General features: G+C 57.3%; 101 protein-coding genes and 1 tRNA gene (1 of these 102 running past the window's edge). 65 read left to right on the plus strand and 37 right to left on the minus strand.

Going from position 1 to position 115343, the window contains the following annotated elements; translation table 11 throughout:
- Positions 1–94: 94 nt before the first annotated feature.
- Positions 95–170: transfer RNA gene (locus tag DOU50_RS21045), tRNA-Gly, on the plus strand.
- A gap of 270 nt (positions 171–440) precedes the next feature.
- On the opposite strand, the gene queG is transcribed toward DOU50_RS21045, so the two are convergent.
- On the minus strand, positions 441–1580 hold the full coding sequence (gene queG, locus DOU50_RS21050; RefSeq protein ID WP_090419399.1) for a tRNA epoxyqueuosine(34) reductase QueG: 1140 nt from the start codon (positions 1578–1580) through the stop codon (positions 441–443).
- Here queG and nnr point away from each other — a divergent pair.
- The 14 genes from nnr to rlmB all read left to right on the plus strand — a co-directional run bounded on the left by nnr (position 1579) and on the right by rlmB (position 17360).
- Positions 1579–3102, plus strand: coding sequence for a bifunctional ADP-dependent NAD(P)H-hydrate dehydratase/NAD(P)H-hydrate epimerase (nnr, locus tag DOU50_RS21055; protein ID WP_148770155.1), 1524 nt, complete (start codon positions 1579–1581; stop codon positions 3100–3102). The genes queG and nnr overlap by 2 nt on opposite strands.
- The gene (tsaE, locus tag DOU50_RS21060; RefSeq protein WP_013095283.1) at positions 3095–3556 is read left to right on the plus strand and encodes a tRNA (adenosine(37)-N6)-threonylcarbamoyltransferase complex ATPase subunit type 1 TsaE; all 462 of its coding nucleotides are present in this window, start codon (positions 3095–3097) and stop codon (positions 3554–3556) included. The genes nnr and tsaE overlap by 8 nt, the downstream gene beginning before the upstream one ends.
- 16 nt (positions 3557–3572) lie before the next feature.
- Complete coding sequence (gene amiB / locus DOU50_RS21065; RefSeq protein ID WP_024907338.1) at positions 3573–4913, plus strand: N-acetylmuramoyl-L-alanine amidase AmiB; 1341 nt, start codon at positions 3573–3575, stop codon at positions 4911–4913.
- Positions 4914–4922: 9 nt separating this feature from the next.
- Positions 4923–6767 (plus strand): DNA mismatch repair endonuclease MutL, encoded by a 1845-nt coding sequence (mutL, locus tag DOU50_RS21070; RefSeq protein ID WP_148770157.1) that lies wholly within the window; start codon positions 4923–4925, stop codon positions 6765–6767.
- Positions 6760–7710 carry a tRNA (adenosine(37)-N6)-dimethylallyltransferase MiaA gene (miaA, locus tag DOU50_RS21075; protein ID WP_032651346.1) on the plus strand — a complete coding sequence of 317 codons (951 nt, stop codon included), beginning with the start codon at positions 6760–6762 and terminating at the stop codon, positions 7708–7710. Before mutL ends, miaA begins: the two co-directional genes overlap by 8 nt.
- A gap of 85 nt (positions 7711–7795) precedes the next feature.
- Positions 7796–8107 carry an RNA chaperone Hfq gene (gene hfq, locus DOU50_RS21080; protein ID WP_023334248.1) on the plus strand — a complete coding sequence of 104 codons (312 nt, stop codon included), beginning with the start codon at positions 7796–7798 and terminating at the stop codon, positions 8105–8107.
- A 74-nt stretch (positions 8108–8181) separates the two neighbouring features.
- The gene (gene hflX, locus DOU50_RS21085; RefSeq protein ID WP_023310136.1) at positions 8182–9462 is read left to right on the plus strand and encodes a ribosome rescue GTPase HflX; all 1281 of its coding nucleotides are present in this window, start codon (positions 8182–8184) and stop codon (positions 9460–9462) included.
- Between the two features lie 56 nt (positions 9463–9518).
- Positions 9519–10778 carry an FtsH protease activity modulator HflK gene (gene hflK / locus DOU50_RS21090; protein WP_024907334.1) on the plus strand — a complete coding sequence of 420 codons (1260 nt, stop codon included), beginning with the start codon at positions 9519–9521 and terminating at the stop codon, positions 10776–10778.
- Positions 10779–10780: 2 nt separating this feature from the next.
- Positions 10781–11785: a protease modulator HflC gene (hflC, locus tag DOU50_RS21095; RefSeq protein ID WP_024907333.1), complete on the plus strand. Its 1005-nt coding sequence runs from the start codon at positions 10781–10783 to the stop codon at positions 11783–11785.
- Positions 11786–11856: 71 nt separating this feature from the next.
- Entirely contained in the window at positions 11857–12054 is a 198-nt protein-coding gene (locus tag DOU50_RS21100) for a DUF2065 domain-containing protein (RefSeq protein WP_003855996.1), read from the plus strand.
- A 104-nt stretch (positions 12055–12158) separates the two neighbouring features.
- Positions 12159–13457: an adenylosuccinate synthase gene (locus DOU50_RS21105; RefSeq protein WP_024907332.1), complete on the plus strand. Its 1299-nt coding sequence runs from the start codon at positions 12159–12161 to the stop codon at positions 13455–13457.
- A gap of 193 nt (positions 13458–13650) precedes the next feature.
- Positions 13651–14076 carry a nitric oxide-sensing transcriptional repressor NsrR gene (gene nsrR, locus DOU50_RS21110; protein ID WP_023334253.1) on the plus strand — a complete coding sequence of 142 codons (426 nt, stop codon included), beginning with the start codon at positions 13651–13653 and terminating at the stop codon, positions 14074–14076.
- 38 nt (positions 14077–14114) lie between these two features.
- Positions 14115–16559 carry a ribonuclease R gene (gene rnr / locus DOU50_RS21115; protein ID WP_148770159.1) on the plus strand — a complete coding sequence of 815 codons (2445 nt, stop codon included), beginning with the start codon at positions 14115–14117 and terminating at the stop codon, positions 16557–16559.
- A gap of 66 nt (positions 16560–16625) precedes the next feature.
- On the plus strand, positions 16626–17360 hold the full coding sequence (gene rlmB / locus DOU50_RS21120) for a 23S rRNA (guanosine(2251)-2'-O)-methyltransferase RlmB (RefSeq protein ID WP_010427468.1): 735 nt from the start codon (positions 16626–16628) through the stop codon (positions 17358–17360).
- A 90-nt stretch (positions 17361–17450) separates the two neighbouring features.
- On the opposite strand, the gene DOU50_RS21125 is transcribed toward rlmB, so the two are convergent.
- On the minus strand, positions 17451–18725 hold the full coding sequence (locus DOU50_RS21125) for an MFS transporter (protein WP_148770161.1): 1275 nt from the start codon (positions 18723–18725) through the stop codon (positions 17451–17453).
- Between the two features lie 193 nt (positions 18726–18918).
- Between DOU50_RS21125 and DOU50_RS21130 the strand changes: the two genes are divergently transcribed.
- Positions 18919–20541, plus strand: a complete 1623-nt coding sequence (locus DOU50_RS21130; RefSeq protein WP_148770163.1) for an isovaleryl-CoA dehydrogenase — start codon at positions 18919–18921, stop codon at positions 20539–20541.
- On the opposite strand, the gene DOU50_RS21135 is transcribed toward DOU50_RS21130, so the two are convergent.
- The 3 genes from DOU50_RS21135 to bsmA all read right to left on the minus strand — a co-directional run bounded on the left by DOU50_RS21135 (position 20538) and on the right by bsmA (position 23395).
- Positions 20538–22469: a methyl-accepting chemotaxis protein gene (locus tag DOU50_RS21135; RefSeq protein ID WP_148770165.1), complete on the minus strand. Its 1932-nt coding sequence runs from the start codon at positions 22467–22469 to the stop codon at positions 20538–20540. The genes DOU50_RS21130 and DOU50_RS21135 overlap by 4 nt on opposite strands.
- Before the next feature lie 172 nt (positions 22470–22641).
- Positions 22642–22929, minus strand: coding sequence for a DUF1471 family protease activator YjfN (yjfN, locus tag DOU50_RS21140; protein ID WP_032645202.1), 288 nt, complete (start codon positions 22927–22929; stop codon positions 22642–22644).
- Between the two features lie 136 nt (positions 22930–23065).
- Complete coding sequence (bsmA, locus tag DOU50_RS21145) at positions 23066–23395, minus strand: biofilm peroxide resistance protein BsmA (RefSeq protein ID WP_024907326.1); 330 nt, start codon at positions 23393–23395, stop codon at positions 23066–23068.
- Positions 23396–23532: 137 nt separating this feature from the next.
- Between bsmA and yjfP the strand changes: the two genes are divergently transcribed.
- A complete protein-coding gene (gene yjfP / locus DOU50_RS21150; RefSeq protein WP_148770167.1) occupies positions 23533–24255 on the plus strand; it encodes an esterase in 723 nt (240 codons plus the stop codon).
- Here yjfP and ulaR read toward each other — a convergent pair.
- Both ulaR and ulaG read right to left on the minus strand, forming a co-directional pair.
- Positions 24252–25007 carry an HTH-type transcriptional regulator UlaR gene (gene ulaR, locus DOU50_RS21155; RefSeq protein WP_148770169.1) on the minus strand — a complete coding sequence of 252 codons (756 nt, stop codon included), beginning with the start codon at positions 25005–25007 and terminating at the stop codon, positions 24252–24254. The genes yjfP and ulaR overlap by 4 nt on opposite strands.
- 110 nt (positions 25008–25117) lie before the next feature.
- Positions 25118–26182, minus strand: a complete 1065-nt coding sequence (ulaG, locus tag DOU50_RS21160) for an L-ascorbate 6-phosphate lactonase (RefSeq protein WP_148770171.1) — start codon at positions 26180–26182, stop codon at positions 25118–25120.
- 358 nt (positions 26183–26540) lie between these two features.
- Here ulaG and ulaA point away from each other — a divergent pair, with 358 nt between their 5' ends.
- From ulaA to DOU50_RS21190, 6 genes are read left to right on the plus strand one after another with little or no spacing between them, the layout of a single operon-like run.
- Positions 26541–27941, plus strand: a complete 1401-nt coding sequence (gene ulaA, locus DOU50_RS21165) for a PTS ascorbate transporter subunit IIC (protein WP_024907322.1) — start codon at positions 26541–26543, stop codon at positions 27939–27941.
- A gap of 12 nt (positions 27942–27953) precedes the next feature.
- Positions 27954–28259, plus strand: a complete 306-nt coding sequence (gene ulaB, locus DOU50_RS21170) for a PTS ascorbate transporter subunit IIB (protein WP_148770173.1) — start codon at positions 27954–27956, stop codon at positions 28257–28259.
- A 9-nt stretch (positions 28260–28268) separates the two neighbouring features.
- Entirely contained in the window at positions 28269–28736 is a 468-nt protein-coding gene (ulaC, locus tag DOU50_RS21175) for a PTS ascorbate transporter subunit IIA (RefSeq protein ID WP_024907321.1), read from the plus strand.
- A gap of 12 nt (positions 28737–28748) precedes the next feature.
- A complete protein-coding gene (ulaD, locus tag DOU50_RS21180; protein ID WP_008502901.1) occupies positions 28749–29399 on the plus strand; it encodes a 3-keto-L-gulonate-6-phosphate decarboxylase UlaD in 651 nt (216 codons plus the stop codon).
- 9 nt (positions 29400–29408) lie between these two features.
- Positions 29409–30269: an L-ribulose-5-phosphate 3-epimerase gene (locus tag DOU50_RS21185; protein WP_148770175.1), complete on the plus strand. Its 861-nt coding sequence runs from the start codon at positions 29409–29411 to the stop codon at positions 30267–30269.
- Positions 30262–30948, plus strand: a complete 687-nt coding sequence (locus DOU50_RS21190) for an L-ribulose-5-phosphate 4-epimerase (RefSeq protein WP_023334267.1) — start codon at positions 30262–30264, stop codon at positions 30946–30948. Before DOU50_RS21185 ends, DOU50_RS21190 begins: the two co-directional genes overlap by 8 nt.
- 141 nt (positions 30949–31089) lie before the next feature.
- Here DOU50_RS21190 and yjfY read toward each other — a convergent pair whose 3' ends face one another.
- The gene (yjfY, locus tag DOU50_RS21195) at positions 31090–31365 is read right to left on the minus strand and encodes a DUF1471 family protein YjfY (protein ID WP_048989487.1); all 276 of its coding nucleotides are present in this window, start codon (positions 31363–31365) and stop codon (positions 31090–31092) included.
- A gap of 341 nt (positions 31366–31706) precedes the next feature.
- On the opposite strand from yjfY, the gene rpsF reads away from it, so the two are divergent.
- The 4 genes from rpsF to rplI are packed head-to-tail and all read left to right on the plus strand — an operon-like array spanning position 31707 to position 33146.
- Positions 31707–32102, plus strand: coding sequence for a 30S ribosomal protein S6 (rpsF, locus tag DOU50_RS21200; protein WP_014068637.1), 396 nt, complete (start codon positions 31707–31709; stop codon positions 32100–32102).
- Positions 32103–32108: 6 nt separating this feature from the next.
- On the plus strand, positions 32109–32423 hold the full coding sequence (gene priB, locus DOU50_RS21205; RefSeq protein WP_008502895.1) for a primosomal replication protein N: 315 nt from the start codon (positions 32109–32111) through the stop codon (positions 32421–32423).
- Positions 32424–32427: 4 nt separating this feature from the next.
- Positions 32428–32655: a 30S ribosomal protein S18 gene (gene rpsR, locus DOU50_RS21210; protein ID WP_000135199.1), complete on the plus strand. Its 228-nt coding sequence runs from the start codon at positions 32428–32430 to the stop codon at positions 32653–32655.
- A gap of 41 nt (positions 32656–32696) precedes the next feature.
- On the plus strand, positions 32697–33146 hold the full coding sequence (rplI, locus tag DOU50_RS21215) for a 50S ribosomal protein L9 (protein ID WP_024907318.1): 450 nt from the start codon (positions 32697–32699) through the stop codon (positions 33144–33146).
- A 68-nt stretch (positions 33147–33214) separates the two neighbouring features.
- On the opposite strand, the gene DOU50_RS21220 is transcribed toward rplI, so the two are convergent.
- Positions 33215–33859 carry an OapA family protein gene (locus DOU50_RS21220; RefSeq protein WP_024907317.1) on the minus strand — a complete coding sequence of 215 codons (645 nt, stop codon included), beginning with the start codon at positions 33857–33859 and terminating at the stop codon, positions 33215–33217.
- Between the two features lie 233 nt (positions 33860–34092).
- On the opposite strand from DOU50_RS21220, the gene fklB reads away from it, so the two are divergent.
- Together fklB and cycA are read left to right on the plus strand one after the other, a co-directional pair.
- Complete coding sequence (fklB, locus tag DOU50_RS21225) at positions 34093–34713, plus strand: FKBP-type peptidyl-prolyl cis-trans isomerase (RefSeq protein ID WP_008502892.1); 621 nt, start codon at positions 34093–34095, stop codon at positions 34711–34713.
- A gap of 311 nt (positions 34714–35024) precedes the next feature.
- Positions 35025–36434, plus strand: a complete 1410-nt coding sequence (gene cycA, locus DOU50_RS21230) for a D-serine/D-alanine/glycine transporter (protein WP_148770177.1) — start codon at positions 35025–35027, stop codon at positions 36432–36434.
- 96 nt (positions 36435–36530) lie between these two features.
- Here cycA and ytfE read toward each other — a convergent pair whose 3' ends face one another.
- Positions 36531–37193 (minus strand): iron-sulfur cluster repair protein YtfE, encoded by a 663-nt coding sequence (ytfE, locus tag DOU50_RS21235; RefSeq protein ID WP_148770179.1) that lies wholly within the window; start codon positions 37191–37193, stop codon positions 36531–36533.
- 244 nt (positions 37194–37437) lie between these two features.
- Between ytfE and DOU50_RS21240 the strand changes: the two genes are divergently transcribed.
- A complete protein-coding gene (locus DOU50_RS21240) occupies positions 37438–39087 on the plus strand; it encodes a methyl-accepting chemotaxis protein (protein WP_024907313.1) in 1650 nt (549 codons plus the stop codon).
- Positions 39088–39124: 37 nt separating this feature from the next.
- On the opposite strand, the gene DOU50_RS21245 is transcribed toward DOU50_RS21240, so the two are convergent.
- The 3 genes from DOU50_RS21245 to DOU50_RS21255 form a co-directional block, all read right to left on the minus strand.
- A complete protein-coding gene (locus DOU50_RS21245) occupies positions 39125–40090 on the minus strand; it encodes a DMT family transporter (protein ID WP_024907312.1) in 966 nt (321 codons plus the stop codon).
- Between the two features lie 75 nt (positions 40091–40165).
- Entirely contained in the window at positions 40166–40990 is an 825-nt protein-coding gene (locus DOU50_RS21250) for an AraC family transcriptional regulator (protein WP_024907311.1), read from the minus strand.
- A gap of 49 nt (positions 40991–41039) precedes the next feature.
- Positions 41040–42083, minus strand: a complete 1044-nt coding sequence (locus tag DOU50_RS21255) for a GlxA family transcriptional regulator (RefSeq protein WP_228117543.1) — start codon at positions 42081–42083, stop codon at positions 41040–41042.
- Between the two features lie 596 nt (positions 42084–42679).
- On the opposite strand from DOU50_RS21255, the gene DOU50_RS21260 reads away from it, so the two are divergent.
- The 8 genes from DOU50_RS21260 to DOU50_RS21295 all read left to right on the plus strand — a co-directional run bounded on the left by DOU50_RS21260 (position 42680) and on the right by DOU50_RS21295 (position 57466).
- Complete coding sequence (locus DOU50_RS21260) at positions 42680–44158, plus strand: beta-ketoacyl synthase (RefSeq protein WP_290095282.1); 1479 nt, start codon at positions 42680–42682, stop codon at positions 44156–44158.
- A 91-nt stretch (positions 44159–44249) separates the two neighbouring features.
- The gene (locus DOU50_RS21265) at positions 44250–44660 is read left to right on the plus strand and encodes a membrane protein (protein ID WP_024907308.1); all 411 of its coding nucleotides are present in this window, start codon (positions 44250–44252) and stop codon (positions 44658–44660) included.
- 25 nt (positions 44661–44685) lie between these two features.
- On the plus strand, positions 44686–45513 hold the full coding sequence (locus DOU50_RS21270; RefSeq protein WP_148770181.1) for an iron-containing redox enzyme family protein: 828 nt from the start codon (positions 44686–44688) through the stop codon (positions 45511–45513).
- 43 nt (positions 45514–45556) lie between these two features.
- A complete protein-coding gene (locus DOU50_RS21275; RefSeq protein WP_148770227.1) occupies positions 45557–53293 on the plus strand; it encodes a type I polyketide synthase in 7737 nt (2578 codons plus the stop codon).
- Positions 53290–54306, plus strand: a complete 1017-nt coding sequence (locus tag DOU50_RS21280) for an arylesterase (protein ID WP_148770183.1) — start codon at positions 53290–53292, stop codon at positions 54304–54306. The genes DOU50_RS21275 and DOU50_RS21280 overlap by 4 nt, the downstream gene beginning before the upstream one ends.
- 1 nt (position 54307) lies before the next feature.
- Positions 54308–55363, plus strand: coding sequence for a 2Fe-2S iron-sulfur cluster binding domain-containing protein (locus DOU50_RS21285; RefSeq protein ID WP_148770185.1), 1056 nt, complete (start codon positions 54308–54310; stop codon positions 55361–55363).
- Positions 55357–56526: an alkane 1-monooxygenase gene (locus DOU50_RS21290; RefSeq protein WP_148770187.1), complete on the plus strand. Its 1170-nt coding sequence runs from the start codon at positions 55357–55359 to the stop codon at positions 56524–56526. Before DOU50_RS21285 ends, DOU50_RS21290 begins: the two co-directional genes overlap by 7 nt.
- Positions 56519–57466: an alpha/beta fold hydrolase gene (locus DOU50_RS21295; RefSeq protein WP_090419361.1), complete on the plus strand. Its 948-nt coding sequence runs from the start codon at positions 56519–56521 to the stop codon at positions 57464–57466. The genes DOU50_RS21290 and DOU50_RS21295 overlap by 8 nt, the downstream gene beginning before the upstream one ends.
- On the opposite strand, the gene DOU50_RS21300 is transcribed toward DOU50_RS21295, so the two are convergent.
- Positions 57434–58147 (minus strand): 4'-phosphopantetheinyl transferase family protein, encoded by a 714-nt coding sequence (locus DOU50_RS21300; protein WP_148770188.1) that lies wholly within the window; start codon positions 58145–58147, stop codon positions 57434–57436. The genes DOU50_RS21295 and DOU50_RS21300 overlap by 33 nt on opposite strands.
- A 96-nt stretch (positions 58148–58243) precedes the next feature.
- On the minus strand, positions 58244–59092 hold the full coding sequence (locus tag DOU50_RS21305; RefSeq protein WP_148770190.1) for an SDR family oxidoreductase: 849 nt from the start codon (positions 59090–59092) through the stop codon (positions 58244–58246).
- An 84-nt stretch (positions 59093–59176) separates the two neighbouring features.
- On the opposite strand from DOU50_RS21305, the gene DOU50_RS21310 reads away from it, so the two are divergent.
- Positions 59177–59563: a winged helix-turn-helix transcriptional regulator gene (locus DOU50_RS21310; protein WP_023334278.1), complete on the plus strand. Its 387-nt coding sequence runs from the start codon at positions 59177–59179 to the stop codon at positions 59561–59563.
- 98 nt (positions 59564–59661) lie between these two features.
- Here the strand turns inward: DOU50_RS21310 and DOU50_RS21315 are convergent, their stop codons facing one another.
- Positions 59662–61605: a bifunctional 2',3'-cyclic-nucleotide 2'-phosphodiesterase/3'-nucleotidase gene (locus tag DOU50_RS21315; RefSeq protein WP_148770192.1), complete on the minus strand. Its 1944-nt coding sequence runs from the start codon at positions 61603–61605 to the stop codon at positions 59662–59664.
- A 190-nt stretch (positions 61606–61795) separates the two neighbouring features.
- On the opposite strand from DOU50_RS21315, the gene cysQ reads away from it, so the two are divergent.
- On the plus strand, positions 61796–62536 hold the full coding sequence (cysQ, locus tag DOU50_RS21320; RefSeq protein ID WP_024907298.1) for a 3'(2'),5'-bisphosphate nucleotidase CysQ: 741 nt from the start codon (positions 61796–61798) through the stop codon (positions 62534–62536).
- Here cysQ and DOU50_RS21325 read toward each other — a convergent pair.
- The gene (locus DOU50_RS21325) at positions 62530–63087 is read right to left on the minus strand and encodes a YtfJ family protein (RefSeq protein ID WP_148770194.1); all 558 of its coding nucleotides are present in this window, start codon (positions 63085–63087) and stop codon (positions 62530–62532) included. The genes cysQ and DOU50_RS21325 overlap by 7 nt on opposite strands.
- Positions 63088–63411: 324 nt before the next feature.
- Between DOU50_RS21325 and DOU50_RS21330 the strand changes: the two genes are divergently transcribed.
- Complete coding sequence (locus tag DOU50_RS21330) at positions 63412–63618, plus strand: DUF1107 domain-containing protein (protein ID WP_008501430.1); 207 nt, start codon at positions 63412–63414, stop codon at positions 63616–63618.
- A 71-nt stretch (positions 63619–63689) separates the two neighbouring features.
- Here DOU50_RS21330 and DOU50_RS21335 read toward each other — a convergent pair whose 3' ends face one another.
- From DOU50_RS21335 to DOU50_RS21360, 6 genes are all read right to left on the minus strand, one after another.
- Positions 63690–65027, minus strand: coding sequence for a hemolysin family protein (locus DOU50_RS21335; RefSeq protein ID WP_148770196.1), 1338 nt, complete (start codon positions 65025–65027; stop codon positions 63690–63692).
- 194 nt (positions 65028–65221) lie between these two features.
- Positions 65222–66769: an MFS transporter gene (locus tag DOU50_RS21340; RefSeq protein WP_148770198.1), complete on the minus strand. Its 1548-nt coding sequence runs from the start codon at positions 66767–66769 to the stop codon at positions 65222–65224.
- A gap of 79 nt (positions 66770–66848) precedes the next feature.
- A complete protein-coding gene (locus DOU50_RS21345; RefSeq protein ID WP_061716075.1) occupies positions 66849–67871 on the minus strand; it encodes a Gfo/Idh/MocA family protein in 1023 nt (340 codons plus the stop codon).
- A gap of 12 nt (positions 67872–67883) precedes the next feature.
- Positions 67884–68951 carry a Gfo/Idh/MocA family protein gene (locus tag DOU50_RS21350; RefSeq protein WP_148770200.1) on the minus strand — a complete coding sequence of 356 codons (1068 nt, stop codon included), beginning with the start codon at positions 68949–68951 and terminating at the stop codon, positions 67884–67886.
- 11 nt (positions 68952–68962) lie between these two features.
- On the minus strand, positions 68963–70132 hold the full coding sequence (locus DOU50_RS21355) for a Gfo/Idh/MocA family protein (RefSeq protein ID WP_148770202.1): 1170 nt from the start codon (positions 70130–70132) through the stop codon (positions 68963–68965).
- Between the two features lie 16 nt (positions 70133–70148).
- Complete coding sequence (locus DOU50_RS21360; protein ID WP_148770205.1) at positions 70149–71300, minus strand: Gfo/Idh/MocA family protein; 1152 nt, start codon at positions 71298–71300, stop codon at positions 70149–70151.
- Between the two features lie 192 nt (positions 71301–71492).
- On the opposite strand from DOU50_RS21360, the gene DOU50_RS21365 reads away from it, so the two are divergent.
- Positions 71493–72551, plus strand: a complete 1059-nt coding sequence (locus DOU50_RS21365) for a LacI family DNA-binding transcriptional regulator (RefSeq protein ID WP_148770207.1) — start codon at positions 71493–71495, stop codon at positions 72549–72551.
- On the opposite strand, the gene msrA is transcribed toward DOU50_RS21365, so the two are convergent.
- Positions 72552–73193 carry a peptide-methionine (S)-S-oxide reductase MsrA gene (gene msrA / locus DOU50_RS21370; protein ID WP_048989437.1) on the minus strand — a complete coding sequence of 214 codons (642 nt, stop codon included), beginning with the start codon at positions 73191–73193 and terminating at the stop codon, positions 72552–72554.
- Positions 73194–73417: 224 nt separating this feature from the next.
- On the opposite strand from msrA, the gene tamA reads away from it, so the two are divergent.
- The 3 genes from tamA to DOU50_RS21385 are packed head-to-tail and all read left to right on the plus strand — an operon-like array spanning position 73418 to position 79271.
- Positions 73418–75151: an autotransporter assembly complex protein TamA gene (gene tamA / locus DOU50_RS21375; protein WP_024907290.1), complete on the plus strand. Its 1734-nt coding sequence runs from the start codon at positions 73418–73420 to the stop codon at positions 75149–75151.
- A complete protein-coding gene (gene tamB, locus DOU50_RS21380; protein WP_148770209.1) occupies positions 75148–78924 on the plus strand; it encodes an autotransporter assembly complex protein TamB in 3777 nt (1258 codons plus the stop codon). Before tamA ends, tamB begins: the two co-directional genes overlap by 4 nt.
- Positions 78925–78926: 2 nt before the next feature.
- Entirely contained in the window at positions 78927–79271 is a 345-nt protein-coding gene (locus tag DOU50_RS21385) for a gamma-glutamylcyclotransferase family protein (RefSeq protein WP_024907288.1), read from the plus strand.
- 44 nt (positions 79272–79315) lie between these two features.
- Here DOU50_RS21385 and DOU50_RS23730 read toward each other — a convergent pair whose 3' ends face one another.
- Both DOU50_RS23730 and ppa read right to left on the minus strand, forming a co-directional pair.
- Positions 79316–79639 (minus strand): hypothetical protein, encoded by a 324-nt coding sequence (locus DOU50_RS23730; RefSeq protein WP_023334291.1) that lies wholly within the window; start codon positions 79637–79639, stop codon positions 79316–79318.
- A gap of 98 nt (positions 79640–79737) precedes the next feature.
- Positions 79738–80268: an inorganic diphosphatase gene (gene ppa, locus DOU50_RS21395; RefSeq protein WP_010427397.1), complete on the minus strand. Its 531-nt coding sequence runs from the start codon at positions 80266–80268 to the stop codon at positions 79738–79740.
- 309 nt (positions 80269–80577) lie between these two features.
- Between ppa and ytfQ the strand changes: the two genes are divergently transcribed.
- The 5 genes from ytfQ to DOU50_RS21420 all read left to right on the plus strand — a co-directional run bounded on the left by ytfQ (position 80578) and on the right by DOU50_RS21420 (position 86858).
- Positions 80578–81534, plus strand: coding sequence for a galactofuranose ABC transporter substrate-binding protein YtfQ (gene ytfQ / locus DOU50_RS21400; protein ID WP_014882271.1), 957 nt, complete (start codon positions 80578–80580; stop codon positions 81532–81534).
- 132 nt (positions 81535–81666) lie between these two features.
- The gene (gene ytfR / locus DOU50_RS21405) at positions 81667–83169 is read left to right on the plus strand and encodes a galactofuranose ABC transporter, ATP-binding protein YtfR (protein WP_024907287.1); all 1503 of its coding nucleotides are present in this window, start codon (positions 81667–81669) and stop codon (positions 83167–83169) included.
- Positions 83170–83179: 10 nt separating this feature from the next.
- Positions 83180–84205, plus strand: coding sequence for a galactofuranose ABC transporter, ATP-binding protein YtfT (gene ytfT, locus DOU50_RS21410; RefSeq protein WP_024907286.1), 1026 nt, complete (start codon positions 83180–83182; stop codon positions 84203–84205).
- Positions 84192–85193: a galactofuranose ABC transporter, permease protein YjfF gene (yjfF, locus tag DOU50_RS21415; protein WP_148770211.1), complete on the plus strand. Its 1002-nt coding sequence runs from the start codon at positions 84192–84194 to the stop codon at positions 85191–85193. Before ytfT ends, yjfF begins: the two co-directional genes overlap by 14 nt.
- Positions 85194–85286: 93 nt before the next feature.
- Entirely contained in the window at positions 85287–86858 is a 1572-nt protein-coding gene (locus tag DOU50_RS21420; RefSeq protein ID WP_048989433.1) for a methyl-accepting chemotaxis protein, read from the plus strand.
- Here the strand turns inward: DOU50_RS21420 and DOU50_RS21425 are convergent.
- Complete coding sequence (locus DOU50_RS21425) at positions 86830–87186, minus strand: helix-turn-helix domain-containing protein (RefSeq protein WP_148770213.1); 357 nt, start codon at positions 87184–87186, stop codon at positions 86830–86832. The two genes, DOU50_RS21420 and DOU50_RS21425, sit on opposite strands and share 29 nt — an antisense overlap.
- Positions 87187–87336: 150 nt before the next feature.
- The gene (fbp, locus tag DOU50_RS21430; RefSeq protein WP_024907283.1) at positions 87337–88335 is read right to left on the minus strand and encodes a class 1 fructose-bisphosphatase; all 999 of its coding nucleotides are present in this window, start codon (positions 88333–88335) and stop codon (positions 87337–87339) included.
- A gap of 197 nt (positions 88336–88532) precedes the next feature.
- Between fbp and mpl the strand changes: the two genes are divergently transcribed.
- Positions 88533–89912: a UDP-N-acetylmuramate:L-alanyl-gamma-D-glutamyl-meso-diaminopimelate ligase gene (gene mpl, locus DOU50_RS21435; RefSeq protein ID WP_024907282.1), complete on the plus strand. Its 1380-nt coding sequence runs from the start codon at positions 88533–88535 to the stop codon at positions 89910–89912.
- 85 nt (positions 89913–89997) lie between these two features.
- On the opposite strand, the gene yjgA is transcribed toward mpl, so the two are convergent.
- A complete protein-coding gene (gene yjgA / locus DOU50_RS21440) occupies positions 89998–90549 on the minus strand; it encodes a ribosome biogenesis factor YjgA (RefSeq protein WP_024907281.1) in 552 nt (183 codons plus the stop codon).
- 95 nt (positions 90550–90644) lie between these two features.
- Between yjgA and pmbA the strand changes: the two genes are divergently transcribed.
- Positions 90645–91997: a metalloprotease PmbA gene (gene pmbA / locus DOU50_RS21445; RefSeq protein ID WP_148770214.1), complete on the plus strand. Its 1353-nt coding sequence runs from the start codon at positions 90645–90647 to the stop codon at positions 91995–91997.
- A 41-nt stretch (positions 91998–92038) separates the two neighbouring features.
- Positions 92039–92425, plus strand: a complete 387-nt coding sequence (cybC, locus tag DOU50_RS21450) for a cytochrome b562 (RefSeq protein ID WP_023334302.1) — start codon at positions 92039–92041, stop codon at positions 92423–92425.
- 70 nt (positions 92426–92495) lie between these two features.
- Here the strand turns inward: cybC and DOU50_RS21455 are convergent, their stop codons facing one another.
- Complete coding sequence (locus DOU50_RS21455) at positions 92496–92651, minus strand: Hok/Gef family protein (protein ID WP_032651446.1); 156 nt, start codon at positions 92649–92651, stop codon at positions 92496–92498.
- Between the two features lie 416 nt (positions 92652–93067).
- Between DOU50_RS21455 and DOU50_RS21460 the strand changes: the two genes are divergently transcribed.
- Genes DOU50_RS21460 through DOU50_RS21505 form a run of 10 tightly spaced genes read left to right on the plus strand, consistent with a single transcriptional unit; the run spans position 93068 to position 101642 of the window.
- Positions 93068–93406 (plus strand): glycine dehydrogenase, encoded by a 339-nt coding sequence (locus tag DOU50_RS21460; RefSeq protein ID WP_025911967.1) that lies wholly within the window; start codon positions 93068–93070, stop codon positions 93404–93406.
- A 10-nt stretch (positions 93407–93416) separates the two neighbouring features.
- Positions 93417–93779, plus strand: a complete 363-nt coding sequence (locus tag DOU50_RS21465) for an SFCGS family glycine-rich protein (protein WP_010427372.1) — start codon at positions 93417–93419, stop codon at positions 93777–93779.
- A gap of 2 nt (positions 93780–93781) precedes the next feature.
- Complete coding sequence (locus DOU50_RS21470; RefSeq protein WP_006810338.1) at positions 93782–94081, plus strand: DUF4312 family protein; 300 nt, start codon at positions 93782–93784, stop codon at positions 94079–94081.
- Between the two features lie 22 nt (positions 94082–94103).
- A complete protein-coding gene (locus DOU50_RS21475; RefSeq protein WP_008501408.1) occupies positions 94104–94880 on the plus strand; it encodes a DUF4311 domain-containing protein in 777 nt (258 codons plus the stop codon).
- A gap of 13 nt (positions 94881–94893) precedes the next feature.
- Positions 94894–95535 carry a DUF4310 family protein gene (locus DOU50_RS21480; protein ID WP_014068673.1) on the plus strand — a complete coding sequence of 214 codons (642 nt, stop codon included), beginning with the start codon at positions 94894–94896 and terminating at the stop codon, positions 95533–95535.
- A 42-nt stretch (positions 95536–95577) separates the two neighbouring features.
- The gene (locus tag DOU50_RS21485; protein WP_148770216.1) at positions 95578–96711 is read left to right on the plus strand and encodes an amidohydrolase/deacetylase family metallohydrolase; all 1134 of its coding nucleotides are present in this window, start codon (positions 95578–95580) and stop codon (positions 96709–96711) included.
- Positions 96695–97813: a DgaE family pyridoxal phosphate-dependent ammonia lyase gene (locus tag DOU50_RS21490; RefSeq protein ID WP_148770218.1), complete on the plus strand. Its 1119-nt coding sequence runs from the start codon at positions 96695–96697 to the stop codon at positions 97811–97813. The genes DOU50_RS21485 and DOU50_RS21490 overlap by 17 nt, the downstream gene beginning before the upstream one ends.
- Complete coding sequence (dagF, locus tag DOU50_RS21495) at positions 97810–98550, plus strand: 2-dehydro-3-deoxy-phosphogluconate aldolase (protein WP_024907273.1); 741 nt, start codon at positions 97810–97812, stop codon at positions 98548–98550. The genes DOU50_RS21490 and dagF overlap by 4 nt, the downstream gene beginning before the upstream one ends.
- Before the next feature lie 25 nt (positions 98551–98575).
- Entirely contained in the window at positions 98576–99712 is a 1137-nt protein-coding gene (locus DOU50_RS21500; RefSeq protein WP_148770220.1) for a lactonase family protein, read from the plus strand.
- Positions 99713–99731: 19 nt separating this feature from the next.
- Entirely contained in the window at positions 99732–101642 is a 1911-nt protein-coding gene (locus tag DOU50_RS21505; RefSeq protein ID WP_024907271.1) for a BglG family transcription antiterminator, read from the plus strand.
- A gap of 32 nt (positions 101643–101674) precedes the next feature.
- On the opposite strand, the gene nrdG is transcribed toward DOU50_RS21505, so the two are convergent.
- From nrdG to treR, 5 genes are all read right to left on the minus strand, one after another.
- Positions 101675–102139, minus strand: a complete 465-nt coding sequence (nrdG, locus tag DOU50_RS21510) for an anaerobic ribonucleoside-triphosphate reductase-activating protein (RefSeq protein ID WP_032651464.1) — start codon at positions 102137–102139, stop codon at positions 101675–101677.
- Between the two features lie 141 nt (positions 102140–102280).
- Positions 102281–104419, minus strand: a complete 2139-nt coding sequence (gene nrdD, locus DOU50_RS21515) for an anaerobic ribonucleoside-triphosphate reductase (protein ID WP_048992989.1) — start codon at positions 104417–104419, stop codon at positions 102281–102283.
- Between the two features lie 374 nt (positions 104420–104793).
- Positions 104794–106437, minus strand: coding sequence for an alpha,alpha-phosphotrehalase (treC, locus tag DOU50_RS21520; RefSeq protein WP_048992988.1), 1644 nt, complete (start codon positions 106435–106437; stop codon positions 104794–104796).
- Between the two features lie 52 nt (positions 106438–106489).
- Positions 106490–107908 (minus strand): PTS trehalose transporter subunit IIBC, encoded by a 1419-nt coding sequence (gene treB, locus DOU50_RS21525; protein ID WP_024907267.1) that lies wholly within the window; start codon positions 107906–107908, stop codon positions 106490–106492.
- Between the two features lie 129 nt (positions 107909–108037).
- The gene (treR, locus tag DOU50_RS21530; RefSeq protein ID WP_024907266.1) at positions 108038–108985 is read right to left on the minus strand and encodes a trehalose operon repressor TreR; all 948 of its coding nucleotides are present in this window, start codon (positions 108983–108985) and stop codon (positions 108038–108040) included.
- A gap of 391 nt (positions 108986–109376) precedes the next feature.
- Here treR and mgtA point away from each other — a divergent pair, with 391 nt between their 5' ends.
- A complete protein-coding gene (gene mgtA / locus DOU50_RS21535) occupies positions 109377–112085 on the plus strand; it encodes a magnesium-translocating P-type ATPase (protein WP_045335516.1) in 2709 nt (902 codons plus the stop codon).
- A gap of 199 nt (positions 112086–112284) precedes the next feature.
- Positions 112285–114669: a beta-N-acetylhexosaminidase gene (locus DOU50_RS21540; protein WP_148770222.1), complete on the plus strand. Its 2385-nt coding sequence runs from the start codon at positions 112285–112287 to the stop codon at positions 114667–114669.
- Positions 114670–114720: 51 nt separating this feature from the next.
- Here DOU50_RS21540 and ridA read toward each other — a convergent pair whose 3' ends face one another.
- Both ridA and pyrI read right to left on the minus strand, forming a co-directional pair.
- Positions 114721–115107: a 2-iminobutanoate/2-iminopropanoate deaminase gene (gene ridA / locus DOU50_RS21545; protein ID WP_024907263.1), complete on the minus strand. Its 387-nt coding sequence runs from the start codon at positions 115105–115107 to the stop codon at positions 114721–114723.
- 73 nt (positions 115108–115180) lie between these two features.
- Positions 115181–115343, minus strand: partial view of an aspartate carbamoyltransferase regulatory subunit gene (gene pyrI / locus DOU50_RS21550; RefSeq protein ID WP_023310197.1) — the 3' portion only. 299 nt of this gene lie beyond the right edge of the window; only the last 163 of its 462 coding nucleotides appear in the window; its start codon lies beyond the right edge, outside the window; its stop codon occupies positions 115181–115183.

The following is a 115343-nucleotide window of genomic DNA, read 5'->3' on the forward strand; positions in this document are numbered from 1 at the left end:
GTAGAGCACGACCTTGCCAAGGTCGGGGTCGCGAGTTCGAGTCTCGTTTCCCGCTCCAAAATTTGAAAGTGCTTCCACAGCACGGACCACCCAAGCGGGAATAGCTCAGTTGGTAGAGCACGACCTTGCCAAGGTCGGGGTCGCGAGTTCGAGTCTCGTTTCCCGCTCCAAATTCTTCTTCATCTCTAAAATATCCACAGCGAAAAGCATCGCTGGGGACGTTTTCTGTTGTCTCTGAAATACTCTTGTGAACAGAGTTATCCACAGAAACTGCGCTTAACCGAAACAGGGTTAAAACTTAGCATGGTGAATAATATCTTCGTAAAGCACTGTATTTACAGTATAAAATTTGATTTCAAAATGTTATTGAGATCACTTGACCTCTTCTCCAGCCCAGATGGCGCTTGAGTTTGTAATTTTATTCACAGGCTGTGAATAGTTCAGGCATCCCGCGGAAGCCCTTTTTCAATCACCCTCACCAGACGCTGTTTCTTCGGGAGCTGCACCTCGACCACGCAGGCATTACGTTTCTCAATTTGCTGCGCAATCGCCCATTCTATGTGCTCATCAAGAAGTGGGTGCTCACCTCTACGGCTTTCAAGCGCCCGCACGTTCGCTTCATCCCACGGGGCATTACCCAGCGCGACGGCCACATTTCGCAGCCAGCGCAGATGCCCGATACGGCGAATGGCCGAACCTTCCGTCACCTTCAGGAACCAGGCCTCGGTCCAGGCGAACAGCTCGATGAGCGGCGGCGCATGGAGCGCCTTACGCGGGCTGAAATCCTCTTCGTCCGTAAGCTGCGAATAGCGGTTCCACGGGCAGATGAGCTGGCAATCGTCGCAGCCGTAGATGCGGTTGCCGATAAGTGGTCGAAATTCTTCGGGAATGGCCCCTTCCAGTTCGATAGTGAGGTAGGAGATGCAGCGGCGCGCATCAACGGTGTAAGGCTCGACGATGGCACCCGTTGGGCAGATGGTCATACAGGCCACGCAGCGGCCACAGTCTTCCTCTACCGGGCCGTCTACCGGCAGCGGTAAATCAATCAGCAGTTCACCCAGAAAGAAGAACGATCCGGCGTCGCGGCTGAGGATTAGTGAGTGCTTACCTGTCCAGCCAAGCCCGGCTTTTTCGGCAATCGGGCGCTCAAGAATAGGCGCAGAATCGACAAAGGGTCTAAAATTCAGCGAAACACAGTGCTGCTGAATAGTTTCCCCGAGTTTTTTTAAACGGTTACGCAAAAGCTTATGGTAATCACGTCCCAGGGCGTACCGGCTGACGTAACCCAAAGAGGGATTTTTTAGCGTGCGCGCAAAGGCCGCGTTGGCGGGCAGATAGTTCATGCGCACGCTGATGACGCGTAATGTCCCCGGCAAAAGCTCGTGTGGACGGGCGCGCATCATGCCATGGCGCGCCATCCACTCCATTTCGCCGTGGTATTGTTTGTCCAGCCAGGCCTGCAGTTTCGGCTCGCTGGCGGAAAGGTCGGTATCGGTAATGCCCACCTTCTGGAAGCCAAGCTCAGCACCCCACTGTTTTATTTTTTGCGCTAATTCATTGAGATCGAGGGGCTGTGACATGACGGACCATACGGTGAAGAAAAACCCCGCAAGTATACCACATTCCATCTGGCATGCGGATGACCTCCGGCGCGCCGAAAAAGAGGCCGCAGACAGTCTCGGGATTACCCTGTATGAACTGATGCTGCGCGCGGGTGAGGCGGCGTTTAACGTTGCCCGCAGCGCGTACCCGCAGGCTGCCCACTGGTTGATTCTGTGCGGTCACGGCAATAACGGCGGCGATGGCTACGTCGTCGCCCGTTTGGCGGTTGCGGCAGGTATCCGCGTGACCTTGCTGGCTCTTGAAAGTGATAAACCGCTGCCGGAAGAGGCCAGCGCGGCGCGGGAGGCATGGCTGAACGCAGGCGGTGTGATTCATGCGCCTGATATCGTCTGGCCAGAGGATGTTGATCTGATTGTTGACGGGCTGCTGGGCACCGGGCTGCGCAGCGCGCCGCGCGAAAACGTTGCCGCACTCATTGAACACGCTAACAGACATTCCGCGCCGGTAGTCGCCCTGGATATTCCCTCTGGACTGATAGCACAAACCGGCGCGACGCCGGGGGCGGTGATTCAGGCGGCACATACGGTGACCTTCATTGCCCTGAAGCCGGGTTTACTGACCGGCAAAGCGCGGGATGTCGTCGGCGTGTTGCACCACAGTGCGCTGGGGCTGGAGAGCTGGCTCGCCGGGCAGGAAACGAAACTGTCACGCTTTGACGCCTCGCAGCTCCCAGCGTGGCTCCCGCCGCGCCGGTCGACGTCCCATAAGGGCGATCACGGCAGGCTGGTCATTGTGGGCGGCGACCACGGTACGGCAGGTGCGATTCGCATGACCGGCGAGGCGGCTTTGCGCAGCGGCGCCGGATTAGTGCGAGTACTCACTCGCATCGAGAATATTGCGCCGATCGTTACAGCCCGACCGGAGCTGATGGTGCACGAGCTTACGCCCCAGTCGCTTGAAGAGAGCCTTGAATGGGCGGATGTGGTGGTGATTGGTCCCGGGCTTGGGCAGCAGGCATGGGGTAAACAGGCCCTGCAAAAGGTCGAGAATTTTCGTAAACCGATGCTGTGGGATGCCGACGCGCTTAACCTTCTGGCAATAAACCCGGATAAGCGTCACAATCGCATTCTGACGCCACACCCCGGCGAAGCCGCGCGGCTGCTTAACTGCAGCGTGGCAGAAATTGAGAGCGATCGCTTACTTTCTGCTCAGCGTCTGGTAAAACGTTACGGAGGTGTTGCTGTTTTGAAAGGGGCAGGAACCGTTGTCGCCAGTGAGGAGACGCAGGGCATTATTGATGCCGGAAATGCGGGCATGGCGAGCGGCGGCATGGGCGATGTGCTTTCCGGCATCATCGGCGCATTGCTTGGACAGAAACTTCCCCTTTATGATGCAGCCTGCGCGGGCTGCGTGGCTCACGGCGTTGCGGCGGATAAACTGGCTGCGCGTTACGGTACACGCGGTATGCTGGCCACCGATCTTTTTTGCACGCTGCGGCGTGTTGTTAACCCGGATGTGATTGACGTAGAAAATGACTAATCGAGCGATTCCTTTACCTGATGAACAAGCCACTTTAGAACTCGGCAAGCGCGTGGCGCAGGCCTGTCAGGGGGCAACCGTCATTTATCTGTATGGTGATTTAGGTGCGGGTAAAACCACCTTTAGCCGGGGTTTTTTGCAGGCGTTAGGGCATAACGGGAATGTCAAAAGCCCAACCTATACTCTGGTAGAACCGTACACCCTTGAAAATCTCATGGTGTACCACTTCGATTTATACCGCCTTGCGGATCCTGAGGAGCTGGAATTTATGGGGATCCGTGATTATTTTGCCAACGACGCCATTTGCCTGGTGGAGTGGCCGCAACAAGGTGCGGGTGTGCTGCCTGACCCGGATGTCGAAATTCACTTAGATTACCAGGCACAAGGGCGTGAGGCACGCATCAGTGCTGTTTCCTCATCAGGCAGTTCCTTACTGGCGCGACTGGCCGGTTAAGCGTAGGGATGACGGGATGATAAATCGCGTTAAAGGTTGGTTGTTGGCTGCCACCGTGCTGCTGTGCGCGCAGGCCGGGGCGGCAAACCTCTCAGATATTCAGGTATCGAACGGCGAAAGCCAGGCCCGGATCACGTTCAGCTTTATGGGCGATCCTGAATATGCGTTTTCACAGCCAGACAGCCACAGCGTGGCGCTGGATATCAAACAGACAGGCGTGATCCAGGGGCTGCCGCTGCGGTTCAGCGGCAACAACCTGGTGAAAAGTATCCGTTCGGGAACACCGCAGGATAGCCAGTCGCTACGCCTGGTGGTCGATCTGACCGAAAAGGGCATAACGAAGGCGGTGAAGCAGCAAAACGGGGCGAACTATACGGTGGTCTTTACCATCAATGCCGACGCACCGCCACCGCCTCCACCGCCGCCGGTCGTAGCGAAGCGCGTGGAAGAACCGATATATACGCCGCGTCCTTCTGAACCTGCGCGTAATCCGTTTAAATCGCAGAACGATCGCATTACTGCTGCAACCAGTAGCGATACGGTGACGCGTCCGGCGGCCAGCGCGCGACGCGCGACGGCCAGCGGTGACAAAGTGATTATCGCCATTGATGCGGGTCACGGCGGGGAAGATCCGGGGGCGATTGGCCCTGGCGGCACGCGAGAAAAAAACGTGACGATCGCTATCGCGCGTAAACTGCGTTCGCTACTCAATGACGACCCTATGTTTAAAGGCGTGTTGACCCGCGACGGGGATTACTTTATCTCCGTAATGGGACGCTCGGATGTGGCGCGTAAGCAAAACGCGAATTTCCTGGTCTCCATTCATGCGGACGCCGCACCGAATCGTAGCGCCACCGGCGCCTCGGTTTGGGTGCTGTCAAACCGTCGCGCCAACAGCGAAATGGCCAACTGGCTGGAAGAGCATGAGAAGCAGTCTGAACTGTTAGGCGGCGCGGGCGACGTGCTGGCGAACAGCCAGTCCGATCCGTACCTCAGCCAGGCGGTGCTGGATTTACAGTTCGGTCATTCTCAGCGCGTCGGGTATGATGTCGCCACTAACGTATTGAACCAGCTGCAAAGCGTTGGCGTGCTGCATAAGCGTCGTCCGGAACATGCCAGCCTCGGCGTTCTGCGCTCGCCGGATATCCCGTCCATCCTCGTAGAGACGGGCTTTATCAGTAACAACGGTGAAGAGCGTCTGCTGGGAAGCGACAGCTACCAGCAGCAAATTGCCGAAGCGATTTATAACGGTCTGCGTAAATATTTTGATGCCCATCCGCTGCAGTCTGCGCCACAGAGTGGTGCTGGCCAGACGGCCAGCGCAGCGCTGCCGGGTGAGATGACCGCGACCAACTAAGGAGAATTCATGCCGATTCAGGTTCTACCGCCGCAGCTCGCGAACCAAATCGCCGCCGGTGAGGTGGTGGAACGCCCTGCGTCGGTGGTGAAGGAGCTGGTGGAAAACAGCCTCGATGCGGGCGCAACCCGCATCGATATTGATATCGAACGCGGTGGCGCGAAGCTTATTCGCATTCGCGACAACGGCTGTGGCATTAAAAAAGACGAGCTCGCGCTGGCGCTGGCCCGTCACGCCACCAGTAAAATTGCCTCTCTGGATGACCTGGAGGCGATTATTAGCCTCGGTTTTCGCGGTGAAGCGCTGGCCAGTATCAGCTCGGTTTCGCGCTTAACGCTGACCTCCCGTACCGCCGAACAGCAGGAAGCCTGGCAGGCTTACGCCGAAGGGCGCGATATGGATGTGACGGTGAAACCCGCAGCGCACCCTGTCGGCACGACGCTTGAAGTATTAGATCTCTTCTACAACACCCCCGCCCGACGCAAGTTTATGCGTACCGAGAAGACCGAGTTCGGCCATATCGACGAGATCATCCGGCGTATCGCACTGGCGCGATTCGATGTCACCATCAACCTCAGCCACAACGGCAAGGTGATGCGCCAGTATCGCGCGGTGGCAGAAGGTGGACAGAAAGAGCGCCGTTTGGGGGCGATCTGCGGTACGCCGTTCCTTGAACAGGCCCTGGCCATTGAGTGGCAGCACGGCGATCTGGCGCTGCGCGGCTGGGTTGCCGATCCAAACGCGAGCAGTGCTGCGTTTGCGGAGATCCAGTATTGCTACGTCAACGGCCGCATGATGCGCGACCGTCTCATCAATCACGCGATTCGCCAGGCCTGCGAAGACAAACTGGGTGCCGATCAGCAGCCTGCTTTCGTCCTTTATCTGGACATCGACCCCCACCAGGTGGATGTGAACGTCCATCCCGCCAAGCATGAGGTACGGTTCCACCAGTCGCGTCTGGTTCACGACTTCATTTATCAGGGCGTGGCCACCGTGTTGCAGCAGCAGGCAGAGCCAACGCTGCCGCTGGAGAACGACGCTACTGTACCGCGTCCGCTGCCCGAAAACCGTGTGGCGGCAGGGCGCAACCATTTTGCGGAGCCTGCCGTCGCGCGTGAACCGGAAGCCTCGCGTTACTCCCCGGCTGGTAGCGCGCCGCGTCCAACAGGCGCGAACTATCCGAATGCCCAGCCTGGCTATCAGAAGCAGCAGGGCGCGTTGTACCGCAAGCTGCTGGAAACGCCAGCCGTGGAGCGTAAAGAGCACATTCCGGCCGCTCAGCCTTCTCTGGGCGGCCATAGCCAGAGTTTTGGCCGGGTGTTGACGATTATCGCGCCGGATATGGCACTGCTTGAACGTGATGGCAAATTGAGGCTTCTGGCACTGCCGGTCGCCGAACGCTGGCTTAAGCAGGTGCAGCTCACGCCTGGCGAAAATGCCGCCTGCGCGCAGCCGTTGTTAATTCCGGTTCGCCTGAAAATATCCCCTGATGAAACAAGGGTATTGCAGCGCGCCGAGTCGCAGCTGGCGCAGATGGGTATTGAAACTGTGCTCGAACCACAACATGTGACAATTCGTGCAGTGCCTTTACCCTTACGCCAACAAAATTTACAAAACTTGATTCCTGAACTGATAGGCTACCTGGCGCAGCAAACAGCGTTTGATGCCGCCAATACCGCGCAGTGGATCGCCCGCCATCTGGCAAGCGAACACACGCCGTGGAGTATGGCGCAGGCCATTAGCGTGCTGGCGGAGGTGGAACGCCTCTGTCCGCATCTGGTGAAAACGCCGCCGGGTGGGTTATTACAACCTGTTGATTTACAAACGGCGATGAACGCCCTGAAACATGATTGACGCAAGTAAGGCGAGCCTGCCTAAGGCAATTTTTTTAATGGGCCCAACGGCCTCCGGCAAAACGGCGCTCGCCATTGAGTTGCGTAAAGTTTTGCCTGTAGAGTTGATTAGCGTCGACTCCGCCCTCATCTACCGGGGGATGGACATCGGCACGGCGAAGCCTGACGCAGAAGAGCTGCGTGCGGCACCGCACCGTTTGCTGGATATTCTTGACCCGGCTCAGGCGTACTCCGCAGCGGATTTCCGCCGGGATGCCTTAGCCGAGATGGCCGAGATAACGGCGGCGGGACGTATACCGCTGTTGGTTGGCGGAACCATGCTCTATTTCAAGGCGTTGCTGGAGGGGTTGTCACCCCTGCCATCCGCGGATCCGGAAATAAGAGCGAAAATTGAGCAGCAGGCGGCAGAGCAGGGTTGGGACGTTTTGCATCAGCAACTGGCGGAAATTGACCCGGTTGCCGCAGCACGGATCCATCCAAATGATCCGCAAAGGCTTTCCCGGGCACTGGAAGTTTTTTTCATTTCGGGTAAAACTTTAACGGAACTGACGCAAACGTCAGGAGACGCTCTGCCGTATCAGGTGCATCAGTTCGCCATCGCCCCGGCGAGCCGTGAACTGCTCCATCAGCGAATTGAGCAGCGTTTTCATCAGATGTTAGCTTCAGATTTTGAAGCAGAAGTGCGGGCGTTATTTGCCCGTGGAGATTTGCATACGGACATGCCTTCCATTCGTTGTGTGGGATACCGCCAGATGTGGTCGTATCTTGAAGGTGAGATTTCATACGATGAAATGGTTTATAGAGGTGTTTGCGCCACGAGACAGTTAGCGAAGCGCCAGATCACCTGGTTGCGCGGTTGGGACGGCGTTCACTGGCTAGACAGTGAAAAACCGCAACAGGCGTTAAACGAAGTGATTGAGGTTGTTGGTGATATCGCTCACTGAATGTGTACAATTGAGACGTATCGTGCGCAATTTTTCAGAATCGCAAGGTTCTAAGTACAAAACAAGCATATAAGGAAAAGATAGAATGGCTAAGGGGCAATCTTTACAAGATCCGTTCCTGAACGCATTGCGTCGGGAACGTGTTCCAGTTTCTATTTATTTGGTGAATGGTATTAAGCTGCAAGGTCAGATTGAGTCTTTCGATCAGTTTGTGATTCTGTTGAAAAACACGGTCAGTCAGATGGTCTACAAGCACGCTATTTCTACTGTTGTTCCGTCCCGTCCGGTATCTCATCACAGCAATAACGCTGGCGGCGGCACTGGTAGTAACTACCATCATGGCAGCAGCGCGCAGGGCTCTTCAACGCCGGCGCAGGACAGCGACGAAACCGAATAAGGTTTCGCACTGTTATCCACACGGGGAGCCAGGGATCCTGCGTTCCCCGCTGATCTTTTTAGAGAGGTTTACGCTTGTTTGACCGTTATGATGCCGGTGAGCAGGCGGTGCTGGTACACATCTATTTTTCGCAAGACAAAGATATGGAAGACCTCCAGGAGTTTGAATCTCTGGTCTCTTCCGCCGGTGTCGAAGCAATGCAGGTGATTACCGGTAGCCGTAAAGCGCCGCACCCAAAGTATTTTGTTGGTGAAGGTAAAGCAGTCGAAATTGCGGATGCCGTAAAAGCAACCGGCGCGTCAGTCGTGTTGTTTGATCATGCGCTGTCTCCAGCCCAGGAGCGCAACCTGGAAGCCCTTTGCGAATGCCGTGTTATCGATCGCACGGGTTTGATTTTAGATATTTTTGCTCAGCGTGCACGTACCCACGAAGGGAAACTGCAGGTTGAGCTGGCGCAGCTGCGCCATCTGGCAACGCGTCTGGTGCGTGGCTGGACACACCTTGAAAGACAAAAAGGCGGGATTGGTTTGCGCGGCCCGGGTGAAACCCAGCTCGAAACCGACCGTCGTTTGCTGCGTGGCCGAATTACCCAGATCCTCTCACGTCTGGAAAGGGTTGAGAAACAGCGTGAGCAGGGGCGTCGGGCACGAACGAAAGCCGACATCCCGACGGTGTCGCTGGTGGGGTATACCAACGCCGGTAAATCCACCCTGTTTAACCAGATAACCGAGGCCCAGGTTTATGCCGCAGACCAGCTGTTTGCGACCCTGGACCCTACGCTGCGCCGTATTGACGTCGCAGACGTCGGTGAAACGGTGCTGGCGGATACCGTAGGGTTTATCCGTCACCTGCCGCATGACCTGGTGGCGGCATTCAAGGCCACCCTGCAGGAGACGCGACAGGCGACGCTGCTGCTGCACGTGATTGATGCGGCAGACGTGCGCGTGCAGGAGAACATCGACGCGGTGAACGTGGTGCTCGAAGAGATCGACGCCCACGAAATTCCCACGCTGTTGGTCATGAACAAGATCGATATGCTGGACGATTTCGAACCGCGTATCGACAGAGATGAAGAGAACAAACCGATTCGGGTCTGGCTTTCTGCCCAGACCGGTATTGGTGTGCCACTGCTTTTCCAGGCTTTGACAGAACGTCTTTCCGGTGAGGTAGCTCAGCACACGCTGCGACTGCCGCCACAGGAAGGCAGGCTGCGCAGCCGGTTTTATCAGCTTCAGGCGATAGAAAAAGAGTGGATGGAGGATGACGGCAGCGTGGGGATGCAGGTGCGTATGCCGATCGTTGACTGGCGTCGCCTCTGTAAACAAGAACCTGCGCTGGTCGACTATATCGTCTGATCAGAAAGGGGATGCCTGAATAATTCGCCCTTGCATAACAAATATGGAGCATATACATGGCGTGGAATCAGCCCGGTAATAACGGACAAGACCGCGACCCGTGGGGAAGCAGCAAACCTGGCGGCAACTCTGAGGGAAATGGCAACAAAGGTGGTCGCGAGCAGGGGCCGCCGGATCTGGATGATATCTTCCGCAAGCTGAGCAAGAAGCTTGGTGGCCTTGGCGGAGGAAAAGGTTCTGGCTCGGGTGGCAATTCCACTCAGAGTTCGCGCCCGCCAATGGGTGGCCGCGTAGTGGGCATCGTGGCCGCTGCGGTGGTCATCATCTGGGCAGCCAGCGGATTCTACACCATTAAAGAAGCAGAGCGCGGCGTGGTCACCCGTTTCGGCAAGTTCAGCCATCTGGTTGAGCCGGGTCTGAACTGGAAGCCGACCTTCATTGACGACGTGACCGCGGTAAACGTGGAATCCGTCCGTGAACTGGCCGCCTCTGGCGTGATGCTGACCTCTGACGAAAACGTGGTGCGCGTTGAGATGAACGTGCAGTACCGCGTGACCGATCCTGAGCGTTATCTGTTTAGCGTGACCAGCGCCGATGACAGCCTGCGTCAGGCGACCGACAGCGCCCTGCGCGGCGTGATCGGTAAATACACCATGGACCGTATCCTGACCGAAGGTCGTACCGTTATTCGTAGCGATACCCAGCGCGAGCTGGAAGAGACCATTCGTCCGTACAACATGGGTATCACCCTGCTGGACGTCAACTTCCAGGCTGCGCGTCCGCCGGAAGAGGTGAAAGCCGCATTTGACGATGCGATTGCTGCCCGTGAAAACGAACAGCAGTACATCCGTGAAGCAGAAGCGTACACCAACGAAGTTCAGCCACGCGCTAACGGTCAGGCGCAGCGTATTCTGGAAGAAGCGCGCGCGTATAAGACCCAGACCATCCTGGAAGCTCAGGGTGAAGTGGCTCGCTTTGCGAAGATCCTGCCGGAATATAAAGCGGCACCGGAAATTACCCGTGAGCGTCTCTATATCGAGACCATGGAAAAAGTGCTGAGCCACACCCGCAAAGTGTTGGTTAACGACAATAAAGGCGGAAACCTGATGGTTCTGCCGCTGGATCAGATGCTGAAAGGCAGTTCTGCGCCAGCAGCGAAAGGCGACACCAGCGGCGCGAACAACCTGCTGCGTCTGCCGCCAGCCTCAACAGGCAGCGCCAGCACGAACACAACGCCTTCTTCGAACGATGGTGACATTATGGACCAACGCCGTGCTAACGCGCAGCGTAACGACTACCAGCGTCAGGGGGAATAAGGATGCGTAAGTCAGTTATTGCGATCATCGTCATCGTACTGGTCGTGCTTTATACCTCGATCTTTGTGGTGAAAGAAGGCGAGCGTGGGATCAAATTCCAGTTCAGCAGCGTCGTGCGTGATGGCGACAAACGCCCGGTAATTTACGAGCCGGGCCTGCACTTCAAGGTGCCGTTCATCCAGTCAGTGAAAACGCTTGATGCGCGTATCCAGACCATGGATAACCAGGCTGACCGTTTCGTGACCAAAGAGAAGAAAGACCTGATCGTTGATTCCTATATCAAATGGCGCATCAGCGATTTCAGCCGTTACTTCCTGGCAACGGGCGGTGGTGACGTTTCTCAGGCAGAAGTGCTGCTGAAGCGTAAGTTCTCTGACCGTCTGCGTTCCGAGATTGGTCGTCTGGATGTGAAAGACATCGTGACCGACTCCCGTGGTCGTCTGACCCTGGAAGTTCGCGATGCCCTGAACTCCGGTACCGCGGGCACGGAAGACGAAGTTTCAACCCCGGCAGCAGATGATGCGATTGCCAAAGCGGCTGAACGCGTTCAGGCGGAGACCAACGGTAAAGTGCCGGTGATCAACCCGAACAGTATGGCTGCGCTAGGTATCGAAGTGGTTGACGTGCGTATCAAGCAGATCAACTTGCCAGCAGAAGTGTCTGAGGCGATTTACAACCGTATGCGCGCCGAGCGTGAAGCGGTAGCCCGTCGTCACCGTTCACAGGGCCAGGAAGAGGCTGAGAAGCTGCGTGCAGCAGCGGATTACGAAGTCACCAAGACGCTGGCGGAATCTGAGCGCCAGGGCCGTATCCTGCGCGGTGAAGGTGATGCCGAAGCGGCGAAGCTGTTCGCTGATGCCTTCAGCCAGGATCCTGACTTCTACGCCTTTATCCGTAGCCTGCGTGCTTACGAGAATAGCTTCCAGAGCAACCAGGATGTGATGGTGCTCAGCCCGGACAGCGATTTCTTCCGTTATATGAAGACGCCGACTAACGCAACGCGATAAACTCAGGCTCGTTTGAGTATTCAAACCACCGCTCTCAACGGAGCGGTGGTTTTCTTTTATAAGGAATAAAAATGAATTCAACGATCTGGCTCGCACTGGCTTTGGTCCTGGTGCTGGAAGGTCTTGGACCGATGCTTTATCCGCGCGCCTGGCGTCGAATGATCGCCACGATGAGCCAACTGCCGGATAATATTTTGCGTCGTTTTGGCGGTGGTCTTGTGGTTGCGGGCATCGTGATCTACTACATGTTGAGGAAAACGATTGGCTGATCAAAAAGTAGGCGCAATCGGCGTATTTTGAGGTCAAAAAGTGCTGTATATCTGAAAAAGCGATGGTAGAATCCATTTTTAAGCAAACGGTGATTTTGAAAAAAATGGGTAACAACGTCGTCGTACTGGGCACCCAATGGGGTGACGAAGGTAAAGGGAAGATTGTTGATCTTCTGACTGAACGGGCTAAATATGTTGTACGCTACCAGGGCGGTCACAACGCAGGCCATACTCTCGTAATCAACGGTGAAAAAACCGTCCTCCATCTTATTCCATCAGGCATTCTTCGTGATAACGTCACCAGCATCATCGGTAACGGCGTTGTGCTGTCTCCAGCTGCGCTGATGAAAGAGATGAAAGGTCTGGAAGACCGTGGTATCCCTGTTCGTGAGCGTCTGCTGCTCTCCGAAGCCTGCCCGCTGATCCTGGATTATCACGTGGCGCTGGACGTCGCGCGTGAGAAAGCGCGCGGTGCAAAAGCGATCGGTACCACCGGTCGTGGCATCGGCCCGGCTTACGAAGATAAAGTTGCACGCCGCGGTCTGCGCGTAGGTGACCTCTTCGACAAAGCAACCTTCGCTGAAAAACTGAAAGAAGTGATGGAATATCACAACTTCCAGCTGGTGAACTTCTACAAAGCTGACGCTGTTGACTACCAGAAAGTGCTGGATGACGTCATGGCGATTGCTGACATTCTGACCGGTATGGTTGTTGATGTGTCCGATCTGCTGGACCAGGCGCGCAAGCGTGGCGATTTCGTCATGTTCGAAGGTGCGCAGGGTACGCTGCTGGACATCGACCACGGTACCTATCCGTACGTTACCTCCTCTAACACCACTGCTGGTGGCGTGGCGACCGGCTCTGGCCTGGGTCCACGTTATGTGGATTACGTTCTGGGCATCATCAAAGCATACTCCACTCGCGTGGGTGCGGGTCCATTCCCGACCGAGCTGTTTGATGAAACCGGCGAGTTCCTGTGCAAGCAGGGTAACGAGTTTGGCGCGACCACCGGTCGTCGTCGTCGTACCGGCTGGCTGGATGCGGTTGCAGTGCGTCGTGCTGTGCAGATCAACTCCCTCTCTGGCTTCTGCCTGACCAAGCTGGACGTACTGGACGGCCTGAAAGAAGTGAAAATCTGCGTAGGCTACCGTATGCCAGACGGCCGCGAAGTGACCACCACTCCGCTGGCTGCTGACGACTGGGAAGGCATTGAGCCAATCTACGAAACCATGCCGGGCTGGTCTGAGACCACTTTCGGTGTGAAAGAGCGTAGCGGCCTGCCGCAGGCGGCGCTGGATTACATCAAGCGTATTGAAGAACTGACCGAAGTGCCGATCGATATTATTTCTACCGGCCCGGATCGTACTGAAACGATGATCCTGCGCGACCCGTTCGACGCATAATCTTCGTGAATGCTGGCCTGCGGGGTGACCCGTAGGCCGGATAAGCGTAGCGCCATCCGGCGAACGCTCCTGGATCTCCGCTTTTTCGCCCCGTCTGTCAAATAAATTAGCCGCTAACTATCTGGCTGGTTTATCATCATTAATGAATATCTCTGCGGTTTGACCGCGTTTTCCCTTTTTTCCTGAGGTTGATGTGCAGTTAACAAGTTTCACCGATTACGGCTTACGTGCGCTGATTTACATGGCGTCGTTACCCGAGGGGAAGATGACCAGTATCTCTGAAGTTACAGAGGTCTACGGCGTATCCCGTAATCATATGGTCAAAATAATCAATCAACTTAGTCGTGCCGGGTACGTTGCTGCCGTCCGCGGGAAGAATGGTGGGATCCGTCTCGGTAAACCGGCACAGAGTATTCGTGTGGGCGATGTGGTACGTGAACTGGAGCCGCTGTCTCTGGTGAACTGCAGCAGCGAGTTCTGCCACATCACGCCCGCTTGCCGCCTGAAAAAGGCGCTTTCAAAGGCCGTGCAAAGTTTTCTCATGGAACTGGATAACTACACGCTGGCCGATTTGGTTGAAGAGAATCAACCGCTTTATAAATTATTGCTGGTGGAATGAAGAAAATTTCCACCGGAGCTGACAACGGAGGAACCGACATGTCACATGATCCTTTCCAGGAACGCGAAGCCGAAAAATACGCGAATCCTATTCCCAGCCGCGAGTTCATCATTGAACACTTAACAAAACGCGAAAAACCCGCCAATCGTGAAGAACTTGCCGTTGAACTAAACATTGAAGGTGAAGAGCAAATTGAAGCCCTTCGCCGCCGCCTGCGCGCAATGGAGCGTGACGGGCAGCTGGTCTTTACCCGCCGCCAGTGCTACGCGCTGCCAGAACGTCTCGATCTGCTGAAAGGCACCGTTATTGGTCATCGTGATGGCTTCGGCTTCCTGCGCGTGGAAGGCCGTAAAGACGATCTGTACCTCTCATCTGAACAGATGAAAATGTGCATTCACGGCGACCAGATCCTGGCGCAGCCGCTGGGCGCTGACCGTAAAGGTCGCCGCGAAGCGCGCGTGGTCCGCGTTCTGGTGCCAAAAACCAGCCAGATCGTTGGCCGCTACTTTACCGACGCGGGCGTGGGCTTCGTGGTGCCGGACGACAGCCGTCTGAGCTTCGACATTCTGATCCCACCTGAAGAGGTGATGGGTGCCCGCATGGGCTTTGTTGTGGTGGTGGAACTCACCCAGCGCCCAACCCGTCGCACTAAAGCGGTAGGTAAAATCGTCGAAGTGCTTGGCGACAACATGGGCACCACAATGGCCGTTGATATGGCGCTGCGTACCCATGAAATTCCGTACATCTGGCCGAAAGCGGTTGAAGAGCAGATCGAAAGCCTGCGCGAAGAAGTCCCGGAAGAGTCCAAAGCGGGCCGCGTGGATCTGCGCTCGCTGCCGCTGGTCACTATCGACGGTGAAGACGCCCGCGACTTCGATGACGCCGTCTACTGCGAGAAAAAACGCGGCGGCGGCTGGCGTCTGTGGGTCGCTATTGCAGACGTAAGCTACTATGTTCGTCCGCACACTCCGCTGGATAACGAAGCGCGCAGCCGCGGTACCTCGGTCTACTTCCCGTCGCAGGTCGTGCCGATGCTGCCGGAAGTGCTGTCTAACGGCCTGTGCTCCCTGAACCCGCAGGTTGACCGCCTCTGTATGGTTTGCGAGATGACCATCTCCACCAAAGGGCGCTTAACGGGCTACAAATTCTACGAAGCGGTGATGAGCTCGCACGCGCGTCTGACCTATACCAAGGTCTGGCATATGCTGCAGGGCGATCAGGATCTGCGCGAACAGTACGCGCCGCTGGTTAAACACATCGAAGAGCTGCATAACCTTTACAAAACGCTGGATCAGGCGCGCGAAGAGCGCGGCGGGATCTCCTTTGAGAGTGAAGAAGCGAAATTCATTTTCAACGCGGAACGCCGCATTGAGCGTATCGAGCAGACCCAGCGTAACGATGCGCACAAGCTGATCGAAGAGTGTATGATTCTGGCGAACATCTCGGCGGCACGATTCGTCGAGAAAGCCAAAGAGCCTGCGCTGTTCCGTATTCACGATAAACCGTCGACGGAAGCCATCACCGCGTTCCGCTCCGTGCTGGCCGAACTGGGTCTGGAGCTGCCTGGCGGTAACAAGCCAGAGCCGCGCGATTACGCCGAGCTGCTGGAGTCCATTGGCGATCGTCCTGACGCAGAAATGCTGCAGACGATGCTGCTGCGCTCAATGAAGCAGGCGATTTACGATCCGGAAAACCGCGGTCACTTCGGCCTGGCGCTGCAGTCTTACGCCCACTTTACCTCGCCGATCCGTCGCTATCCTGACCTCTCTCTGCACCGTGCGATCAAGTATCTGCTGGCGCAGGAGCAGGGCCATAAAGGGAACACCACCGAAACCGGTGGCTACCACTATTCGATGGAAGAGATGCTGCAGCTGGGTCAGCACTGCTCCATGACCGAACGTCGTGCTGATGAAGCAACACGTGACGTGGCGGACTGGCTGAAGTGTGACTTTATGCTCGATCAGGTGGGTAACGTCTTTAAAGGCGTGATTGCCAGCGTGACCGGCTTTGGTTTCTTCGTTCGTCTGGACGAGCTGTTCATCGACGGTCTGGTGCACGTCTCCAGCCTGGATAACGACTACTACCGCTTCGACCAGGTCGGTCAGCGCCTGATTGGCGAATCTGGCGGCCAGACCTATCGTCTGGGCGACCGTGTGGAAGTGAAGGTTGAAGCCGTGAATATGGATGACCGTAAGATCGACTTCAGCCTGATCTCCAGCGAGCGCGCGCCGCGTAACGTCGGGAAAACCGAGCGTGAAAGGGCGAAAAAAACCGGTAACGGTAAACCAGGTGGCGGTAAACGTCGCCAGGCGGGCAAGAAGGTAAACTTCGAGCCGGACAGCGCGTTCCGCGGCGAGAAGAAGCAGAAGCCGAAGGCGGCGAAGAAAGAAGCCCGTTCAGCGAAAAAACCGTCCGCGAAAACGCAGAAAATAGCGGCTGCCACCAAAGCGAAGCGCGCGGCCAAGAAAAAGCAGGCGGAGTAAAGTCTCCCCTCACCCTGACCCTCTCCCCGACGGGGGGAGGGGAAATACTTATTACGAGAACCATCAATGAGTGAAATGATTTACGGCATCCACGCGGTGCAGGCCCTTCTCGAGCGCGCACCGGAGCGTTTTCAGGAAGTGTTTATTCTGAAAGGGCGTGAAGATAAGCGTCTGATGCCGCTGATCCACGCCCTGGAAGCGCAGGGCGTGGTGATCCAACTGGCGAACCGCCAGTTCCTGGATGAGAAAAGTGAAGGTGCGGTTCACCAGGGGATCATTGCCCGCGTGAAGCCGGGCCGCCAGTATCAGGAAAACGATCTGCCGGATCTGATTGCCGAGCTGGATAACCCGTTCTTCCTGATCCTCGATGGCGTTACCGATCCGCACAACCTCGGCGCGTGCCTGCGCAGCGCCGATGCGGCGGGCGTGCACGCGGTGATCGTGCCGAAAGATCGCTCCGCGCAGCTGAACGCGACGGCGAAGAAAGTGGCCTGCGGCGCGGCGGAAAACGTTCCGCTGATCCGCGTGACCAACCTGGCGCGCACCATGCGTCTGCTGCAGGAAGAGAACATCTGGATCGTCGGTACCGCCGGTGAAGCGGATCATACTCTGTACCAGAGCAAAATGACCGGCCGTCTGGCGCTGGTGATGGGGGCAGAAGGCGAAGGCATGCGTCGTCTGACCCGCGAGCACTGTGACGAGCTGATCAGCATCCCAATGGCGGGCAGCGTGTCGTCCCTGAACGTTTCTGTTGCGACGGGTATCTGCCTGTTTGAAGCGGTGCGTCAGCGGGGAGAATAAACAGCAAGGCCGTCCACAGGACGGCCTTTTGTGTTTTCTCCCTCTCCCCGTGGGAGAGGGCCGGGGTGAGGGCACCAGACGGTGACAAACTCACTCCTCTAACGACCGCAAATGGTCATCCTTCCTTAGCGTCATCAGCGCGAAAATACTCACTACCGCCGTCGCCATTACGTAATACGCCGGAATATCCAGGTTGCCCGTCTGCTTAATCAGCCCGGTAATAATCAGCCCTGCGCATCCCGAGAAAATCGCATTCGACAACGAGTAGGCCAGCCCCAGTCCCGTATAGCGCACGCGCGTCGGGAACATCTCAGATAGCATCGCCGGGCCTGGCCCTGCCAGCATCCCGACCAGACCGCCCGCAATCAACACCACAACAGCCTTCACCGCCAGCGTACTCGACTCTGCCTGAAGAATTTTCAGCAGCGGCAGGGCGAGGATCAGCAGCAGCGCGGTGGCGATAATCATCACCGTGCGGCGCCCGATCCGGTCGCTCAGGATCCCCGACGGAATGATGGTGAGTGCAAAACCAATATTCGAAATCACCGCTATAAGCAGCGCCTGGTTAAACCCGGTGTGCAGCGCCGACTGCAGATAGGTCGGCATAATCACCAGGTAAGTGTACCCCGCCGCAGACCAGACCATTACGCGCCCAATCCCCATCGCGATGGCCCGGAGCGTGGCGGCAGTATCTGCCTGAGCGACAACCGGTTTATCCTGCTGCTGCACAAAGCTGGGTGTCTCTTCCATACTGACACGAAGCCACAGCGCAACGACGCCCATGGGCAGCGCCAGGAAGAAAGGAATGCGCCAGCCCCAGTCGTGCAGGGCTTCCGGCGTGAGGAGGGCAGAGAGCAGCGCCACGATGCCTGCACCCGCTAACAGCCCCAGCGCCACGGTAAAGGACTGCCACGCGCCATAGAGCCCACGCTTGCCGCGCGGGGCAAACTCCGTCATCAGCGAGACCGCACCGCCGTACTCGCCGCCCGCGAACAGTCCCTGCAGGATGCGCAGCAGCGTAATAATGAGCGGCGCGGCAATCCCGATGCTGGCATAGACCGGCACAATGCCGATGGCGGCGGTAGCGAGCGTCATCAGCACCAGCACAATAATGAGCGTCGGCTTACGGCCAATCCGGTCGCCGATGCGGCCAAACACCACCGCACCCAGCGGGCGGAAGAAGAAGGCGATGGCAAACGAGGCGTAGGTGAGGATCAGGCTGGTGAGCCCCGCTTCCCCTTCAAGCTGGAAGAAGTTTTTCGCAATGACGGTCGCCAGAAAACCGTAGACCGCAAACTCATACCACTCGATAAAGTTACCAATGGAGCCTGCAATTAATGCTCGCTTGTGCGCATCCGGTTGCATAACGATCCTCACTGAAAAGGGTAAGAATAAATTATTCAACAAAAGCGAAGTCATGAAATAGTTTATTCTTATGTTCTGTGAGCTATTTCACGAATGATATCAGCGGGATCGTGAACGTGTGACTCCCCTCCCATGCAGCGTGTGCGCGGTCTGTCCATACTTATCGTCATTGCCACTGAAGGAGGGAGACAGCATGCACTGGCAGACCCATACCGTTTTCAATCAACCTGCACCGCTTTCCAACAGTAACCTTTTCCTCTCCGACTGCGCCCTGCGCGATGCGGTCTCGCGTGAAGGGGCCGAGTGGGATATCGAACTCCTCGCCAGCATTGGTCAGCAGCTGGGTACGGCGGAATCGCTGGAGCTGGGCAGGCTGGCGAACGTGAATCCGCCGGAGTTGCTTCGCTATGACGCCACCGGGGAGCGGCTGGATGACGTCCGCTTTCACCCGGCATGGCACCTGCTGATGCAGGGACTGTGTGCCAACCGCGTGCATAACCTGGCGTGGGAAGAGGAGGCGCGTAAAGGGGCGTTTGTCGCGCGGGCCGCACGCTTTGTGCTTCATGCTCAGGTAGAGGCGGGCACGCTGTGCCCTGTCACCATGACGTTTGCCGCGACACCGCTCCTGCAGCAGGCGCTCCCCAAACCCTTTCACGACTGGCTGACGCCGCTGCTCAGCGATCGCTACGATCCTCATCTTGCGCCCGGCGCGCAAAAGCGCGGCCTGCTGATCGGTATGGGGATGACGGAAAAGCAGGGCGGCTCGGACGTGCTCAGCAACACCACCAAAGCGGAAAAATGCAGCGACGGCAGTTATAGGCTGGTGGGACATAAATGGTTTTTCTCCGTCCCGCAAAGCGATGCGCATCTGGTGCTGGCCCAGGCGAAGGGCGGACTATCCTGCTTTTTTGTGCCGCGCTTTTTACCTGACGGGCAGCGCAACGCCGTCCGGCTGGAGCGCCTTAAGGACAAGCTCGGGAACCGCTCCAACGCCAGCTGCGAGGTGGAATTCCTTGATGCCTCCGGCTGGCTGCTGGGGGAAGAAGGCGAAGGGGTACGGCAAATCCTCAAAATGGGCGGGCTGACGCGTTTCGACTGCGCGCTGGGCAGCCACGGACTGATGCGCCGTGCGCTCTCCGTGGCGCTGTACCATGCGCATCAGCGCCAGACCTTCGGCAAAAATCTTATCGATCAGCCGCTCATGCGCGAAGTGCTAAGCCGGATGGCGCTGGTGCTGGAGGGGCAAACGGCGCTGCTGTTCCGCCTGGCGCGGGCCTGGGATAAACGCGCGGATCCGCAGGAGGCGGCATGGGCACGGCTGTTTACCCCGGCCGCGAAATTTAGCGTGTGCAAAGCGGGCATCCCGTTTGTCGCTGAAGCGATGGAGGCGCTGGGCGGAGTCGGGTACTGCGAGGAGAGCGAACTTCCCCGCCTGTATCGCGAGATGCCGGTGAACAGCATCTGGGAAGGGTCCGGCAACATCATGTGCCTGGACGTGCTGCGCGTGCTGGCGAAGCAGCCGGGTATACACGATCGGCTTACCGATGAGTTTGCACAGGTCAAAGGGCAGGACAGACACTTCGACCGCAGCTGGCGGCAGCTTCAGCAAAAACTGCGTAAACCGCAGGAGGCGCAGGGGCGGGAGATCGCCCAGCAGCTTTTCCTGCTGAGTGCCGGGAGCGAAATGCTGCGGCACGCGTCGCCCCCGGTGGCGCAGGCGTGGTGCCGCATGATGCTGGATACCCGTGGCGGAACGGTGATGAGCGAGCAGGTGCAAAGTGACCTGCTGCTGCGTGCGACGGGCAGAGTCGGCTAGCCTTTTAGCTGGAACAGGCTCACCAGTTGAGCCAGGTGTGAACCCTTCTCGCGCAGCGTTTGAGCCGTTTGTTCGCTGCGTGAGATGCGATCGGCATTGATATGCGACGCTTCGCCAATGTGGGTCATGGCGAGGTTCACCTGACCGATCCCGGCGGACTGCTCGCGTGAGGCATGGTTAATCTCGGTGACCAGCTGGCTGATGTTATCGATATGAATGATGATGTCATCCATCGCCAGGCGCGTCTGTTCAGACAGCGCATGACCCTCACTGACTTTTCTGAGCGTATCGCCAATCAGCTGTTCAATCTCCTTCACCGCGTTAGCGCTGCGTCCCGCCAGGGCGCGAACTTCCTGCGCGACGACCGCAAACCCTTTACCGTGCTCGCCCGCGCGAGCCGCTTCCACGGCCGCATTCAGCGCCAGGATATTGGTCTGAAAAGCAATGGACTCGATCACGCGCGTGATGTCTGCGATGCGTTTTGACGCTTCGCGAATGTCGTCCATGGTCGACACCGCGTGGGTGACCGTCTCACCGCCCTGATGAACCGCGAGCGAGGTTTCACCCACCAGCTGCTGCGTTTGCTCCATGTTGGCGGCATTTTGCTGTACGGTGGCGGCCAGCTGCTCCATGCTGGCGGAGGTCTCTTCCACGCTGCTGGCCTGCTTGTTGATCTGCTCTGAAATTTCGCCCGTATCGGCGGCTAGCGCGTTGGTGCCTGAATGGATCTCACCTGCGGCCTCGCGGACCTGCAGGACAATTTTTTGCAGGCCGCCACCGATGCCGTTGATGGCGTCGATCAGCTGGCCGACTTCGTCCTGACGCGTCACGGGCAGGCTGGAACGGAGATCCCCTGCGGCATATTGCCGGGCAAGATGGATCACATTGCGCAGTGGTCGGGTCAGCACGCGGCGAATCAGGACTACAAACAGGCCAGCAAACAGGATGGATAAGGCCGTACCGGCGAGGAGGAAACCGTCGCGCATGGCGGTGACGCTTGAGAGCAGTACCGATTTATCCACTTCGCCGACAATAGTCCAGTTCCAGCCTGGCAGCGGGGTATAAGCCATTTTCAGCGTGCGGCCGTCGTCGCTTACGCGCTCCAGCGTGCCGGGTTTATCACTCAGAAGCTGTTGCTGCGTCGTGCCGTCCCACTTCGGCAGTTTTCCCTCTTCGCTGGCGTGGAAAAGGTATTGCCCGCGCGTTTTGCCGTTGCTGCGATCCAGCACGAAGAAGTGACCGCTCTCGCCCAGGCGGCGGTTGAGGATTTTCTCACGCATGACGTTCCAGGAGTGGGTGATGTCCACCCCGACAAAGACGATCGCAATGACCTGTCCTTCGGCGTTTTTAACCGGCTGGTACTGGGTGATGTAGCGTTTGCCAAACAGCAGCGCCAGGCCGCGGTAGACTTCACCTTTGTTGACGGCGGCAAAGGCCGGGCTGGCGTTATCCAGAACGGTACCCATTGCCCGCTCGCCGTTCTCTTTACGCAGGGAAGTGGCTACGCGAACAAAGTCGTTACCGCTGCGTACAAACAGCGTCGAAATGGCTCCCGTACGGTTCAGGAACGCGTCCGAAAGCGTGTTGTTTTCATGCAGCCCGGTATCTCCGCCTTTCAGAAGCGGAACGCTGAGCCCGTTAATTGTCTGGGTTTGGGAAGCATCAATGTTCAGGGGCTGCGGTAAAAAGGTGGTGAACAGACGGGTATAGCTCTCAACCTCTTCACTCAGGCTGGTGTTAAACATCTGCACCATGTCGACCATGCCGGTGGACTGATTATGCAGATCTTCTACCGCAAGGGCTTCAAGCTGCTGGCTGGCTTTTTGACTGAGCAGAAAAGTGAAAAGCAGAAACAGCGTGGCGACACTGATGCCGGTAAGCAGTGACAGCTTCGCACCCAGGCCTGCGCGGCGAAAAATGTTGATCATAAATTGCTCATCATTGAAAAGGTATGGTTCTTCAACGGCAGAGCGGGGATTACGTTTACTGGTTTAATGTAACAAAATGTTATTTTATTGTTCTTGATTTGTTTTTTATAAGATAAAAAATTTGCAAAAACGAAAAGCCACTAAAAATAAGTGGCTTTTATCAGGAGGGAGATTACACGTAGAGAATGGCCTGTACCCGCCAGTGGTCGATATGGTTATCTTCCTGCATCTGGATGATGCGATACCATGAAGCACCCTGCTCATCGGCCTTTAATGCCACGACACGTTCAACGTCTTGCGGGCTCCCCGAGATATTATTCACGGAGATCTGGCCAATTTCATTCAGGCCAGTCACACAATCAGCACTGGCGAATTCTGCTGACTGCGCGGTGGTGCTCAGCAGGCCTGCTGAGAGCAACAGTGAGGTCAAAGCAAGAGTTCGTTTCATCGTCAGCTCCATTTCACATATATCCGGTATCCGCCGGGCAATCCTTCGCAAATAAACTCCCTTCCATTGACGCGGGCATGGAGTTTATTGTGGACAGGAAAATGTCTATGGACGCAAAGCAGTGTAAATCTCGTTCAAAGGTAAACCATTATTTACGGTACAAAATGGCCTGGGAATACCACTGTCCCGTTATGATGGTTTCGTCGATCATAATGATGACGTAATAATCTGCTTTGGCGGCGACGGCCTGTGCTTTTATTGCCGCTTCTGCGTCATCCGGAGAGCCGCGAACCAGCGCGGAGATGGTGCCCATTCGTTGTAATCCTTCCGTCTGATTACGACGAATCTCCTGCGGATGATCGGCGACCGGTGGAGCGGGTTGCGGCGTTCCCTGCAGCGCGCTACAGCCACTGAGCAGAAACACCAGCAATAAAGCAGCAAACCTGCGCATAACCATATCTCGTTTCCTGATAGCCATAGTGTAGTTGTCTGTGAATTTAGTTTTGGGGGAATGTTCCCGAAGTGTTATCTGGGACGTATATTTCGAATGAAAATGACGTGAAAGCGTAACCCAGTTCTCAACATTATGAATCATACATTCGCACAGGGTCGACAATGATTGAAATTGAAATACGCCACCTCGGCGACCATGAAATTTTACACGCGATGCCAGCGGGTAAACGTGATAAACCGCTGCCTGTTGTGGTTTTTTATCATGGGTTTACCTCATCGAAGCTGGTTTACAGTTATTTTGCCGTCGCGCTGGCGCAGGCGGGGTTTCGGGTAGTGATGCCGGATGCACCCGACCACGGCGCACGCTTTATGGGTAACGAACAGGCGCGTCTTGGGCAGTTCTGGCACATTCTGCACGGGAGTCTGACCGAGTTTGCCGGGCTACGCGATGCGCTGTATGAGGCAGGGCTGGTGGCCGACAATCGTCTGGCCGTGGCTGGAGCGTCGATGGGCGGTATGACGGCGCTGGGGATTATGACGCATCATCCTGAAGTGCAGTCTGTCGCCTGCCTGATGGGCTCGGGCTATTTTACGTCGCTGGCGAAGACGCTCTTTCCCCCTCAGGATTTAGCAGAAATCACCGCGACGCTCGAAGAGTGGGAAGTGACCCGGGCATTGCCGCGCCTGGCCGATCGCCCGCTGCTGCTGTGGCACGGTGACGCGGATGATGTGGTCCCGCCCGAGGGAACCTTCCGCCTGCAGCAGGCGTTAATGAATGCAGGACTGGACGGTAATCTGACCTGTCTGTGGGAACCGGGCGTCCGCCACCGCATCACGCCAACGGCGCTGGATGCCACGGTAGCGTTTTTCCGCCAGCACCTTTAAACGCACAGCACTTTTACGCCCTGATCTTCCAGCTTCTGGAGGATCTCAGGGTTGGCGCCTTTGCCGGTGATCACCATGTCGATCTGTTCGGCACGGCTGAATAACATCCCTGCGCGCTCGCCCACTTTGCTGCTGTCGACCAGCACAACGAGCTTGCCCACAACGTTAAGCATGTTTTGCTCCGCCATCGCGGTCAGCATATCGGTTTTATACAGGCCATCTGCCGTCAGGCCTTTGCCGCTGGTAAACATCCAGTGCCCGGCATAGAGACTGTTTTCGCTGTCCTGAGGGCTAAGGGTGATGGACTGGCTTTTGTTGTACTGCCCGCCCATGATCACCACGCTCTCATGCTCCTGGTCGATGAGATAGTTGGCGAGCGGTAAGTAGTTGGTGATGATTTGCACCGGCTTGCCGCACATTTCACGGCCCAGCAGAAACGCCGTGGAGCCGCAGTTGATGACCACGCTCTCGCCGGGATTCACCAGCTGCGATGCGGCTCTGGCAATCCGCACTTTTTCATCATGATTCTGCGCCTGATGAATATTCATCGGAGACCAGCGAGGGCGCTGCTGGCTGATCGCTTCCGCGCCGTTGCGGACCTTTTTCAGCTTGCCGCTTTCATCAAGCTTGTTGATATCCCGCCGCGCCGTTGCCGGGGAGATGCCTAAACGTTCGATCACTTTCTCGACGGTGATAAACCCGGTTTGCGCCAGGAGTTCCAGGAGAATTTGATGCCGTTGCGCTTCCGTCATGAGCTATTCCGATAAGAATTGATTTGAAAAGATGATATTTGAAATAGCGTGAAATTACTAAAAGAAATATGACATCGCCAGACATCATGTCTGGCGATGCGGCTGCACAATCAGAGGAAGGACTTGAACGGCAGGTCTGGCTCAATGGTGAAGCAATCATCGAAACCACGTGGGTAGTGATATTCGAAATTATCTTTGTCCAGTGGCCAGGTGAACTTGCCGCCGACCTGCCAGATGAACGGCTTGAAGCCATACTTCAGGCGGTCTTTTTTCATTTCCCACAGTACGCGGATCTCCTGCGGATCGGCCTGGAAGTTTGACCAGATATCGTGGTGGAACGGAATCACCACTTTGGTATTCAGCGCTTCCGCCATGCGCAGCATGTCGGCGCTGGTCATTTTGTCGGTAATACCGCGCGGGTTCTCGCCGTAGGAGCCCAGCGCCACGTCAATCTGGTGCTCGTTACCGTGCTTCGCGTAGTAGTTGGAGTAGTGAGAGTCGCCGCTGTGGTACAGGGAGCCGCCAGGGGTTTTAAACAGATAGTTAACCGCGCGCTCATCCATACCGTCCGGCAGTACACCCGCGGCTTTCCGATCGGCAGGCAGGGTAATCAATGCCGTACGGTCAAAGGCGTCCAGCGCGTGAATTTCAATATCTTTAATTTTCACCACGTCCCCAGGCTTCATCACGATGCAGCGCTCTTTTGGCACGCCCCAGCCGATCCACAGATCCACGCAGGTCTGTGGCCCGATAAACGGCACATCGTCAGCACAGTTTTGCATCACCGCAGCCGCCACGTTCACGTCGATATGATCGTTGTGATCGTGAGTAGAAAGGACGGCGTCGATCTGGCGAATGGCAAACGGATCGAGCACAAACGGTGTGGTACGCAGGTTCGGCTGCAGTTTTTCTACGCCCGCCATGCGCTGCATCTGATGGCCTTTTTTCATCAGCGGGTTGCCGTGGCTCTGCTTGCCGGTGCCGCACCAGAAATCGACGCAGATGTTGGCACCACCTTCTGATTTCAGCCAGATACCGGTACAGCCCAGCCACCACATTGCAAACGTGCCAGGAGCAACCTGTTCCTGCTCGATCTCTTCATTCAGCCAACTGCCCCACTCCGGGAAGGTGCTCAGAATCCATGACTCACGGGTGATGGTGTTCACTTTACTCATCGTTTTGACTCCTGGTTTAATCAAAAGTAATCACATTGTGATTTGTTGTGATTAATGCTGGCACCATTTGATGCGCTTTGCAATGGCAAAAATGCGGAATTTTATCTGCGCAACTTCACGTACTCTGCACTTATTCCTTGTTAGACTATCCAGTATTAAGCATTAATTGCATGAATTATAAAGGTTAATTTATTTCTCATGTACGGTAGTGAAAATCATTACTAACACCATGGAAATAAATTGCGTGATACGTCACAAATAATCAAATGCAATCTTGTGGTGATTATTTGTGATTAATAGAGTGATGGCACCAACCACACAGGGATTGCCCCTCGTGTTCTCATTTCTGGAGAGAGTTATGGAGATCCTCTACAACGTCTTTACCGTGTTCTTTAATCAGGTAATGACCAACGCCCCGCTGCTGCTGGGTATCGTGACGTGTCTGGGTTATATCCTGCTGCGCAAAAGCGTCAGCGTGATTATTAAAGGCACCATCAAAACCATTATCGGTTTCATGCTGTTGCAGGCGGGGTCAGGCATTCTGACCAGCACCTTTAAGCCGGTCGTCGCCAAAATGTCGGAAGTGTATGGCATCAACGGTGCCATCTCTGACACATACGCCTCAATGATGGCGACCATTGAACGCATGGGTGATGCCTATAGCTGGGTGGGGTATGCGGTGCTGCTCGCCCTGGCGCTGAACATCATTTACGTGCTTCTGCGCCGTATTACCGGTATTCGCACCATCATGCTCACCGGCCACATCATGTTCCAGCAGGCGGGGCTGATCGCGGTTTCTCTCTATATCTTCGGCTACCCAATGTGGACCACGATTATCTGCACCGCGGTGCTGGTCTCGCTCTACTGGGGTATCACCTCCAACATGATGTACAAGCCTACTCAGGAAGTGACTGACGGCTGCGGTTTCTCCATCGGCCATCAGCAGCAGTTTGCCTCCTGGATTGCCTATAAAGTTGCACCGTACCTGGGCAAAAAAGAAGAGAGCGTTGAAGACCTCAAGCTGCCGGGCTGGCTGAATATTTTCCATGACAACATCGTTTCAACCGCGATTGTGATGACCATCTTCTTCGGCGCCATTTTGCTCTCCTTCGGTATTGACGTTGTTCAGGCGATGGCGGGTAAAACGCACTGGACGGTTTATATCCTGCAGACCGGCTTCTCCTTCGCGGTGGCCATTTTCATCATCACTCAGGGCGTGCGTATGTTTGTCGCCGAACTGTCGGAAGCCTTCAACGGTATTTCCCAGCGCCTGATCCCAGGCGCGGTGCTGGCGATTGACTGTGCCGCTATCTACAGCTTCGCGCCAAACGCGGTGGTCTGGGGCTTTATGTGGGGCACCATCGGCCAGCTGATTGCGGTGGGCATCCTGGTCGGCTGCGGCTCCTCAATCCTGATTATTCCTGGCTTTATCCCGATGTTCTTCTCCAACGCCACCATCGGCGTCTTCGCTAACCACTTCGGCGGCTGGCGCGCGGCGCTCAAGATCTGCCTGGTCATGGGCATGGTGGAAATCTTTGGTTGCGTGTGGGCGGTGAAGCTCACCGGTATGAGTGCCTGGATGGGCATGGCGGACTGGTCAATTCTGGCACCGCCGATGATGCAGGGCTTTGCCTCCGTCGGGGTGGTCTTTATGGCCGTCATCATCCTGATTGCTCTGGCTTATATGTTCTTCGCTGGCCGTTCGCTGCGAGCTGAAGAAGATGCGGAAAAACAAACAGCAGAAGTCTCTGCTCATTAAGGAGTTTCGATTATGACCGTACGTATCCTGGCTGTGTGTGGCAATGGGCAAGGCAGCTCCATGATCATGAAGATGAAAGTGGACCAGTTTTTAACCCAGTCAAACATCGACCACACGGTGAACAGCTGCGCGGTGGGTGAATACAAAAGTGAACTCAACGGCGCGGACATCATCATCGCCTCTACCCATATCGCCGGCGAAATTAGCGTGTCGGGCAATAAATATGTGGTGGGCGTGCGCAACATGCTGTCGACTGCGGATTTCGGACCAAAACTGCTGGAAGTGATCAAAGAGCACTTCCCACAAGACGTGAAGTAAGGACGCCACATGAAACTACGTGATTCGCTGGCAGAGAATAACTCCATCCTTTTACAGGCTGAGGCCAGCACCTGGCAGGAAGCGGTGAAGCTGAGCGTGGATCTGCTGGTTAAGGCTGACGTTGTCGAGCCGCGTTACTACCAGGCCATTCTTGATGGCGTCGCGCAGCACGGCCCTTATTTTGTGATAGCGCCAGGGCTGGCAATGCCGCATGGGCGTCCTGAAGAGGGCGTGAAGAAAACCGGCTTCGCACTGGTGACGCTGAAAACGCCGCTGGTGTTCAACCACGAAGATAACGACCCGGTCGACATCCTGATCACCATGGCCGCCGTGGATGCTAACACCCACCAGGAAGTGGGCATCATGCAGATCGTCAATCTGTTTGATGACGAAGCTAATTTCGATCGTTTACGCGCCTGCCGTACCGAGCAGGACGTGCTGGATTTAATTGATAACGCCACAGCGGCGGCAGTCTAAGAGGAATTGAACATGTCATTACCTATGTTGCAGGTTGCGCTGGATAACCAAACTCTGTCCCACGCTTACGAAACCACCCGCCTGATCGCGGAAGAAGTCGATATCATCGAAGTGGGCACCATTCTGTGTGTGGGCGAGGGCGTGCGTGCCGTTCGCGACCTGAAGGCGCTCTATCCGCATAAAATCGTGCTGGCAGATGCCAAAATTGCCGACGCAGGCAAAATCCTCTCCCGCATGTGCTTTGAAGCAAATGCTGACTGGGTCACCGTGATCTGCTGTGCGGATATCAACACCGCCAAGGGCGCGCTGGACGTGGCAAAAGAGTTTAACGGCGACGTGCAGATTGAGTTGACCGGCTTCTGGACCTGGGAGCAGGCGCAGGAGTGGCGCGATGCGGGCATTCAGCAGGTGGTGTACCACCGCAGCCGCGACGCGCAGGCCGCAGGCGTGGCGTGGGGCGAAGCGGATATCAGCGCGATCAAACGTCTGGCGGATATGGGCTTTAAAGTCACCGTCACCGGCGGTCTGGCGCTGGAAGATCTGCCGCTGTTCAAGGGCATTCCGATTCACGTCTTTATTGCCGGTCGCAGTATTCGTGATGCGGCGTCTCCGGTGGAAGCGGCGCGTCAGTTCAAACGCTCAATCGCTCAGCTTTGGGGCTAAGGAGCGGGTATGTTGTCAAAACAGGTCCCGCTTGGCATCTATGAAAAGGCACTCCCTGCGGGGGAGTGCTGGCTGGAGCGGTTACAGCTGGCAAAACAGCTGGGCTTCGATTTTGTCGAAATGTCCGTGGATGAGACGGAAGAGCGTCTCTCTCGCCTCGACTGGAGCCGCGAACAGCGCCTGGCACTGGTGAGCGCCGTTGCTGAAACGGGCGTGCGCGTGCCGTCCATGTGCCTGAGCGCCCACCGTCGTTTTCCGCTCGGCAGCGAAGACAATGCCGTACGCGCGCAGGGGCTGGCGATCATGCGTAAAGCCATTCGCTTTGCGCAGGATGTCGGTATCCGCGTGATCCAGCTGGCGGGTTATGACGTTTACTATCAGGAAGCCAACGATGAAACGCGCCGTCGTTTCCGTGACGGCCTGAAAGAGAGCGTTGAGATGGCCAGCCGCGCGCAGGTCACGCTGGCGATGGAGATCATGGACTACCCGTTAATGAACTCCATCAGCAAGGCGCTGGGCTACGCGCACTATCTGAATAACCCGTGGTTCCAGCTTTATCCCGATATCGGCAACCTGTCAGCATGGGATAACGACGTGCAGATGGAGCTGCAGGCAGGCATGGGGCATATCGTGGCGGTGCACGTCAAAGATACCCGTCCTGGCGTGTTTAAAAACGTACCGTTCGGCACCGGGGTGGTGGATTTTGAACGGTGCTTCGAAACGCTCAAAGAGACAGGCTATTGCGGGCCTTACCTGATTGAGATGTGGAGCGAGACGTCGGACAACCCGGCAGCGGAAGTGGCGAAGGCGCGGGACTGGGTGCGCGAACGTATGGCGCGGGCAGGGTTGCTGGAGGCTGAACATGCTTAAGCTTAAACAGCAGGTCTTTGAAGCCAACATGGATCTGCCGCGCTATGGCCTGGTCACCTTCACCTGGGGCAACGTAAGCGCTATCGACCGCGAGCAGGGGCTGATCGTGATTAAGCCGAGCGGCGTGGCGTATGACACCATGAAAGCAGACGATATGGTGGTGGTGGATCTCGACGGAAACGTCGTGGAGGGAAAATGGCGTCCCTCTTCAGATACCGCAACCCATCTGGCGCTGTACCGGCGTTATCCGTCCCTTGGCGGCGTGGTGCATACCCACTCCACGCACGCGACGGCCTGGGCCCAGGCCGGGCTGCCCATCCCGGCGCTGGGCACGACCCACGCGGACTACTTCTTTGGCGACATCCCCTGCACGCGCGCATTAACGCAGGCTGAAGTGGAAGGCGAATACGAGCTCAACACCGGGAAGGTTATCATCGAAACGTTGGGTGAAAGCGAACCGCTGCATACGCCGGGTATTGTGGTCTATCAGCACGGCCCGTTCGCCTGGGGAAAAGATGCCCACGACGCCGTTCACAATGCGGTTGTCATGGAGGAGGTGGCACGCATGGCGTGGATTGCTCGCGGCATCAACCCACAGCTTCAGGGGATTGATGATTATCTGATGAATAAGCATTTCATGCGCAAGCACGGCCCGAATGCCTACTACGGGCAGAAGTGAATAAGCGCTCTGGAATACCTAAAAACAGTTGTAACCGGTGGTATTCCGGAGCCATTCACAAAAAAAAGCCCCCGGGCAGGGGGCAACGTCAACTATGGCTATGTTCTCGTTGTTGGCTTTCCTGGTGCTAGCGTTAATGCGTTATCGGTAAATATCTGCACTGGCGTGCATGTTGCCGTTGCTGCCGGGCTCACGGGTTAACATCACGTGGTAATAGGTTGCGCCCTGCGCATCGGTTTCTTCATTAAGGGCCTGATCTGCTTCACTTTCCGTGGCGAAATTATGATTGATGTAAATGACGCCCAAGCTTTGCACATCATCCATGTTTCTGGCCTGTCGGCTGTCTATCTTGATGGCTGCCATCGCGTTTGCACTGAGCAAAAGCGCCGCCACTATGGCTAATGCGATTTTTTTCATGATATGCGCTCCACGACTGCGTGCTGCGAGAGGGGGGATGCTCCTTCTTTAATTCAGGTGATCTCTGATTAAAGTGTAATCACTCATCCGGCGGGGATGCGTGACCATTTCTGATGCAGTTGTTCAAAAAAACAACGCTTCCGGGTGTGACCAATTTTAAATCACCCACTTAGACCCGCTTCGCGCTTTGTGCGAATTATTTGTGCAATCAGCTTGAGTTTCCAGGGGCGCGCAAGTATTATGACGCGTCAATTTTTCAGCCGACCTTTAACACGTTCCTTGCCTCCCCGGGCCTCGGCTGACCCAGACAGGAGGCTGAATAATCCGTAAGGAGCAATTCGATGCGTCATTACGAAATCGTTTTTATGGTCCATCCTGACCAGAGCGAACAGGTTCCGGGTATGATCGAGCGTTACTCTGCTGCCATCACTGGTGCAGAAGGTACGATCCACCGTCTGGAAGACTGGGGCCGCCGTCAGCTGGCTTACCCGATCAACAAACTGCACAAAGCACACTACGTTCTGATGAACGTTGAAGCGCCGCAGGAAGTGATCGATGAGCTGGAAACTACCTTCCGCTTCAACGATGCCGTTATCCGCAGCATGGTTATGCGTACCAAAAACGCAGTTACCGAAGCATCTCCGATGGTTAAAGCGAAAGACGAGCGCCGTGAGCGTCGCGATGATTTCGCAAACGAAACCGCAGATGATTCTGATGCTGGGGATTCTGAAGAGTAATTTCTGATGACCAACCGTCTGGCGTTGTCCGGCATCGTATGCAGGGCTCCCCTTCGAAAGGTCAGTCCATCAGGAATTCCGCATTGCCAGTTCGTGCTTGAGCATCGTTCTGTGCAAGAGGAAGCCGGGTTTCACCGGCAGGCGTGGTGCCAAATGCCCGTTATTATTAGCGGACACGAAAACCAGGCCATTACTCACAGTTTAACGGTCGGTAGCGCAGTAATCGTTCAGGGGTTCATCTCTTGCCACAAGGCAAAGAACGGCCTGAGCAAAATGGTTCTGCATGCCGAGCAGATTGATTTGATAGATTCTGGAGACTAGCCATATGGCACGTTATTTCCGTCGTCGCAAGTTCTGCCGTTTCACCGCGGAAGGCGTTCAAGAGATCGACTATAAAGATATCGCAACGCTGAAAAACTACATCACCGAAAGCGGTAAGATTGTCCCAAGCCGTATCACCGGTACTCGTGCAAAATACCAGCGTCAGCTGGCTCGCGCTATCAAACGCGCTCGCTACCTGTCCCTGCTGCCGTACACTGATCGTCATCAGTAATCGGGCACGGTCCATTAATACGACTTTAAGAGGATAAGGTAATGCAAGTTATTCTGCTTGATAAAGTAGCAAACCTGGGCAGCCTGGGTGATCAGGTTAACGTTAAAGCGGGTTACGCACGTAACTTCCTGGTTCCACAGGGTAAAGCTGTTCCAGCTACCAAGAAAAACGTAGAGTTTTTCGAAGCACGTCGCGCTGAACTGGAAGCCAAACTGGCTGACGTTCTGGCGGCTGCTAACGCTCGCGCTGAAGCAATCAACGCACTGGGCACCGTTACCATCGCGTCTAAATCTGGCGACGAAGGTAAACTGTTCGGTTCCATCGGTACCCGCGATATCGCTGATGCAGTTACTGCTGCAGGCGTTAAAGTGGCTAAGAGCGAAGTTCGTCTGCCGAACGGCGTTCTGCGTACCACTGGTGAGCACGAAGTTGACTTCCAGGTTCACAGCGAAGTGTTCGCTAAACTGGTTGTTAACGTTGTAGCTGAGTAATTTTTTACTCTGCTCACGTCGAAACGCCGGCCTTGTGCCGGCGTTTTGCGTTTTAGAGATCCGGGCTCTTAACGCGCCCTGATAAAACTGCCGTCTGGCTGGCGGGTAAACAGTACCTGTTGTCCACTTCCCGTATCAATCGTTAATCCTGTCACCACCCCGCTGGCATTCTGGCGAATCTGTACCATCTGACCATTCTGCAGGTTACTGAGCGGTTTACCCGCACCTTCCACCTTCGCCATGGCATACACGTCGGTTGGCGGCAGGTTGTGGTCGCGGAACAGCTGTGCCAGGGTTTTGCCCGGCTCTACGCGATAGGAGCGCCACTGTTGCTCAATGCCGGTGGGCTGCTGCGTCTGAGGCTGAGACGGGGTGGCGGCTTGATCCTGCGGCTGTTCATCCTGAATGGGCTCTGGCTCAACCGGCGCAACCTGACCCGGATCGTTAGACGGGGAGACGAGCTGCGTCTGCATCGGCTGTGCGTCAGGCTGCGGCCGCGTCTGCGACTGAATGTCCAGTTGGGCATTGCGGGTGACGGGGGCGGTATCGACATCATCGCCCCCGGAAGGAAGCAGGAAGCCCACAATCACCATCAGCGCACCAATGATGATCCCTCTGCGATGCAGAGGAGGCAGCGGGTCCATGATGCGAAAATTGTCCGGCGCCTGCCAGATTTTCGCCAGGGTAGGTTTCAGTTCAAATCGCCCGGGCATGGCACTCCTCCTGCTCCGCGTATTTTTTATCCTGTGCCCCGAAGTATAGTTTGCTAACTGCCTGAACGGCGTAGTAAACCCGACATCCGTGACATCAGTTCGGGATTAATCCTGGTTATCTCTATTGTTTCTGTTTCGTCGCGGTTTGTCACCTTAACTTCAGACAAAGTTTTACCCATAAGGGCATGGCTGATATGCTGCCCGCTACTTTAAATGTGATGGAAGGAAAACCCATGACCACCCCGACTTTTGACACTATCGAAGCGCAGGCAAGTTACGGTATCGGCTTGCAGGTAGGACAGCAGCTGAGCGAATCCGGCCTGGAAGGTCTGTTACCAGAAGCGCTGGTGGCGGGTATCGCTGACGCGCTGGAAGGCAAACAGCCTGCCGTTCCGGTTGACGTCGTGCACCGTGCGCTGCGCGAAATCCACGAACGTGCTGACGCCGTGCGTCGTGCGCGCTTTGAAGAGATGGCCGCCGAAGGTGTGAAATATCTGGAAGAGAACCGCGAGCGTGAAGGCGTGAACAGCACCGAGTCTGGTCTGCAGTTCCGCGTGATCAATCAGGGCGACGGCGCAATCCCGGCGCGTACCGACCACGTTCGCGTGCACTACACCGGTAAGCTGATCGACGGTACCGTGTTCGACAGCTCCGTGGCGCGCGGCGAACCGGCTGAGTTCCCGGTAAATGGCGTTATCGCAGGCTGGATTGAAGCCCTGACTCTGATGCCAGTGGGTTCCAAATGGGAACTGACTATCCCGCATAACCTGGCCTACGGCGAGCGCGGCGCTGGCGCGTCCATCCCGCCATTCAGCACCCTGGTCTTTGAAGTCGAGCTGCTGGAAATTCTGTAATCGAATTTTCTTATTTCCTCTCCCCGGTTGGGGAGAGGAAAATAGTGTAAAAACCTATAGTTACGGTGCTATCAACATTTTATCTTGCAAACGAAACTGTTGCGTGTATTTTTGTGAGCTGTTTCGCGCTGTATGAGTGATATGACACTCACTTTCAACATATTATTAACATAATATCTAAATCATAGTATTCATCCCGCCGATTCTTACCTAATATCGATTAGCCCTTACAAGGGAACGTCATCTTTTGACGTATTTAAAGGCCAGAAGAGCCTTAACAACACAGACAGGCATAAACAGGAAAATATCACATGGTAGATCAGGTCAAAGTCGTCGCCGACGAAGAGGCGTCGTCCGAACAGTCGCTACGGCGCAATCTCACAAACCGTCATATTCAGCTCATTGCGATTGGGGGTGCCATCGGTACCGGGCTGTTTATGGGGTCAGGCAAAACCATCAGTCTCGCCGGACCGTCAATCATATTCGTTTATATGATTATCGGTTTTATGCTGTTCTTCGTGATGCGTGCAATGGGTGAACTGCTGCTCTCGAACCTTGAATACAAATCCTTCAGCGACTTCGCTTCAGACCTGCTCGGTCCATGGGCGGGCTATTTTACCGGCTGGACCTACTGGTTCTGCTGGGTCGTCACCGGTATGGCGGACGTCGTGGCGATTACCGCCTATGCGCAGTTCTGGTTCCCGGGGCTGTCGGACTGGGTGGCCTCGCTGGCGGTTATTGTGCTGCTGCTGAGCCTGAACCTCGCCACCGTCAAAATGTTCGGTGAGATGGAGTTCTGGTTTGCGATGATCAAAATCGTGGCCATTGTTGGGCTCATCGTGGTGGGCCTGGTAATGGTGCTTACCCACTTCCAGTCACCAACCGGCGTTCAGGCGTCGTTTACCCATCTGTGGAATGACGGCGGCTGGTTCCCGAAAGGCATCAGCGGCTTCTTTGCTGGTTTCCAGATTGCGGTGTTCGCGTTTGTGGGGATTGAGCTTGTCGGAACGACCGCTGCGGAAACCAAAGATCCGGAGAAGTCCCTGCCGCGCGCCATCAACTCCATTCCGGTGCGTATCATCATGTTCTACGTCTTCGCGCTGGTCATCATTATGTCCGTGACGCCGTGGAGCTCCGTGGTACCTACCAAGAGCCCGTTCGTCGAGCTGTTCGTGCTGGTAGGCCTGCCTGCTGCCGCGAGCCTGATTAACTTCGTGGTGCTGACCTCTGCTGCCTCGTCTGCCAACAGCGGCGTATTCTCCACCAGCCGTATGCTGTTTGGTCTGGCGCAGGAAGGCGTGGCGCCGAGCGCGTTCGCCAAGCTCTCTAAGCGTGCGGTACCGGCAAAAGGGTTGACCTTCTCCTGCATGTGCCTGCTGGGCGGTGTGGTGATGCTTTACGTGAACCCAAGCGTGATTGGCGCGTTCACCATGATCACCACGGTCTCTGCGATCCTGTTTATGTTCGTCTGGAGCATCATCCTCTGTTCATACCTGGTGTACCGCAAGCAGCGTCCACACCTGCATGAAAAATCGATCTACAAGATGCCGCTGGGCAAGCTAATGTGCTGGGTGTGCATGGCGTTCTTCGTCTTCGTGCTGGTTCTGCTGACGCTGGAAGATGATACCCGCCAGGCACTTATCGTCACGCCGCTGTGGTTTATCGCGCTGGGGCTGGGCTGGGTGTTTATCGGTAAGAAACGGATGGCAGGCGTAAGGTAAAAGCAAAACGGCAACGTCAGTTGCCGTTTTTAGTTTTTGCACCCTCTCCCTGTGGGAGAGGGTCGGGGTGAGGGCATCAGGCCGCAGCGGCCTTTTTTATTCCCCCGCTAAAGCCCGCGGGAACAAAACGTTGTTCTCAAGACTGATGTGTTCCATCAGGTCGTCGATCGTTTCGTTAATGCCGTTGTACATCGCTTTCCACGTTGTGCACGCTTCTGGCGGCGGCGTGACGTTGTGGGTGGTGTGTTTGATCACTTCCAGCAGTTCACCCGCGTCATCGTGCTCGCTTTCCATCACGCTGATGGGTCCCATCGCCTGGCTTCCCATTCCCTGTTTAATCATCGGGAAGAGGATCTGCTCTTCTTTCATCATGTGGCTGGAAAGCTCTTCGTGCAGCAGGGTCAGGTACTTTGCCAGACCGCGCGGTACGGAAGGTTTGTCGGCATGGACGCGCTCGACTTTGGTCGCCTGCAGGATCAGCTCCGGCAGCTGTTCACGGTGACGGTCATGGTATCGCACGATGATATGGTCGATGATTTCCGCGAGCGGAGCGGTTCGCCAGTCTTTGTCGACGGGCTGCTCGGCCAGCTGCGCCAGTTCTGCTTCAATCACCTCAACGTCCAGCTCTTTGCGTGAAGCCGCACGCGCCAGGGTTTGCTTACCGCCGCAGCAGTAATCCATATCGTATTTACGGAACAGCGCAGAAGCGCGAGGAATGGAGAGCGCCAGCTCGCCAAGGGGTTGGTCGCGAAAGGCCATAGCAGTTACCTCGTCATCAATAATATAAGATGCATATTAAATGCATCTTTAAGCCGGCGCTATAACCCTTTAGAGGGACGGGAAAAAGTGAGATGCAGATCACAAAAAAATATCCGATTTAACTCTCTGAATGGGCTCAGGAAAGTGGTTTCGAAACTTTTTAAAGGTGGAGAAACAGTAAACAACCCGCTGCGCCTGCCGATATATCCACGTCAGACAAACCTGCATATAACAAAGGCAACGCATGTTTAAACGTATAAAAGTCATTACCCTTTTGATTTCGGTGCTGCTCGTGCTCGGCATCATGCAAGTGATTTCCGCCGGTATCTTTATCAACGCCCTGAACAACGATAAAGACAACTTCACCGTGGCGCAGCTCTCCAGCAAGAACGTGGCGGAGTTTACCGATGCGTGGATCAGTCTGAACCAGGCGCGCGTCACCCTGAACCGCGGGATGCTGCGCCTGCAAAGCAGCATGGCCTCTCAAATTAACGGCGGTCAGCTGAATGAGCTGGTGACCACGGCGAAAAATCTGCTGACTGAAGCGCAGGTTCATTACGATAAATACTATGCCTTGCCGAATACGCCAGGCCTGGATGAGAACCTGACTAATCGCCTTGAGGAGCAGTACCGTAATTACTCTACAACGCTGACGCAAATGAACGTTCTGCTGAGCCAGGGCAATCTGGAAGATATGTTCAAGCAGAATGCCGAACAAAAACAAAACGCGATGCAGGCGGTTTATCGTGAATGGCGTGAAGCGCAGGCCGCGCTCACCGATAAAGGCATTCAGGATAACGAAAGTGATTACAAGCACATCCTGTGGATCCTCTCTGCGGTCATGCTGCTGGTGATTGTGGTGATTATCTCCAGCTGGATTGCTATGCGCCGCGTGCTGCTGCTGCCGCTGGAAGAGGTGATTAACCATATTCGCGCCATTGCGGCAGGGGATTTAACCCAGCCGATTCAGGCTGACGGTAAAAATGAGATGGCCATCCTGGCGCGCAACGTTCAGGAGATGCAAACCTCGCTGGCGAACACGGTGGGCGTGGTGCGTGAAGGCGCAGATACGATTTACACCGGTGCAGGCGAAATCTCTGCGGGCAGTAACGATCTCTCTTCCCGTACCGAGCAGCAGGCCGCTTCTCTTGAAGAAACGGCAGCCAGCATGGAACAGCTGACAGCAACCGTGAAGCAGAACGCCGATAACGCGCGTCAGGCGTCCCGTCTGGCGCTGGACGCCTCCTCAACGGCGAAGAAGGGCGGTAACGTGGTTGAAGGCGTCGTACGTACGATGGATGAGATCGCCACCAGTTCCAGCAAAATCGCGCAAATTACTAACGTGATCGACGGTATTGCCTTCCAGACGAACATTCTGGCGTTGAACGCGGCGGTGGAAGCGGCGCGCGCGGGCGAGCAGGGCCGTGGTTTTGCGGTGGTGGCAGGGGAAGTGCGTACCCTCGCGCAGCGCAGCGCTCAGGCGGCGAAAGAGATCAAAGCGCTTATTGATGATTCCGGTGAGCGCGTGAACGCGGGCTCGCAGCTGGTTAACGAAGCCGGCGCCACGATGGCCGAGATCGTCAATGCGGTTACCCGCGTCACCGACATCATGGGCGAAATTGCCTCGGCCTCTGACGAGCAGAGCCGCGGTATCGACCAGGTGGGCCAGGCGGTAGCCGAGATGGACCGCGTGACCCAGCAGAACGCCTCGCTGGTGGAGGAGTCTGCGGCCGCAGCGGCTGCGCTGGAAGATCAGGCTGCACGCCTGAACGAAGCGGTAGCGGTGTTCAAAATCACCCGCAATCAGGCGGTTAAAGCGGCACCGGTGAAAACCTATGTGCCAAAATCGCAGCCTGTAGCCGCGGCGTCAGAAGGGAACTGGGAAACGTTTTAAGGGTTTGCTGGGTGGCGGCTACGCCACCCAGCAAAAATTACATCTCCGACGCCGGAATAACCCGCGGTTTTTCCGGCTTCGCTCTCACCGCCATCACCACCCCTATGACCAACAGCGCGATCCCGCAGGCCGTGAATAACGGCGGCACGCTCTGGCGCATCAGGAAGGTATAAAGCAGCCCGGCCAGGGTTTCGAAGACAATCAGCGGCCCTAAGATCACCGTCGGCAGCTTCTGGCTGGCAATGTTCCAGCACAGCGCGCCCACCCATGAACACAGCACCGCAATCGCCACCATCAGGCCGATAAACACCCACGGTCTTGGCCCGAAGGGCTGGGTGAAGTCCGGCTGCTGATGGCCCAGCCAGAGGCATGCGCCGAGATATCCCACGATGGATACGGGCAGCGTGACCAGCGCCTGCGCCGTTGCCCACATCATCGGATGCTTGTCCGGATTCTCACGCAGCCAGCGCGCATTGCGCAGGGCATACCATGCCCAGCACGCCACGGAAATGAACGCCAGCAGAATGCCAGAACCGTAACGCCACAGGTCAACATCCGCCTGCCCATGACGCAGCTCGGCAATATTGACGCATATCAGCCCCAGGGCGGTGCAGATCAGCGCCGGTGCCATTTTTGACCACGCCAGTTTGCCATCGCGGTGGCTGTAGAGCAGGTTAGCAAAGACGGGGATGACGACCGGCAGCGTGCCGATAATCATGGTCGATACCGGCGCACCGGTACGCTGAATGGCACTCGCGAGGCAAACGTAATAGATGAGATTGCCCATCATGGTCAGCGCCAGCGCGGTCCCCCAGTCCTGACGGCTGAGCTGACGCAAGCGCGCCCGTCCCAGCCACGCCAGGGGCAGGGCAATCAGCCCCAGCGCCAGATAACGGCCGGTCGACTGCAGTATTGCCGGATACTCGGGTACGATCAGCGGGCCGACAAAAATCAGCCCCCACATCATCCCGGCCAGCAGGGCATACAACACTCCACTAATCATTTTTCCATCCACAGGTATTTACGCTGTTCTCAGTGTAGGTGGGGCAAATGCGCGCGTATTGTATGAGGTTGCGCATTAGCGCCGGGTGACCTGCTTCTGGTAGCGCACGGGGGTAATGCCGTAGCGGTGGGTAAACGCGCGGGTGAGATGCGACTGATCGGTCAGCCCGGTTGCGGCGGCGACCTCTGCCGCGGGCATGCCGTGCGTGAGGAACGCTTTGGCGCGCCAGAGGCGAATGGCCATCAGCATCTGATGTGGCGTCACGTGAAAATGAGCTTTGAACTGGCGCTGGAAATGATACGGGCTGAGTGAAACGACGCTGGCGAGCTCGTCCAGCGTCAGAGCGCGCATATAGTTGTCATGCAGATACTCGCGTACCCGTTCAAAGCGGTGCGCACCTTCCTGAACCCGCGGCGCGTGATGAGCAAACGGCTGGAAGGTCTCAATCAGATCCAGCAGTAATCCTTTTTGCGCAAGCGGATCGTCCGTGTGCCACAGGCCGTAAATGAGCCTGCCGATTTGCTGCGAGCGCAGCGGGTCATGACGCGTTACGTCGCTAAACCACCAGTGCCGGAGGCCGGTCACCTCTTCCAGCAGGTCGGGTTCGATATAGACCATCCGGTAGCGCCAGCCGCCCTCGGTGGCGGATTCGCCGGTGTGGATCTCGTCCGGGTTCATGGTAACGACGGATTTTTCCGCCGCGAGATGCTGTGTCCCGCGATAGCGAAAGCGCTCGGCACCGGTTTCAATCGTGCCGATCCCGAAGGCTTCATGGGTGTGAGGCTCAAAGGCGTAGTCAGAAATATGGGCATGATAAAGCTCCAGGCCCGGCAGCTGCGCCAGATGGCGAAAGCGCGCGCTGTCTCTTTCATCATTAAACTGTTCCGGTACGCCTTGCACGGTGAGCCTCCTCGCGGTCATCTATTTTATTATCAGAGATGACCGGAGTTTATGCACTAAACATCTTTGCCCGGACCGTCTTACGATAATCCCCCGGTGACACCGTGGTTTTATGCTTAAACTGGCGGTTAAAGTGCGCAATGTCCTGATATCCAACCGCATTGGCGATCTCCTGAATGCTCAAATTGGTGGATTGCAGCATCGTCATGGCGGATTCAATTCTGGCGGTTAATAAATACTGCAGGGGGGACATGTCGGTGGCATTTTTAAAGCGACGGTTGAAGTTGCGCAAACTCATGCCAGCCATATCGGCAAGATTTTGCATAGATATATCCGAGGCGCAGTTTGCTTTTATCCAGATTTGAATTTGAACAATATCTTCATCCGGATGCGGTTTGTTTTCTTCACTGTAACACTGGCGATCGAACTGACTTCGAATTTCATGGAAAAAGGTCCGCTGGGTATGTGTGGCTACGCGTTTCCCGTATATCGTTTCGATGAAATGGATGGTCAGATCTGAGAGGGCTTTGACGCTGGCGGCACAGTAAATATTATCGGCCTGCGTGAGAAAATGTTTGGTTTGTAATTTTACGTTGGGGTAGTCGCGCGAGAACTGTTTGAAGTAGTGCCAGTGGGTGGTGGCGGGTTTCCCGTTGAGCAATCCCGACTCCGCCAGGAAACAGCAGCCCGTTCCGACGGCCGCGATGCGGGTCCCTCGCGCCGCCTGTTCGCTAAGCCATGCCAGGAGTTCAGGCTGTTGTCTGACCACCGCGCGAGGATTGCGCCACAGGGCGGGAAGATAGATAACGTCATAGTGCCTGTCTGCGGCAAGGGTGGTATCGGCGGTAATGCTGAAGCCACTGTGCGTCAGGATGGGCTCGTTATTTATGCCAATAGTATGAACTTTCAGTATATTCTCCGGACGACAGAGCCTGAATGAAGACGTCTCCGGTTTGTGCGTGTCTGCGTGGGATGTTGTTTTTTGCTCGGCTAAATAGCTACTGGCTGCGGCTTTCCACATTTCAATCGGAAGACTGAGACCGGAACTTAGCATGCGTTCACATAACACAAATCCTATTTGTGTATTTGTCATTTTTGATTAATACCTGTTTTGACTATTATTTTTGGTAGCTCATCGTTGTCCTGGCCAAAAAAGTCAGCATTTTGGCTGGATTTTCATATTAGCTTTTGTTGGTAATTTGTAAACTAATATCTGAAATTATCGCACTTACTTAACAAAATAAATCCACGACCACTACAGGATGAATTATGGCGAAATTACCCGTAATAACGGCTTTTGGCGGCTATGGTCCAGCTGGTCGTAGTTCTTCACATCATGCATTTCGTCGAATGATTATTGAGTCATTATCAGAAGAGGAAAGGCAAGCGACGTTATTATCGTTAGCCATTCTGATGGGCGTGCTTAAATATGATGAGGGCGGATATTGCGACATTTCCGGTAAAAGATTTACACCTGCTCAGGCTGCCGCGAAGATAAAAGACGAGGCGCTTGAGGGAACCCTTATCCGAAAAATTACGCGCGACTATTTTGATGTCGATGCTATCGTCAGCCATGCAAAATTGAATATGGTTTCAGGCGAAGAAGGATTCAGTTTTAATATATCTTCCAGACAATTACCTCAACCCTTACCGGCGGGATGGCACGTTGAAGAATTAGCGGATCAGCGTGTGCGTATTACCGTTAAGGGAGAGATGGACTGTAAAATTGAGGCATTGTTGCGCACGGAGGTTCAGGCTGCAGGTTTGTTGCCGCAGGGATTCCGCCCGGGTGACCATTACAATTCGCAGTTCCATCCGCGGGCGCTACAAATGGCGATTGTCGGAGCGTCAGACGCCATCAACGCCCTGGGGATCCCGTGGCGAGAGATACAGGCCAACATCACGCCGGATCAGCTCGGGGTCTATTCGGGCAATATCATGGGACAGCTCGACGATTATGGCTTTGGCGGTATGCTCCAGTCGCGCCTGAAAGGCCATCGCGTCAGCGCCAAACAGTGTCCGCTGGGCCTGAACAGCATGTGCGCCGATTTCCTCAATGCGTATGTGCTGGGTAGCGTCGGTCATACCAGCGCCACGCTGGGGGCATGCGCCACGTTTCTGTATAACCTGAATGCGGCAGTTGAAGATATTAAAGCGGGGCGCATTCGCGTTGCCGTTGTGGGCAGCGCCGAAGCGCCGGTCACCTCAGAGGTGATTGAAGGATTCGATGCCATGGGCGCCCTGGCAACGGAGAGCAAGCTTAAGCATATTGATGAAACGGAAACGGCCGACTGGCGCAACAGCAGCCGCCCGTTTGGCAACAGCTGCGGTTTTGTGATCGCAGAATCCAGCCAGTACGTCGTGTTAATGGACGACGAGCTGGCGCTGCAGCTTGGGGCAGAGATCCACGGTTCGGTGGGGAATGTCTTCATCAACGCTGACGGCTTTAAGCGTTCTATCGCGTCACCGGGGCCGGGGAACTACATCACCATGGCGAAAGCGGTAGCCTCAGCGGTATCGATGGCGGGGATAGAGACGGTGCAGAAGGGATCGTTTATTCAGGCGCACGGTTCAAGCACGCCTAAGAATTGCGTCTCCGAGGCGGATATTTTTGACCGCGTTGCGCAAGCCTTTTCGATTCGCGACTGGCCGGTGACGGCGGTGAAATCGTATCTTGGTCACTCCCTGGGGCCCGCCAGCGGCGACCAGCTCATCAGCTGCCTCGGCGTCTTCCGCTATGGCATTTTGCCGGGAATTAAAAGCGTGTCGCACATTGCGCCACAGGTGAACAACGCACGCTTAACCATACCTGTTCAGGACTGCAAATTAGAGGAAGGCCAGGGGCAGATTGCCTTTATAAATTCAAAAGGCTTTGGCGGTAATAATGCCACGGGGGTGGTTTACTCGCCAAAGCTTACCCATCAATGGTTGCGCAAACGCTATGGGGAAGCGGTGTTTGCGGAGTATCAGCAGCGTAACCGCCAGGTGCGACGTCAGGCTAACGCGTATGATGAGGCGGCTTCGCAGGGTGAACTCAATGTCATTTATCTGTTTGGCCAGCAAGGGATTAATGAGGAAGATATTAAGATTGATATGAATGGCATCACCATTCCTGGATTTGAAAAACCGATTACATACGCGACGGCTAAAGAATACCCGGATTTTTAATCGTTATATTTGATTTTATTTTTAATAAATAAAGGTGCTTGTATTTTCTCAGGCGCCTTACCTTTGTGCACCACTAAACAGGAGAAAGAAAGTGGCTAATCTCAGTGCAATACTGATTGCCTTTGGCTGGAGCGGTATTGTCGTCGGCATAATGATGGGTGGGTTAATGGGGATGTACGCTTTTAAGGGACCGTTTCGCGCCCCCAAAGGACATGAAAACTATACCGATTTAAATCGCAGAATGTTAAGGCTGGCACATATTGCCTTTATTATGCTGCCGTTAATATCCATGCTCTATGGCATGTGTATTGATGACCTCGCCGTGTCTTATACCTATAAATATTATGCCGTTATTTGCATGATGATACTTTCGGTGGGTATTCCGGTGCTGCTGATTGCATCGTGTTTTTATCTGCCATTTAAATATGTGCAGGTTATACCGTTTAGCTGTGGAATGTATGCGTTAGTTGTAATGGCAATTGGCAGGGTTTCCGCCCTGTAAACTATCACCTACCTGAGAAATAAAAATGAAAACGTTACTGAATACCCGCCAGCTGGGTCGGGACGCTATTGTCGCGACCGTAGATAAGCACGTTTATACCGAAAACCGCGCCTTTGCCAACAGGCTTATTGACCGGATTGAATCCCATCCGCTGATGCGCAGCCCTATTTTGGCAAAAATGAACAGCGGCGAAGTTGATATTCAACAGATGCGCGTATTCCATCTGGAATTTTATCACGCGTTTGCGCAAGTCTTTACCGATGCCGTTATTGAAGCATTAAGCGCGGCGAAACAGCTGGAAGCGCCGCTGGGCGCGCAGGCGAAAATGGCGGCCCGTTTTCTGCTGCAAATCAACCTGCTGGATGAGCTGGGCTTCCACCCTGGCGAAGACGCCGAGGGCAATTACAACGGCCAGCCCGCGCTGGCGCACTACGTGCAATTCTTTACGACCATCCAGCAGCTGGGGATGACGGAGCACGAGGTGAAATCCTGGCTGCCGATGTCCAGCTCTCTGGCCTGCCGCGCAACCTTCGAGAATGCCTATGGCGACTATACCCAGCTGGTGGGTTTGCTGGCCGTGGCCGAGACCGTCTTCCATGACTTCGCCAAGCCGTGGGCAAAAGGTGTTGATAAAGCAACGGATATTGACGTCACGAAGGGCTATCACAGCATCCATGTAGAAAGCGAAACGGGAGAGTCCATTGAAGATGGTCACTCCGAAGATGCATGGATCCTGTTCTGCCAGGCGCTGACGGAAGACCGCTACGCCGAGATGGAACAGCGTGTCGATCTGTGGCTGAAGGTCTGGAACGACTTCTGTAACGATCTGCTGGCTGGCCGCGCCGGAAAATAATCTTTTCACCCTCATTACATTTGAAAATATAGAGCGAATTATGATGCCGTCTCATCAGTTGTTTAACAGGGGATATCATTCCTTCAACCAGCTTTTGCCCGAACTTGCTGTTCAACAGACTACTCAGACGGCATTTGAATTCGTCCGCAGCGCCAGTGAAATTCACAGCCAAAGCTATGACCAGCTACACCAGCGCGCCGCGTCGCTTGCACAAGCTTTAATGCAGTATGGGCAGCGTGGCGACAGGGTCATATTGCTTTATCCGGATGGTGAAGATTTTATTGGCGCTTTTTTTGGCTGTCTTTACGCCGGCAGGGTGGCGGTTCCCGTCCCGATGCCCGCAAAATCGTCAGGAAGCGCGTGGGAGCGTTTTGCCGGCGTATTACGTAATGCGCAAACGGACTGTATTGTTACGACAGCCAGGGGGGCAGAAACGCTAGGCCAGCTATCACTTCCATTATCCCCGCTTATTTTTACCTTCGACAAACCAGACACAGCTGCGCTACCTGCGGGTTATCGTCTGCATCATCTTGAACGCACCTTCTCCGGGGCATTTCACCCCGTTCCGGTAGCAGACAACGATCTGGCTTTTTTACAGTACACCTCGGGTTCGACGGGCTCCCCGAAAGGCGTGATGGTGACCCATGGCAACCTGTGGGCTAACTCACATGCCATTCACCGCTTTTTCGGCCACCACAGCGAAAGCCGGGGCATGATCTGGCTGCCGCATTTTCATGATATGGGGCTTATTGGCGGGCTACTGCAGCCCGTGTTTGGCGCCTTCCCCTGTCGGGTGATGTCGCCCATGATGTTAATGAAAAACCCCCTCAACTGGCTCAAACAGATTTCCGACTATCAGGCGACGACCTCCGGCGGCCCTAATTTCGCCTACGAGCTGTGCGTGCGTAAGATTGGCCGAGAGCAGGCTGAGGCACTGGATCTTTCGCGCTGGGATGCGGCCTTTTGCGGCGCAGAGCCGATTCGGCCCGCCACGCTAGCGCAGTTTAGCGAACACTTTGCGCCTGCAGGGTTCCGGCCCGGCGCGTTCCTGCCCTGCTACGGCATGGCGGAAACCACGCTCATCGTCACCGGAATGGACAAAGGGCAGGGGCTCCGCGTGTCGGACGAGGCCGGTGCGGTGAGCTGCGGGCAGGCTCTGACTGATACCGAGGTGCGTATTGTCGATCCTGACCACCATCAGCCGCTTGCTGACGGTGAGAGCGGAGAAATATGGCTGCGTGGTCCGAGCGTTGCCGCCGGATACTGGGCCAATGATGCCGCCACGCGCGAAACCTTCCGGGCGTCTCTGGCAGGCGATCCGCACCCGTGGCTGCGCAGCGGCGATATGGGTTTTCTCCAGTCCGGCCATTTGTACGTCACCGGACGGCTCAAAGAGCTGCTGATTATCAACGGCCAGAACCACTACCCGACGGATATTGAAGAGACGATCCGCCAGTCCGCTCCCGCGCTGGCGGAAGCGACGGTCTGCGTGTTTGCCAGTGAAGACGAGCGCCCGGTAGCGCTGCTTGAGCTGATGACGCGCCATAAAAATGATCTCGATATGGCGACGCTGGCACCGTCCGTGACCGCGGCGGTGGCGGAGCGCCACGGCATTACGCTGGATGAACTGCTCCTTGTCGAACGAAGGGCAATCCCCCGCACCACCAGCGGGAAATTACAGCGCACCCGCGCGAAGATGATGTATCAGCAGGGGACCCTGGACGTGGCCTGGCGTAGCCGCCAGGACGCGTCAAAACCGCTTGAACACGCGGGGGAAACCCCTCCCGCGCTGGCGGAGCTGATTGCCGGGATAATCGGCAACACGCTGAACACGACGATCGGCGAATCCCGGTGGGATGACGCGTTTACCGGCTTTGGCTTGAGCTCTTTGCAGGCGGTGGGCGTCATTGGCGAGCTTGAACAGCGGCTGGGCCGCGAGCTCTCTCCCGCGCTGATTTACGACTATCCCACCATCAATCAGCTGGCGGTCGCGCTGGGAGAACCCGCTGCGGTCCGGCCGGTCAGCGCCGTCGTCGCGGATAGCGCCATTGCGGTGATTGGTATCGGCGTGGAGCTGCCGGGGCATAGCGGCGTGGAGGCGCTGTGGTCGCTGCTGCAGCAGGGCCACAGCACGACCGGCGAGATCCCGGCGCAGCGCTGGCGTACCTCGTCCTTTGACGGCTTTAACCGTAAAGGCAGTTTCTTTGACGAGGTCGACGCCTTCGATGCAGGCTACTTCGGCATCTCTCCCCGCGAAGCCGTCTATATCGATCCACAGCATCGTCTGCTGTTAGAAACCGTTCAACAGGCGCTCACCGATGCCGGCCTTAAGGCATCCTCCCTGCGCGGGAGCGATACGGCGGTTTATGTCGGGATCAGCGCCAGCGACTATGCCCTGGCCTGCGGCGATAACGTCTCGGCCTACAGCGGCTTAGGCAACGCGCACAGCATCGCGGCCAACCGAATTTCTTATCTTTATGATTTAAAAGGGCCAAGCATCGCCGTCGACACGGCATGCTCTTCCTCGCTGGTGGCGATAGAGGGGGCAATGCAAAGCCTGCGGGCCGGACGGAGTTCTCTGGCCATTGCCGGAGGCGTTAATCTGGCGCTGACGCCGCATTTGCAAAAAGTCTTCACCGACGCCCAGATGCTGGCCCCCGACGGCCGGTGTAAAACCTTTGATGCCCGCGCCGATGGCTACGTTCGTGGCGAAGGGTGTGGCGTTGTGGTGCTCAAGCCGCTTTCGCAGGCGCTGGCGGATGGCGATCGGGTTTATGCCACGCTGGTGGCGAGTGCCGTGAACCAGGACGGCCGCAGCAACGGCATTACCGCGCCAAATGGCCCATCGCAGCAGGCGGTCATCCGGCAGGCAATGGCGTATGCCGGAGTGGACAGCGACAGCATTGACTATATCGAAGCGCACGGGACGGGAACGGCGCTGGGCGATCTGATTGAATATCAGGCGCTGGAAGCGGTATTTGCGGACCGGAAAAAAAACGCACCTGTCCAGGTGGGGTCGATTAAAACCAACATTGGCCACCTGGAGGCGGCGGCGGGCGTGCTGGGCGTGGTGAAAACGTCTCTGATGTTGCACTACCGACAATACGTGCCGCACCTCAATTTCCAGCATAAAAACCCGCATATTGCGGCGATTAGCCGTCATGTTGAGGTAAGCGGTGCGCAGCCTGCCTCATGGCATGCCGATGGTGACGCACGCTACGCGGGCGTAAGCAGCTTCGGCTTCGGCGGCACCAACGGTCACGTGATTTTGCGCAGCGCGCCAGCGGTGGAAAAACGCCAGGAGCCCGCTGCGCCCCACGGCCTGCTTCTGATCGGTTCACATGATGAAGGGGCGTTTACCCTTCAGCGGGAGGCGGTCAAAAAAGGGTTATCGACATGTCAGGAGAGCGATATCGCCACCTGGTGTCGGCTGGTGAACACCCGCTACGACGCGGCCCGCTATCGCGGCGTGGCGTATGGCGCGGACCGCGCCCAGTTGGCGGACAGCCTTGCGCAGCTCACGGCCTGCAAAGCAGGTAAAGCCCAGCCTCAGGTCTGGCTCTTCCCGGGGCAGGGCACCCAGCAAATCGGCATGGGGGCCGAGCTGTATCACCATCTGCCGCACTATCGCGCCCAGTTTGACGCGCTGGCGACGACCATCCGGCAGCGTTATCAGATTGATATCACGCAGGCGCTGTTTGCCCGTGACGATAGCTGGCAGCGCTGCGCCAGAACCTGTCAGCTCTCCTTATTTGCCTGTAGCTACGCGCTTGCTCAGAGCGTGATGCAGTTTGGACCCCGTCCGGCAGCCGTGTTGGGGCACAGCCTGGGAGAGTACTGCGCGGCGGTCATCGCAGGCTATCTCTCGCTCGACGACGGGCTGGCTATGGTTCATCAGCGCGCGCTGTTGATGTCAGCCCTGACGCAGGAAGGGGCGATGGTGGTCGTCTTCAGCGGCGAAGCCGAGGTGCGTCAGATGATTTCACCCTGGGCGGGTGACATTGATATTGCCGCATTCAACACTCCGACGCTGACCACCATCGCAGGCAGCCAGACGGCGATTGACGCCTGTCTCCAGGCCATTTCTGCTCAGGGTGGCCACGCCAGAAAAATTAAAACCGCCAGCGCATTTCACTCCTCGATGATGGATCCGATCCTCGGTGCCTGGCGCGAGTGGCTGGTCAACAACGTCACCTTCACCCGCGGGACGATCCCGTTTTACAGCAACCTGAACGGCGAGGCGTGCGGCCAAACCGACGCCGACTACTGGACCCGGCAAATTCGCCAGCCCGTTCGTTTCCTTCAGGGCGTGCAAAACGTGCTTGCGCAGGGTGAGTTCACCTTTATCGATCTGAGCGCGGACAGTTCGCTGGGCAAATTTGTGACCGCCACCGACCGCCGTCACCGGGTGCTGGCCGCAGGCGATCGGCGACATGAGTACAAATCACTGCTGACGCTGCTGGGAACGCTGTGGCAGCACGGGCACGACATCAACTGGAGCGGGCTGTACCACGCGACCACGCGGGAGGCGTTAACCCTGCCTGCCATCCAGTTCTGCCGCAAACGTTACTGGCTGGCGGATGAGACGCCAGCGCAGACCCCATCTGCAAAAGAGGACGCTATGTCAAATCAACACCATTTAGCCGCTGAAATAAAAGCGATTATTGCCGGTTTTCTTGAGGCGGATCCCGCCACGCTTGACGACGAACTGCCCTTCCTGGAAATGGGGGCGGACTCGCTGGTGCTGCTGGATGCCATCAATACCATTAAGGACCGCTACGGCGTGGCCATCCCGGTACGCGCGCTGTTTGAAGAGCTCAATACGCTGGACGCGGTGATCGGTTATGTGGTGGAGCATGCGCAGCCAGCGGCGGCTGCGGCTCCGCTCAGCACCCCGGAAACCGCCGGGCAGGCGGCGCAGCCTGTCGTGGCTATGCCGGAAACCAGCAAGCCGGTGCCTGGTGCGGTTCAGGATCTGATTGCCCGCCAGCTGGAGCTTATGTCCCAGCAGCTCACGCTGCTCAACGGCACGGCGCAGACTCTCCCGATGCCCGTCGCGCCAACGATGCCGGACGTCATCGCGCCAGCGCCTGTCTCCACCCCGGCCGCACCGGTGAAGGCCAGCGCGCACAGCAGCTGGTTTAAAAAAGAGACGAAAAAGGTCTCCCTGGGCACCGAGCGCGACCAGCATCTGGCGCAGCTCACCCAGCGGTTTGTCGATAGAACAGGCGGGTCGAAACGCAATGCCCAGCAGTACCGCGCCGTGCTGGCGGATAACCGGGCCTCTGCGGGCTTTCGTTTATCCACCAAAGAGATGCTTTACCCCTTAGTGGGGGAACGCTCTCAGGGCTCGCGCATCTGGGACGTTGATGGCAACGAGTATATTGATTTTACGATGGGGTTTGGTGCCAACCTGCTGGGGCATGCACCGGACTGCGTACAGCAGGCCGTTGCCGACCAGCTGGCGCGGGGCATGCAGATCGGGCCGCAAAGCGCGCTGGCGGGCGAGGTGGCAACGCTTATCAGCGAGCTGACCGGCCAGCAGCGGGTGGCCTTTTGTAACTCCGGCTCTGAAGCGGTAATGAGCGCCGTGCGCCTGGCGCGCGCCGTGACGGGGAAAAATAAAGTCGCGCTGTTTAGCGGCTCATATCACGGCGTGTTTGACGGCATTCTGGGGCGGCAGCAGGGCGGAGAAACCCCCGAGCGCGCCACGCCGATTGCCGCCGGTACGCCGCCATCGCTGGTGGACGACCTGCTGGTGCTCGATTATGGTAGCGAAGAGAGCCTGGCGCTTATCGCTCGCTATGCCGCCGAGCTGGCGGTGGTGATCGTCGAACCGGTGCAGAGCCGTTATCCCGATCATCAGCCGCGCGAATACCTGCATACCCTCCGCGAGCTGACGACAACCCACAATATTGCGCTGATGTTTGACGAGGTGATCACCGGTTTCCGTCTGGCGGCCGGCGGCGCGCAGGCGTATTACGGCGTTCAGGCGGATATCGCCTCCTACGGTAAGATCGTCGGCGGCGGTATGCCGATCGGCGTGATTGCAGGCTCCAGCCGCTTTATGGACAGTATCGACGGCGGATTCTGGCAGTATGGCGATGACTCCTGGCCGCAGGCTGAACTGATCTTCTTTGCCGGTACCTTCTCCAAGCATCCGCTGACCATGGCGGCAAGCAAAGCCGTGCTGGAGTACATCAAAGCCCACCCGGCGCTGTATGACGACATCAACCAAAAAACCTCGCGTCTGACGATGTCGCTAAATACCTGGTTCTCTGCAACCGGTACGCCGATTGAGATCGTCTCTGCCGGCAGCCTGTTCCGTTTCAAATTCAACGGCAACTACGACATCCTCTTCCACCACCTGATGCTGCGCGGCATTTTCATCTGGGAAGGGCGTAACTGCTTTGTCTCGGTCGCGCACACGGACGAGGATATCGACCGCTTTATTGCGGCAGTGAAAGAGAGCGTTAACGCCATGCGCGTGGACGGCTTCTTTGGACAGGCCGGATTGCGCCCCGACACGCGCTATGCCGTTGCAGACAGCCAGCAGCGTTTTCTGCAGCTGGCCGCGCGGGATGAAAGCGGGCGGTTGGCCGGGACGATCGGCGGCGTCATTGAAACGCCGCGCAACGTAGACAGCGAGATCATGCTTGCCGCCTGGCAACTGCTGTGCGAGCGCCATGACGCGCTGCGTATGCAGTTCACTGACGCAGGCGAACTTCAGGTGGCCCTGGCGCCCACCGTCGATATCAGCGAGGAATACGCGGCGCCTGCCGCCTGTCTCGCTGAGTTTGCCGCGCGTCCCTTTGACCTGACCGCCGCGCCGCTTGCCCGACTGCTGCTGGTCCGCCATGAGGGGAAAACCACGCTCGCCATCGCGGCACATCATTCGGTGGCGGACGGCTGGTCGTTCATGGTGATGCTGCGCGAGCTGCTGCATCTTTACGATGCCCTGGCGTCGGGTAAACGCCCTGACCTGGCGGCTGCGGCAAGCTATCTGCAGGCTATCCGTGCGCAGAACATCGTCAGCGAGGCAGCGCTACCTGCGCGTCTTGCGGCGCTTCCTGCCCGCCGGGCAACGCCAGACGTCCTTACCGTGCTGGCACCTTCCCGGACGTATCAGGGGCAGCGGCTGGTACAGCGCTTGTCGTATCCGGGCCTGACCGCGCAGCTGCGCAAAGCCTCCGCCGAGCTGCGGGTGACCCGCTTCGCGATGCTGAATGCGCTCTTTACCCTGACGCTTGAGAAGGTGGTCGGTCATTCTCCGGTGCCGGTCGGCGTGCCGGATGCCGGGCGGGATTTCGGGCAGGGCGATGCGCTTGTCGGCCAGTGCGTCCGGCTGTTGCCGCTGTGTATCGACAGCGCCGCCTGTGCGTCGTTATCTGATGTCGCCAGGGCAATCCATGACGGCATCCTCGCGCAGCGCGACGAGCCCGTCCTGCCGTCACGCTGCTTCCACGGTCAGGATGCGCCGCTTCCGCTGCTGGCGACCTTTAACGTCGAGCCGCATGCTCCGCTGGCAGAGCTGCGGCAGTGGGAGGCCAGCCTGTCTCTCCTCCCGATCGGCGCTGTCGAATTCCCGCTGATGGTTAACATTCTCGAGACGAAAGAGGGGCTGTCCGTCGAGCTGGATTACCAGATGCGCTATTTCACCGAGGCGAGCGCCCGTGCGTTGCTGGAGCACTTCCTGAAGGCGATCGCCGTACTGGCCGAGCAGGGCGAAGAGGCTGTTGATGCATTGTTCTCGTCATCAGAGGCGCTGGCCGCATCATGAAAAAGCTGACGATTATCGTCCTCGCGGGCGCCGTGCTGGCGTTCGTGGTTAATCTGCTGATCGATGCCGGACTGTTTTATCAGGTGCAGGAGCGCGGCGGTGAGCAGTGCCAAAAAATCACCGGCATTGAGGGCGCGGAAGATATCGCGCCCTTATCGGATGGCGGGGCAATTGCCAGCAGCCTCAACCGACACGGCAGCGCGCCCGGGGCGCTCTATTACCTCAATGGTAGCGACAGGCCGCGGCGATTAGCCGGTGACTATCCGGATGCCTTTTTCCCGCACGGTATCGATGTCTGGCAGCAGGAGGGCGAGACGTGGATCTACGTGGTGAACCACCGTCCCCAGGAGGACAGCATTGATGTGTTTCGCTTTAATCGCGCGCAGATGCGTCTGGCGTATCAACCCGCCCTGTCGCGCGCGGTCGGAAACAACATCAATGATATCAGCGTCATTGATAAAACCCGCTGGCTGCTGACGCGCGATCACCGGTGGACGGGCTTCGCGGGACGCGTGGAGGACTATCTGCGACTGCCGCTGTCCAGCGTCCTGCTGGCAGACGAGGCGGGGCTGCATACCCTGATCGATGACCTGCATTTTGCGAACGGCATTTACTACAACCGACAATTGGGGCGTCTGTACGTGGCGGAAACCACCCGCGGTGCGGTGAGCAGCTGGGCGTGGCAGCCGAACGAGGCTGCGCCCGTCCTGCTGGGGCGCTTCAGTGGTCTGCATGGCGTCGACAATATCCTGCCGGACGGACAGGGAATGCTGGTGGCGGCGCACCCGCAGCTTCTGAAGCTGGCCGCCTATCAGAAAGATGCCCAGGCGCGTTCACCGTCCATGGTGTGGCGGCTGACAACCGGTGCACAGGGTGAAATCAGTCAGGCCACTCTTTTCTATCAAAGCCGCGGTGCGTCGCTGGCGGCAGTCAGCGTTGCCGCGCCCATGGGCGGAAAAGTGATGATGGGCAGCGTCTTTGACGACGGGCTGCTGCTGTGCGGGGAGCAATAAGATGCTGAAGAGATGGTTTTCCCGACGCGGTCATTTTCAGGGGACGCTTGAAGGACGTGAATTCCCCCTGCCGTCCGGCCATACGCTCCTCGAAAGCGCGCTCAACGCCGGCGTTTCCCTGCCGTATAGCTGCCAGGTCGGCTCGTGTAAATCCTGTCTTTGCCGGGTAACGAGCGGCAAGGTGCGTTCGCTTGTCGACCTGAGCTATTTACTCAGCCAGGAGGAGATTGCCGCCGGCCACGTGCTGGCATGCCAGTGCCTGCCAGAATCGGATTTAACGCTGGCCGCGGCATCCGCGTCCTGGACGTCTGCGCGAGTTAAGCAGGCTGTTGCGCTCTCATCCACGGTATGGCGCGTGACGCTGCTGGCGGAGCAGGCGTTGCCCTTTCAGCCAGGACAATACGTTCAGGTCGGTCTCGAAAAGGATAAGGATATCCGGAGCTTTTCCGTGAGCTGGCCGAGCCAGGGGCGAGAGATTGTTCTGGACATTACGCGCCGTGAAGAGGGGCGGTTATCCCCACTGCTGTGTGATGAACAGGCGACTGGACGGAAGGTGTGGCTCTCAGACTGCCGGGGGCAGTTCGGCCAGCGGGATGACGGTAACGGTCCTCTGCTGGCTATCGCCAGTGGATCGGGACTGGGAACGACGCTGGGTCTGGTCCGCGCCGCGCTGGCGCGTCATCCCCACCGCGAGGTCATGCTGATCCACGCGGTTCGCAGGCGGCAGGACACATTCGACCTGCAGGAACTGCAGCGTCTGCGTCAGCACTATCCCGGTTTTCACTATCTGCACGCATTATCCCGGGAGCGTGAGGTTCAGGCGATGGAGCTGGCAGGACGCATTACCTGCTGGCTGGACGATTGGCGCGCCCTCTATCCCCGCCGGACGGCGGTTGCCGAATGGCGCGTAGTGATTTGCGGCAATCCCGCGCTGGCGCAGGCGTGCCGGCAAAGGCTGCTTGCCGGAGGGGTGATGAGCCACCTGCTTGAAATGGACTGCTTCTCCCCGCCGGTCGGTGCAAAAAACAGTCATAACAATAAGGAGCCCGTATGTTGAGTTACCTGAGATTTGCCCTTGTCCCCTGCGTTTTTTTTCCGCTGACCGCGCTCACAACCGTGCTCGGCGGCGTGTGGATCGTCGTCTCCATGCTCTGCGTGACGCTGAGCTATCTCCTTTTCGATAACGCAACCACGCACGACACCGCCGATCGCCACTACCGGCTGCCGGCGCTGCTGGAAATCATCCCGTATTTACAGCTCCCGGCCGCGCTGCTGGCGTTGTTCGCCCTTATCTGGCAGGCCGCGCCGGGCGATCTGCTCGGGTTTGGCGCATGGCTTTCCGCCCTGACGGGACACAACATCATGGCGCTGCATCACCTTACCCAGCCTGAGCTGCTGCTTGCGGCGGTCTCCACCGGCTATACCATGAGCACCAATACCGTGGTGGCCCATGAGCTTATCCACAAAACCCACAGCCTGGCGGCGATGATGGTCGGGCGCTGGCTTCTGGCGCTGGTCGGCGATGCGCAGTTTTCGATTTCACACGTCTATTCGCATCATCCTAACGTGGCGACCCCGGCGGACGGCGCGACGGCGCGACGTGGGGAGAGTGTGTATCGCTTCTTTATCCGTTCTTCTCTGTCGCAGTATGTTGAATCCTGGCAGGTGGAAGCGCAGCGGCTGTCGCTTCAGAACCGAGGCGGCGCCATGCTGGTGAACCGGGTGGTGAGCGGGGTGCTGATGAGCCTGCTGATCGTGGCGGTCTGCTTTACGGCGGCGGGCGTCCGGGGCGCGCTGGCATGCCTGGTGACCATGCTGGTCTCTAAGTTCCTGTTTGAAACGGTGAATTATATCCAGCACTACGGTCTGGTTCGTCTGCCCGGCACGCGCGTGGAGCCGCGACACAGCTGGGATTGTAATAACCGGGCCTCGTCGGCCGGTCTGTTGAACCTGACGCGCCACTCCGATCATCACACCCATCCGCGTCGTGAATACTGGAATTTGCAGGCGCACAGCTACGCGGTGGGAATCGAAAAAGGGTATGTCGCCCATATTTTTTACGCGCTGATCCCGCCGCTGTGGTTTAAGCGAATGGAGGCAAAACTCGCGTACTGGGACGAACACGTTGCCAGTGACGCAGAGCGTGCCCTGATCCGTCAGTCTGAATCATCCGCGGTTAAGTCCACTGTTCCCTGTGTTTCCGGAGAGTCCCATGAGTGAGCAATTTGATCGACTGATTGAGCAAGCCTACCAGCAGTATCGTGGCCCCGCCTACCTGCGCTCGCCGATGGTGTCATGCGTGAAGGCCGGTATCCGCCTGATGGATCGGGTTGTGCCGGGGGCGACCGCCGACTGGCTGGGCAATCGGTTTTTTACGCCGCGCCGGGTACCGACGCGTGCAGGCGATAAAGAGATGACGGCGCTGGCGAGCCGCATTGAGTCTCTCCCTTTGAGTAATGGTAAACATGCGGTGGTGTACCGCTGGGGCAGCGAGGGACCTACCGTGCTGTTAGCCCACGGCTGGGAGTCGAGGGCTTCCCACTTTGGCAGGCTGATCAAGACGCTGGTCGAAAAGGGCTTTCAGGTCATCGGGTTTGATGCCCCCGCGCATGGCAACGCGGCTGGACGTCAGAGCAGCATCGTCGAGTTCATTGAAATCATTGAACAGCTGGCGCAGCAGGAAGGGGGTTTTGACGCGATTGTGGCGCACTCGTTTGGCGGGTTATCCGTTATTAATGCGGTAAAGGCGGGATTGCGGACCCGCGCGCTGGTGATCGTGGGGGCGCCGACGCACTTTAGCGGGCTGGTCACCAAATATGCCGCGATCCTGAATCTCCCGGGTCGTCAGCAGCAAAGGCTACGACGGTATATTGAAGGGTACTTTGGTATTGGCGAAGCGGTCTGGCAGCGCTTTAACGCCTATGAGGGGCTACAGCAGGTCGATCAGCCCGCCCTTGTTATTCACGACAGCAGCGATGACATCGTATTGCGGGTCGAAGCGGAATGCCTGGTCAACGCCTGGCCTGGCGCGAGGCTGGCAGAGACCCACGGTCAGGGGCATAATCCGCTGCGCCGTCCGGGGGAGGGCATCGACATGGTGATGGCGTATCTGGCCCCCTTGCTGGCGTCAGGCAATGAGCGTGATAACCCTGTCGCCTGAGAGCTGATAATAGCCCTGGATCCGGCTGCCCTTTACGCGTTGAGGTGACAGCGTCTGGGTCAGCTCCAGGGTGATCCTCTGCTGTTCAGGCGCGATGTGACACACGCGGGCCGCGTCAAAATCGAGGGCGCGGCCAACCTCAGGATAGAGCGCTTTATAGAGGCTCTCTTTTGCGGAAAAGGTGATGAGTAGCGCGCTGCCCTCGTCGAACGGGCTGGCGCCAAGACATTCCCGCTCCTGCGGTGTGGTAAACAGGTGCGCTGTCCGCTGCATCATCCCGGGGGCAAAAAACTCAATGTCGACGCCCGGCGTCAGGCCAGACGCCTCTGGCGCGATGACCGCCAGCGCCCACTCATGAGAATGTGACAGGCTTCCCCGCCAGCCGGAAGGCCACACCGGAGAACGATCCGGCGCGCTGCCCGGCGTAGCGTCACAGCCGAAGGATTTCAGCACCCGCTGCGCGGCATAGCGTGCCGCAAGATACTCCGCCCTGCGTTTTACCACGGCGCTGTTGAGCGGAACGGGAAAAGGGATGCCCCATTTATCAAAGAGCCCGTCATGGTAATCACGCGCGGTGAATGAGACCAGGCAGTAGCGCAGTGCGGGGAAAGGAGCGACGTTGCCCATCTCAACGGAGTGAATAAAAGGGGGCGCGGAATCCGTGTTTATCGCAGTAAACATAGCAGGGTTTCGGTATCTGTCGGGAGGACAGAATGCCATATAAGTGCGTGCCGGGTAAGGGGAATCACCCGGCCGCGGGAGAAAACGGTCAGGCCGTTACAGAATGGCTTTGATGCTCTGCGCCAGCGGCGTCGTTGCGCGCCCGATCAGTTTGCTCAGCGTATGGCTATCGTCAAAAAGTCCCCCTTTGGAGGCACCGACATCGGAGTCCGCCAGCATATCTGCCAGCCCGGCAGGCAGGCCGACGCTTTTCAGCGCAGCGGCAAAATCCGCTTCACTGAGATTCTGATAGGTGACCGGCTTCCCGCTCTGTTTGCTGAGTTCAGCCGCCAGTTCGCTCAGCGTCCAGCCGTGGTCGCCCGCCAGTTCATACACCTTGCCCGCGTGGCCCTCTTCAGCAATCACTTTGGCTGCCGCCGCGGCATAGTCTGCGCGGGTGGCAGAGGCAATTTTGCCTTCGCCTGCCGCACCAATAAACACGCCGTGTTCCAGCGCAGGCGGCGCGCTCGCCAGATAGTTTTCGGTATACCAGCCGTTGCGCAGCAGGGCATAAGGAATGCCGGACGCCGCCAGCGCTTTTTCAGTGGCAACGTGTTCAACGTGCAGACCGAGCGGTGATTTGTCCGCGTGCAGCAGGCTGGTGTAGGCGATAAATTTCACCCCTGCCGTTTTGGCGGCGTTAATCACGTTCTGGTGCTGGGTTGCGCGCTGGCCGACTTCACTGGAAGAGATCAGCAGCAGTTTATCCACGCCGCTCAGCGCGGCGGCGAAGGCGGCTTCGTCCGTGTAGTCTGCCTGACGCACCACAATCCCCTGCTGGCTTAAGGCTTGCGCTTTCGCCGGGTTACGTACGATGGCCACAATCTGGCTGGCCGGTACGGTTTTCAACAGCTGTTCGATAACGAGATGGCCAAGCTGGCCGGTGGCGCCGGTAATCGCGATCATGGTGAATCTCCTTCGTGTTTGTCTGATGTTGTGGCACACTAGCACCATAGCTAACTTTTAGTAAGTACGTACAAAAAGGTAAGTATGAAAACAACGATACCGACGCTCAGCGAACAAATGCGCGATGGCAATCTTTTCGCGGAGCAGTGCCCTTCACGCGAGGTGCTCAAACACGTGACCAGCCGCTGGGGTGTTCTGATTCTGCTGGCCCTGCGCCAGGGAACGCATCGTTTTAGCGATCTGCGCCGTAAAATGGGCGGGGTGAGCGAAAAGATGCTGTCCCAGTCGCTCCAGGCGCTGGAGCTGGACGGGTTTGTCGATCGCGTGTCGTATCCGGTGGTGCCGCCGCACGTAGAGTATAGCCTGACGCCGCTGGGCGTTGAGGTGAGCGAGAAGGTCGCCGCGCTGGCGGACTGGATTGAGGTAAATACGCCGAAGGTGATGGCGAACAGGGACGATCGCGCGGCGTAAAAGCCGGGTATGTGCGGCCTGATGCCCTCACCCTGGTCCTCTCCCACAGGGAGAGGGAACAAACACCAAAAACGGCAACGTGCGTTGCCGTTTTGCTTTTACTTGCTCAAGTCCACCTGATAAATCGCGAACCCGATATCATCCGTCGCGACCTGTTTCATCGGATACTGCGCCTTCTGCTTAATAAACGCGGCTGCCTTATCGGACGGTGACGTTTCAAAACGGATATCCAGCGGCGTATCGCTGTGGATCGGCGCGAGACGCCAGTTGTTATCCACTGCCGGATGAATTTCTCCCGCCTTTTTCGACTCCGCGCTGATCCACGCCGCCAGCACCGAGCGGTTCTCATCTGGAGAAGCAAAGGCGATGTGGCTATCGCCCGTACCGGCAAACTTACCGCCGTAGGCACGGTAGTTATTGGTCACCACCAGGAAAGTGGCATTCGGGTCGATCGCCTTGCCGTTGAAGGTAAGGTTTTTGATGCGCTCCGCCTGCGGGTTGATCGCCTGACACTCGCCGTCATATTTCGCCGGCTGGGTGACGTCAATCTGGTAGTTCACGCCGTCGATCACGTCGAAGTTGTAGGTACGGAAGCCGTCCCAGTTAATCAGCGACTGCGGCTTGCTGCTGTGCGGATCAATCTGGTTAAACTGTCCGGCAGCGCACTCCAGCCACTCTTTCACCTCTTTCCCGGTGGCTTTAACCACCACCAAAGTATTCGGATAGAGGTAGAGATCGGCGGCGTTACGGAAGGTCAGCTGGCCCTTTTCGACCTCCACATAGCTTGCCGGGTCATTCTTACGTCCGCCCACTTTGAATGGCGCTGCGGCGGACAGGACCGGCAGTTTTGCCAGATCCGGATCGCCCTGCACAAAGTGTTCGGCATAGGCTTTCTGCGCCATATTGACGACCTGAACGGTCGGGTCATCCTGCACCAGCGCCAGGAAGCTGTACATGTTGTCGGCGGATTTGCCGATCGGCTTGCTGACGAATTCGCGCGTGGAGTCGTGATCGTGCTTCAGCACGTCGACCAGTTTTTTATCTTCAGCCGCCAGTGATTTTTTAGCCGCAGCGTCGTAAATCGGGCGCGCTTCAGCTTTTGACTGCGTCACCTTCCAGCTGCCGCTGTCGTTATTCAGCACCAGATCCACCACGCCAAGATGATCGCCCCACATGCCCGGCATCACCGACGGCACGCCGTTGAGCGTGCCTTTCTCAATGTCCGCCCCTTTGATGCCGGCAAAATCTTTGCCAGGGAAGACCGCGTGGGCATGGCCGAAGAGGATTGCGTCAACGCCCGGGACTTCACTCAGGTAGTAAACGGAGTTTTCTGCCATGGCCTGGTACGGATCGGCGGAGAGACCCGAGTGGGCGACAACGACCACCAGATCGGCGCCTTTTTTACGCATTTCCGGCACGTATTTGCGCGCGGTTTCGGTGATGTCGTTCACGGTCACTTTACCGTCGAGGTTGGCCTTATCCCACGTCATGATCTGCGGCGGGACAAAACCGATATAGCCGATTTTTAGCGTCTGTTTTTTACCGTCCTTGTCGACGACGCTTGTCCCTTTAATCAGGTAAGGGGTAAAGAGCGGCTTTTGGGTCTTAACGTCGATGATATTGGCATTAACGTACGGGAATTTCGCACCGGCCAGGGCGTCATGGAGATATTTCAGACCGTAGTTGAATTCATGGTTGCCAAGGTTTCCGACGGTATAATCCAGGGTGTTCATCGCTTTATAAACAGGATGGATCTCGCCTTTTTTCAGCCCCTTGGTCGCCATGTAATCTCCGAGCGGACTGCCCTGAATGAGATCGCCATTGTCGACCAGCACGCTGTTTTTCACTTCGCCACGTGCGGCATTGATCAAACTTGCCGTACGTACCAGTCCGAATTTTTCCGTCGGGGTATCTTTGTAGTAATCGAAGTCCATCATGTTGCTGTGCAGATCGGTCGTTTCCAGAATACGCAGATCTACCGTCGCCGCCTGAACGCTCGCTGCTATCAGCGTCGCCAGAAGCGTTGCACTAAACTTAATCATCAGAGGAGTCCTTTTTTCGATGCAGACCACAAAAGAGTATGTATCTATAGCTTGTTGCTTACAGAAATGTGAATCCTGACAGAAAAATGTAACCTGAAACCGGAATTGCTTCACAGATAGCGGAATTGTTCACATTACGATATAACTAAAACAAAGAGTTAACCTCACTGCGTTAACAAAGAGGTGGAAAATGCTAGATAAAATTTGTCAGCTCGCACGGGATGCGGGAGATGCCATCATGCAGGTGTATGACGGTAGTAAACCTATGGAGGTGGTCAGCAAAGCCGACGACTCTCCGGTCACGGCGGCAGATATTGCGGCGCATAAGGTGATCCTGAAAGGGTTACAGGCCTTAACGCCGGACATCCCCGTCCTGTCAGAAGAAGCGCCGCAAAGCTGGGAGGAGCGTCAGCACTGGCAGCGCTACTGGCTGGTCGATCCGCTGGACGGGACAAAAGAGTTCATCAAGCGCAACGGTGAATTCACCGTCAATATCGCCCTGATTGAAAAGGGAAAAGCGGTGCTGGGCGTGGTCTATGCGCCGGTCATGAAAGTGATGTACAGCGCCGCAGAAGGGAAGGCGTGGAAGGAAGAGTGCGGCGTGCGCAAGCAGATCCAGGTGCGCGATGCGCGTCCACCGCTGGTGGTGATTAGCCGCTCGCACAGCGACAGCGAGCTGCAGGAGTATCTGCAACAGCTGGGTGAACACCAGACCACCTCGATTGGCTCATCGCTGAAATTCTGCCTGGTGGCGGAAGGTCATGCGCAGCTCTACCCCCGTTTCGGGCCAACCAACGTCTGGGATACCGCCGCCGGGCATGCCGTTGCCGCGGCAGCCGGGGCGCACGTTCATGACTGGCAGGGCAAGCCGCTGGACTATACCCCGCGCGAATCCTTCCTCAACCCCGGCTTCCGCGTCTCGATTTATTGAGCCAGCAGCTTATGCAGCAGGTTGACAACCTGCTGCACCTCTTCCTGGGTTAACGCACCGTCTTTCACCCACTGAACGCGACCTTCTTTATCCAGCACGATAATGGCGGAGCTCTCTTCTTCCAGTTGCCAGGCCTTACGGGTGACGCCGTTGCTGTCGACGATAAACTGCGACCACGGGTAGAGCTTTTTATTGCTCTCAAGGCTTGAGCGCACAAACATCCCGGAGCCCGGAATGGCGTCATCGGTATTCACGATCGTGGTGGTCTGGTAGCGGTCGTGAGGGAATTTTGCGGCCTTGATCGCTTCCACCAGGTTGGCATTTTTCTCTTTTGCGGATGTACGACCGGCAATATGTTGTACAACTCTCACTTTGCCCGCGAGCTGCGCGCTATTCCAGGCTTTGTAGCTAAACTTATCATTGTCGAGAATCAATTCTCCCCGGTCAGCAATGCCGACTGGCGGTACACGTTGTCCTTTTTCAATACTGTGAGCGGAAGCCCACAGGGGCAGCAGCAGGCAGGCTGCTGCAAGGATATTACGTAGGGTCATGGCGTTTCCTTATTGTTTGCAGGTGATCCGACCACTTGGTCTTGCGCTTTTAATGATAAGTGCGATCAATGTGTTTTTCCCGCAATCCCGATGCCAGTTTGCGGGTGAACGCACATATCCATGAAAAAACGACGGCTTATACTGCTCTCAGTCACGCTTTGCAAAGATTATTCTGAATAATTGTAATCAAACGGTAAATAAACTTATGCACACTGGGTAACACCGTAGTTCTGGTCTATAGTCATTGGGCATTAAAATTTGCGCTCAGGACAGTCGGGCCGATTGTGGCACCGCAAGAGCGTATGATTCGCAGGAGATACAAGAATGAAAATTTTCCAACGCTACAACCCGCTTCAAGTGGCGAAGTACGTGAAGATCCTGTTCCGTGGACGGTTGTATATCAAGGATGTTGGCGCTTTTGAGTTTGATAAGGGCAAGATCCTTGTCCCAAAAGTGAAGGACAAGCAGCACCTGTCTGTGATGTCCGAAGTCAACCGTCAGGTTATGCGTCTGCAGACTGAGATGGCTTAACCAACGTGCTATGCAGTAGTTAAAAAGACGGCTCCCGATGGGAGCCGTTGATGTTTCTGGGGGCTGGAACGTTACTCCGACACCTTCTCTTCCGCGTCCGGCAGCTTCGGCACCAGTACGGTCGGTTTGTTGTCGATGCGCGTCACCAGCAGCTGGTCGATGCGGTAGTTATCAATATCCACCACCTCAAACTTGTAGCCGGAGAACTTCACCGAGTCGGTACGTTTCGGGATCTTACGCAGCATAAACATCATAAAGCCGCCGATGGTCTCGTAGTTGCCGGACTGCGGGAACTCGTCGATATCCAGCACGCGCATCACGTCTTCAATCGGCGTGCCGCCATCAATCAGCCATGAATTATCGTCACGCTGAACAATCTGCTCTTCCAGCCCCTGGCCAACCAGGTCGCCCATCAGCGTGGTCATCACGTCGTTCAGGGTGATAATACCCACCACCAGCGCGTATTCGTTCATGATAACCGCGAAGTCTTCCCCGGCGGTTTTGAAACTTTCCAGCGCTTCGGAGAGCGTCAGGGTGTCCGGCACAATCAGGGTATTGCGGATCTGCACGCCGCTGTTGAGCGCCAGGCTCTGGTTTGCCAGCACGCGGTTCAGCAGGTCTTTGGAGTCGACGTAGCCGATGATGTGGTCGATATCTTCATTACAGACCAAGAACTTGGAGTGCGGATGCTGCGCCACTTTGTTCTTCAGGCTCTGCTCATCTTCATGTAAATCGAACCAGATAATGCTTTCACGGCCCGTCATGGAAGACGGCACGGTACGGGATTCCAGTTCAAATACGTTCTCAATCAGCTCGTGCTCCTGCTTGCGCAGCACACCGGCCAGCGCGCCGGCTTCCACGACCGCATAGATGTCGTCAGAGGTGATGTCGTCTTTACGCACCATCGGCAGCTTAAAGATGCGGAAAATCACGTTCGCCAGGCCGTTGAAGAACCACACCAGCGGACGAAACACGTACAGACAGAAGCGCATCGGGTTGATGATACGCAAAGCCACAGCTTCTGGCGCAATCATACCGATGCGTTTCGGGGTCAGGTCGGCAAAGAGGATAAACAGGCCGGTGACCAGCGAGAAGGAGAGGATAAAGCTCAGCTGTTCGGCCAGCTCAACGGACATGTACTTAACAAAGAGGCTATAAAACGCCGGGGAAAACGCCGCATCGCCCACGATACCGCCGAGAATGGCGACCGCGTTGAGGCCGATCTGCACCACGGTGAAGAACATGCCGGGGTTTTCCTGCATTTTCAGAATGCGGGTGGCATTGATGTTGCCTTCATCGGCAAGCAGCTTCAGTTTGATTTTACGGGACGCGGCCAGCGAGATCTCAGATATCGAGAAAAATGCACTGACGGCAATCAGACAAAGTATTACTAAAATACTGTTTAACATAGTTTATCCGGCTTCTCGCCAGATCCTCAGAAGGGGAATTGATACCATTTGTGTGAAAACACATTGAACGTCAGCTCGTAGCGTTGAGCCGATTATTTCAGCGGGTAGTATAGCGTAAAGAGATGTAAATCTGCCAGAGGTCACATTTTTGGCATAAAACAGACCGGACAGCGGGCGCTGTCCGGTACATCGCGTTATTTCACGGTAGACAGGCGCACATCGCCCACCGCCCGACGGGTAGCATCGCCTCCCCATACCTGATCGTATTCATAGCCCGTGAGCTGCTTGATCACCAAGCGGGTCCCGGCGTCGCAGTCGCGGTAATCCCCGCCCAGCTTACGGCGCGCAATCTCCTTCAGAAGCAGCTTGTGCGTCTCACGGGTGAGCTTGAACCTGTAGGTGGTGAAGAAGCTGACCGCCAGCAGGGCTGCCGTTGCGAAGATCATCAGGCCGATAATCGCCCCCAGCGCGCTTTCAGGCTGCGCGCCGCTGCCCTTCACAAAGCCGGATTCCTGCAGCACCAGGCCAATGATCATGATGGCAATCGCCACGGTGCTCTTACGGGTCAGGACCATCACGCCGGCAAAAATGCCTTCGCGGCGCTGCTGCGTCACCATCTCATCGATATCCGGAATGAAGCTGTAAATGTTCCACGGAATATAATAGAGGCCCGCGCGGGCGGCACCGAGCAGAATAAAGACCGCGGAGAACAGCAGCGTCGGTACCTGCGTTTTAGTGAGGTAAACCGTAAACAGGAAGGCCAGCACCAGGAAGATACAGCCGTAGGAGAGCCGCAGGGCGGCAGACGGCGTGATGTTCAGCCGGTTCAGCAACAGCATAAATCCATAGGTGCCGGGTACCGAGGCAAAGGCGGCAATGCTCAGCCAGCCGGAAACCGCCGAGGCATCCTGGCTCAGGCAATACACGACGTAATAGGTAAAGACCGAGCCGAACACGTCCATCGCCGTGAACGAAAAGATGTAAATAATGATATGCAGGCGAAACGCGCGAATACGGAATGAAGAAAAGAGATCCAGCACCAGATATTTCAGGTGATTGAGTATTCCGCTGCTGCGCTGGTTGTCCACTTTAAAATCTGACTCTTGATGCACATCCTTCGCTTCCCAGGTGGTGTACCAGGTAATAAACACCGCAAGGCAGAATACGCAGGAAAATATCAGCCCGGTGAGGGTATAGGTAAACGGATTATCTTTACCGGTAAACTGCATAATCACGCCGGGAACGGAAACCGCAAGAAAACCGCCCAGCTGGGAGCAGATCATCCGCACGCCTGAGAGGCGGCTACGCTCTTCATACCGGTTCGTCATCTCAGCCGCCAGGGTCTCCCAGGGTACCAGCACCATCGCCGACAGCAGCTCAATAGAGAGGTAAGTGCCCAGGTAATACCAGTAACCCATGTCCGTCATCCACAGCAGGGCATACAAAAACATGAGCGGTGAGCTGAGTAATAAAAAGAAGCGGCGACGGCCAAATTTACGCCCGAGCCAGGTATCCCCGAAGTTATCGGTGATATAGCCCATAATCGGGCTTAATAGCGCATCAATCACGCGGGCAATGGCGAATATAGATCCCGCTTCAATGACTGAGAGTCCGCAATAGGTGGTGTAAAAAAATAACAGCCAGGTGCCGATAATGGTAAACGCACCCCCGCCAAAAAGATCGGTTACGCCGTAGCCGAGCGCCACGCCATAACCCACTCTACGTTCAGTTGGTTTGACCATAATAATATCCAGTGTAGGGTAATGATTAACCCGTTTTCCGGGTCGTTTTTTTATTGAGTGCTGGAATACAAATTACGTTCTAGTTATTGATATCTATCCATTGTCTTAACTGAGATGAGCGGTAAATAGCCTCCACAAGGGTGAGTGATTTTCCGGCTTCATGGATGTCGGTGTAATCCGTGTTTCCGGGATGAGAAATAGCATGATAAAAACGGCGGATCGCCTGCTCGTGCCCCAATCCCCAGTAGCTTTTGATCTGGCCGTCAGGGGAGTTATCGCTGGCCAGCCTGAGCCGCTCGCCGCGGGCGATGCACCAGAGGACGTTGTTATGCAGCAGCAGCGAGCCCTGTTCGCAGTGGATCTCCATCAGAAGCGGGGAATCGGTGGTATTGCAGTTGCTGGCGTAAAACAGGCCGCGCGCGCCGTTGGCAAAATGCAGCGTGGCCATCGCGCTGTCTTCCCCTTCGGTCACGTCCGCCAGCTCGCCGCTGTCCACCACGCCTTTCACGCGCGTTACGCCGCCGGCGAACCACTGCATCAGGTCGAGGGTATGAATAGCCTGGTTGATCAGCAGGCTGCCACCCTCCGTTGCCAGCCGCCCGCGCCACGGGCTTTCGGTGTAGTACGCGCCCGAGCGTGACCAGGTCAGCACGGCCTTAATGCTGAGCATTTTTCCCAGCTCGCCGTCCTCCAGCATCTGGCGAATGCGCAGGCTGGTGGGGTTGAGGCGGTTCTGGTAGCACACGCCGAGCAGACCCGACGCCTGTTCGGCGGCACGGGTGATGTCCACGAGTTCGCTGCTGTTCATGCCCACCGGTTTTTCGCAGAAAACATGCTTCCCGGCGGCGAGCGCCGCCAGGATCATGTTCTTATGCTCGAAATGCGGCGTGCAGATGTGGACCACGTCGATGGCATCATCCAGCAGCATTTCCCGGTAATCCTGATAGAAGCGGCACTGATAGCGCATTGCCAGCTCCAGCCCTTTGACGCTGTCGATGTCCACCAGCGCGCGTAGCGCGACGTTGGGCATCTGGCGCAACGCATTCATATGGCAGCCGTGAATCGCTCCGGCACCGATAACCGCCGTGTTCAGGATCGTCATTGTCGCCTCCCGTTATTCCGTCGCGTTGGCCAGCATCTGGGCCTTCACGCAGAGCTCCGCCGCTTTGAAGGCGTGCGCCTGCGTCATGGCGTTTTCGGTACGATGCAGACAGTCGAGGATCAGTTCGCCAAAGAACGGGAACCCGACCTGTCCGGCGACCGGATAGCGGAATTCCCCCTCTTTATTGACGAGATAAACCACGTCCTGCTCGCCGCGGGTGAGATCGACATATTTGCGGATCTCGATATACCCGTCGGTGCCGAGCAGCGTCAGACGGCCGTCGCCCCAGGTTGAGAGCCCGTCCGGGGTGAACCAGTCGCAGCGGAAATAGCCGCTGGCGCCGTTTTCGCCCCTGATTGTTGCGTCACCGAAATCTTCAAATGCCGGATGCTGCGGATGGTTGAAATTGCGTGCCTGGCTGGCGACCACGGTGGCGTTACGGTTGCCCGTGTAAAACAGAAATTGCTCAATCTGGTGGCTGCCGATGTCGCACAGAATGCCGCCAAAATAGCGACGATCGTAGAACCAGTCCGGGCGGCCGGCCCCTTCCCGGTGCGGGCCGGTTCCCAGGGTTTGCACCACGCGGCCAATGGCCCCCTGCTGCACCAGCTGTCCGGCAAACACCGCGCTCTCCACGTGGAGACGTTCGCTGTAGTACACGGCGTATTTCCGCCCGGTTTTCTCAACCATCGCTTTGGCATCCGCCAGCTGTTCAAGAGAGGTGAGCGGCGCTTTATCCGTGAAGTAGTCCTTGCCTGCGGCCATGGCTTTCAGCCCCAGCGCACAGCGCTCGGAGGGGATGGCCGCACCGGCCACCAGGCGCACCTCGTCGTCGTTGAGTATCACCTCCAGCGACTCCGCCACTTTTGCCTGCGGGTACTGCTGGATGAATTTATCCACTTTGGCCGGATCGGGATCGTATACCCACTTCAGCGTGGCCCCGGCTTCAATCAGGCCGTTACTCATCCCGTAGATATGGCCGTGGTCGAGCGCGGCAGCGGCAAAAACAAATTCCCCCTCGCGTACAACCGGCTGGGGTTTACCCACCGGGGCGTAGTTCATTCCGTCATTTTTGTTCATGGTGTCACTCCTTAATCCAGATCTTTGCCAAGGGGGATTGCACCCACTTCGCTGAAGTTGGCGACGCTTGCGGATTTTTCATAAAAACGGGGAGCGAGGGTGCTCGTCCCGCCGGTACGGTAAAACGGGTCATCGCGCTGAATCGGCAGCGAGACCACGGTGCGGGTAATGGCGGATTTGTAGATCGCGGTAATCAGCTCCAGCGAGCGTTTGCCCTGCAGGCCATCCACTAACGGCGGCGTGCCGTGCTCGATGGCGGAAAGCAGGTCGTTAATCTGCCCGGTGTGCAGCGTCCACTCGAGCTTCGGCGTCTCCTGAAAAACGGCGTTAAGCTGCGCTTCTCGCGTCAGATCGTGAGTCTCCTGCGGGAAGCCGTTATCGGCGCTGACGCTGGCAAAGGCCTGCCACGGCGCAGAGATACGTGCCTTGTCACCCTGAATAATGATTTTCTGGTCTTCCCCGTGGTGCACGACCGAGGCGGTAAGCTGGGTGAGCGCGCCGCTGGGGTATTTGAAGATCGCGGCGCTGAGGTCTTCGACTTCAGCGTTGTTGTGCGCCACGTTGGTCATCATCGCCACCACCTCGGACGGGAAGCCGAGCATCCACTGAATGGCGTCGATGTGGTGAACCGCGTGGTTAAGGGTGCAGCCGCCGCCCTCTTTTTCCCAGGTGCCGCGCCACCAAAGGTCGTAATAGCAGTGTCCGCGCCACCAGAAGGAGTCCACCTGCGCGTGGCAAACCTTGCCTGCAAGCTCCGAATCCAGCGCTGCTTTTAAGCGCCAGAAGGCATCGGTAAAGCGGTTTTGGGCAATGATGGAGAGCATTTTTCCGCTGGCCTTTTGTGCCGCGATCATCGCGTCGCACTCCTCCAGCGAGGCGGCCATCGGTTTTTCGCACAGCACGTGGTAGCCCGCGGTCAGGGCATCAATGCCGATCTCTGCGTGGACGTAGGGTGGCGTGCAGACGTCGACGATGTCGATATCCGGTTCTGACGTCAGCATCTGCTGGTGGCTGTCATACACGCGGGCATCCGTCAGGCCGTAGCGCGCTTTTTTCTCGTGGGCTTTTTCCGGATAAATATCAACCAGCGCGACGATCCGGCAGCGTTGGCCAAACTGCAAATAGCCCTGAATATGGTTGTGCGAGATATTCCCTGTTCCCACGATAGCGACATTTAACATTGATTCTTCTCCGGAGTTACCAGGTGCCTGAGGCGTCCAGCGTGACGCTGGCTGTCTCTTTAGCCACTGAGGTGCTGATGCGTTGTTGAAGCAGGCGCAGATACTGTTTTTCGTTGAGCGGGAACTCGACCCAGTCGTCCGTCCAGGTGGAGAGGTGCATGGCATTGGAGAGCGTCAACCCGCGGATCCCTTCCAGACCCGGCGCAATGAGCGGCTCGCCGCGCAGAATGGCGGCACAGAAGTTGGCGGTAATAACGTGATGTTCGCTGCATTCCGGGGCGACGGGAAGCGTGACCTCCCAGCATTCAGGCTCTCCAAAACCGTTTTGCCAGCGGGCGTTGAAGGCGGTTTCAGATTCCCGCAGCCGCCAGTAGCGCAGCTTGCCCTCTTCGACGACCACCTTGCCGCGATCGCCGACGATTTCCAGCCGGTTGGTGCCCGGCGTTTCCGCCACGGTAGTGATAAACACGCCCGTCGCGCCGTTGGCATACTCGGCGTAGGCGGTGACCTCGTCTTCCACTTCGATTTGACGATGCTTACCGAACTGGCAGAACGCGCGCAGACGGACCGGCATGCCGACCAGCCACTGCCAGAGATCGAGCTGGTGCGGGTCCTGGTTGAGCAGCACGCCGCCGCCTTCCCCTTTCCAGGTGGCGCGCCAGCCGCCGGAGTTGTAATAGCTCTGCGAGCGATACCAGTTGGTGATGATCCAGTTGGAGCGGCGGATCTCACCCAGCTCGCCGCTGTCGATCAGATCTTTCACCTTCTGGTAGAGCGGGTTCGGGCGCTGGTTGTACATGATGCCGAACACCACATCGCACGCCTGGGCGCAGGCGTTCATCTCCTGCACCTGGGCGGTATACACGCCCGCCGGCTTTTCACACAGGGTGTGGATGCCGTTGCGCATCGCCAGCATCGACAGGCGCGGATGCTCGTAGTGCGGCGTGGCGACAATCACCGCGTCGATAAGCCCGCTCTGGAGCATCTCCTGCGCGTCGCTGAATAAGGGGAGGGTGCCGACCAGCTGGCGAATGGCCGGATGCTTTTCCGGCGCATTATCACAAACTGCGGCAAGGCAGGCCTCGCTGACCGTACCCGCCAGTAAATAACGCGCGTGGACCGTACCGATATTACCTATTCCAATAATGCCAAAACGTACCTTCTCCATGTCACACCTTAATTTCAGTTGAAATGAGTGATGACCGGAAAATAGGAAAGGGGAGCGGTAGCGACAATGTGTTTTTGTGAGAATACTCGCAAGGTGATTAAGTAATCTCCAGGCGTTTTGAAATTTGGTTTTAAAATCAAAGGACTGTTTCTGCAAATATTTGCAAAAACTGAATGAGAGCGAGGTCACACTATGCCGGGCAAGTTAAAAATGGAGGAAATTGCGGCCCTGACGGGCTATTCCGTCAGCACGGTTTCGCGGGTATTAAGCGGCAAGTCTTACACCAGCGATAAAGCCAGGGAGGCGATCGTTCGCACCGCGCGGGAGCTCGGTGTGCTGGAGTCTATGGCGAGCGGAAGACTGCTCATTAACGGTATCGCTGTTTTTGCACCGGAAAGAACCTTTCAGGGACGCGGGGATATTTTTTATCTGGAAGTGACGAAAGGAATTGCGGAAGCCTGCGCGCGGCATAATGTGTGGGTCACGTGCTGTGGTTTAGAAGAGCAGCACGCCGATGTGAAAGTCTTTATGGAAAAAGCCAGTCATAAGAATATTAACGCGATAATTATTATTGGCACTGATGATTCCACCATATTTAAACTGGCAAGCACCCTGAATAAGCCCTGCGTGTTGATTAATTCCGTTGACCGGGATCGGGTGCTGGATTCCGTGTCACCCGATCACCGGGCGATCGGCTTCACCACCATGCAGTACCTTTTCGAGCAGGGGCATCGCCGCGTGCTCACGCTCACCTGCCTGCGACGGGATACGCTGTACGCGCGTCTGGACGGCATCAAAGAGGCGTACCGTCATTTTCACGTCGCCTTCGATCCTCAGCGCGATTTGCTCGTGACGGAGTGGTTTACCGCAGAAGAGGCCGAGCAGGCGCTGGATGCGTGGTTAGTGAATCATGACCGCTCGCAGTGGCCGGAGGTGATTTTCCCGAACAGTACCCGCATGGTGGAAGGGGTGGTGAGGGTGTTAACGCGCCACGGGCTGCGGATTCCGGAAGACATTTCGCTCATCACGACTGATTTTGCATGGAATTTAGCGCACCGTCTGGAAAAACCGGTCACCGGCGTCACGGTGCCCTGCCGCGAGCTGGGAATTGAGGCCGTTCACCTGCTGCAAACGCGGCTCAACCGACCGCAGGCAGCGGTCTTTAACCTGCTGTTACAGGGCAAAGTGATGGACTACGGGTCGGTCAGTAACGCCACGCGCCACGCGGCTCGCGTGGCGCTGGATGAGTAATCAGGCCAGCTGTGGCGGCAGGCAGACGCCGATGCCCCCGATGCCGCAGTAGCCGTACGGGTTTTTATGCAGGTACTGCTGGTGATCGTCCTCGGCGTAGTAGAACGGTTTCGCCGTCGCGATTTCCGTGGTCACCTCGCGCGTATCGCCCGCTTCACGCATGGCCTGCTGGAAACGCTCCAGGCTGGCGCGCGCGGCGGCATCCTGCTCAGGCGTGAGCGGATAGATAGCCGAACGGTACTGGGTGCCGTGGTCGTTGCCCTGACGCATGCCCTGCGCCGGGTCATGGTTTTCCCAGAAGACCTGCAGGAGCTGTTCGTAGCTGATTACCGCAGGGTCGTACACCACGCGTACCGCTTCCGCATGCCCGGTTTCGCCGGAACAGACTTCGCGATAGGTAGGATTTGGCGTGTAACCGCCCGTGTAGCCAGCCGCCGTGCTGTAAACGCCGGGCAACTGCCAGAAGAGGCGCTCAACGCCCCAGAAGCAGCCCATGGCGAACAGGGCGATTTCCATTCCCTCCGGCACGTTGGTCATGGAATGGCCATTGACGGCGTGTAAGGTCGCCACAGGCATAGGGGTGTTGCGTCCCGGTAATGCATCGGTTTGTGAAACCAGATGCTTTTTGTCGAATAAACTCACGATGGGGCCTCCCGGGGTGCGATGTTTCAGTTAAGGTTGTCACGAAGCGTTTAATTGAACACAATAAATGCGCTGAATGAGTCTAGATTTAATCATAAGAAATATTTGGGTGTTACACCCATTTTCAACCCGCGATTCGGGTTTTTGGCCAACAGGCCGTATTTTGCCGCGGAGCGGCACTTCATTTGCTTCCAGGGTGGAAACAGGGATATTCAGGAGAAAACGTGACAAAAATCCGCCAGTTATGTTTAGTCAGTGTGTTGCTGACAAGCGGGATTGCCAGCGCGGCGAATGTCCGTTTGCAGGTTGAGGGGTTATCCGGGGCGCTGGAAAAAAACGTGCGTGCGCAGCTATCGACCATCCAGAGTGATGAGGTGACGCCGGACCGGCGTTTTCGCGCGCGCGTCGATGATGCGATCCGCGAGGGGCTGAAAGCGCTGGGGTATTACGAACCCACCATTGATTTTGATCTTCGCCCGCCGCCAAAGAAGGGGCGCCAGGTCCTCATTGCCCGCGTTTCGCCGGGTGAGCCGGTACTGATTGGCGGCACGAACGTCATCCTGCGCGGCGGGGCCCGTACCGATCGGGACTACCTGGACCTGCTCAGCACGCGGCCAAAAGTCGGCACTGTGCTCAACCACGGTGACTACGACCATTTCAAAAAAGAGCTGACGAGCGTTTCCCTGCGTAAGGGCTACTTTGACAGCCAGTTCAACAAAAGCCAGCTGGGCATTGCGCTGGCGCGACGTCAGGCCTTCTGGGATATCGACTACGACAGCGGGGAACGCTACCGCTTTGGCGACGTGACGTTCGAAGGTTCGCAAATTCGTGAAGAGTACCTGCAAAACCTCGTGCCGTTCAAAAAAGGGGATTACTACCAGTCGAGCGATCTCGGAGAGCTGAACCGACGCCTCTCCGCTACCGGCTGGTTTAACTCCGTGGTTGTCGCGCCGGAATTTGATAAGTCTCGCAAAACCAAGGTGTTGCCGCTGCATGGCGTTGTTTCGCCGCGCACCGAGAACACCATTGAGACCGGTGTTGGCTACTCGACGGATGTGGGACCACGCGTGAAAACCTCGTGGAAAAAACCGTGGATGAACTCGTACGGTCACAGCCTGACTACCAGCCTGAGCCTCTCTGCGCCCGAGCAGCAGCTGGACTTCAGCTACAAAATGCCGCTGCTGAAAAATCCGCTTGAGCAATATTACCTTCTGCAGGGCGGTTTTAAGCGCACCGATTTAAACGACACAAAGCAGGACTCTACGACGCTTGCCGTCTCCCGCTTCTGGGATCTCTCCAGCGGCTGGCAGCGCGCCATTAACCTGCGCTGGAGCCTGGACCACTTTACCCAGGCCAACGTCACCAATACCACCATGCTGCTTTATCCGGGCGTGATGATCAGCCGTACCCGCTCGCGTGGGGGCCTGATGCCGACCTGGGGCGACTCGCAGCGCTACTCCATCGATTATTCCAACTCCGCCTGGGGCTCCGACGTGGACTTCTCCGTCATGCAGGCGCAAAACGTCTGGATCCGTACGCTTTACGACAAACATCGTTTTGTGATGCGCGGCAATCTCGGCTGGATTGAAACGGGCGATTTCGAGCGCGTTCCGCCGGACCTGCGCTTCTTCGCCGGGGGCGACCGCAGCATTCGCGGGTATAAGTACAAATCGATCTCACCTGAGAACGAAAAGGGCCAGCTGACCGGTGCGTCAAAACTGGCGACGGGCTCGCTGGAGTACCAGTACAACGTCAGCGGAAAGTGGTGGGGCGCGATGTTTGTTGACGGCGGTGAAGCGGTAAACGATATCCGCCGCAGTGACTTTAAAACCGGCGCGGGCGTCGGCGTGCGCTGGCAGTCACCCGTCGGGCCCATCAAGCTCGATTTTGCCGTGCCTGTCGGCGACAAAGATGAACACGGATTACAGTTTTACATCGGTCTGGGGCCTGAATTATGAGTTTATGGAAGAAAATAAGCCTCGGAGTGCTGATCTTTATCGTGCTGCTGCTCGGGACGGTGGCGTTTCTGGTAGGAACGACGACCGGGCTGCATCTGCTGTTTAACGCCGCGAACCGCTGGGTGCCGGGGCTGGAGATTGGTCAGGTGACGGGCGGCTGGCGCGACCTGCGCCTGAAGAACATCCGCTATGAGCAGCCGGGCGTGGCGGTGAACGCCGGGGAATTTCACCTCGCGGTAAAGCTGGGCTGTCTGCGTGACAGCAAGCTCTGCGTCAACGATCTGTCGCTAAAAGATGTCAACGTGGCGATAGATTCAAAGAAAATGCCGAAGTCTGCGCCGGTTGAAGAAGAAGACAGCGGCCCGCTGAATCTCTCCACGCCGTACCCGATCGCGCTTTATCGGGTGGCGCTCGATAACGTCAATATCAAAATCGACGACACCACCGTGTCCGTGATGGATTTCACCTCTGGCCTGCGCTGGCAGGAGAAAAACCTCACCCTGACGCCAACGTCCCTGCAGGGCTTGCTGATCGCGCTGCCGAAAGTGGCCGACGTGGCGCAGGAAGAGATCGTCGAGCCGAAGATCCAGAACCCACAGCCGGAAGAGAAGCCGCTGGGCGAAACGCTGAAAGACCTCTTCTCGAAGCCAGTGCTGCCGGAAATGACCGACGTTCATCTGCCGCTGAACCTTAACATCGAGGAATTCAAAGGCGAACAGCTGCGCCTGACCGGCGATACCGACCTGACGGTCTACACCATGCTGCTGAAGGTCAGCAGCATTGACGGCAACATGAAGCTCGACGCGCTGGATATCGACACCAACCAGGGCTCGGTGAATGCGTCAGGTAATGCCCTGCTGCGCGACAGCTGGCCGGTGGATATCACGCTGAATAGCACCCTTAACATCGACCCGCTGAAAGGCGAAAAGGTGAAGGTCAAGGTGGGCGGGGCGCTGCGCGATAAGCTCGATGTTGGCGTGAATCTCTCCGGCCCGGTGGATATGGCCCTGCGTGCGCAAACCCAGCTGGCGGAAGCCGGGCTGCCGCTCAATCTTGAGGTTGTCAGCAAGCAGCTTTCCTGGCCGTTCACCGGTGAAAAGCAGTTCCAGGCCGATGACCTGAAGCTAAAGCTGAGCGGCAAGATGACCGACTACACGCTCTCTTTCCGCACCGCGGTGAAGGGGCAGGGCGTGCCGCCCGCGAACATCACCCTGGATGCAAAGGGCAACGAACAGCAGGTCAACCTCGACAAGCTGACCGTCGCGGCGCTGGAGGGCAAAACCGAGCTGACCGCGCTGCTCGACTGGCAGCAGGCGATCAGCTGGCGCGGCGAGCTGAAGCTGACGGGCATCAACACAGCCAAAGAGGTGCCGGACTGGCCGTCGAAGCTGGATGGCCTGATCAAAACGCGCGGCAGCCTGTACGGCGGTACGTGGCAGATGGACGTGCCGGAGATCAAGCTCACCGGGAACGTGAAGCAGAACAAGGTAAACGTTGAAGGCTCGGTGAAAGGCAACAGCTATCTGCAGTGGGTTATCCCGGGCCTGCACGTGGCCCTGGGTCGCAACACGGCGGATATCAAAGGCGAGCTGGGGGTGAAAGATCTCAATCTGGATGCCACCATCGACGCACCGAATCTGGATAACGCCCTGCCGGGGCTTGGCGGTACGGCGAAGGGGCTCGTGAAGGTGCGCGGCACGGTAGACGCGCCGCAGCTGCTGGCGGATATCACCGCCAATAGCCTGCGCTGGCAGGAGTTGAGCGTTGCCCGGGTTCGCGTGGAGGGGGATGTGAAATCCACCGACCAGATCGGCGGTAACCTGAACCTGCGCGTGGAACGTATTTCTCAGCCGGACGTGAACATCAGCCTGGTCACCCTGGACGCTAAAGGCAACGAGAAGCAGCACGACCTGCAGCTGCGGGTGCAGGGCGAGCCGGTCTCCGGCCAGCTGCACCTGACCGGCAGCTTCGACCGCAAAGAGGAGCGCTGGAAAGGGACGCTGGATAATACCCGTTTCAACACCCCTGTTGGGCCGCTGGCGCTGTCGCGCGCCATCGCGCTGGACTACCGCAACGCCGAGCAGAAGATCAGCATTGGGCCGCACTGCTGGACCAACCCGAATGCGGAGCTGTGCGTGCCGCAGACCATCGATGCGGGCGCGGAAGGGCGCGCGCAGATTAACCTCAACCGCTTCGATCTGGCGATGCTAAAACCGTTTATGCCGGATACCACGCAGGCGAGCGGCGTCTTCAGCGGGAAAGCCGATGTCGCCTGGGACACCACCAAAGAGGGGCTGCCGCAGGGCAGCGTGACGCTCTCCGGGCGTAACGTGAAGGTAACGCAGGAGGTCAACGACGCGCCGCTGCCGGTGGCGTTCGACACCCTGAACCTGAGTGCCGATCTGCATAACAATCGCGCACAGCTGGGGTGGACAATCCGCCTGACCAATAACGGTCAGTTGGATGGTCAGGTCCAGATTACCGACCCGCAGGGACGGCGTAATCTGGGCGGCAACGTTAACATCCGAAACTTCAACCTGGCGATGGTGAACCCGATTTTCGCGCGTGGGGAAAAAGCCGAAGGCATGCTGAACGCTAACCTGCGCCTGGCCGGCAACGCGCAAAGCCCGCAGCTGTTCGGTCAGATGCGGCTCAGCGGCGTGGATATTGACGGCAACTTCATGCCGTTTGACATGCAGCCCAGCCAGATCGCGATGAACTTCAACGGCATGAGCTCGACGCTGAGCGGCTCGGTATTAACGCAGCAAGGGCAAATCAACCTGAGCGGCGACGCGGACTGGAGCCAGCTCGACAACTGGCGCGCCCGTATTGCCGCGAAGGGCAGTAAGGTGCGCATCACCGTACCACCGATGGTGCGTCTGGACGTCTCGCCTGATGTGGTCTTTGACGCCACGCCAAGCCTCTTCACGCTTGACGGTCGCGTCGACGTGCCGTGGGCGCGCATCGTGGTCCACGACGTACCGGAAAGTGCGGTCGGCGTCTCAAGTGATGAAGTTATGCTCAATGAAAATCTGAAACCTGTCGAACAGAAGAGCGCTGGCATACCGATTAATAGTAACCTTACCGTGCACGTAGGGAATAACGTGCGGTTGAATGCGTTTGGGCTGAAGGCGAGGCTCACGGGTGACCTGAAAGTGGCGCAGGATAAACAAGGGCTTGGCCTGAACGGGCAGATCAACATTCCTGAAGGGCGTTTCCATGCCTATGGTCAGGATCTGATTGTTCGCAAAGGCGAGCTGCTGTTCTCCGGCCCACCGGATCAGCCCCTGTTGAACATCGAAGCGATTCGTAACCCGGAAGCGACGGAAAACGACGTTATTGCTGGCGTTCGCGTCACCGGTTCCGCCGACGAACCGAAGGCGGAGATCTTCTCTGACCCGGCGATGTCCCAGCAGGAAGCCCTCTCTTATCTGCTGCGTGGACAAGGTCTGGACAGCGGACAAAGCGACAGCGCGGCGATGACCTCGATGTTAGTGGGTCTGGGGGTTGCACAAAGTGGGCAGGTTGTGGGTAAAATCGGCGAGACGTTCGGCGTAAGCAATCTGGCGCTGGACACCCAGGGCGTGGGTGACTCCTCGCAGGTGGTGGTCAGCGGCTATGTACTGCCGGGTCTGCAGGTAAAATATGGTGTGGGGATCTTTGACTCACTGGCAACACTCACGCTACGCTATCGCCTGATGCCTAAGCTATATCTGGAAGCAGTGTCCGGCGTAGACCAGGCACTTGATCTGCTCTATCAGTTTGAGTTTTAGCAATGCGAATATTTGTCTACGGCAGTTTAAGAACCAGGCAAGGCAACAGTCACTGGATGACCAATGCCCTGCTGCTGGGGAATTACAATATCGAGAACTACCAGTTGTACAGCCTGGGCCACTATCCAGGCGCGGTTCCGGGCGAAGGAACAGTACAGGGTGAAGTCTATCGTATTGATAACGCGACGCTTGCCGAACTTGATGCCTTGCGCACCAGGGGCGGTGAATACGCGCGCCAGTTGATCCAGACGCCGTACGGAAGTGCGTGGATGTATGTCTACCAGCGTCCGGTCGAAGGGTTAACGCGGATTGTAAGCGGTAACTGGTTAGACAGAGACCAGTACTGAAAAACGACAACGCCACCGTGAGGTGGCGTTGTTTTTTTGTTCCTTCAACTCTCTTCTGTATCCCGGCGCCGGGTTAAAAACAGAGGAACGAACAGCATGATGTAGGGGGCTATAAGCCATAACAAACACAGGGCGCGTGAACGGCCATAGTAGTTTATGCACCGCGTATTGCTTGAAATGACGGGCAGGAAAAACAGTAAAAACAGCAGAATCGCATAATCGCTTCGATAAGGGATCCATAAGTAAAACAAAAACCAGGCAAGCTGGAATGTCATGATGCAGAGATACTGCCATTTGCTGTCTTTGCCGTAACAGTCAAACGCCTTTATGTAGCCCATCTTGATGCTTTGAAGAAAGAAACTTAGCATGTATAACGCTCACGATCTTGATGGTCAGGAGTGTATGTCTTTTTCAAAGGCAACAAAAAGCCCCGACATGCGGGGCTTTCATCAATCAGCAGTAAGAATTACTTCTTAGCAGCGCGTTCGAAAGAGGCGATGATTTCCGCTTTCGCCGCTTCTGCGTTGTCCCAGCCGTCAACTTTAACCCACTTGCCTTTTTCGAGGTCTTTGTAGTGCTCGAAGAAGTGAGTGATCTGCGCTTTCAGCAGCTCTGGCAGGTCGTTCACATCTTTGATGTGATCGTATTCTTTGCTCAGCTTGGTGTGCGGTACTGCAACCAGCTTCGCATCTTCACCGGATTCGTCGGTCATTTTCAGCACGCCAACTGGACGGCAGCGAATGACGGAGCCTGGCTCCAGTGGGTATGGCGTTGGGACCAGCACGTCAACCGGGTCACCGTCCAGAGACAGGGTGTGGTTGATGTAACCGTAGTTGCACGGATAGAACATCGCGGTAGACATGAAACGGTCTACGAACAGGGCGCCGCTCTCTTTGTCCACTTCGTATTTGATCGGATCTGCGTTAGCCGGGATTTCGATAACTACGTAGATGTCTTCTGGCAGTTCTTTACCCGCTGGGACGTTGAGTAAGCTCATGTCGGTGTCCTTTAAAATGGATGGTAAACAAGTGGCAGGTATTATAGCCAACTCGCGCTGAATGTCTCCGCCTGTTTTCGCTTTATCTCCCCGCTTTCTCCACTTTTCAGACCGATTCCATGACAGGAAAATCCATAAACTCAGCCGCATTTTTCATGGCGAAATGAAAGCGATTACAAACTTGTGATTAACGTTTTATTCACTTTTCTGAAGTGTGATGTAACGCAATTCGTTACATATTTCATGGGCTATAGTCATTCCGCAGAACATCTTTTAACCAACAATAACTCACCCTACGAGGACGTTCATATGTGGAAGCGCTTACTCCTGGTCACAGCAGTTTCGGCAGCCATGTCGTCTATGGCGATGGCCGCTCCCTTAACCGTAGGTTTTTCGCAAGTCGGCTCTGAATCTGGCTGGCGAGCGGCAGAAACCAACGTGGCGAAAAGCGAGGCTCAGAAACGCGGCATTACCCTGAAAATCGCCGATGGTCAGCAAAAACAAGAGAATCAGATCAAAGCCGTGCGCTCCTTTATCGCCCAGGGCGTGGATGCCATCTTTATTGCACCCGTCGTGGCGACCGGCTGGGAACCCGTCCTGAAGGAAGCGAAAGACGCTGAGATCCCGGTCTTCCTGCTCGACCGTTCCATCGACGTCAAAGACAAATCCCTCTATATGACCACCGTCACCGCCAACAACGTGCTTGAAGGGCAATTGATTGGCGACTGGCTGGTGAAGCAGGTCGACGGCAAGCCGTGTAACGTCGTTGAGCTGCAGGGTACCGTCGGGGCGAGCGTGGCCATCGACCGTAAAAAAGGCTTTGCTGAAGCCATCGCGAAAGCGCCAAACATTAAGATTATCCGCTCTCAGTCCGGCGACTTTACCCGCAGCAAAGGTAAAGAGGTTATGGAGAGCTTCATTAAGGCTGAAAACAACGGCAAGAACATCTGCATGGTTTACGCCCACAACGATGACATGGTGATCGGTGCGATTCAGGCGATTAAAGAAGCGGGCCTGAAGCCGGGCAAAGATATCCTCACCGGCTCTATCGACGGCGTGCCGGACATCTACAAAGCGATGATCGACGGCGAAGCCAACGCCAGCGTGGAGCTGACGCCAAACATGGCGGGTCCGGCATTCGACGCGCTGGAGAAATTCAAGAAAGACGGCACGATGCCGGAGAAAGTGACGGTCACCAAGTCCACCCTCTACCTGCCTGATACGGCGAAAGAAGAGTTAGAGAAGAAGAAAAATATGGGCTATTAAGACCCGCGCCCCTCACCCCAGCCCTCTCCCCGGAGGGGAGAGGGAGAAAGGCAGGGCGGAGCTGGATATTAACAATTGGCACGATCAATCCCCTCTCCCCTCCGGGGAGAGGGTCAGGGTGAGGGGGAAACCATGACCACTGAACAACACCAGGAAATCCTCCGCACAGAGGGCTTGAGTAAATTCTTCCCCGGCGTAAAGGCGCTGGATAGCGTTGATTTCAGCCTGCGGCGCGGGGAGATCATGGCGCTGCTGGGCGAGAACGGCGCGGGAAAATCGACGCTGATTAAATCCCTGACCGGTGTTTATCACGCCGACCGCGGCACCATCTGGCTGGAAGGTAACGCCATTTCGCCCAAAAACACCGCCCATGCCCAGCAGCTGGGGATCGGGACGGTGTACCAGGAAGTGAACCTGCTGCCGAATATGTCGGTGGCGGATAACCTGTTTATTGGCCGCGAACCACGCCGTTTTGGCCTGCTGCGCCGCAAAGAGATGGAAGCGCGGGCGACAACGCTGATGGAATCGTACGGCTTCTCCCTCGACGTCCGCGAGCCGCTGAACCGCTTTTCCGTGGCGATGCAGCAGATCGTCGCCATTTGCCGTGCGATCGATCTTTCCGCAAAGGTGCTGATCCTTGACGAACCCACCGCCAGCCTCGATACCCAGGAGGTGGAGATGCTCTTTACCCTGATGCGCCAGCTGCGCGATCAGGGCGTCAGCCTGATCTTCGTCACCCACTTCCTCGATCAGGTGTATGAGGTGAGCGATCGCATTACGGTGCTGCGCAACGGCAGCTTTGTCGGCTGCCGCGAAACCCGCGAGCTGCCGCAGATCGAGCTGGTAAAAATGATGCTGGGCCGCGAGCTGGAGACCAACGCCCTTCAGCGCGCGGGGCGCACGCTGCTGAGTGAGAAACCGGTCGCCGCGTTCAGCGATTACGGCAAAAAAGGGGTGATCTCGCCGTTTAACCTTGAGGTGCGGCCAGGCGAAATTGTCGGCCTGGCGGGCCTGCTGGGCTCCGGCCGGACCGAGACCGCCGAGGTGATCTTCGGGATCAAGCCTGCCGACAGCGGCAGCGCGCTGATCAAGGGCAAACCGCAGACCCTGCGATCGCCGCATCAGGCGTCGTGTCTGGGCGTCGGCTTCTGCCCGGAGGACCGGAAAACGGACGGCATTATTGCCGCGGCCTCGGTGCGGGAAAATATCATTCTGGCGCTACAGGCGCAGCGCGGCTGGCTACGGCCGATCCCTAAGCGCGAGCAAAACGCCATTGCCGAGCGCTTTATCCGCCAGCTCGGCATCCGCACCCCGAGCGCGGAACAGCCCATTGAATTTCTCTCCGGCGGTAACCAGCAGAAAGTGCTGCTCTCCCGCTGGCTGCTGACCAAACCCCAGTTCCTGATCTTGGACGAACCGACCCGCGGCATTGACGTGGGGGCGCACGCTGAAATTATCCGGCTTATCGAAACCCTGTGCGCGGACGGTCTGGCGCTGCTGGTCATTTCCTCCGAGCTGGAAGAGCTGGTGGGCTATGCCGATCGCGTCATCATCATGCGCGATCGCAAGCAGGTGGCAGAGATCCCGCTGGATAAGCTGTCCGTTCCGGCGATCATGAATGCCATCGCGGCATAAGGAGTGAATCGTGATGCCCCGTTCGCTTTCGCAAACCGGTGAGTCAAAGCGCCGCTTCAGCTGGCCAACCGGCACGCCGCAAATCGCGGCGCTGCTGGTGGTTCTGCTGGTGGATAGCCTGGTCGCGCCGCATTTCTTCCAGATCATCGTGCAGGATGGCCGCCTGTTTGGCAGCCCGATAGACATTTTAAACCGTGCCGCGCCCGTGGCGCTGCTGGCCATCGGGATGACGCTGGTGATTGCCACCGGCGGGATTGACCTCTCCGTCGGCGCGGTGATGGCTATCGCCGGGGCTACGGCCGCCTCCATGACCGTGGCCGGACATAGCCTGCCGGTGATCCTGCTGGCAGCCTTGGGCACCGGCGTGCTGGCAGGATTATGGAACGGTATTCTGGTGGCGGTACTGAAAATCCAGCCCTTCGTCGCCACGCTGATTTTAATGGTGGCCGGGCGCGGCGTCGCGCAGCTGATAACCTCCGGCCAGATTGTCACCTTCAACTCCCCGAGCCTGGCGTGGCTCGGTAGCGGCAACCTTCTGTTCTTCCCGACGCCGGTGATTATTGCCCTGGTCACGCTCGTTGTCTTCTGGCTCTTCACCCGCAAAACGGCGCTGGGCATGTTCATTGAGGCCGTCGGGATCAACATCCGCGCCGCGCGCAACGCCGGCGTCAACACCCGGCTGATGGTAATGCTGACCTACGTGCTGAGCGGCGTCTGCGCCGCCATCGCCGGGGTCATCGTCGCGGCGGATATTCGCGGGGCCGATGCCAACAACGCGGGACTCTGGCTGGAGCTGGACGCGATCCTCGCGGTGGTGATCGGCGGCGGGTCGCTAATGGGCGGGCGCTTTAACCTGCTGCTCTCGGTGATCGGCGCCCTGATCATTCAGGGCATGAACACCGGGATCCTGCTGTCGGGATTCCAGCCGGAGCTTAACCAGGTGGTGAAGGCGGTGGTCGTGCTCTGCGTGCTGATCGTCCAGTCGCCGCGCTTTGTCAGCATCATTAAGGGGATCCGTGGCCATGATAAAACGTAATTTACCGTTAATGATCACGCTGGGCGTGTTTGTGCTGGGGTACCTCTACTGTCTGACGCAGTTCCCCGGTTTTGCCTCGACGCGCGTGATTTGCAATATCCTGACCGATAACGCCTTTTTAGGCATCATCGCCGTCGGGATGACCTTTGTGATCCTCTCCGGCGGGATCGATCTCTCCGTTGGGTCGGTGATCGCGTTTACGGGCGTGTTCCTCGCGAAGGCAATCGGCTTCTGGGGCATCTCTCCGCTGGTGGCGTTTCCGCTGGTGCTGGCGATGGGCTGTGCGTTTGGCGCCTTTATGGGGCTGCTGATCGACGCGCTGAAAATCCCGGCGTTTATCATTACCCTCGCGGGAATGTTCTTCCTCCGTGGGGTGAGCTATCTGGTGTCGGAAGAGTCGATTCCAATTAACCACCCCATCTACGACACGCTCTCCAGCCTGGCGTGGAAAATTCCCGGCGGCGGCCGCCTGAGCGCGATGGGGCTGCTGATGCTGGGCGTGGTAGTGATTGGCATCTTCCTCGCTCACCGTACCCGTTTTGGCAATCAGGTTTACGCCATTGGCGGTAACGCCACGTCGGCTAACCTGATGGGGATCTCGACCCGCAGCACCACCATCCACATTTATATGCTCTCGACCGGCCTGGCGACGCTGGCGGGTATCGTCTTCTCGGTATACACCCAGGCGGGCTATGCCCTCGCAGGCGTGGGCGTTGAGCTGGATGCGATTGCTTCTGTGGTCATTGGCGGCACGCTGCTCAGCGGCGGCGTGGGGACGGTGCTGGGAACGCTGTTCGGCGTGGCGATTCAGGGGCTGATACAAACCTATATCAACTTTGACGGCACTCTCAGCTCCTGGTGGACGAAGATCGCCATCGGCATTCTGCTGTTTATTTTTATTGCCCTGCAGCGGGGACTGACGGTGCTCTGGGAGAACCGTCAAAGCTCGCCTGTTACCCGCGTAAACACATCGGTAACAGAGCGATAACATGCTGAATTTGCTTAAAGTCTAAACATTTTCCGGTAGCGGCCGATAATCTTTTTTTATGCCCAGAAATATCTCGCTACCGGAAATAATATCATGCTTAAAACGCTATCGATTCGTACCGGCTTGCTCTCTTTACTGGCCGTTATGACCCTTCTGCTGCTGATTGTCAGCGGCATTGGCATTTATGCCCTCACACAGAGTTCTTCTTCGCTGCAGCGTATTAATCACCTTCAGGGTGAGCAGATGGTGCAGCTTAATTCAGGCTATACGCTGCTCCTGCGCGCGCGCAATGAAGCGGGTCAGGCCGTCCGCATGATGGAAATAGGCATGCTGGACGATGCGGCCAACGCGGTAAAAAACATCAATCAGGAAGTTGCCCTGGCCCAGAAAACGCTGAAAGGGGTAATCGACGGCGGCGTGGCTGACGAGCAGGGACAGCAGCTGCTCGATAAAGTGGCGGCCAGCCTGGCGACGTATAGCCAGCAGGGGATCAACCCGATGCTGAAAACGCTGAATGACCAGAGCGCGGACGGGTATTACGATCTGCTCGAGAAGACGTTGATTCCGGTGGCGAAGCAGTTTGATAACGATATGCAGGCGTTTCAGAAATGGAGCGAAGCGCGGGGTCAGGCGGAAGTGAGCGCCGTGCAGTCGAGTAAAACCCGCGTCCTGATCCTGATTATCGTCGCAGCGCTGCTGACGGCGGGCATTATCGTGCTGGCCTGGCTGGTGCTGCGCCATATGTTGCTCAAGCCGCTCTCGGCCTCCATTGCTCAACTGGAGAACGTGGCGGCGGGGGATTTAACCCATACGCTGAATGCCCCCGCGAGCCAGGAGTTTAACCGCCTCAACGCGGTGATAGAGGAGATGCGCCAGTCGCTGATGAACTCGGTTCTGCGGGTACGTGATGCCAGCGCGCAAATTGACACCGGTAGCCGCGAGCTGACGCTGGGAAACCGCGATCTTGCCGAGCGTACGGAATCCACCGCCACGTCGCTGGAGCAGACGGCGGCCAGTATGGAACAGATCACCGCCACGGTGAAACTCAACGCCGATAACGCCGAGCAGGCGCACCAGCTGGCGAAATCGGTGTCCGACACGGCCGATCACGGCAGCGAGATGGTCTGCTATGTGATTGAAAAAATGCGCGATATTTCCGGCAGCTCGGCGCGCATCGCCGACATCCTGAGCGTGATCGACGGCATTGCCTTCCAGACCAATATCCTGGCGCTTAACGCCTCCGTGGAAGCGGCGCGCGCGGGCGAGCAGGGGCGCGGGTTTGCCGTCGTCGCGGGTGAAGTGCGAAACCTTGCCAGCCGCAGCGCCGATGCGGCGAAAGAGATCCGAACGCTAATCAGTGATTCGCAGACCCACGTTAACGAGGGGAGCGAGCTGGCCCAGCAGGCTGGCGAAACGATGGACGAGATCGCCACCGAAGTGCTGCGCATGACCAAACTGATGCGAGAGATTGCGACCGCGTCTCAGGAGCAGAGCCGGGGCATTGAGCAGGTGAATATTGCGGTGAACCAGATGGACGAAACCGCGCAGCAGAATGCGGCGCTGGTGCAGCAATCCTCCGCCGCGACCCGCTCCCTTGAGGAGCAGTCGCGTCAGCTGATGGAAGCCATGTCATCATTCAAAGTGACGACTCAGAACGCGGCATAATATTACCCAGCCCCGGTACGCTCTGTGCCGGGGTTTTATTCCTTCCGGAATTAAGCGCCCCGATATTATCGTGAATTTCGCCCATTAATATTTCCAGCGAGCTGGTTAAGGCTAACGCTTTTTCGGTCGGTTCAAGGTATAAACCTTTACGGAAAAATAACGGCTCATCAAAGAGTTGATTAAAGCGCTTTAAGGCCAGACTCACCGCGGGACGGGACATCTCCAGACGCAAAGAGGCCTTTGCCATGCTGCCGCAGCGGACGATTTCAATAAATACAGGGATAAGATTTAAATCAATGCCGGTATTAGCACGGGAATAATTTTTCATTGCAATTCTGCTCCACGAAATATCTGTCAAACTGTTATGGAAATAATGCAGGAGCAGTGGTGAATATTAAAGCATGTTTTTTATAAACACTTATACGGTAAAATATATAAATGACAAGGGGAGCCGGACAGGCTCCCCTGAAGAGAGGGATTACGCGTCCGGGTACTCACGGATAAAACGTTCAACGTCTTCAACCATGTGGTTGTTGCCGACGAAGAATGAACGGCGCTGGTGAAGGCTTTCCGGCACGATGTCCAGAATACGCTCTTTACCGTCGCTCGCCTTGCCGCCCGCCTGTTCGGCAAGGAACGCCATCGGGTTGCATTCGTACAGCAGACGCAGTTTCCCGTCCGGGTGGCTGGCGGTGCTTGGGTAGAGGTAGATACCGCCTTTCAGCAGGTTACGGTGGAAATCCGCGACCAGAGAGCCAATATAGCGGGACGTGTACGGGCGCTGGGTCGCTTTATCTTCTTCCTGGCAGAATTTAATGTACTTCTTCACGCCGTTCGGGAATCGGATGTAGTTGCCTTCGTTGATGGAGTAGGTGTTGCCCTTCTGCGGGAAGCGCATGCGTTCCTGGCTCAGACAGAAAACGCCCAGTGATGGATCGTACGTGAAGGCGTGAACCCCGCACCCGGTCGTATACACCAGCATGGTGGAGGAGCCATAAACGACGTAACCGGCAGCAACCTGATTAATGCCCGGCTGCAGGAAATCTTCTTCGGTCACCGGCGTGCCAACAGGCGTGACGCGGCGGTAGATGGAGAAAATGGTACCGACAGAAACGTTAACGTCGATGTTTGAGGAGCCGTCGAGCGGATCCATCAGAACAACGTATTTAGCGTGTTCACACCCTTCGAAAACAACAATTTCATCTTCTTCTTCAGAGGCGATACCCGCAACGATGTCGCGCGCGCGCAGTGCAGCTTTCAATTTTTCATTTGCGAACAGATCGAGCTTCTGTTGAACCTCGCCCTGAACGTTCTCGGCACCGCTGGCACCCAGGATATCGACCAGACCGGCCTTGTTGATATCACGGTGGATGATCTTAGCGCCCAGCTTTATTGCCGACAGCAAAGCAGTGAGTTCACCGGTAGCATGAGAGAACTCGTGCTGCTTTTCGACAATAAATTCACCTAACGTTTTCATAACACTTTCCCTGCATCTTTGTGAGTAGAGCGATTGTATGTTCACTAAAACGACTAAAGCCCAACAATCTTAACAAACATTCAAATATTAGCGCAGAGGTGAATCGCGCCAGCAACATACGGATTTACCTGAAATGCGTTTCACAGCCGCTAACATGTGAGTAAAATGTGCGCCACATTGAAGAAGGATAGTGACGTATGCGCATTCATATATTGGGGATTTGTGGCACTTTCATGGGCGGACTGGCAATGCTGGCGCGCTCGCTGGGCCATGAAGTGACAGGTTCGGACGCCAATGTGTATCCGCCGATGAGCACGCTTCTGGAGAAACAGGGCATCGCTTTAATTCAGGGCTACGATGCCAGCCAGCTGGATCCCGAGCCGGACCTGGTGATCATTGGCAACGCCATGACCCGCGGCAATCCGTGCGTCGAGGCGGTACTGGAACGCAATATTCCGTTCATGTCCGGCCCGCAGTGGCTGCATGACTTCGTCCTGCGCGACCGCTGGGTGGTTGCCGTTGCCGGTACCCACGGCAAAACCACCACCGCCGGAATGGCGACCTGGATCCTTGAAGCCTGCGGCTACAAGCCGGGCTTCGTGATTGGCGGCGTTCCGGGTAATTTCGACGTTTCTGCGCGTCTGGGCGACAGCCCGTTCTTTGTGATCGAAGCCGACGAATACGACTGCGCGTTCTTCGACAAGCGTTCTAAGTTCGTGCATTACTGCCCGCGCACGCTGATCCTCAACAACCTTGAGTTCGATCACGCGGATATTTTTGACGATCTGAAAGCGATCCAGAAACAGTTCCACCACCTGGTGCGCATTGTTCCGGGCCAGGGCCGCATCATCCTGCCGGAGAACGACATCAACCTGAAGCAGACGATGGCGATGGGATGCTGGAGCGAGCAGGAGCTGGTGGGCGAGCAGGGCCACTGGCAGGCGAAGAAACTCAACGCCGATGCCTCCGAGTGGGAAGTGCTGCTCGACGGTGAAAAAGTGGGTGAGGTGAAGTGGGGCCTGGTGGGCGAGCACAACATGCACAACGGCCTGATGGCGATTGCAGCAGCGCGTCACGTGGGCGTGCTGCCTGCGGATGCAGCCAATGCGCTGGGCTCGTTTATCAATGCCCGCCGCCGTCTGGAGCTGCGCGGTGAAGCCCACGGCGTTACCGTGTATGACGATTTCGCGCACCACCCAACGGCCATTCTGGCCACGCTTGCTGCCCTGCGTGGCAAGGTCGGCGGTACCGCGCGCATTCTGGCGGTGCTGGAACCGCGCTCGAACACCATGAAGATGGGCATCTGTAAAGACGATCTCGCGCCGTCATTAGGACGTGCCGATGAAGTCTTCCTGCTGCAGCCGCAGCATATTCCGTGGCAGGTGGCGGAAGTCGCCGACGCCTGCATTCAGCCTGCGCACTGGAGCGCGGATGTGGATGCGCTCGCGGATATGGTGGTGAAAGCCGCTCAGCCTGGCGACCACATTCTGGTGATGAGCAACGGCGGTTTTGGTGGGATCCATCAGAAGCTGCTGGACGGTCTTACGAAGAAAGCGGAAGCGGCCGCCGACGCGTAAAAAAAAGCCCGGTGGCGCTTGCGCTTACCGGGCCTACGTTCTTTTCTCCCTCGCCCCTCTGGGGAGAGGGCGGGGTGAGGGGGGATTACTCTTCGTTCTCAGACAGCTCGCGCAGATACTGGAAAATCAGGCGCGCAGATTTCGGCGGTTTATTCCCTTCTTTCTCTTTCTTCGCGTTGCGGATCAAGGAACGCAGCTGCTGGCGGTCGGCATCCGGCCACAGGTTCAGCACTTCCGGTACGGCATCATCACCCTGTTCAATCAGGCGATCGCGGATCTGCTCCAGCTTGTGGAACAGCGCAACCTGCTGGTTGTGGCGGTTTTTCAGCTTGTCCAGCGCCTGGCGGATCGGATCAACATCGCGCTGACGCAGCATTTTCCCGATAAGCTGAAGCTGGCGACGACGGCCTTCTTTTTTGATTTTCTGTGCCAGTTCAATGGCATCACGCAGATCCTGGTCGAGCGGGATCTTGTCCAGCGCGTTTTTACCCAGTTCTACCATTTCCGCGCCAAGGTGTTTTAACTCTTCGGCGTCACGTTTAATTTCACTTTTACTGACCCAGATGATCTCATCATCTTCGTCTTCGATGTCATCACCGGGAACGTCGTCGAGCCAGTCTTCGGGCTGCTTAGTCATGTCAGGCTCCTTAAAAAAAGAGGCTAATGTTACCAGTTAAGACGCGCACTGAAAAACGGTTCTCTGTTAGACTTCAGATAACTCTCTCTTACAGTATGGCATTTGCGATGAAAGTAACCTCACAAGTTGAAGCGCAGCGTAAGATTCTTGAAGAAGCCGTCTCCACCGCGCTGATGCTTGCTTCAGAAAAATCAGATGGCGCCGAAGTGGCGGTCAGCAAAACCACCGGCATCAGCGTGAGTACCCGCTATGGCGAAGTGGAGAATGTCGAATTCAACAGCGATGGCGCGCTGGGGATCACGGTGTATCACCAGAATCGCAAAGGCAGCGCGTCATCCACCGATCTCAGTCCGGATGCTATTGCCCGTACGGTGCAGGCGGCGCTGGATATCGCCCGTTATACCTCCCCGGATCCTTACGCAGGCGTGGCGGATAAAGACCTGCTGGCGTTTGATGCCCCGGATCTCGATCTTTTCCACCCGGCGGAAGTGACCCCGGACGAAGCGATCGAACTGGCCGCGCGCGCCGAGCAGGCTTCCCTGCAGGCGGATAAACGCATCACCAATACCGAAGGCGGCAGCTTCAACAGCCACTACGGCATCAAAGTCTTCGGCAACAGTCACGGCATGCTGCAGGGCTACTGCTCCACTCGTCATTCTCTCTCCAGCTGCGTCATCGCCGAAGAGAACGGAGACATGGAGCGTGACTACGCCTACACCATTGGCCGCGCGCTGGGGGACTTGCAGTCTCCTGAGTGGGTGGGAAAAGAGTGTGCCGAACGCACGCTGTCTCGCCTGTCGCCGCGCAAACTCTCCACCATGAAGGCCCCGGTTATTTTTGCCAACGAAGTGGCAACCGGTCTGTTTGGTCATCTGGTGGGCGCTATCGCGGGCGGCTCGGTTTACCGTAAATCGACCTTCCTGCTCGATTCGCTGGGCAAGCAGATCCTGCCGGAATGGCTGACCATCGAAGAGCATCCGCACCTGCTGAAAGGGCTGGCCTCCACGCCGTTCGACAGCGAAGGCGTGCGTACCGAACGTCGTGACATCGTCAAAGACGGCGTGCTGACCCAGTGGCTGCTGACTAATTACTCCGCGCGCAAGCTGGGGCTGAAAAGCACCGGACACGCTGGCGGCATCCACAACTGGCGCATTGCCGGGCAGGGCCTGAGCTTTGAGCAGATGCTGAAAGAGATGGGCACCGGCCTGGTCGTCACGGAACTGATGGGCCAGGGCGTAAGCGGCATCACCGGCGACTACTCGCGCGGCGCGGCGGGCTTCTGGGTGGAAAACGGCGAAATTCAGTATCCGGTAAGCGAGATTACGATTGCCGGCAATCTGAAGGACATGTGGCGCAATATCGTTACGGTCGGTAACGATATTGAAACACGTAGCAATATACAGTGTGGTTCTGTACTTCTGCCGGAAATGAAAATCGCCGGCCAGTAATATCCGTAAAGGCGTTTTAATAATAAAAAAGGAAGTGAGCAATGCGTAAACATCTGTTAGCGATCGTCGCGGCTTCAACGCTGGTTCTTGGCTCTTCTGCGTTTGCTGCCGATCTTGAAGACGACATGGGCATCCTCGGTCAAAACCTGAAGGTGGTGCAGAAAACGGACAATGCGGCTGAAATGAAAGACGCGCTGACCAAAATGCGTGAAGCGGCGCTGGACGCCCAAAAAGCGACCCCGCCTAAGCTGGAAAGCAAAGCCGCAGACAGCGCAGAGATGAAAGACTACCGTCACGGCTTTGACGTGCTGGTCGGCCAGATCGACGGCGCGCTGAAGCTGGCTAACGAAGGCAAAGTGAAGGAAGCCCAGGCGGCGGCCGAGCAGTTTGTGACCACGCGCAACACGTACCACCAAAAGTATCGTTAATTGGGTGCCTGAGCTGTACGTCCTTTGCCCGTATGCGGAGGCGCATGACGCGCCCCCGCATCCTTGCTCCCTACTGGCCGGAGCGACAATCCATCCTCGCTGTCACTGCAAAAGAATCGTTTCGAAAACTGATCTCGCACAGTGTTTTCCGCGTCACCAGCGTTAAGATGATTATTGTCAAAGCAATAATCATCAAAACTCCAATGCCTGGGTTTTGGCGTTTCATGGATGCCTCCTTGCTTTAAAGCGGGCGAGGTAGCGAACTCCACGGTCCGACGTGTCGTTTCGAGCCCCCGCCCTGATTTTCTATCAGGCGGGGCTTTCCACTTACCGTCCCATGCCTGAGACGGTCAGTCTCAAGCACCCGTTGCCACTCTAGCGGATCCCCATAAGAAAACCTTATCCACGTCACACTTCTACGAGCCCGCTCGTAATCTTTTCCGCTTTGCTTGCCCCGTTTTGGCCGCGCAATAGCGTGATATTCATCACGTAAATGCAGCGGTTTATCCAGATTCACCGCATTTATGTGGCACAGATCACTGCCGCGGCTCGCCTTTCCACTTCGAAGTGGAAAACAACTCGCTACAAACAATTCCCCCCCAACGTTAGTTTTATTCCAGAGCCATTAACGGGGTAAGACCAGTGATTAACGGAGCGGTAATGAACGACGTTGGGGAACAGGCAGAGCAAACAGAACAGCTCGCAAACACCATGCTGCAGCAGGTTTATGCCCTGCTGGCCCGGAACAACATCATCCCCAACGCGGTACAGGAGCAGATGCTCACCTCCCACGTGCGCGCCATGGCGCACCGGTCCGTGACCGGCGAGCCGCTGCCGGAGGTTGAAGCAGAGCTGTTTGACGAAATTTCACCGGATTCAATGCGGCTCGCCCGTGAAGTGGTCGCGCAGTTTGGCAATCTTCCTGATGAAGAAGCCTGGCTGCTCTCCGTTCACTTTGAAGTCGCGAAAGACAACCTTTAAGGAGCAACACATGGAACAGATTACAGTCGTGATTGGCGATCGCCTGGGTAAAGGTCAGAAAGTGGCTGCCGGTGTGGAAAAAGCAGGTGGACGCGCGGTGGTTGTGCCGGGCATGGCGGCGGACATGAAGCTCGGCGACATGATGAAAGCGGAAAACGCCACCTTCGGCATCTCCTTCTGCGGCAGCGGCGGCGCGGGTGCCATCACTGCCCAAACCAAATATGGCTACAAAGCCAAATACGGCATGCGTTCCGTGGAAGAGGGCGTGACCGCCATCAACGAAGGCTGCAACGTGCTGGGCTTCGGCTTTATGGATAAAGAAGAGCTGGGCGAGCGTCTGGTGCAGGCGTGGCAGAAAAAATACGGCGCATAAGCATGAAAGAACAGTTCACAACCACGGTGAGAGTGAAGGGAAAAGGCGACGCCAAAGCGCGCGCCTTTGCCGACGCGCTCAACCACGTTCAGGCCGCGGTGATGAAAGCTTCACCGCATATCTTACTGCGTATTGAGCCACAGGATGTGCAGGTCGTTCAGGCGCAAGAAGCGGTGCGTAAAGAAGCGTTTCTGTTCTTCTTTCTGCGCCGGGAAAGACGCACCTACAGCGTGGAGCTGGATGTGACCGTCAACGTGACCGCTATCAATCTTGACCAGGTGGATTTCGTCACGCAACGCTGATTATTCATAAAAGGGCAGACTGATGTTCTTAATTATATTAATAAAATCGCTCATCATTGGCGGCCTGGTTGGCGTCGGTGTCGGAGCCGGGGCTGCACGCATGTTTCATGCGCCTACCACTCAGGGTATGGGCGCGTTTCGTACGTTGGGGGAACTGAACTCCTGTGAAGGGGATCCGGCGTCCCACTTCTCTTTTGGGTTAGGTTTCTTCTTTAACGCCTGGGCCTCTTCCGTGGCCGCGGGTGCCTTCACACAGGACGTTGACCACCGCATCATCCCGAACTGGGGTGCTGCTGCACTGATGATCAAAAACCGTAACGTCGGCGAAACGCTGCACGATCCGCGCAAAATGGCGATTGCCTGCGGCGTAATCGGCATGATCGTCGTGACCTTCCTTAACCTTACCGCCTCCTCCGTACCGGCTGCGCTTCAGGTCACCGCCGTCAAGGTGCTGGTGCCGGCGGCAAACCTGCTGGTCAACACCGTGATGCCGGTGATCTTCTGGCTGGCGGCCATCGACGCGGGTAAAAAATCGGGCTTCTGGGCGACCATTTTCGGCGGCGCAGCGCAGCTGATTATGGGCAACGCCGTGCCGGGCCTGGTGCTGGGGATCCTGATTGGTAAAGGCGTAGAGGAGAGCGGCTGGAACCACGTCACCAAAGTGATGATGGCGGCTATCGTCCTGCTGTTCGTGCTGAGCGGCTTCTTCCGCGGCTTCGACATGAAGATGATCGAATCCTTCCATCTGACCGTGCCGAACTGGCTCGACATGATCCACAACTCGCTCAGCGGTAAATAACAGGAGCCTCTAAATGGAACAGAATAAAGGTTTTTGGTATGCCGACTGGTCGTTCCCGATCTTTGTTGGCCTGCTCTCCTCCGGCGTCTTCGCCGGGACGCACATGTACTACCTCTACGGCATCGGCGCGTTTAACGAAGTGGCCTTCGTGGCGATGCTGAAGGCGGGCATCGATACCGGCGTTTACGGCGCGGTGGCGGCGTTCGGCGCAAGCTTCCTGTTCGCCCGCATTATCGAAGGCTCGCTGGTCGGTATCCTGGATATCGGCGGGGCGATCCAGACCGGCGTCGGTCTTGGCGTTCCGGCGCTGCTGCTGGGCGCGGGGATCATGTTCCCGGTGACCAACTTCATTGCCGCGCTGATTACCGGCCTGGTGATTGGCCTGGCGATTGGCTACGTCATCATCCTGGCGCGTAAGTTCACCATCAATCAGAGCAACTCCACCTACGGTGCAGACGTGATGATGGGCGCGGGTAACGCCTCCGGCCGCTTCCTCGGGCCGTTGATTATCCTCAGCGCCATGACCGCCTCCATTCCGATTGGCGTGGGTTCTCTGCTGGGGGCACTGCTGTTCTACATCTGGCAGAAGCCCATTACCGGCGGTGCGATCCTCGGTGCCATGCTGTTGGGCTGGCTGTTCCCGGTCGCCCTTTAATACCCGCGGGCGCTCAGGCGCCCGCCTTATCAGGAGATCCTCATGTTTGATTTACTCCTGCGCCGCGCGCGCCTTGCCGACGATACCCTGACCGATCTCGCCATCCTGGACGGGAAGATTGCGGCGCTGGGCGACATTGACGCTCCCGCCAGCAAAACGGTTGAGCTGAACGGCAACGTATTCGTTAGCGCAGGCTGGATTGACTCCCACGTCCACTGCTACCCGAACTCCCCGATTTACCACGACGAACCGGACAGCGTCGGCATTGCCACCGGCGTCACCACCGTGGTGGACGCGGGCAGTACCGGTGCCGACGACGTGGACGATTTCTATGACATCACCCGCAGGGCCTCCACCGAGGTGTTTGCCCTGCTGAACGTCTCCCGCGTGGGGCTGATTGCCCAGAACGAGCTGGCCAATATGGCCAACATCGACGCTGACGCGGTGAAGCAGGCGGTTAAACGTCACCCCGATTTTATCGTTGGCCTGAAAGCGCGCATGAGCAGCAGCGTGGTCGGTGAAAACGGCATTACGCCGCTGGAGCGCGCGAAAGCCATTCAGAAAGAGAACGGCGACCTGCCGCTGATGGTGCACATCGGCAACAACCCGCCGAACCTCGACGAAATTGCCGAGCTGCTGAGCTCGGGCGACATCATCACCCACTGCTACAACGGCAAGCCCAACCGCATTCTGACGCCCTCGGGCGAGCTGCGCGCCTCCATATCCTCTGCCCTGAAGCGCGGCGTGCGTCTGGACGTCGGCCACGGCACGGCGAGCTTTAGCTTTGAGGTGGCGAAACGCGCCATCGCGATGGGCATCCTGCCGCACACCATCAGCTCGGATATCTACTGCCGCAACCGCATCAACGGCCCGGTGGGCTCGCTGGCGAGCGTGATGTCGAAATTCCTCGCCATCGGCATGTCGCTGCCGCAGGTGATTGACTGCGTGACCGCGAACGCCGCCGACGGCCTGCGCCTGGCGCGCAAAGGCCGCATTCAGCCGGGTCTCGACGCCGACCTGACGCTGTTCACGATTAAACGTCAGCCGACGGTGCTGACGGATGCCGAAAACGACAGCCTGCAGGCTGAACACATTCTGGTGCCGCTTGCTGCGATCCGCGCGGGCAAGGGCTACATGACCGAACAAGGGAGCACGGAAAATGCCTTCGATTTATGAGAAGTACCGCTTAAAGCAGGTAATCAACACCTCTGGCCGCATGACGGCGCTGGGCGTCTCCACGCCGCGCCCGGAAGTGGTACAGGCGGCGATGGACGGGATGAATCACTATTTCGAGATGAAGGATCTGGTCAATAAAACCGGGGAATACATCGCGAAGCTGCTGGATGTGGAAGGGGCGACAGTCGTCTCCTGCGCATCGGCGGGCATTGCCCAGTCCGTGGCGGCAGTGCTGGTCAAAGACAGCGACTGGCTGCTGGAAAACCTGCACGTGACCCCGATTGAGAACAACGAAATCGTCCTGCCGAAAGGCCACAACGTGAACTTTGGCGCGCCGGTGGGCACCATGGTGGCGCTGGGTGGCGGTAAGCTGGTAGAGGCGGGCTACGCCAACGAATGCTCTGCCGATCAGCTGGCGGCGGCGATCACCCCGCGCACGGCGGCGATCCTCTATATCAAATCGCACCACTGCGTGCAGAAAAGCATGCTCAGCGTCGAGCAGGCGGCAGTCGTCGCACGTAAACACGATCTCCCGCTGATCGTCGATGCCGCGGCGGAAGAAGATCTGCACGTGTACTACCGCTCGGGCGCGGATCTGGTGATCTACAGCGGCGCGAAGGCGATCGAAGGGCCAACCAGCGGGCTGGTGATCGGCAAAACCCAGTACGTAGAGTGGGTAAAACGCCAGACGGCGGGCATTGGCCGTGCCATGAAGGTGGGCAAAGAGGGCATTCTTGGCCTGACCTGCGCCATCGAACACTACCTGACGGCGACCAAAGAGAGCGGTGCGGAAATGGTGGCGAAGATGACGCCGTTTATCGAGGCGCTCAACACCCTGAACGGTGTGACCGCGCGCGTGGTCTGGGACAGCGCCGGACGCGACATCGCCCGCACCGAGATTAAGTTCGACGAAGCCGCAACGGGCGTCGGCACGGGTGACCTGGTGGCGAAGCTCAAGCAGGGCGAATACGCCATTTACTTCCGTGGCTACAAGGCCAACGAAGGGATTATCGAGGCGGACGTGCGCAGCGTGAATGCTGACCAGCTGAACATCGTGTACCGCCGCATTAGCGAAGTATTAGGACAGGAGAAAAAAGCATGAAACTGACCCCCAACTTTTACCGTGACCGCGTCTGTCTGAACGTGCTGGCAGGCTCCAAAGCCAACGCCAGCGCCATTTACGAGGCGGCGGAAGGTCACGTGCTGGTGGGCGTGCTCTCCAAAAATTACCCGGACGTGGCGAGCGCCGTCGCCGATATGCGCGAATACGCCGCCCTGATTGATAACGCGCTCTCCGTTGGCCTGGGCGCGGGCGACCCGAACCAGTCGGCAATGGTGAGTGAAATCTCCCGCCAGGTGCAGCCGCAGCACGTCAACCAGGTCTTTACCGGCGTGGCTACCAGCCGCGCGCTGCTGGGGCAGAATGAATCCGTGGTTAACGGTCTGGTCTCCCCGACCGGCACCGTCGGGATGGTGAAAATCTCTACCGGACCGCTGAGCAGCGCGGCCCCGGACGGCATCGTGCCGGTTGAAACCGCGATTGCCCTGCTGAAAGATTTCGGCGGCAGCTCAATCAAATACTTCCCGATGGGCGGCCTGAAGTGCCGTGACGAGTACAAGGCGGTGGCGGAAGCCTGCGCCCGTCACGACTTCTGGCTGGAGCCAACCGGAGGTATCGATCTGGAAAACTATGAGGAGATCCTGCAGATCGCCCTCGACGCGGGCGTGAGCAAAATCATCCCGCATATCTACAGCTCAATTATCGACAAAGCCAGCGGCGATACGCGTCCGGAAGATGTGCGTACCCTGCTGGCGATGACGAAGAAGCTGGTGAAGTAGAATTCACACATATACAGGAGCCACCATGCACACCCGTACCCTGCTTGTCGCTTCACTTTCTTTACTGACCACTGCCGCGATCGCCCAGACGCAATACGCCTGGGTGGGCACCTACAACCCCAACGGCGAAGGGCTGTACCGCTTTACCGTTGACCCGCAAACCGGCGCGCTGGCGAATAAAACGCTGGTGAGCAAACTGCCGAATGCGGCGCAGTTGACCCTTTCACAGGACGGCAAAACGCTGTATCTGGCAAGCGAAGTGGAGCAGGGCGTGGTGCAGGCGCTGCGCGTCGGCGATAACGGTGCGCTGAGCGAGCTCAATCAGGTGGCCTCCGGCGGCGCGGGGCCGGTTTACCTGTCGCTGACGCCGAACGGTCGCCATCTGCTGGTGGCCAACTACGTCAGCGGGTCGATTGCCGTTTTGCCGATCAAGGCAGACGGCAGCCTGGGGGGCGCCACGGACACACATCAGGACAAGGGCGAACCGGGCGCGGCGAAGCCCGAAGCCGCTGTGGAGGGTAGTTTCGCGATCAGCGATCATAATGGCCCCCACGCGCATATGATCGCCGCCGATCCGAGCGGGAAATATGTGTTTTCCACCGATCTGGGGCTGGATCGCCTCTACCAGTACCGTTTAGACGATCGAACCGGGAAGCTGACGCCGAACGATCCGCCGTTTATCAGCGCTTCCTCGAAAGGCGCCGGACCGCGCCACTTTGTCTTTACGCCAAAAGGCGATGCCCTGTGGCTGATTAACGAAGAGGCGTCTACGCTCACCCATTATACCGTGAACGCCAACGGCACCTTAAAAGAGGGCAAAACGCTTTCAGCCCTGCCGGAAGGCTACAAAGGCACCAGCTTTGCTGCCGGGCTGGCATTAAGCGCTGATGGCAAACAGCTGTATGTGGCTAACCGTTTGCATAACAGCATCGGGCACTTTACCGTAACAGCGGAGGGTACGCTGACGCATCAGGACGATGTGTGGACGCGTGGTGATTATCCCCGCACCCTGACGCTCGATAAGCAGGGGCGCTGGCTGTACGTCATGAACCAGCGGAGCGACAACATTACCCGTTTCCGCGTCGGTCAGGACGGCAAGCTAAGCTTTGAGCCAGACTATACCCCGGTCGGCAGCCCATCCCAGATGGTCATTTCACCTTAAGCCGTAAGAGGACAAACCCGTGCGATTTCCGAACCAACGTTTAGCGCAACTTTTCGATCTGTTGCAAAACGAGACGCTGCCGCAGGACGAGCTGGCGCAGCGGCTGTCGGTCTCCACGCGAACCGTCCGTGCGGACATTACCGCCCTTAACGCGCTGCTGGCCAGCCACGGCGCGCAGTTTATCCTGAGCCGGGGCAACGGCTATCAGCTCAAAATTGAGGATGCCGGGCGCTATCAGCAGCTTCAGGCATCCCACCCGCGCGCGCTGCGTATTCCCCGGACCGGGCCGGAGCGCGTGCATTATCTGGTGGTGCGTTTTCTCACCTCGGCGTTTTCGCTTAAGCTGGAGGATCTGGCGGACGAGTGGTTCGTCAGCCGCGCCACGCTGCAAAGCGACATGGCGGAGGTGCGCGAGTGGTTTCATCGTTACAACCTGACGCTGGAAACCCGTCCGCGCCACGGCATGAAGCTGTTTGGCAGCGAGATGTCGACCCGCGCCTGCCTGACCGATCTGCTCTGGGAGCTGGCGCAGCAGGACAGCCTGAACCCGCTGGTGACCGACGTGGCGCTGAATGCGGGCGTGGCGGAGCAGATGGTGCCGGTGCTGCACGACGCCCTGACGCGTCACCACATTCGCCTGACCGATGAAGGCGAGCTGTTCCTACGCCTGTACTGCGCGGTGTCGGTGCGGCGCATCAGCGAGGGCTATCCGCTGCCGGAATTCCACGCCGAAGACGTGGAAGAGAACGTGCGCGAGGCGGCGAAAGATATCGCGGTGACCATCCAGCAACTGGCAGGCAAAACGCTTTCGCCGTCGGAGGAGAGCTGGCTGTGCGTGCACATTGCGGCGCGGCAGATTCAGGAGATTGCCCCGAGCGCAATTAACGCCGACGACGACGAAGCGCTGGTCAACTACATCCTGCGCTACATCAACACCCACTATAACTACAACCTGCTTAGCGACGCGCAGCTGCACGCGGACCTGCTCACGCATATCAAAACCATGATCACCCGCGTGCGGTATCAAATCATGATCCCCAATCCGCTGCTGGATAACATCAAGCAGCACTACCCGATGGCGTGGGACATGACCCTCGCGGCGGTGTCGAGCTGGGGCAAATACACGCCGTATGTGATCAGCGAAAACGAGATTGGTTTCCTGGTGCTGCATATTGGCGTCGGGCTGGAGCGTCACTACAACATTGGCTACCAGCGTCAGCCGCGCGTGCTGCTGGTATGCGACGCCGGTAATGCCATGGTCCGCATGATTGAGGCGGTGCTGCAGCGTAAATATCCGCAGATTGAGGTCACGCGCACGCTCACCCTGCGCGAGTACGAGCTGGCGGAAACGATTGGCGAAGACTTTGTGATCGCCACCGCCCGCGTCAGCGAAAAGTCAAAACCGGTGGTGATGATTGCCCCGTTCCCGACCGACTATCAGCTGGAGCAGATTGGCAAACTGGTGCTGGTGGATCGCACCCGTCCGTGGATGCTGGATAAATACTTCGACGCGGCCCATTTCCGCATTATCGACAAGCCGATCGATCAGCAGACGCTGTTCCGCGAGCTGTGTGAACAGCTTGAAGGCGAGGGTTTTGTCGGCGCGGAGTTCCTGGATTCCGTCGTCGAGCGTGAAGCAATCGTCAGCACCATGCTCGGCGACGGCATTGCGCTCCCGCACTCCCTCGGCCTGCTGGCGCAGAAAACGGTGGTCTACACCGTGCTTGCCCCGCACGGCGTTCAGTGGGGCGACGAAACCGCGCACGTCATCTTCCTGCTTGCCATCAGCAAAAGCGAATACGAAGAGGCGATGGCGATTTACGATATCTTCGTCACCTTCCTGCGTGAGCGGGCGATGTCACGTCTCTGTAGCTGCGAGGATTTTGCCGGATTTAAGGCGGTGGCGATGGAGAGTTTGAGTCGTTTTTGAGATAAGGGCGGATGGATAACATCCGCCTTTGATCAACGCAAATGATGCACAACCTGGTTGCTACTGCCGCGCCAGATGAGCGCCGGGTCTTTTAAATCCTGCACGAACTTGCCGTCGACCAGGACGTTAATCAGATCCACGACTTCCATTTGCTGCGCGTTCAGTTCATCCAGCTTGTAGCCTGTCCAGACCCAGATATCTTTTCCCGAGCACTCGCGGCGAATGCGCTTCACCAGCTTCAAAATATCCGGCACGTTTTGCGGATGCAGCGGATCGCCGCCGGAGAGGGAAATCCCCTGACGGTGAATGCGCGTGTCGTTCAGGTCGTTGACGATCTTGTCTTCCATTTCAGCGGTAAACGGCATGCCGGAATTTAAGCGCCAGGTGCTTTTGTTGTAGCAGCCAGGGCATTCGTGGACGCAGCCTGACACGAACAGGGTGCAGCGGGTGCCGGGGCCGTTGACGATGTCGACGGGGTAGTACTGGTGATAGTTCATAGCGTTAACCTGATGCCCTCACCCCGGCCCTCTCCCACAGGGAGAGGGAGAAAACCGGAGTCAGGATTAGCAATGTGCTCGATCGGTTCCCTCTCCCTTGAGGGAGAGGGGTAGGGTGAGGGGGAGTACCCTGCGCAGAACTTACCCGATCTGCCCATTCCCCAGATGCTTCACGCGGCGCTTCACCTCTTCCTGCTTGCCCGCGTTAAACGGACGCGCGTCCGGGCTGCCGAGGTAGCCGCACACGCGACGGGTCACGGAGACGCGGGCCGCGTCGTGGTTGCCGCATTTCGGGCAGGTAAAGCCTTTACTCGTACACTCGAACTCACCGGTAAAGCCACACTCGTAGCACTCGTCGATAGGCGTGTTGGTCCCGTAATACGGCACGTGCTGGTAGCTGTAATCCCACACGTCTTCCAGCGCCTTCAGGTTGTGCTGAATGTTCGGGTACTCGCCGTAGCAGATGAACCCGCCGCTGGCGATCGGCGGATAGCCCGCTTCGAAGTCGATCTTGTCGTACGGGTTTACCTTCTTCTCCACGTCGAGGTGGAAGCTGTTGGTGTAGTACCCTTTGTCGGTCACGCCTTCCACAATCCCGAATTCGGCGGTGTCCAGACGGCAGAAGCGGTCGCACAGGTTTTCGCTCGGCGTGCTGTAGAGGCTAAAGCCGTAGCCGGTTTCCTCTTTCCACTGGTCAACCGCGTCGCGCAGGCGCTGAACGATGGCGATGCCTTTTTCGCGCAGGGCCTCACTGTCGTACATGTGCGTGTCGCCAAACAGCGCGTTGATGGTTTCGTGGATGCCGATATAGCCCAGCGAAATCGACGCGCGACCGTTTTTGAAGATCTCAGACACGTCATCGTCCGCCTTCAGGCGCACGCCGCAGGCTCCTTCCATATAGAGGATCGGCGCGACGCGGGCTTTCACCCCTTCCAGACGGGCGATACGGGTCATCAGCGCTTTCCGCGCCAGCTGCAGACGTTCATCCAGCAGTGTCCAGAATTCAGCTTCATTACCTTTTGCCTCCAGCGCGATGCGCGGCAGGTTCAGGCTGATGACGCCCAGGTTGTTGCGCCCGTCGTGGATCTGCTCGCCGTTTTCATCCTCGTACACGCCGAGGAAGCTGCGGCAGCCCATTGGCGTTTTAAACGAACCGGTGACTTTGACGACCTGATCGTAGTTCAGGATGTCCGGGTACATGCGCTTGCTCGCGCACTCCAGCGCCAGCTGTTTGATATCGTAGTTTGGATCGCCAAACTTGTGGTTCAGGCCGTCGCGAATCGCGAACACCAGTTTCGGGAACACCGCAGTTTTGCGGTTTTTGCCAAGGCCGGAAATACGGTTGCGCAGGATGGACTGCTGAATCAGGCGTGATTCCCAACTGGTGCCAAGACCAAAACCGAAGGTCACAAACGGCGTCTGGCCGTTGGCGGTGTGCAGCGTGTTCACCTCATATTCCAGCGACTGGAAGGCGTCGTAGCACTCTTTCTCGGTGCGGGAATGGGCGTAGCCGTCAGCGTCCGGGATCTGCCACTCTTCAGCCGTTTTACGATGCTTGTTGAAGCTCGCCGTGACGAACGGAGCCAGCACTTCGTCAATGCGGTTAATGGTGGTCCCGCCATAAATGTGGCTGGCGACCTGGGCGATAATCTGCGCCGTGACCGCGGTGGCCGTGGAGATCGACTTAGGCGGTTCAATCTCGGCGTTACCCATTTTAAAACCGTGGGTCAGCATGCCTTTCAGGTCGATCAGCATGCAGTTGAACATCGGGAAGAATGGCGAGTAGTCGAGATCGTGGTAGTGAATTTCGCCGCGCTCGTGCGCAGACACCACGTCGCGCGGCAGCAGATGCTGACGGGCATAGTGTTTGGCGACGATACCGGCCAGCAGATCGCGCTGGGTCGGGATCACTTTACTGTCTTTATTGGCGTTTTCATTGAGCAGCGCAGAGTTGGTCTGCTCGACCAGGCCACGGATCTCCTGGTTCAGACGGCCGCGTTTCTCGCGCTGAACGTCACGATCGTGGCGGTACTCAATATAGGCGCGCGCCAGCTGCTTGTAAGGTCCTGCCATCAGCTGGTTCTCAACCGCGGTCTGGATTTCGTTGATATCGACCTGGCTGCGTTCATTCATCTGGCTGCTAACGACTTCTGCGACGGTGGCGCAGTAATCTGCGTCATCGACTCCCGCTGCTTTAGCTGCACGCAGAATGGCTTCCTGGATGCGCTCTGATTTAAACGGCACTTTACAGCCATCACGTTTCATCACATGCGGTGTCATGATCACTCCATTTTTGAAAACAGGTTATCCACAGAGGTGGAGAAGTATTCACCGGACGCATTTCCCGCCAGGCCAAAGACTTCCCGCGTTCCCGGCTCGTGTTATCCACAATTCCGGCCAGCGTAAGCGCCGTCTTGTTGTTGGAATAGTAGACGATAAATACAAGATATTGGGTCGGCGTGCATTTTAAGTGCTACATATAGTGATTTGCATCAAACATGTTTGCGATTTATTTGATTCAGAACAAAGTAAAAAGGCGAGAGTACAAACGGCGGGCGCTACAGCATTTGTAAAGGCGAGCGAGAAAAATCTGATTAATTATTCAACAAAAACAGTAAAGTAAGCCGGGTGCAGGGCTGCACCCGGCAGGACGGTTACTGTTGCAACCACCAGACGGCTTCAAACGGACGCAGCGACGTCGTTGGTGGTGTCGGGTAGTTACTCATCATTACCTGCAACTTACCGCTGAGAAGGTCTGTCTGCCATTCCTGAGGCGTATTGCTCAGGTTTGCCGCAACAATCAGGGTCTGTCCCTGCCACCGGCGACGGTAGCACCACAGAGAAGGGTGTTCCGGCAGGAGATCTTCATAATCTCCCCACGTCAGCACCGGCAGGGTTTTGCGCAGGCTAATCAGCGACTGATAGGTATAGAAGACGGAATCCGCATCGTCCAGCGCCGCGCGGGCGTTCACGGTTTCGTAGTTGTCGCAGACGCCAATCCACGGTTCGCCCTCGCTAAAGCCCGCATTGTGCGACGCGTCCCACTGCATTGGGGTTCGCCCGTTATCCCGGGACTTACTCGCCAGAATCGCCAGTAATTCATCCGGATCGCGGCCGTTGGCGCGCAGTTCGGCGAATATGTTCAGGCTTTCCACGTCGCGGTAATCGGTGATGCGGCTGAAGTGCGGGTTCGTCATCCCCAGCTCTTCACCCTGGTAAATATACGGCGTGCCCTGCATGCCGTGCAGCACCATCCCGAGCATCTTTGCGGCGTGAACGCGGTATTCTCCTTCGTCACCGAAGCGCGACACGATGCGCGGCTGGTCGTGGTTACACCAGAACAGCGCGTTCCAGGCTTTGTTATGCATCCCCTGCTGCCAGTGGCGGAAGAGGGTTTTCAGCGCCACGAAGTCCGGCTTCGCCTTCGTCCACTTTTCGCCGCCGGGGTAGTCCACCTTCAGGTGGTGGAAGTTAAAGGTCATCGACAGCTCGCTTCCGTCGAGCGACGCGTACTGCTGGCAGTTCTCCAGCGAGGTTGAGGACATCTCGCCTACCGTCATCAGGTTGCGCGGGGTAAAGACGTCGCGGCTCATCTCCTGCAGATATTCATGGATGCGCGGCCCGTCAGTGTAGAAGCGGCGACCGTCGCCCGCCTCGTCATTCGGGAAATCCTGATCTTTCGAAATCAGGTTAATCACGTCGAGGCGCAAGCCGTCGACGCCGCGGTCGGCCCAGAACTCGCACACCTTTTTCAGCTCGCCGCGCACCGCCGGGTTTTCCCAGTTGAGGTCCGCCTGCTCCGGCGCGAACAGGTGCAGGTAATACTGCTCGCTCTCCGCGTGCCAGCGCCAGGCGTTGCCGCCAAACTTGGAGCGCCAGTTGTTGGGCAACTGCTCAGGCGTGCCGTCGCGCCAGATGTAGAACTGGCGGTACGGGCTCGCTTTGTTCAGCGATTCCCGGAACCAGGGGTGCTGGGTTGAGGTGTGGTTGAACACCATATCCAGCACGATGCGAATGCCGCGCTGGTGCGCCTCGGCGACCAGTTCGTCGAAATCATCCAGCGTGCCGTACGCCGGGTCGATGGCGGTGTAATTCGCCACGTCGTAGCCGTTATCCACCTGCGGGGAGATATAAAACGGCGTCAGCCAGATGGCGTCGATGCCGAGGGTTTTCAGGTAGTCCAGGCGCTGCGTCACGCCGCGTAAATCGCCGGTGCCGCTGCCGGTGGTGTCCTGGAAGCTCTTGGGGTAAATCTGGTAGATAACGCCGTTTTGCCACCAGTGAGGAAGGGTATTCATAGTGTGTTCCTGCAAATGCGAAGGGGGCGCAACTGCGCCCCGAAAGAGAGAGTTAAACAATCTGCAGCGAGCCCTGACGGAACTTACGCTGGTAAACCACGGTTGTGAGCGCCATTGGGACGACGATCGCGATGGCCATTGCCAGGGCGAACACCTGCCAGTAAGCGGGCTGGATGGAGAGGATGCCCGGCAGGCCGCCGACGCCAATCCCGTTTGCCATTACGCCGTTCAGTCCGCACACCAGGCCCGCCAGACCGGAACCGATCATCGCGCAGAGCATCGGGAAGCGGTATTTCAGGTTGATACCGTACATCGCCGGCTCGGTGACGCCGAGGTAGGCGGAGATGGCCGCCGGAACGGAGATCTCGCGTTCGTTGTGCTTGCGGCTGACGATGATGATGCCGGTCACCGCGGACGCCTGAGCAATGTTAGACAGGGCGATAATCGGCCAGACCGGCGTGCCGCCGAGGCTCTGGATCATCTGCATATCAATGGCCAGCGTGGTCTGGTGCACGCCGGTGATCACCAGCGGGGCGTACAGGAAGCCAAACAGCGCGGCGCCAATCGGGGCGAAGCTGCCGGTCATCAGGTGACGCACCGCGAAGGCCACGCCGTCGCCAATCATGCGGCCAAACGGACCGATAAAGGCATGCGCCAGGAAGACCGCCAGAATCAGCGAGCAGACCGGCACCACCACCAGATAGAGGTAATCCGGCACGATGCGCTTCAGTCGGGTTTCAATAAAGCCCAGCGCCAGGCCCGCCAGCAGGGCCGGAATGACCTGCGCCTGATAGCCCACTTTGGCGATGGTAAACAGGCCGAAGTTCCACACCTCAGGCACCTGCTGACCAAGTAAGTAAGCGTTCATTAACTGCGGAGAGACCAGCGTGACGCCCAGTACGATACCGAGGATCGGCGTACCGCCCATCTTGCGCACGGCGGACCAGCAGATCCCGACCGGCAGATAGAAGAAGATCGCCTCGCCAATCAGCCACAGGAAGTCGTACACGGTTTTCAGCGCCGGATACATCTGCGCCAGGGTTTTGCCGTCGCTCATCGGCACGTCGCCGATGACGTTACGGAAGCCTAAGATCAAGCCTCCGCTGATCAGCGCCGGCAGCAGCGGGAAGAAGATCTCCGCGAAGTGGGAAATCAGCTGCTCGTGCCACTTCATGTTCTGGCGCGCGGCCTTCTTCGCCTGCTCTTTATCGGCGGAGGAGTGCCCGGTCGTTGCCAGCAGAGCCTGATAGTAATCGCCCACTTCGGTACCAATCACGACCTGGAACTGACCGGCGTTAGTGAAGCAGCCTTTAACCATGGAGAGTTCTTCAATGGCCTTCGGGTTGGCTTTGGCCGGATCGTTCAGCACGAAGCGCAGGCGGGTAATGCAATGGCTGACGGTAGCGATGTTTTCGCGGCCGCCGACCAGGACGATCAGCCGATCGATATCTGCTTGTTTGACTTTACTCATCATGAAACCTCATGACAGATGGTGAGGGGGTGTAATGACCTGAGCGCAAGCCTACTCCTTCAGCGTGACGGCGAAAATGGGAACGTTCCCGAAATCAGGCGAAGATCACAATAATCTGTTTTAGGAGGGTTACGAAAGGTGAGCGGGAATGACGATCTGACGCGGCTCAGCGCGCCCGTTGATCTGCTCGATCAGCTGCGTGGCGGCCTGTCTGCCGGACTCGGCGTAGCCCGGATCGACGGTGATGATCTCCGGGTGCAGGAACTTCATCAGCGGCGTGCTGCCGACGCTCGCCACCTGCAGGTTATCGATGCGCTGCTCCTGCAGATATTTGCTGGCACCCAGCGCCAGGGTATCCGTGGCGCACACCAGCGCGGTGGTCTGCGGCGTCAGAACGCTGGCGACCTGCTCGTAGCCCTGCTTCATGCCCAGCCCCGGCAGAGAGGCCACGGCGGAGAGGTTGTGCTTTTTGCAAAAGGCCAGATAGGCCTCATGGCGACGCTTGCCTGTGGTGACGTCCGCGTGCGGCACGCCGAGGAAGCTGATATGACGATGGCCTTCGTCAAACAGGCGCTGCATCAGGGTGATAATCGCGCCCTCGTCGTCATAGCAGACGGATGCAAAACCGTGGGCATCGCGCGCCAGCAGCACCAGCGACGGCTGCCAGGGTTTTAGCATCTCGTCTTTGATGCCGGTAAAGCCGAACAGCACCACGCCGTCAATGTTGCGCCGCTGGAGCATGCCCAGATGCTCTTCCACCAGCTGTGGCGAGAACTGGCTCTCCATCATGATCGGGTCATATCCCTGCTCATAGAAGGCGGGCAGCATGGTCTGCACGGCGAGGTTTTCAGACAGAGAATCCAGACGCGAAACAATGATGGCGACCACTTTGTCACTCTGCCCGCGCATGGCGCGCGCGGAGCGGGAAGGGGAAAAGCCGTGCTGATTCATGACCGCCTCAACGCGCTCGCGGGTGCGTTCGCTGACGCCGCTTTCGTTGTTCAGCACGCGTGAGACGGTTGATTTCCCCACGCCGCTTAAACGCGCGATGTCTTTAATCGTAAGGCGGTTCTGCATGCTGTATTCCCTGTAACAACGACAAAATGGTCAATTGAGCCTAATGCTATAGCGCGATTTCGCTATGGGCAAAGTCTGGTTTACGTTCGGTTTATTTGCAGGGGGGTATAATACCGCCCGAATCGTCACAAAGGGTACGCTTAAATCCTTATACTGCGCGGCGACACCCTACTTTTTACTTACCGGAGGCTTCATGGATCCCGATCCCACACCTCTCCTGAACGGGAGAATGCGTTCTTTCCGGTAAGCCAGCCTGTTGCTGACTCACCGGTGATGTGAGGCAGCAACGTCCCAAACGTTCCTGCTTGAAAAATTGAGTGCCTCTCAGGTACGGCCTTGCCACGCCTGAAGGAAATGCTGCGTCCGCATTCGCGGATGCGGAGGAATGACTATGTTTAAAAATATCACCCGGCAGCTGCAGGCCCTGCTGAGCCGCCACCTGCCACACCGTCTGGTTCAGCGCGACCCACTGCCAAACGCCAAAAACATGGCGGGGGCGGCGATCCCCGCGTCCCTGACCGAACGCTGCCTGAACGTGGCGGCGATGGATGAAAATGAAGTCTGGCGCGCCTTTGGCGGGCACCCGGAAGGGCTGAACGCGGCAGAAGTGGAAAAAATCCGCGCCGTGCACGGCGATAACCTCATTCCGGCACAAAAGCCGTCTCCGTGGTGGGTGCATCTGTGGCTCTGCTACCGCAACCCGTTCAACCTGCTGCTGACCGTGCTTGGCCTCATCTCCTATGCGACGGAAGATCTGTTTGCCGCAGGGGTGATTGCCCTGATGGTGGGCATCTCCACGCTGCTGAACTTCATTCAGGAGGCCCGCTCCACCAAAGCGGCGGACGCCCTGAAGGCGATGGTCAGCAACACCGCGACCGTCTCGCGCGTGATCAACGATCTCGGCGAAAACGCCTGGGTGGAATTGCCTATCGACCAGCTGGTGCCGGGGGATCTGGTGAAGCTGGCCGCGGGGGACATGATCCCGGCGGATTTACGCATCATCCAGGCGCGCGATCTCTTCGTCGCGCAGGCCTCCCTGACCGGGGAATCCCTGCCCGTTGAAAAGGTGGCGCGCAGCCGCGACCCGCAGCAGATGAACCCGCTCGAGTGCGACACCCTGTGCTTTATGGGCACCACGGTGGTCAGCGGCACCGCGCAGGCGATTGTCACCGCCACCGGGGGCAACACCTGGTTTGGTCAGCTTGCCGGGCGCGTCAGCGAGCAGGAGAGCGAGCCGAACGCCTTCCAGAAAGGCATTGGCCGCGTCAGCATGCTGCTGATCCGCTTTATGATGGTGATGACGCCGATCGTGCTGCTGATCAACGGCTACACCAAGGGAGACTGGTGGGAAGCTGCGCTGTTTGCGCTCTCCGTGGCGGTCGGCTTAACGCCGGAAATGCTGCCGATGATTGTCACCTCCACGCTGGCGCGCGGGGCAGTAAAACTGTCGAAACAGAAGGTGATCGTCAAACACCTCGACGCCATTCAAAACTTTGGCGCGATGGACATCCTCTGCACCGATAAAACCGGCACCCTGACGCAGGACAAAATCGTGCTGGAGAACCACACCGATATCTCCGGCAAAACCAGCGAGCGCGTGCTGCACAGCGCGTGGCTGAACAGCCATTACCAGACCGGGCTGAAAAACCTGCTCGACGTCGCGGTGCTGGAAGGGGTGGATGAAGAGTCTGCCCGTACGCTCTCCGGCCGCTGGCAAAAGGTGGATGAGATCCCGTTCGACTTCGAGCGCCGCCGGATGTCGGTGGTGGTGAGCGAGCAAACGGATGTGCATCAGTTGATCTGCAAAGGCGCGCTGCAGGAGATCCTCAACGTGTCGACGCAGGTACGCTATAACGGCGACATCGTGCCGCTGGACGACACCATGCTGCGCCGCATCAAGCGCGTCACCGACAACCTGAACCGTCAGGGGCTGCGCGTGGTGGCGGTGGCGAGCAAGTTCCTGCCGGCGCGCGAGGGGGACTATCAGCGTATCGACGAATCCGATCTGATCCTCGAGGGTTACATCGCCTTCCTCGATCCGCCGAAAGAGACCACCGCACCGGCGCTGAAGGCGCTGAAGGCGAGCGGCATTACCGTCAAAATTCTCACCGGCGACAGCGAACTGGTGGCGGCCAAAGTGTGCCACGAGGTGGGGCTGGACGCGGGCGATGTGGTAGTGGGGAGCGATATTGAACATCTCTCTGATGACGAGCTGGCGAAGCTTGCCCAGCGCACCACGCTGTTTGCCCGCCTGACGCCGATGCACAAAGAGCGCATCGTCACCCTGCTTAAGCGCGAAGGGCACGTGGTGGGCTTTATGGGCGACGGCATCAACGATGCGCCCGCTCTGCGTGCGGCGGATATCGGTATCTCCGTGGACGGGGCGGTTGATATTGCCCGCGAAGCGGCGGATATCATTCTGCTGGAAAAAAGCCTGATGGTGCTGGAGGAGGGCGTCATCGAAGGGCGCCGTACCTTTGCCAATATGCTCAAGTACATCAAGATGACCGCCAGCTCCAACTTCGGTAACGTCTTCAGCGTGCTGGTGGCGAGCGCGTTTCTGCCGTTCCTGCCGATGCTGCCGCTGCACCTGCTGATCCAGAACCTGATGTACGATGTCTCTCAGGTGGCGATTCCGTTTGATAACGTCGACGACGAGCAGATCCAGAAGCCGCAGCACTGGAACCCGGCAGATCTTGGGCGCTTTATGCTGTTCTTTGGCCCGATCAGCTCCATCTTCGACATTCTGACCTTCTGCCTGATGTGGTTTGTGTTCCACGCCAACACCCCGGAACACCAGACGCTGTTCCAGTCCGGCTGGTTCGTGGTCGGTCTGCTGTCGCAGACGCTGATTGTGCATATGATCCGCACGCGCCGCATTCCGTTCATCCAGAGCCGTGCCGCATGGCCGCTGATTGTGATGACGGGGATTGTAATGGCGCTCGGCATCGCGCTGCCGTTCTCACCGCTGGCGAGCTACCTGCAGCTGCAGGCGCTGCCGCTGAGCTACTTCCCGTGGCTGGTGGCGATCCTCGCGGGGTATATGGTGCTGACGCAGATGGTGAAAGGATTCTATGCGCGTCGGTATGGGTGGCAGTAACGGCAAGCCCGGTGGCGCTGCGCTTACCGGGCCTACGATCCGAACGTAGGCCGGGTAAGGCGAAGCCGCCACCCGGCAATAGCTTTCCTCTCAAATTCAACAACCTGTGATCTCCGTCGGCGCATTCGCTTGACGACAAATTGAGCGCATGTTAACAGAATGTTTTGCCTTTATTTGGCCCGTCAGATAAGGAACATTCATGTTACGGTACAGTCTCTTAACCGCCGGGCTGATGCTCGGCGCCTCTGCCTTTGCCGCCCCGGCAGGGGATCTCCCTTTAATGCCCTGGCCTGCGAAGGTCGAACGCCCGACGACCCAGGGCGCGCTGGTGCTTAACGATAAAATCTCTGTCAGCGTCAGCGGCGACGATCTGGGTGACGCCGTCAACCGCCTGCGCCAGCGCATCGCCCTGCAAACCGGCTGGACGCTGCAGCCTCAGGCTGAAAAGCCAGACAAACCGACTATCCGCATTGCCATCGCTAAAAAGGTGAAGCCGCAGCCGCTGCCGGACAGCGATGAAACCTATAAGCTCACGGTGGATGCTAACGGCGTGACTATCTCCGCCAACACCCGCTTTGGTGCCTTGCGCGCTATGGAAACCCTGCTCCAGCTGATGCAGAACGGAGCGGAAAACACCTCGCTGCCGTGGGTTACCATTGAAGATTCGCCGCGCTTCCCGTGGCGCGGGCTGCTGCTGGACTCGGCGCGCCACTTTATCCCGCTGCCGGATATCAAACGCCAGATCGACGGCATGGCCGCGGCGAAGCTCAACGTGCTGCACTGGCACTTAACCGACGATCAGGGATGGCGCTTCAGCTCGAAGCGCTACCCTAAGCTGACGCAGCTTGCCAGCGACGGGCTGTTCTACACGCCTGAACAGATGCGCGAGGTGGTGCGTTACGCCGCCGAGCGCGGCATTCGCGTGGTGCCGGAGATCGACATGCCAGGCCACGCCTCGGCGATTGCCGTGGCCTATCCGGAGCTGATGAGCGCGCCGGGACCGTACGCCATGGAACGCCACTGGGGCGTGCTGAAGCCGGTGCTGGATCCGACAAAAGACGCAACCTATACCTTTGCCGACGCGATGGTCAGCGAACTGGCGGCGATCTTCCCCGATCCGTATCTGCATATCGGCGGCGACGAGGTGGACGACAGCCAGTGGAAAGCGAACCCGGCTATCCAGCAGTTTATGCGCGACAACAGGCTGGCGGACAGCCACGCGCTGCAGGCTTACTTCAACCGCAAGCTGGAAACGATCCTCGAGAAGCATCACCGCCAGATGGTCGGCTGGGATGAGATCTACCATCCTGACCTGCCGAAAAGCATTCTGATCCAGTCCTGGCAAGGGCAGGACGCGCTGGGGCAGGTGGCGCAGAGCGGCTACAAGGGCATTCTGTCGACCGGCTTTTATCTCGACCAGCCCCAGTCCACCGCCTATCACTACCGCAACGAGATTGTCCCGCAGGGCTTAAACGGCGTGGACGTCATAGCGGACACCGACAGCGCCCAGAGCTGGGCCTTCTCCATGCCGCGCCTGAAGGGTAAGCCGGTGGAGGGGAGCTTCACGCTGGTGAAAGGGGATGCGGGCTGGCGCGGGTTTATTGATTTTGCCGGGAAATCCCGCCGCGCGGTGCAGAACATTGAATGGCGGGATGACAGCCAGGTGACGTTTACCGTCGATACGTGGATGGGCGAAACGCGCCCGGTCGTCACCGTCGATAACGACAAGCTTTCCGGCTATTTCCTGGTGGGGAATACGCGCTACCCGATCAGCGGCACGCGTCTGGAGGACGTGCCGAAAGGCGTTCCGCCGGTCGTGCCGGACGTGGCGAACCAGGCCAACCTGCTCGGCGGTGAAGCGGCGCTGTGGGCGGAAAACGTGGTGGCGCCGGTGCTGGATATCCGCCTGTGGCCGCGCACCTTTGCGGTGGCTGAGCGGCTGTGGTCGGCGCAGGACGTCAACGATGTCGACAACATGTACACCCGCCTGCAGGCGATGGACAGCTGGTCGACGGTGTCGGTCGGGCTACAGCAGCATACCCAGCAGCAGGTGCAGTTCACGCGCCTCGCCGGTAATGCCGACACCCTGCCGCTGCAGATCCTCGCGCAGGCGGTAGAGCCCGCGCAGTATTACACCCGTCAGCACCTGAAGTTCCAGGCCGGAAACTATCATCAGTTCGAGCCCCTCAACCGCTTCGCCGATGCGCTAAACGCCGAAAGCGCCACCGTGCGCCAGATGCACAAATGGGCGGACCGTCTGGTGAGCGATGCGGAAGACACGGAAAGCGCCGACGCCCTGCGCCACGTCTTTAACCGCTGGCAGAGCAACACCAGCGACGCGCTGGCCTTAAGCGAAAACAGCTATCAGCTGAAGGCGATGAAGCCGGTGATCCAGGAGGTGGATAAGCTGGCCTCGATTGGCCTGCGGCTGACGGATCTGGTGGCGCGCCAGGGCACGCTGGATGACAAAGAGATTGCGTCGATTCAGAGCGAGCTGGATAACGCGGCGAAGGTGCAGGACGAAGTGGTTATTGCGGCGGTCTATCCGCTGGAGACGCTGCTTCACGCCACGCGGAATCAGTAGCGGGCCATAAAAAAAGGCAGCCCCAGGCTGCCTTATCATCGACAAAGCGAATTAGCGACGTACGGCAATCGCTTCGATTTCAATTTTCACGTCTTTTGGCAGACGCGCCACTTCCACGCAGGAGCGCGCCGGGAAGGTGGCGTTGTGCTCGGTGAAGAAGGCTTCGTAGGTGGCGTTAACGGTCGCGAAGTCGTTCAGATCTTTCACGAAAACGGTGGTTTTGACGATGTCGCCCACTTTCAGGCCCGCAGATTCAACGATAGCCTGCACGTTTTCCAGCGACTGACGCGCCTGTGCTGCCACGTCGGTCGGCACTTCACCGGTTTTTGGGTTTACGGGGATCTGACCTGAAGTGATGATCATGCTGCCCAGATCAACGCCCTGAACGTAAGGGCCGATAGCGGCTGGTGCATTTTCCGTCGCGAGTACTTTGCTCATGTTTTCTCCAGAATTACAGCGTTAAGAATGTTCCCGGCCATTATAACAGCCGGGATTTCATTACCAACCTCAATTAGTTGGCCAGCACCACATAATGAGAAAACTCTTTTTCGCAGTATTTGCATTTGAGCGCGATGTCATCGGCGCGTTTTTTCACTGCAAAGCTGGAGGAAACCGGCTCAGCATGACTGATGCAGTTGCTGTTCGGGCAGACCAGCACGCTTTCAATGCGATCC

The sequence above is a fragment of the Enterobacter sp. C6 genome (genome assembly GCF_008122455.1).
Taxonomy (GTDB): domain Bacteria; phylum Pseudomonadota; class Gammaproteobacteria; order Enterobacterales; family Enterobacteriaceae; genus Enterobacter; species Enterobacter pseudoroggenkampii.

Coding starts and splice junctions, on each gene's coding strand:
- hflK (WP_024907334.1), top strand. CDS start 9,519: ATGGCGTGGAATCAGCCCGGTAATAACGGACAAGACCGCGACCCGTGG.
- DOU50_RS21220 (WP_024907317.1), bottom strand. CDS start 33,859: ATGCCCGGGCGATTTGAACTGAAACCTACCCTGGCGAAAATCTGGCAG.
- DOU50_RS21305 (WP_148770190.1), bottom strand. CDS start 59,092: ATGATCGCGATTACCGGCGCCACCGGCCAGCTTGGCCATCTCGTTATC.
- DOU50_RS21255 (WP_228117543.1), bottom strand. CDS start 42,083: ATGACAAATACACAAATAGGATTTGTGTTATGTGAACGCATGCTAAGT.
- DOU50_RS21365 (WP_148770207.1), top strand. CDS start 71,493: ATGCCGGGCAAGTTAAAAATGGAGGAAATTGCGGCCCTGACGGGCTAT.
- DOU50_RS21470 (WP_006810338.1), top strand. CDS start 93,782: ATGAAAGAACAGTTCACAACCACGGTGAGAGTGAAGGGAAAAGGCGAC.
- DOU50_RS21100 (WP_003855996.1), top strand. CDS start 11,857: ATGAATTCAACGATCTGGCTCGCACTGGCTTTGGTCCTGGTGCTGGAA.
- mutL (WP_148770157.1), top strand. CDS start 4,923: ATGCCGATTCAGGTTCTACCGCCGCAGCTCGCGAACCAAATCGCCGCC.
- yjfP (WP_148770167.1), top strand. CDS start 23,533: ATGATTGAAATTGAAATACGCCACCTCGGCGACCATGAAATTTTACAC.
- DOU50_RS21295 (WP_090419361.1), top strand. CDS start 56,519: ATGAGTGAGCAATTTGATCGACTGATTGAGCAAGCCTACCAGCAGTAT.
- DOU50_RS21355 (WP_148770202.1), bottom strand. CDS start 70,132: ATGTTAAATGTCGCTATCGTGGGAACAGGGAATATCTCGCACAACCAT.
- DOU50_RS21285 (WP_148770185.1), top strand. CDS start 54,308: ATGCTGAAGAGATGGTTTTCCCGACGCGGTCATTTTCAGGGGACGCTT.
- ulaB (WP_148770173.1), top strand. CDS start 27,954: ATGACCGTACGTATCCTGGCTGTGTGTGGCAATGGGCAAGGCAGCTCC.
- DOU50_RS23730 (WP_023334291.1), bottom strand. CDS start 79,639: ATGCTAAGTTTCTTTCTTCAAAGCATCAAGATGGGCTACATAAAGGCG.
- yjgA (WP_024907281.1), bottom strand. CDS start 90,549: ATGACTAAGCAGCCCGAAGACTGGCTCGACGACGTTCCCGGTGATGAC.
- cysQ (WP_024907298.1), top strand. CDS start 61,796: ATGCTAGATAAAATTTGTCAGCTCGCACGGGATGCGGGAGATGCCATC.
- DOU50_RS21135 (WP_148770165.1), bottom strand. CDS start 22,469: ATGATCAACATTTTTCGCCGCGCAGGCCTGGGTGCGAAGCTGTCACTG.
- DOU50_RS21360 (WP_148770205.1), bottom strand. CDS start 71,300: ATGGAGAAGGTACGTTTTGGCATTATTGGAATAGGTAATATCGGTACG.
- amiB (WP_024907338.1), top strand. CDS start 3,573: ATGATAAATCGCGTTAAAGGTTGGTTGTTGGCTGCCACCGTGCTGCTG.
- DOU50_RS21540 (WP_148770222.1), top strand. CDS start 112,285: ATGTTACGGTACAGTCTCTTAACCGCCGGGCTGATGCTCGGCGCCTCT.
- DOU50_RS21190 (WP_023334267.1), top strand. CDS start 30,262: ATGCTTAAGCTTAAACAGCAGGTCTTTGAAGCCAACATGGATCTGCCG.
- tamB (WP_148770209.1), top strand. CDS start 75,148: ATGAGTTTATGGAAGAAAATAAGCCTCGGAGTGCTGATCTTTATCGTG.
- DOU50_RS21335 (WP_148770196.1), bottom strand. CDS start 65,027: ATGTTAAACAGTATTTTAGTAATACTTTGTCTGATTGCCGTCAGTGCA.
- yjfF (WP_148770211.1), top strand. CDS start 84,192: ATGATAAAACGTAATTTACCGTTAATGATCACGCTGGGCGTGTTTGTG.
- priB (WP_008502895.1), top strand. CDS start 32,109: ATGACCAACCGTCTGGCGTTGTCCGGCATCGTATGCAGGGCTCCCCTT.
- DOU50_RS21385 (WP_024907288.1), top strand. CDS start 78,927: ATGCGAATATTTGTCTACGGCAGTTTAAGAACCAGGCAAGGCAACAGT.
- DOU50_RS21480 (WP_014068673.1), top strand. CDS start 94,894: ATGGAACAGAATAAAGGTTTTTGGTATGCCGACTGGTCGTTCCCGATC.
- bsmA (WP_024907326.1), bottom strand. CDS start 23,395: ATGGCTATCAGGAAACGAGATATGGTTATGCGCAGGTTTGCTGCTTTA.
- DOU50_RS21185 (WP_148770175.1), top strand. CDS start 29,409: ATGTTGTCAAAACAGGTCCCGCTTGGCATCTATGAAAAGGCACTCCCT.
- DOU50_RS21310 (WP_023334278.1), top strand. CDS start 59,177: ATGAAAACAACGATACCGACGCTCAGCGAACAAATGCGCGATGGCAAT.
- cycA (WP_148770177.1), top strand. CDS start 35,025: ATGGTAGATCAGGTCAAAGTCGTCGCCGACGAAGAGGCGTCGTCCGAA.
- queG (WP_090419399.1), bottom strand. CDS start 1,580: ATGTCACAGCCCCTCGATCTCAATGAATTAGCGCAAAAAATAAAACAG.
- DOU50_RS21105 (WP_024907332.1), top strand. CDS start 12,159: ATGGGTAACAACGTCGTCGTACTGGGCACCCAATGGGGTGACGAAGGT.
- treR (WP_024907266.1), bottom strand. CDS start 108,985: ATGCAGAACCGCCTTACGATTAAAGACATCGCGCGTTTAAGCGGCGTG.
- rnr (WP_148770159.1), top strand. CDS start 14,115: ATGTCACATGATCCTTTCCAGGAACGCGAAGCCGAAAAATACGCGAAT.
- DOU50_RS21125 (WP_148770161.1), bottom strand. CDS start 18,725: ATGCAACCGGATGCGCACAAGCGAGCATTAATTGCAGGCTCCATTGGT.
- mgtA (WP_045335516.1), top strand. CDS start 109,377: ATGTTTAAAAATATCACCCGGCAGCTGCAGGCCCTGCTGAGCCGCCAC.
- DOU50_RS21475 (WP_008501408.1), top strand. CDS start 94,104: ATGTTCTTAATTATATTAATAAAATCGCTCATCATTGGCGGCCTGGTT.
- rplI (WP_024907318.1), top strand. CDS start 32,697: ATGCAAGTTATTCTGCTTGATAAAGTAGCAAACCTGGGCAGCCTGGGT.
- DOU50_RS21290 (WP_148770187.1), top strand. CDS start 55,357: ATGTTGAGTTACCTGAGATTTGCCCTTGTCCCCTGCGTTTTTTTTCCG.
- DOU50_RS21275 (WP_148770227.1), top strand. CDS start 45,557: ATGCCGTCTCATCAGTTGTTTAACAGGGGATATCATTCCTTCAACCAG.
- DOU50_RS21270 (WP_148770181.1), top strand. CDS start 44,686: ATGAAAACGTTACTGAATACCCGCCAGCTGGGTCGGGACGCTATTGTC.
- ulaC (WP_024907321.1), top strand. CDS start 28,269: ATGAAACTACGTGATTCGCTGGCAGAGAATAACTCCATCCTTTTACAG.
- ulaA (WP_024907322.1), top strand. CDS start 26,541: ATGGAGATCCTCTACAACGTCTTTACCGTGTTCTTTAATCAGGTAATG.
- ytfQ (WP_014882271.1), top strand. CDS start 80,578: ATGTGGAAGCGCTTACTCCTGGTCACAGCAGTTTCGGCAGCCATGTCG.
- DOU50_RS21500 (WP_148770220.1), top strand. CDS start 98,576: ATGCACACCCGTACCCTGCTTGTCGCTTCACTTTCTTTACTGACCACT.
- fklB (WP_008502892.1), top strand. CDS start 34,093: ATGACCACCCCGACTTTTGACACTATCGAAGCGCAGGCAAGTTACGGT.
- yjfY (WP_048989487.1), bottom strand. CDS start 31,365: ATGAAAAAAATCGCATTAGCCATAGTGGCGGCGCTTTTGCTCAGTGCA.
- hfq (WP_023334248.1), top strand. CDS start 7,796: ATGGCTAAGGGGCAATCTTTACAAGATCCGTTCCTGAACGCATTGCGT.
- DOU50_RS21345 (WP_061716075.1), bottom strand. CDS start 67,871: ATGACGATCCTGAACACGGCGGTTATCGGTGCCGGAGCGATTCACGGC.
- DOU50_RS21130 (WP_148770163.1), top strand. CDS start 18,919: ATGCACTGGCAGACCCATACCGTTTTCAATCAACCTGCACCGCTTTCC.
- DOU50_RS21315 (WP_148770192.1), bottom strand. CDS start 61,605: ATGATTAAGTTTAGTGCAACGCTTCTGGCGACGCTGATAGCAGCGAGC.
- DOU50_RS21245 (WP_024907312.1), bottom strand. CDS start 40,090: ATGATTAGTGGAGTGTTGTATGCCCTGCTGGCCGGGATGATGTGGGGG.
- DOU50_RS21325 (WP_148770194.1), bottom strand. CDS start 63,087: ATGACCCTACGTAATATCCTTGCAGCAGCCTGCCTGCTGCTGCCCCTG.
- nrdG (WP_032651464.1), bottom strand. CDS start 102,139: ATGAACTATCACCAGTACTACCCCGTCGACATCGTCAACGGCCCCGGC.
- DOU50_RS21490 (WP_148770218.1), top strand. CDS start 96,695: ATGCCTTCGATTTATGAGAAGTACCGCTTAAAGCAGGTAATCAACACC.
- ytfE (WP_148770179.1), bottom strand. CDS start 37,193: ATGGCCTTTCGCGACCAACCCCTTGGCGAGCTGGCGCTCTCCATTCCT.
- rlmB (WP_010427468.1), top strand. CDS start 16,626: ATGAGTGAAATGATTTACGGCATCCACGCGGTGCAGGCCCTTCTCGAG.
- yjfN (WP_032645202.1), bottom strand. CDS start 22,929: ATGGAGCTGACGATGAAACGAACTCTTGCTTTGACCTCACTGTTGCTC.
- ppa (WP_010427397.1), bottom strand. CDS start 80,268: ATGAGCTTACTCAACGTCCCAGCGGGTAAAGAACTGCCAGAAGACATC.
- pmbA (WP_148770214.1), top strand. CDS start 90,645: ATGGCATTTGCGATGAAAGTAACCTCACAAGTTGAAGCGCAGCGTAAG.
- treC (WP_048992988.1), bottom strand. CDS start 106,437: ATGAATACCCTTCCTCACTGGTGGCAAAACGGCGTTATCTACCAGATT.
- DOU50_RS21330 (WP_008501430.1), top strand. CDS start 63,412: ATGAAAATTTTCCAACGCTACAACCCGCTTCAAGTGGCGAAGTACGTG.
- DOU50_RS21240 (WP_024907313.1), top strand. CDS start 37,438: ATGTTTAAACGTATAAAAGTCATTACCCTTTTGATTTCGGTGCTGCTC.
- ridA (WP_024907263.1), bottom strand. CDS start 115,107: ATGAGCAAAGTACTCGCGACGGAAAATGCACCAGCCGCTATCGGCCCT.
- dagF (WP_024907273.1), top strand. CDS start 97,810: ATGAAACTGACCCCCAACTTTTACCGTGACCGCGTCTGTCTGAACGTG.
- DOU50_RS21340 (WP_148770198.1), bottom strand. CDS start 66,769: ATGGTCAAACCAACTGAACGTAGAGTGGGTTATGGCGTGGCGCTCGGC.
- ulaD (WP_008502901.1), top strand. CDS start 28,749: ATGTCATTACCTATGTTGCAGGTTGCGCTGGATAACCAAACTCTGTCC.
- DOU50_RS21350 (WP_148770200.1), bottom strand. CDS start 68,951: ATGAACAAAAATGACGGAATGAACTACGCCCCGGTGGGTAAACCCCAG.
- nnr (WP_148770155.1), top strand. CDS start 1,579: ATGACGGACCATACGGTGAAGAAAAACCCCGCAAGTATACCACATTCC.
- ulaR (WP_148770169.1), bottom strand. CDS start 25,007: ATGACGGAAGCGCAACGGCATCAAATTCTCCTGGAACTCCTGGCGCAA.
- nrdD (WP_048992989.1), bottom strand. CDS start 104,419: ATGACACCGCATGTGATGAAACGTGATGGCTGTAAAGTGCCGTTTAAA.
- ytfR (WP_024907287.1), top strand. CDS start 81,667: ATGACCACTGAACAACACCAGGAAATCCTCCGCACAGAGGGCTTGAGT.
- DOU50_RS21485 (WP_148770216.1), top strand. CDS start 95,578: ATGTTTGATTTACTCCTGCGCCGCGCGCGCCTTGCCGACGATACCCTG.
- ulaG (WP_148770171.1), bottom strand. CDS start 26,182: ATGAGTAAAGTGAACACCATCACCCGTGAGTCATGGATTCTGAGCACC.
- hflC (WP_024907333.1), top strand. CDS start 10,781: ATGCGTAAGTCAGTTATTGCGATCATCGTCATCGTACTGGTCGTGCTT.
- fbp (WP_024907283.1), bottom strand. CDS start 88,335: ATGAAAACGTTAGGTGAATTTATTGTCGAAAAGCAGCACGAGTTCTCT.
- DOU50_RS21455 (WP_032651446.1), bottom strand. CDS start 92,651: ATGAAACGCCAAAACCCAGGCATTGGAGTTTTGATGATTATTGCTTTG.
- DOU50_RS21425 (WP_148770213.1), bottom strand. CDS start 87,186: ATGAAAAATTATTCCCGTGCTAATACCGGCATTGATTTAAATCTTATC.
- DOU50_RS21465 (WP_010427372.1), top strand. CDS start 93,417: ATGGAACAGATTACAGTCGTGATTGGCGATCGCCTGGGTAAAGGTCAG.
- mpl (WP_024907282.1), top strand. CDS start 88,533: ATGCGCATTCATATATTGGGGATTTGTGGCACTTTCATGGGCGGACTG.
- DOU50_RS21300 (WP_148770188.1), bottom strand. CDS start 58,147: ATGTTTACTGCGATAAACACGGATTCCGCGCCCCCTTTTATTCACTCC.
- miaA (WP_032651346.1), top strand. CDS start 6,760: ATGATTGACGCAAGTAAGGCGAGCCTGCCTAAGGCAATTTTTTTAATG.
- treB (WP_024907267.1), bottom strand. CDS start 107,908: ATGAGTAAAGTCAAACAAGCAGATATCGATCGGCTGATCGTCCTGGTC.
- DOU50_RS21280 (WP_148770183.1), top strand. CDS start 53,290: ATGAAAAAGCTGACGATTATCGTCCTCGCGGGCGCCGTGCTGGCGTTC.
- rpsF (WP_014068637.1), top strand. CDS start 31,707: ATGCGTCATTACGAAATCGTTTTTATGGTCCATCCTGACCAGAGCGAA.
- rpsR (WP_000135199.1), top strand. CDS start 32,428: ATGGCACGTTATTTCCGTCGTCGCAAGTTCTGCCGTTTCACCGCGGAA.
- tsaE (WP_013095283.1), top strand. CDS start 3,095: ATGACTAATCGAGCGATTCCTTTACCTGATGAACAAGCCACTTTAGAA.
- cybC (WP_023334302.1), top strand. CDS start 92,039: ATGCGTAAACATCTGTTAGCGATCGTCGCGGCTTCAACGCTGGTTCTT.
- DOU50_RS21420 (WP_048989433.1), top strand. CDS start 85,287: ATGCTTAAAACGCTATCGATTCGTACCGGCTTGCTCTCTTTACTGGCC.